At 66.6% G+C, this 115,343-nt stretch carries 104 protein-coding genes and 2 pseudogenes; 38 read left to right on the top strand and 68 right to left on the bottom strand.

Annotated elements, in window-relative coordinates; all coding sequences use genetic code 11:
- Positions 1-7 precede the first annotated feature (7 nt).
- Both P8R42_04235 and P8R42_04230 read left to right on the top strand, forming a co-directional pair.
- Positions 8-1,285 carry a hypothetical protein gene (locus P8R42_04235; GenBank protein ID MDG2303858.1) on the top strand — a complete coding sequence of 426 codons (1,278 nt, stop codon included), beginning with the start codon at positions 8-10 and terminating at the stop codon, positions 1,283-1,285.
- 91 nt (positions 1,286-1,376) lie between these two features.
- Positions 1,377-2,387, top strand: a complete 1,011-nt coding sequence (locus P8R42_04230; protein ID MDG2303857.1) for a zinc-ribbon domain-containing protein — start codon at positions 1,377-1,379, stop codon at positions 2,385-2,387.
- A 21-nt stretch (positions 2,388-2,408) separates the two neighbouring features.
- Here P8R42_04230 and tatA read toward each other — a convergent pair whose 3' ends face one another.
- Positions 2,409-2,603, bottom strand: a complete 195-nt coding sequence (tatA, locus tag P8R42_04225; protein ID MDG2303856.1) for a twin-arginine translocase TatA/TatE family subunit — start codon at positions 2,601-2,603, stop codon at positions 2,409-2,411.
- Positions 2,604-2,648: 45 nt separating this feature from the next.
- Here tatA and P8R42_04220 point away from each other — a divergent pair, with 45 nt between their 5' ends.
- Positions 2,649-3,767, top strand: a complete 1,119-nt coding sequence (locus P8R42_04220; protein MDG2303855.1) for an energy transducer TonB — start codon at positions 2,649-2,651, stop codon at positions 3,765-3,767.
- Positions 3,768-3,776: 9 nt separating this feature from the next.
- On the opposite strand, the gene gcvH is transcribed toward P8R42_04220, so the two are convergent.
- Genes gcvH through folD form a run of 3 tightly spaced genes read right to left on the bottom strand, consistent with a single transcriptional unit; the run spans position 3,777 to position 6,144 of the window.
- Positions 3,777-4,166: a glycine cleavage system protein GcvH gene (gcvH, locus tag P8R42_04215; protein MDG2303854.1), complete on the bottom strand. Its 390-nt coding sequence runs from the start codon at positions 4,164-4,166 to the stop codon at positions 3,777-3,779.
- A gap of 2 nt (positions 4,167-4,168) precedes the next feature.
- The gene (gene gcvT, locus P8R42_04210; GenBank protein ID MDG2303853.1) at positions 4,169-5,281 is read right to left on the bottom strand and encodes a glycine cleavage system aminomethyltransferase GcvT; all 1,113 of its coding nucleotides are present in this window, start codon (positions 5,279-5,281) and stop codon (positions 4,169-4,171) included.
- Entirely contained in the window at positions 5,278-6,144 is an 867-nt protein-coding gene (folD, locus tag P8R42_04205) for a bifunctional methylenetetrahydrofolate dehydrogenase/methenyltetrahydrofolate cyclohydrolase FolD (protein ID MDG2303852.1), read from the bottom strand. Before folD ends, gcvT begins: the two co-directional genes overlap by 4 nt.
- A gap of 77 nt (positions 6,145-6,221) precedes the next feature.
- On the opposite strand from folD, the gene P8R42_04200 reads away from it, so the two are divergent.
- Positions 6,222-6,371, top strand: coding sequence for a hypothetical protein (locus tag P8R42_04200; GenBank protein MDG2303851.1), 150 nt, complete (start codon positions 6,222-6,224; stop codon positions 6,369-6,371).
- 61 nt (positions 6,372-6,432) lie between these two features.
- Here P8R42_04200 and aspS read toward each other — a convergent pair whose 3' ends face one another.
- The 3 genes from aspS to surE form a co-directional block, all read right to left on the bottom strand.
- Positions 6,433-8,241 (bottom strand): aspartate--tRNA ligase, encoded by a 1,809-nt coding sequence (gene aspS / locus P8R42_04195; protein MDG2303850.1) that lies wholly within the window; start codon positions 8,239-8,241, stop codon positions 6,433-6,435.
- A complete protein-coding gene (gene hisS, locus P8R42_04190) occupies positions 8,238-9,524 on the bottom strand; it encodes a histidine--tRNA ligase (protein MDG2303849.1) in 1,287 nt (428 codons plus the stop codon). The genes aspS and hisS overlap by 4 nt, the downstream gene beginning before the upstream one ends.
- A gap of 63 nt (positions 9,525-9,587) precedes the next feature.
- Positions 9,588-10,358 carry a 5'/3'-nucleotidase SurE gene (surE, locus tag P8R42_04185; protein ID MDG2303848.1) on the bottom strand — a complete coding sequence of 257 codons (771 nt, stop codon included), beginning with the start codon at positions 10,356-10,358 and terminating at the stop codon, positions 9,588-9,590.
- 76 nt (positions 10,359-10,434) lie between these two features.
- On the opposite strand from surE, the gene P8R42_04180 reads away from it, so the two are divergent.
- Positions 10,435-10,908, top strand: a complete 474-nt coding sequence (locus P8R42_04180) for a hypothetical protein (GenBank protein MDG2303847.1) — start codon at positions 10,435-10,437, stop codon at positions 10,906-10,908.
- Positions 10,909-10,934: 26 nt separating this feature from the next.
- A complete protein-coding gene (gene cyaB / locus P8R42_04175) occupies positions 10,935-11,480 on the top strand; it encodes a class IV adenylate cyclase (GenBank protein ID MDG2303846.1) in 546 nt (181 codons plus the stop codon).
- Here the strand turns inward: cyaB and P8R42_04170 are convergent.
- A complete protein-coding gene (locus tag P8R42_04170; protein ID MDG2303845.1) occupies positions 11,477-11,986 on the bottom strand; it encodes a GNAT family N-acetyltransferase in 510 nt (169 codons plus the stop codon). The genes cyaB and P8R42_04170 overlap by 4 nt on opposite strands.
- A gap of 95 nt (positions 11,987-12,081) precedes the next feature.
- Here P8R42_04170 and P8R42_04165 point away from each other — a divergent pair, with 95 nt between their 5' ends.
- Positions 12,082-12,450: an RNA-binding S4 domain-containing protein gene (locus P8R42_04165; protein MDG2303844.1), complete on the top strand. Its 369-nt coding sequence runs from the start codon at positions 12,082-12,084 to the stop codon at positions 12,448-12,450.
- A gap of 88 nt (positions 12,451-12,538) precedes the next feature.
- Entirely contained in the window at positions 12,539-12,745 is a 207-nt protein-coding gene (locus P8R42_04160) for a hypothetical protein (protein MDG2303843.1), read from the top strand.
- Positions 12,746-13,414: 669 nt separating this feature from the next.
- Here P8R42_04160 and metK read toward each other — a convergent pair.
- Positions 13,415-14,584 (bottom strand): methionine adenosyltransferase, encoded by a 1,170-nt coding sequence (gene metK, locus P8R42_04155; protein ID MDG2303842.1) that lies wholly within the window; start codon positions 14,582-14,584, stop codon positions 13,415-13,417.
- A 96-nt stretch (positions 14,585-14,680) separates the two neighbouring features.
- Here metK and P8R42_04150 point away from each other — a divergent pair, with 96 nt between their 5' ends.
- Positions 14,681-15,304 (top strand): 5-formyltetrahydrofolate cyclo-ligase, encoded by a 624-nt coding sequence (locus P8R42_04150; GenBank protein MDG2303841.1) that lies wholly within the window; start codon positions 14,681-14,683, stop codon positions 15,302-15,304.
- Complete coding sequence (locus P8R42_04145; protein MDG2303840.1) at positions 15,301-15,960, top strand: molybdenum cofactor guanylyltransferase; 660 nt, start codon at positions 15,301-15,303, stop codon at positions 15,958-15,960. The genes P8R42_04150 and P8R42_04145 overlap by 4 nt, the downstream gene beginning before the upstream one ends.
- Before the next feature lie 3 nt (positions 15,961-15,963).
- On the opposite strand, the gene P8R42_04140 is transcribed toward P8R42_04145, so the two are convergent.
- Entirely contained in the window at positions 15,964-16,797 is an 834-nt protein-coding gene (locus P8R42_04140) for a FliA/WhiG family RNA polymerase sigma factor (protein MDG2303839.1), read from the bottom strand.
- Positions 16,798-17,116: 319 nt separating this feature from the next.
- Between P8R42_04140 and queG the strand changes: the two genes are divergently transcribed.
- Both queG and P8R42_04130 read left to right on the top strand, forming a co-directional pair.
- Positions 17,117-18,244 (top strand): tRNA epoxyqueuosine(34) reductase QueG, encoded by a 1,128-nt coding sequence (gene queG, locus P8R42_04135; GenBank protein MDG2303838.1) that lies wholly within the window; start codon positions 17,117-17,119, stop codon positions 18,242-18,244.
- Between the two features lie 329 nt (positions 18,245-18,573).
- Positions 18,574-18,883, top strand: a pseudogene (locus P8R42_04130) (IS630 family transposase).
- 81 nt (positions 18,884-18,964) lie between these two features.
- Here P8R42_04130 and P8R42_04125 read toward each other — a convergent pair.
- The 3 genes from P8R42_04125 to P8R42_04115 all read right to left on the bottom strand — a co-directional run bounded on the left by P8R42_04125 (position 18,965) and on the right by P8R42_04115 (position 23,563).
- A complete protein-coding gene (locus P8R42_04125) occupies positions 18,965-21,427 on the bottom strand; it encodes a proprotein convertase P-domain-containing protein (GenBank protein ID MDG2303837.1) in 2,463 nt (820 codons plus the stop codon).
- Between the two features lie 93 nt (positions 21,428-21,520).
- Positions 21,521-22,240, bottom strand: coding sequence for a helix-turn-helix domain containing protein (locus tag P8R42_04120; GenBank protein MDG2303836.1), 720 nt, complete (start codon positions 22,238-22,240; stop codon positions 21,521-21,523).
- Positions 22,241-22,582: 342 nt separating this feature from the next.
- Positions 22,583-23,563 (bottom strand): DHH family phosphoesterase, encoded by a 981-nt coding sequence (locus P8R42_04115; protein ID MDG2303835.1) that lies wholly within the window; start codon positions 23,561-23,563, stop codon positions 22,583-22,585.
- Between the two features lie 164 nt (positions 23,564-23,727).
- On the opposite strand from P8R42_04115, the gene P8R42_04110 reads away from it, so the two are divergent.
- The 11 genes from P8R42_04110 (at position 23,728) to P8R42_04060 (ending at position 36,793) form a co-directional block, all read left to right on the top strand.
- Positions 23,728-24,561, top strand: a complete 834-nt coding sequence (locus P8R42_04110) for a tetratricopeptide repeat protein (GenBank protein ID MDG2303834.1) — start codon at positions 23,728-23,730, stop codon at positions 24,559-24,561.
- Between the two features lie 41 nt (positions 24,562-24,602).
- On the top strand, positions 24,603-26,069 hold the full coding sequence (gene tldD / locus P8R42_04105; GenBank protein MDG2303833.1) for a metalloprotease TldD: 1,467 nt from the start codon (positions 24,603-24,605) through the stop codon (positions 26,067-26,069).
- Positions 26,066-27,424, top strand: a complete 1,359-nt coding sequence (locus P8R42_04100) for a TldD/PmbA family protein (GenBank protein MDG2303832.1) — start codon at positions 26,066-26,068, stop codon at positions 27,422-27,424. The genes tldD and P8R42_04100 overlap by 4 nt, the downstream gene beginning before the upstream one ends.
- A gap of 97 nt (positions 27,425-27,521) precedes the next feature.
- A complete protein-coding gene (gene nadA, locus P8R42_04095; protein ID MDG2303831.1) occupies positions 27,522-28,526 on the top strand; it encodes a quinolinate synthase NadA in 1,005 nt (334 codons plus the stop codon).
- Positions 28,523-29,242 carry a hypothetical protein gene (locus P8R42_04090; GenBank protein ID MDG2303830.1) on the top strand — a complete coding sequence of 240 codons (720 nt, stop codon included), beginning with the start codon at positions 28,523-28,525 and terminating at the stop codon, positions 29,240-29,242. The genes nadA and P8R42_04090 overlap by 4 nt, the downstream gene beginning before the upstream one ends.
- A 74-nt stretch (positions 29,243-29,316) precedes the next feature.
- Positions 29,317-30,813 (top strand): DUF1800 domain-containing protein, encoded by a 1,497-nt coding sequence (locus P8R42_04085; GenBank protein MDG2303829.1) that lies wholly within the window; start codon positions 29,317-29,319, stop codon positions 30,811-30,813.
- A gap of 14 nt (positions 30,814-30,827) precedes the next feature.
- A complete protein-coding gene (locus P8R42_04080) occupies positions 30,828-32,072 on the top strand; it encodes a DUF1501 domain-containing protein (protein ID MDG2303828.1) in 1,245 nt (414 codons plus the stop codon).
- A 43-nt stretch (positions 32,073-32,115) separates the two neighbouring features.
- The gene (locus P8R42_04075; GenBank protein ID MDG2303827.1) at positions 32,116-33,099 is read left to right on the top strand and encodes an alanine racemase; all 984 of its coding nucleotides are present in this window, start codon (positions 32,116-32,118) and stop codon (positions 33,097-33,099) included.
- A gap of 40 nt (positions 33,100-33,139) precedes the next feature.
- Entirely contained in the window at positions 33,140-34,153 is a 1,014-nt protein-coding gene (locus P8R42_04070) for a hypothetical protein (GenBank protein ID MDG2303826.1), read from the top strand.
- Positions 34,143-35,219 carry a flippase-like domain-containing protein gene (locus P8R42_04065; GenBank protein MDG2303825.1) on the top strand — a complete coding sequence of 359 codons (1,077 nt, stop codon included), beginning with the start codon at positions 34,143-34,145 and terminating at the stop codon, positions 35,217-35,219. The genes P8R42_04070 and P8R42_04065 overlap by 11 nt, the downstream gene beginning before the upstream one ends.
- A gap of 56 nt (positions 35,220-35,275) precedes the next feature.
- Positions 35,276-36,793, top strand: coding sequence for an FGGY family carbohydrate kinase (locus P8R42_04060; GenBank protein ID MDG2303824.1), 1,518 nt, complete (start codon positions 35,276-35,278; stop codon positions 36,791-36,793).
- Here the strand turns inward: P8R42_04060 and P8R42_04055 are convergent.
- From P8R42_04055 to P8R42_03955, 21 genes are all read right to left on the bottom strand, one after another.
- Entirely contained in the window at positions 36,720-37,520 is an 801-nt protein-coding gene (locus P8R42_04055) for a pseudouridine synthase (GenBank protein ID MDG2303823.1), read from the bottom strand. The two genes, P8R42_04060 and P8R42_04055, sit on opposite strands and share 74 nt — an antisense overlap.
- Positions 37,429-38,496, bottom strand: a complete 1,068-nt coding sequence (scpB, locus tag P8R42_04050; protein MDG2303822.1) for an SMC-Scp complex subunit ScpB — start codon at positions 38,494-38,496, stop codon at positions 37,429-37,431. Before scpB ends, P8R42_04055 begins: the two co-directional genes overlap by 92 nt.
- Complete coding sequence (locus tag P8R42_04045) at positions 38,493-39,272, bottom strand: segregation/condensation protein A (GenBank protein MDG2303821.1); 780 nt, start codon at positions 39,270-39,272, stop codon at positions 38,493-38,495. The genes scpB and P8R42_04045 overlap by 4 nt, the downstream gene beginning before the upstream one ends.
- Positions 39,273-39,372: 100 nt before the next feature.
- Positions 39,373-40,368: a tryptophan--tRNA ligase gene (gene trpS / locus P8R42_04040; GenBank protein ID MDG2303820.1), complete on the bottom strand. Its 996-nt coding sequence runs from the start codon at positions 40,366-40,368 to the stop codon at positions 39,373-39,375.
- Positions 40,365-41,294 (bottom strand): tyrosine recombinase, encoded by a 930-nt coding sequence (locus P8R42_04035; protein MDG2303819.1) that lies wholly within the window; start codon positions 41,292-41,294, stop codon positions 40,365-40,367. The genes trpS and P8R42_04035 overlap by 4 nt, the downstream gene beginning before the upstream one ends.
- Positions 41,295-41,301: 7 nt before the next feature.
- Positions 41,302-44,052, bottom strand: a complete 2,751-nt coding sequence (gene glnD, locus P8R42_04030; protein MDG2303818.1) for a [protein-PII] uridylyltransferase — start codon at positions 44,050-44,052, stop codon at positions 41,302-41,304.
- Between the two features lie 10 nt (positions 44,053-44,062).
- Positions 44,063-45,391 (bottom strand): N-acetylmuramoyl-L-alanine amidase, encoded by a 1,329-nt coding sequence (locus P8R42_04025; protein MDG2303817.1) that lies wholly within the window; start codon positions 45,389-45,391, stop codon positions 44,063-44,065.
- A 26-nt stretch (positions 45,392-45,417) separates the two neighbouring features.
- Complete coding sequence (gene mutS / locus P8R42_04020) at positions 45,418-47,988, bottom strand: DNA mismatch repair protein MutS (GenBank protein ID MDG2303816.1); 2,571 nt, start codon at positions 47,986-47,988, stop codon at positions 45,418-45,420.
- Positions 47,989-48,470: 482 nt separating this feature from the next.
- Positions 48,471-50,075 carry a VWA domain-containing protein gene (locus P8R42_04015; protein ID MDG2303815.1) on the bottom strand — a complete coding sequence of 535 codons (1,605 nt, stop codon included), beginning with the start codon at positions 50,073-50,075 and terminating at the stop codon, positions 48,471-48,473.
- A gap of 12 nt (positions 50,076-50,087) precedes the next feature.
- A complete protein-coding gene (locus tag P8R42_04010) occupies positions 50,088-51,485 on the bottom strand; it encodes a magnesium chelatase (protein MDG2303814.1) in 1,398 nt (465 codons plus the stop codon).
- Positions 51,486-51,573: 88 nt separating this feature from the next.
- Positions 51,574-52,029: an HIT domain-containing protein gene (locus P8R42_04005; protein ID MDG2303813.1), complete on the bottom strand. Its 456-nt coding sequence runs from the start codon at positions 52,027-52,029 to the stop codon at positions 51,574-51,576.
- 34 nt (positions 52,030-52,063) lie between these two features.
- Positions 52,064-52,429 carry an integration host factor subunit beta gene (locus tag P8R42_04000; GenBank protein MDG2303812.1) on the bottom strand — a complete coding sequence of 122 codons (366 nt, stop codon included), beginning with the start codon at positions 52,427-52,429 and terminating at the stop codon, positions 52,064-52,066.
- Positions 52,430-52,457: 28 nt separating this feature from the next.
- A complete protein-coding gene (gene sppA / locus P8R42_03995) occupies positions 52,458-53,426 on the bottom strand; it encodes a signal peptide peptidase SppA (protein ID MDG2303811.1) in 969 nt (322 codons plus the stop codon).
- Positions 53,427-53,435: 9 nt separating this feature from the next.
- Positions 53,436-55,160: a 30S ribosomal protein S1 gene (locus tag P8R42_03990; GenBank protein MDG2303810.1), complete on the bottom strand. Its 1,725-nt coding sequence runs from the start codon at positions 55,158-55,160 to the stop codon at positions 53,436-53,438.
- Positions 55,161-55,248: 88 nt separating this feature from the next.
- Positions 55,249-55,953: a (d)CMP kinase gene (cmk, locus tag P8R42_03985; protein MDG2303809.1), complete on the bottom strand. Its 705-nt coding sequence runs from the start codon at positions 55,951-55,953 to the stop codon at positions 55,249-55,251.
- Entirely contained in the window at positions 55,950-58,130 is a 2,181-nt protein-coding gene (gene aroA, locus P8R42_03980) for a 3-phosphoshikimate 1-carboxyvinyltransferase (GenBank protein MDG2303808.1), read from the bottom strand. The genes cmk and aroA overlap by 4 nt, the downstream gene beginning before the upstream one ends.
- Positions 58,127-59,236 (bottom strand): histidinol-phosphate transaminase, encoded by a 1,110-nt coding sequence (gene hisC, locus P8R42_03975; protein ID MDG2303807.1) that lies wholly within the window; start codon positions 59,234-59,236, stop codon positions 58,127-58,129. The genes aroA and hisC overlap by 4 nt, the downstream gene beginning before the upstream one ends.
- A gap of 59 nt (positions 59,237-59,295) precedes the next feature.
- Positions 59,296-60,429, bottom strand: coding sequence for a prephenate dehydratase (pheA, locus tag P8R42_03970; protein ID MDG2303806.1), 1,134 nt, complete (start codon positions 60,427-60,429; stop codon positions 59,296-59,298).
- A gap of 66 nt (positions 60,430-60,495) precedes the next feature.
- Entirely contained in the window at positions 60,496-61,443 is a 948-nt protein-coding gene (gene miaA / locus P8R42_03965; protein MDG2303805.1) for a tRNA (adenosine(37)-N6)-dimethylallyltransferase MiaA, read from the bottom strand.
- Entirely contained in the window at positions 61,440-63,326 is a 1,887-nt protein-coding gene (gene mutL, locus P8R42_03960; protein MDG2303804.1) for a DNA mismatch repair endonuclease MutL, read from the bottom strand. Before mutL ends, miaA begins: the two co-directional genes overlap by 4 nt.
- Positions 63,323-64,753 carry a hypothetical protein gene (locus tag P8R42_03955; GenBank protein MDG2303803.1) on the bottom strand — a complete coding sequence of 477 codons (1,431 nt, stop codon included), beginning with the start codon at positions 64,751-64,753 and terminating at the stop codon, positions 63,323-63,325. The genes mutL and P8R42_03955 overlap by 4 nt, the downstream gene beginning before the upstream one ends.
- 149 nt (positions 64,754-64,902) lie before the next feature.
- Between P8R42_03955 and rfaE2 the strand changes: the two are divergent.
- A pseudogene (gene rfaE2 / locus P8R42_03950) lies at positions 64,903-65,355 on the top strand (D-glycero-beta-D-manno-heptose 1-phosphate adenylyltransferase).
- On the opposite strand, the gene rpmB reads toward rfaE2, so the two are convergent.
- The 27 genes from rpmB to lysS form a co-directional block, all read right to left on the bottom strand.
- Positions 65,352-65,588: a 50S ribosomal protein L28 gene (gene rpmB / locus P8R42_03945; protein ID MDG2303802.1), complete on the bottom strand. Its 237-nt coding sequence runs from the start codon at positions 65,586-65,588 to the stop codon at positions 65,352-65,354. The pseudogene rfaE2 and the gene rpmB sit on opposite strands and share 4 nt — an antisense overlap.
- A 114-nt stretch (positions 65,589-65,702) precedes the next feature.
- A complete protein-coding gene (locus tag P8R42_03940; protein MDG2303801.1) occupies positions 65,703-66,098 on the bottom strand; it encodes a Rid family detoxifying hydrolase in 396 nt (131 codons plus the stop codon).
- A gap of 52 nt (positions 66,099-66,150) precedes the next feature.
- The gene (locus P8R42_03935) at positions 66,151-68,298 is read right to left on the bottom strand and encodes a bifunctional (p)ppGpp synthetase/guanosine-3',5'-bis(diphosphate) 3'-pyrophosphohydrolase (GenBank protein ID MDG2303800.1); all 2,148 of its coding nucleotides are present in this window, start codon (positions 68,296-68,298) and stop codon (positions 66,151-66,153) included.
- 44 nt (positions 68,299-68,342) lie between these two features.
- Positions 68,343-68,924, bottom strand: coding sequence for a guanylate kinase (gene gmk, locus P8R42_03930; protein ID MDG2303799.1), 582 nt, complete (start codon positions 68,922-68,924; stop codon positions 68,343-68,345).
- A 41-nt stretch (positions 68,925-68,965) separates the two neighbouring features.
- Positions 68,966-69,844: a YicC family protein gene (locus P8R42_03925; protein ID MDG2303798.1), complete on the bottom strand. Its 879-nt coding sequence runs from the start codon at positions 69,842-69,844 to the stop codon at positions 68,966-68,968.
- The gene (gene rfaE1, locus P8R42_03920) at positions 69,841-70,860 is read right to left on the bottom strand and encodes a D-glycero-beta-D-manno-heptose-7-phosphate kinase (GenBank protein MDG2303797.1); all 1,020 of its coding nucleotides are present in this window, start codon (positions 70,858-70,860) and stop codon (positions 69,841-69,843) included. Before rfaE1 ends, P8R42_03925 begins: the two co-directional genes overlap by 4 nt.
- Positions 70,857-71,957 carry a glycosyltransferase family 4 protein gene (locus P8R42_03915; protein MDG2303796.1) on the bottom strand — a complete coding sequence of 367 codons (1,101 nt, stop codon included), beginning with the start codon at positions 71,955-71,957 and terminating at the stop codon, positions 70,857-70,859. Before P8R42_03915 ends, rfaE1 begins: the two co-directional genes overlap by 4 nt.
- Entirely contained in the window at positions 71,954-73,504 is a 1,551-nt protein-coding gene (locus P8R42_03910; GenBank protein MDG2303795.1) for a glycosyltransferase, read from the bottom strand. Before P8R42_03910 ends, P8R42_03915 begins: the two co-directional genes overlap by 4 nt.
- The gene (locus tag P8R42_03905) at positions 73,501-74,232 is read right to left on the bottom strand and encodes a lipopolysaccharide kinase InaA family protein (protein ID MDG2303794.1); all 732 of its coding nucleotides are present in this window, start codon (positions 74,230-74,232) and stop codon (positions 73,501-73,503) included. The genes P8R42_03910 and P8R42_03905 overlap by 4 nt, the downstream gene beginning before the upstream one ends.
- Positions 74,229-74,894: a hypothetical protein gene (locus tag P8R42_03900; GenBank protein ID MDG2303793.1), complete on the bottom strand. Its 666-nt coding sequence runs from the start codon at positions 74,892-74,894 to the stop codon at positions 74,229-74,231. Before P8R42_03900 ends, P8R42_03905 begins: the two co-directional genes overlap by 4 nt.
- Positions 74,891-75,949 (bottom strand): lipopolysaccharide heptosyltransferase II, encoded by a 1,059-nt coding sequence (gene waaF / locus P8R42_03895; protein ID MDG2303792.1) that lies wholly within the window; start codon positions 75,947-75,949, stop codon positions 74,891-74,893. The genes P8R42_03900 and waaF overlap by 4 nt, the downstream gene beginning before the upstream one ends.
- A gap of 32 nt (positions 75,950-75,981) precedes the next feature.
- Entirely contained in the window at positions 75,982-76,149 is a 168-nt protein-coding gene (locus P8R42_03890) for a Trm112 family protein (protein ID MDG2303791.1), read from the bottom strand.
- A 14-nt stretch (positions 76,150-76,163) separates the two neighbouring features.
- The gene (locus P8R42_03885; GenBank protein MDG2303790.1) at positions 76,164-77,111 is read right to left on the bottom strand and encodes an NAD-dependent epimerase/dehydratase family protein; all 948 of its coding nucleotides are present in this window, start codon (positions 77,109-77,111) and stop codon (positions 76,164-76,166) included.
- A complete protein-coding gene (gene lpxK, locus P8R42_03880; GenBank protein MDG2303789.1) occupies positions 77,108-78,241 on the bottom strand; it encodes a tetraacyldisaccharide 4'-kinase in 1,134 nt (377 codons plus the stop codon). The genes P8R42_03885 and lpxK overlap by 4 nt, the downstream gene beginning before the upstream one ends.
- Positions 78,238-79,563 carry a 3-deoxy-D-manno-octulosonic acid transferase gene (locus P8R42_03875; protein ID MDG2303788.1) on the bottom strand — a complete coding sequence of 442 codons (1,326 nt, stop codon included), beginning with the start codon at positions 79,561-79,563 and terminating at the stop codon, positions 78,238-78,240. The genes lpxK and P8R42_03875 overlap by 4 nt, the downstream gene beginning before the upstream one ends.
- Positions 79,551-80,000 (bottom strand): hypothetical protein, encoded by a 450-nt coding sequence (locus P8R42_03870; protein ID MDG2303787.1) that lies wholly within the window; start codon positions 79,998-80,000, stop codon positions 79,551-79,553. Before P8R42_03870 ends, P8R42_03875 begins: the two co-directional genes overlap by 13 nt.
- The gene (locus P8R42_03865; GenBank protein MDG2303786.1) at positions 79,997-80,743 is read right to left on the bottom strand and encodes a lysophospholipid acyltransferase family protein; all 747 of its coding nucleotides are present in this window, start codon (positions 80,741-80,743) and stop codon (positions 79,997-79,999) included. The genes P8R42_03870 and P8R42_03865 overlap by 4 nt, the downstream gene beginning before the upstream one ends.
- A complete protein-coding gene (locus P8R42_03860; GenBank protein MDG2303785.1) occupies positions 80,740-82,563 on the bottom strand; it encodes an ABC transporter transmembrane domain-containing protein in 1,824 nt (607 codons plus the stop codon). The genes P8R42_03865 and P8R42_03860 overlap by 4 nt, the downstream gene beginning before the upstream one ends.
- A gap of 13 nt (positions 82,564-82,576) precedes the next feature.
- Complete coding sequence (gene lpxB / locus P8R42_03855) at positions 82,577-83,722, bottom strand: lipid-A-disaccharide synthase (protein MDG2303784.1); 1,146 nt, start codon at positions 83,720-83,722, stop codon at positions 82,577-82,579.
- Positions 83,719-84,660: a Gfo/Idh/MocA family oxidoreductase gene (locus tag P8R42_03850; GenBank protein ID MDG2303783.1), complete on the bottom strand. Its 942-nt coding sequence runs from the start codon at positions 84,658-84,660 to the stop codon at positions 83,719-83,721. The genes lpxB and P8R42_03850 overlap by 4 nt, the downstream gene beginning before the upstream one ends.
- Entirely contained in the window at positions 84,657-85,496 is an 840-nt protein-coding gene (gene lpxI, locus P8R42_03845) for a UDP-2,3-diacylglucosamine diphosphatase LpxI (GenBank protein ID MDG2303782.1), read from the bottom strand. The genes P8R42_03850 and lpxI overlap by 4 nt, the downstream gene beginning before the upstream one ends.
- A 23-nt stretch (positions 85,497-85,519) precedes the next feature.
- Positions 85,520-86,791: an acyl-ACP--UDP-N-acetylglucosamine O-acyltransferase gene (lpxA, locus tag P8R42_03840; GenBank protein ID MDG2303781.1), complete on the bottom strand. Its 1,272-nt coding sequence runs from the start codon at positions 86,789-86,791 to the stop codon at positions 85,520-85,522.
- A gap of 22 nt (positions 86,792-86,813) precedes the next feature.
- On the bottom strand, positions 86,814-87,344 hold the full coding sequence (locus tag P8R42_03835) for an OmpH family outer membrane protein (GenBank protein ID MDG2303780.1): 531 nt from the start codon (positions 87,342-87,344) through the stop codon (positions 86,814-86,816).
- A 41-nt stretch (positions 87,345-87,385) separates the two neighbouring features.
- On the bottom strand, positions 87,386-89,770 hold the full coding sequence (bamA, locus tag P8R42_03830; GenBank protein ID MDG2303779.1) for an outer membrane protein assembly factor BamA: 2,385 nt from the start codon (positions 89,768-89,770) through the stop codon (positions 87,386-87,388).
- Positions 89,767-90,417, bottom strand: coding sequence for an ABC transporter ATP-binding protein (locus P8R42_03825; GenBank protein MDG2303778.1), 651 nt, complete (start codon positions 90,415-90,417; stop codon positions 89,767-89,769). The genes bamA and P8R42_03825 overlap by 4 nt, the downstream gene beginning before the upstream one ends.
- A gap of 47 nt (positions 90,418-90,464) precedes the next feature.
- Complete coding sequence (locus P8R42_03820; GenBank protein MDG2303777.1) at positions 90,465-91,742, bottom strand: lipoprotein-releasing ABC transporter permease subunit; 1,278 nt, start codon at positions 91,740-91,742, stop codon at positions 90,465-90,467.
- On the bottom strand, positions 91,739-93,211 hold the full coding sequence (gene lysS, locus P8R42_03815) for a lysine--tRNA ligase (GenBank protein MDG2303776.1): 1,473 nt from the start codon (positions 93,209-93,211) through the stop codon (positions 91,739-91,741). The genes P8R42_03820 and lysS overlap by 4 nt, the downstream gene beginning before the upstream one ends.
- A 171-nt stretch (positions 93,212-93,382) precedes the next feature.
- On the opposite strand from lysS, the gene gspC reads away from it, so the two are divergent.
- The 12 genes from gspC to gspN all read left to right on the top strand — a co-directional run bounded on the left by gspC (position 93,383) and on the right by gspN (position 105,178).
- Positions 93,383-94,267 (top strand): type II secretion system protein GspC, encoded by an 885-nt coding sequence (gene gspC / locus P8R42_03810; protein MDG2303775.1) that lies wholly within the window; start codon positions 93,383-93,385, stop codon positions 94,265-94,267.
- Positions 94,268-94,386: 119 nt separating this feature from the next.
- The gene (gene gspD, locus P8R42_03805) at positions 94,387-96,537 is read left to right on the top strand and encodes a type II secretion system secretin GspD (GenBank protein MDG2303774.1); all 2,151 of its coding nucleotides are present in this window, start codon (positions 94,387-94,389) and stop codon (positions 96,535-96,537) included.
- Positions 96,537-98,138: a type II secretion system ATPase GspE gene (gspE, locus tag P8R42_03800; GenBank protein MDG2303773.1), complete on the top strand. Its 1,602-nt coding sequence runs from the start codon at positions 96,537-96,539 to the stop codon at positions 98,136-98,138. The genes gspD and gspE overlap by 1 nt, the downstream gene beginning before the upstream one ends.
- 9 nt (positions 98,139-98,147) lie before the next feature.
- The gene (gene gspF / locus P8R42_03795; protein MDG2303772.1) at positions 98,148-99,362 is read left to right on the top strand and encodes a type II secretion system inner membrane protein GspF; all 1,215 of its coding nucleotides are present in this window, start codon (positions 98,148-98,150) and stop codon (positions 99,360-99,362) included.
- Between the two features lie 21 nt (positions 99,363-99,383).
- Positions 99,384-99,824, top strand: coding sequence for a type II secretion system major pseudopilin GspG (gene gspG / locus P8R42_03790; protein ID MDG2303771.1), 441 nt, complete (start codon positions 99,384-99,386; stop codon positions 99,822-99,824).
- A complete protein-coding gene (locus P8R42_03785; protein MDG2303770.1) occupies positions 99,821-100,378 on the top strand; it encodes a GspH/FimT family pseudopilin in 558 nt (185 codons plus the stop codon). The genes gspG and P8R42_03785 overlap by 4 nt, the downstream gene beginning before the upstream one ends.
- The gene (locus P8R42_03780; GenBank protein ID MDG2303769.1) at positions 100,375-100,764 is read left to right on the top strand and encodes a prepilin-type N-terminal cleavage/methylation domain-containing protein; all 390 of its coding nucleotides are present in this window, start codon (positions 100,375-100,377) and stop codon (positions 100,762-100,764) included. The genes P8R42_03785 and P8R42_03780 overlap by 4 nt, the downstream gene beginning before the upstream one ends.
- A complete protein-coding gene (locus P8R42_03775) occupies positions 100,761-101,387 on the top strand; it encodes a type II secretion system protein GspJ (GenBank protein ID MDG2303768.1) in 627 nt (208 codons plus the stop codon). The genes P8R42_03780 and P8R42_03775 overlap by 4 nt, the downstream gene beginning before the upstream one ends.
- Positions 101,387-102,334: a type II secretion system protein GspK gene (locus tag P8R42_03770; GenBank protein MDG2303767.1), complete on the top strand. Its 948-nt coding sequence runs from the start codon at positions 101,387-101,389 to the stop codon at positions 102,332-102,334. The genes P8R42_03775 and P8R42_03770 overlap by 1 nt, the downstream gene beginning before the upstream one ends.
- Before the next feature lie 5 nt (positions 102,335-102,339).
- Positions 102,340-103,710, top strand: a complete 1,371-nt coding sequence (locus tag P8R42_03765; GenBank protein ID MDG2303766.1) for a hypothetical protein — start codon at positions 102,340-102,342, stop codon at positions 103,708-103,710.
- The gene (gspM, locus tag P8R42_03760) at positions 103,707-104,279 is read left to right on the top strand and encodes a type II secretion system protein GspM (GenBank protein ID MDG2303765.1); all 573 of its coding nucleotides are present in this window, start codon (positions 103,707-103,709) and stop codon (positions 104,277-104,279) included. The genes P8R42_03765 and gspM overlap by 4 nt, the downstream gene beginning before the upstream one ends.
- Entirely contained in the window at positions 104,276-105,178 is a 903-nt protein-coding gene (gene gspN / locus P8R42_03755; GenBank protein MDG2303764.1) for a type II secretion system protein GspN, read from the top strand. The genes gspM and gspN overlap by 4 nt, the downstream gene beginning before the upstream one ends.
- A 112-nt stretch (positions 105,179-105,290) precedes the next feature.
- Here the strand turns inward: gspN and P8R42_03750 are convergent, their stop codons facing one another.
- The 7 genes from P8R42_03750 to P8R42_03720 all read right to left on the bottom strand — a co-directional run bounded on the left by P8R42_03750 (position 105,291) and on the right by P8R42_03720 (position 112,630).
- Positions 105,291-105,593, bottom strand: coding sequence for a hypothetical protein (locus tag P8R42_03750; protein ID MDG2303763.1), 303 nt, complete (start codon positions 105,591-105,593; stop codon positions 105,291-105,293).
- 317 nt (positions 105,594-105,910) lie between these two features.
- The gene (gene lpxC / locus P8R42_03745; protein ID MDG2303762.1) at positions 105,911-107,164 is read right to left on the bottom strand and encodes a UDP-3-O-acyl-N-acetylglucosamine deacetylase; all 1,254 of its coding nucleotides are present in this window, start codon (positions 107,162-107,164) and stop codon (positions 105,911-105,913) included.
- A 96-nt stretch (positions 107,165-107,260) separates the two neighbouring features.
- Positions 107,261-109,549: a HAMP domain-containing protein gene (locus tag P8R42_03740; protein MDG2303761.1), complete on the bottom strand. Its 2,289-nt coding sequence runs from the start codon at positions 109,547-109,549 to the stop codon at positions 107,261-107,263.
- A 72-nt stretch (positions 109,550-109,621) separates the two neighbouring features.
- Positions 109,622-110,686: a Holliday junction branch migration DNA helicase RuvB gene (gene ruvB / locus P8R42_03735; GenBank protein MDG2303760.1), complete on the bottom strand. Its 1,065-nt coding sequence runs from the start codon at positions 110,684-110,686 to the stop codon at positions 109,622-109,624.
- Positions 110,686-111,264, bottom strand: a complete 579-nt coding sequence (ruvA, locus tag P8R42_03730) for a Holliday junction branch migration protein RuvA (GenBank protein ID MDG2303759.1) — start codon at positions 111,262-111,264, stop codon at positions 110,686-110,688. Before ruvA ends, ruvB begins: the two co-directional genes overlap by 1 nt.
- Positions 111,261-111,875 (bottom strand): crossover junction endodeoxyribonuclease RuvC, encoded by a 615-nt coding sequence (gene ruvC / locus P8R42_03725; protein ID MDG2303758.1) that lies wholly within the window; start codon positions 111,873-111,875, stop codon positions 111,261-111,263. The genes ruvA and ruvC overlap by 4 nt, the downstream gene beginning before the upstream one ends.
- A gap of 2 nt (positions 111,876-111,877) precedes the next feature.
- On the bottom strand, positions 111,878-112,630 hold the full coding sequence (locus P8R42_03720; protein MDG2303757.1) for a YebC/PmpR family DNA-binding transcriptional regulator: 753 nt from the start codon (positions 112,628-112,630) through the stop codon (positions 111,878-111,880).
- A gap of 241 nt (positions 112,631-112,871) precedes the next feature.
- On the opposite strand from P8R42_03720, the gene P8R42_03715 reads away from it, so the two are divergent.
- Both P8R42_03715 and P8R42_03710 read left to right on the top strand, forming a co-directional pair.
- Positions 112,872-113,558, top strand: a complete 687-nt coding sequence (locus P8R42_03715) for a septal ring lytic transglycosylase RlpA family protein (GenBank protein ID MDG2303756.1) — start codon at positions 112,872-112,874, stop codon at positions 113,556-113,558.
- Positions 113,559-113,947: 389 nt separating this feature from the next.
- A partial coding sequence (locus tag P8R42_03710) for a transposase (protein ID MDG2303755.1) occupies positions 113,948-115,343 on the top strand: 1,396 nt, incomplete at its 3' end.

Genomic DNA, 115,343 nt, shown 5'->3' with positions numbered 1-115,343 from the left:
CGAGCCCGTGACGGTCGGACCGGCTGCGCGGGTGATCGGCCGCATCGACGGCCCCGCCGCGAGCCTGGACACCTGCGAGAACCGGACGGTGGCCGCCTTCGCGATCTCGACGGACGGACAGACCGGCGTCGCCGCCATCGACCTGGCGACTCCCGGCGCCGCCCCGACGACGCTCACGGGCCCCTCGACGCATCGACGACATCCCCCGGTCGTCCTCGCAGGCTCAGGCGACACGGCGACCATCGCCTGGTGGGAAACCGCCCGGGCCGGTGCCGGCCGCATCGCATGGACCGAGGGCGACGCCTCCGGTGCGCCCTACCCGGCCCCCCGGGAGTTGCCGGCCGAGTTCGGGTCGAACCCCAGGGGTGCGGGCCGGCCTCCCGCTGTGATCGCCGTCGAAGGCCGACCGGCAGGACGACACTCGACCGGCCAGGAACGACTAGGCGTCTGGCAGCGCGCCCCTGGCACACGCGCCGGCTGGAAGCGGGTCGGCCGGACCACGACCAGCGCTCCGATCGGCTTCGTGGCGCTCGGAACCGGGGAAGGTACGGCCGTGGTCGGCTCGTGGAACCCCCCTCGCGTGTTCGCGCTGTCGCCGCACGGGCGGGGCACGGACGGGCCCGTGACGTCCCTCCCCGGGCGCCCCGCTGGCCCGACACCCCTGTGGCTCGGCCGCGCCTCAGGGGCGATCCTCGCGGGCTGGTCGGAGTGGGTTCCTGGGCCCACGGGTGCCATCGCCGTGCGGCTCAGCCGGTCGACGGACGGTGGAGCGAGTTGGGCCCCTCCCCGAACACTTCTCGAGAGGCAAGACGGCCTGCACCCGCTCGCTCACTTCGCCGTCGATGGGACCAGTGTCGCCGCGACCTGGCGCACGGCCAAGAGCGGCGCCGAGCGGATTGTCCTGGCCACGTCGACCGACGCCGGAAACAGCTTCTCGCCGCCCCAGGAACTCGACTCCGGCCGTCCAGGCACCGAGCGGACCCGTCCGAGGGTGGCCATCGCCGGAAACCGGGTCCTCGCGGCGTGGCAGGAGCGCGAGGGCGCGGCTCTCGCGATCCACGCGTCGTTGTCCCGCGATCTCGGGTCGACCCTGGCCGTGCGCGCGGCGCGGGTGGCCGAGGCCGCCGTGGGGCGGGCGATCCGGAATCCGGCCCCTTGGCTTCTGGGAGGCGGGCGCGGAGGCATCCTCTGGGAATCCACGGAGGATCTCCCTCCCGGGGGCAGGCCCGACCCCACCACCGGCCCCGAACTCGTAACCTTGCACCATCGGACTCTCCGCAGATGAAAACCAGCCCAGAGTGTGGCAGGTTAGGACGACGAGGGTCGCCTCGGCTGCGCAACACCACGAAGCCGATCCGCGAAACGACGAAGCGACGATGACCGTTCAGTGCCCGCACTGCCACACGCAGTACCGAGTCCCCGAGTCGCGCCTCGCCGGTGCGCAGCCCGTGTTCAAGTGCACCCGCTGCGATCTCGTCTTCAAGAGCGAGCCTGAGAGGGCGGATCGATCCGCCACCCGGGGCAACCCCGACAAGAACCTCAGCTTCGACTTTCCTCGAAAAAAGCGCTCCCGCGAGGAGCCCGACGAGGAGGGTGACCCGGACGAAGCGGACACGTCCGAGCCTGCGTTCGTCACGACGCTCGGAACCGGCAAGCGCAGGCGAGCCGGGACGGCGCGCGACGCGGCCGAGCCGGAAGCGGACGAAGAGGAGGAGGAGCTCGAGTTCGACGATGAGCTCGTAGACGAAGAAGTCGAGGAGGAGGAGGAAGAGGAAGAGGAAGAGCCGCCTCCGCCGGTCATCGTGGCGCCGAAGAAGAGGAAGGCGAGCATCCGCCCGCGGGCGCCCGCTCCGCCCAGACGTCGATCGCCACTGAAGCCGATCGGCACCTGCGTCGGAATGATCCTCTGCTTCTATCTTCTGGTTGCAGTGGCGCTCGACCGGAACCCGACAGATGCACTCGCGCAGCTTTCCGAAGTCCCGATCCTTGGTGGGCTCCTCGGGCAGGACCATCTCCTTGTCTGGCGTCTCGAAGTCACCGACCTCGAGGGAGGCCTCGACTACATCCGCGACCACAAGCTCGCCTACGTGGTCTCGGGACGTGCGGTGAACACCACGAGCCAAGACCTGCGAATCGTCGAGGTCGAGGGAGGACTCGTAGTAGGCGGGCAACCAACGCGGAGCCAGAGAGTCTACGCAGCGAACCAGGCACGCTCGACCATCCGCGATCTCTCCGCGAGCGAGGTCGAGATGCTGCTGCGCCTAGAACCAAACCGTCGCTTCCGGATCCGTCCCGGCGAGTCGGCCAGCTTCCTCCTCGTGTTCCCCGACCCTCCTCAGGGCTTCGAGGAAGTCGTCGTCCGCATCATCGATGCTCGGGTGACTTGAGCCACCGAAGATGCGCTGGGATCAGGCTTCCTTGGAACTGGCGGGGTCGGCGTCGTCTTCCGGTGTCACGTCGATTGCGTCGGGTTTGTTGACCGACTTGCGAAAGTTGCGAATCGCGTCGCCTACGCCGCTTCCCAACCCGGGAAGTCGCCCCGGGCCGAAGATGATCAGCACCACCGCAAGAATCAGCAGCAGCTCCCAGATCCCGAAACCCATGGGAGAAAGTCTAGGGCAGCCCCGTAGGTGCTGCAAGGTAGATTCATGTCGGCGTTCATGAACCCCGACCGCCATCGAACTGGCGACCTTCTGCCGTTCCTGCTGATCTCGCTGCTCGCCCACGGGCTGATTCTGGCGTGGTTGAGTCTCGAGCCCATCACGCTCGTCGACGAGGCCGGGCCTCCGCCGATCGTCGTGAAGCTCGACAGCCCTCCACCGCTGCAAGCCGAAGGGGAAGTCGCGACCCAGCCGGACAAGTTGGCACGGGTCCCGACCAAGCAGATCGTCGCGCCCTCGGATTCCGACAACGAGATCGCGCCCGACGGCGCCGCCTACCTGAGCGACCGTGACAACTCGGTCGATCAGCAGACGATCCGGCGCGGGAACCCCGAGGCGGGCGCGCCGAACGCCGAACCCGTGGAGAAGGGGTCGCCAGAATCGGTCCCGGCCCCTCCCCCGCCACCGGAGGAGGCAGCCCAACCCGAACCCGAACCCCAACCCGCCGCCGAGCCCGCACCGAGAGCCGAGCCTGCACCGCAGCCACAACGCGCCAAGCCGCTCCCCGGGCTCGACCGCCTTCTCGCTCCGCCCGCCAAAGTCCTGGCGCGGGCGCGGCCGCAGCCCCGCGCTGCCCAGCCCGGCGCCAAGCCCGCACCGGAGGCCGACCCGCGGCGCGACTTGATGGCGGCTCCACCGCCCGTCCCCGGCGTCTTCAGCGGCCTGCGTGGCAGCTTCGATCACCTGCCCGACGTCGCCGCCGGGCAGCTCACGATGCTGAACACCAAAGCCGATCGCTTTGCCCCCTTCGTGCGGCGCGTCGGCACACGGGTCTTTCAGAACCTACTGATCTACCAACGGCGTGACCTCGACGGCCCCGACATTCTCGCCGCCACACAACTCCTCACGGTGCGCGCCATCCTCGATCAGAACGGAAAGCTCCGCACGCTCGAGGTCGTGGATCGGTCGGGGAGCCCGGCCATGGACCGAACGCTCGTCGAGGCTCTACGCCAGGCCGCCTTCGACCCCAACCCGCCGAAAGGCGCCGCCAATCTCGACGGCGAGTTCGAGTTCATCTTCCAGGCACAGATCCTGGCCAGCGTTCAGCCAGGCGTCTCCCAACGGATCCGCGCCGTCGAGAGCCGATTGCGCATCGGCCTGATGTAGCCAGAGGCGCTACTCCGCTTCGGACTCGACGTACTCGCGATACTCTTCGGCGGTCATCAGCTCTTCGAGGTCGGCCTCGTCCCCTATCGTGATCTTGACCATCCAACCATCGCCGTACGGATCCTCATTCACGAGTTCCGGGCTATCGGGAAGATCGTCATTGACCTCGGCGACTTCGCCCGAGACCGGAGAGTAGATGTCCGACACGGCCTTCGTGGACTCTACGACCCCGAAGGGCTCCGCTTTTTCGACCTTGTCCCCTGCCGCGGGCAGTTCCACGAAGACGACTTCGCCGAGCTGCTCTTGCGCGTGGTCCGTGATCCCGACGGTCGCCACCTTCTCTTCGATAGCGAGCCACTCGTGCTCACGGGTATATTTCAAGTCCTCCGGCAGTTCCATTGTTACTTCCCGTTCCTCCCCGGCGTGGGACGACGATAGAACGGAAGCTTCACCCGTTCCGCCGCGGCCGCACGTCCGCGAATCTCGATCGATAGACTTGCGTCTAGCCATTCTCTGTCGACCAAGGCAAGCGCAACCGCCCGACGAAGTGTCGGGGAACGCGTTCCGCTGGTCACGACACCGACCCTATTCTCACCCGATCGGACGGGATACTCGGCCCGCCCGATCCCTTTGTCGGTGAGCTCGAGGCCCACCAGCTGTCTCGGCGGACCGGCTTCGCGCTGTGCACGAAGTGCGTCCCGTCCGATGAACTCACCCTTATCGAGCTTAACCGCCCATCCGAGCCCCGCCTCGAGCGGCGAGATGTTGCGCCCGAGTTCATGGCCGTAGAGCGCCAGGCCCGCTTCGAGCCGCAACGTGTCACGGGCGCCCAGCCCGATCGGCTCCAGCCCGAGGGCCTCTCCGGGCCCCATCAGGGCATCCCAGAGCGCCGCCGCCGAACCCGCAGCACAGAACAGCTCGAACCCATCCTCGCCCGTGTAGCCGGTCCGTGCGGCGAACAGCGGGATGCCGAAAAGTTCCCCGTCCGCGCACCCGAACCGGGGCAGCGCCGACAGCCATGCGCCCGCGCCCTGCTCCACGAGTTCGGCCGCGCGCGGCCCCTGAAGCGCGAGCAGAGCCGTGTCCTCGCTGCGGTCGGTCACGGTGACCGACCCGTCGCCTTTCGCCTGCTCGCGGATCCAGCCGACACACGCCGCCACGTTCGAGGCGTTGACGCAGAACAGGTAGCGATCGTCGCCGCGCCTGTAGAGGATCGTGTCGTCGATCGTGCCACCGTCCTCGGTGCACCAGATCGTGTACTGCGCCCGTCCGACGTCCAGAACCGACGCATCGTTCGTCGTGATTCGCTGGCACAAGGCCAACGCCCCGGAGCCCTCGACTTCGATCTCCCCCATGTGCGAGACGTCGAACAGGCCGGCCGCAGTGCGGACCGCCTGATGTTCGTCGAGCAGACCCCGATACTGCACGGGCATCTGCCAGCCACCGAAGTCGACGAAGCGTGCGCCCGCTGCTTTGTGCCGGTCGAAGAGCGGCGTACGACGAAGCTCGCTCACTCGGACACGCTCGCGATCGCCGCGTCGACGGTATTGGAGAGCAGCATCGCGATCGTCATCGGTCCGACCCCGCCCGGCACCGGCGTGATGTGCGCCGCGCGCTTCGCCGCCGGCTCATAGTCGACGTCACCGACCAGTCCGTCATCCGTCCGATTGACTCCCACGTCGATCACCGTGGCGCCCGGCTTGATCCACTCGCCGGGGATGGCGCGCGGCTTCCCGATCGCCGCGACGAGAATGTCGGCCTCCCCGACCTCGCGCGCCAGGTCGGCGGTTCGCGAGTGGCACATCGTGACGGTCGCGTGGCGTTCCAACAAAAGGAGCGCGATCGGTTTCCCGACGAGCAGGCTGCGCCCCACAACAACCGCGCGCTTCCCCTTCGGATCCACACCGACCTCGTCGATCAAGCGGATCACTCCGGCCGGCGTGCACGGGCGGGGCCCCGGCGTGCCCGCTAGGAGCTTTCCCTGGCTGATCGGATGCAGGCCGTCCACGTCCTTCTCCGGCTTCAGTCGCTCGATCACCTCGTGTTCATCCAACCCGTCAGGAAGCGGGAGTTGGACGAGGATTCCGTGGATGTCGTCGCGCGCGTTCAGCTCGTCGACCTGAGCCAGAAGCTCGGCCTGGGTCGTCGTCCCCGGCATCTCGATTCCGACCGAGAGGAGGCCCGCCGCTTCGCACGCCTTGTGCTTCATCCGCACGTAGACCGCCGACGCCGCGTCGTCGCCTACGAGTACCGTCGCCAGGCCCGGGCGGACCTGATCCGCGATCGCCGCGACGCGTACCCGCACCTCTTCCCGGACGCGCTGCCCTACTGCCTTGCCGTCGATCCGCACGTCCGTCGCCTGGGTCGCTGCTGCCATGGCAGGCGTCTATAAGGCCCTCCCCGCGGGCTGTAAAGGCAGGTTCTTCAATTCGGCGGATGGGATAGAATCGGCGGATGGAGATCGGGGTCCCGCGCGAGATCAAGCCGAATGAGAACCGCGGCGCTCTGACGCCCGCAGGAGTCGCCGCCCTCGCAGAGAGCGGCCACCACGTGCGCCTGCAGAGCAGCCCAGACGCGGCCTCCAGCCTGCCCGACGACCTCTAAACCGACGCCGGCGCCGAGAGCGGCAGCCTGGGGGGAGCTCGGCGCGACCTAAAACCTCGGATCAGCTCTGCGTGAACTTCAGCCCGAGATCACGCAATTGCTTGGCCGACGGGGCGGACGGCGCCTCGCTCATCGGATCGTGGGCCTTCTGCGTCTTCGGGAAGGCGATGACGTCTCGGATCGACGCCTCGCCGAGCCACAGCATGCAAAGCCGATCGAGCCCGAGTGCGATGCCACCATGCGGCGGCGCACCGTACGAAAGCGCGTCCAGCAGGAACCCGAACTGTTCACGCATCTCACCTTCTTCGATCCCGAGAGCGGAGAACACGCGCGCCTGCACGTCCGGGCGATGGATACGAATCGATCCGCCCCCGAGCTCGGTGCCGTTCAGGATGACGTCGTACGCGTTCGCGAGAACCTTCTCTGGTTCGGACTCGAGCAAGTCGAGGTCTTCCTCGCGCGGGGCCGTGAACGGGTGGTGCACACTCACGAGGCGCTTGGCCTCGGTGCTGTACTCGAGAAGCGGGAAGTCCGTGACCCAGAGATAGTTCCACTGGTTCTCGGGGATCAGGTCCAACATCGAGGCGAGGCGGAGCCGGAGCTGGCCGAGAATCCCCTGCGCGTACTTCCGCGGCCCGGCCACGAGGAACAGCACCCCGCCCTTGCGCAGCCCGGTGCGTTCTTCGATCTTCTCTCGTTCGCCCTCGTCGAAGAACTTCGCGAGCGGAGACTGCCAACCGTCGTCCGTCGAGCGGATCCACGCGAGGCCCTTCGCTCCGATCGACTGCGCCCAGGCGACGGTCTCATCGAGTTCGCGGCGGCTGAACTTGTGACCGTCCTCGGCCACGACACCGCCTACGATTCCTCCCTCGGCCACGGCCTGTGCTAGAACACGCGCCTGTGCGGTCTCCATCAGATCAGAGAGCTCGATGAGCTCGAGCCCGAAGCGGGTGTCCGGTCGATCCGTGCCGAAACGCCGGGTCGCCTCCTCGTAGGTCATGCGGGGGAACGGAGCCTCGGGCACCGGCGCGCCGATGGCGGCGGCACCCGCTTTGAGGAGGCCCTCTGTGAGCGCGAGAATCTCCTCGGCTCCGACGAACGACATCTCGATGTCGACCTGGGTGAACTCCGGTTGGCGATCGGCCCGCAAGTCCTCGTCACGGAAGCAGCGAACGACCTGATAGTAGCGTTCGTACCCGGAGACCATCAGGATCTGTTTGAAGATCTGAGGCGACTGCGGGAGCGCGTAGACGTTGCCTGGATTCACCCGGCTCGGAACCAGGTAGTCACGCGCGCCCTCGGGGGTCGAACGGGTCAGAATCGGGGTCTCGATGTCGATGAAGTTCTCGTCGTCGAGGTAGTTGCGGATGGCGCGCGCCGTCTGATGGCGTGCCATGAGGTTCTTGCGCAGCCGCTGCCGTCGAAGATCGAGATACCGATGCTTCAGGCGCACCACTTCTCCGGCCTCGTCCTCGTCGTCGAGCGGGAACGGAAGAACGCGCGACCCCGAGAGGATCTTCATCTCGGAAGCGCGGATCTCGACCTCGCCGGTCGGGAGGTCCGTGTTCAGGGTCTCGGGAGGCCGCTTGGCGAGCTTCCCGCGAACGCCAATGACGTACTCACTCCGAAGTCCGTGAGCACGACCGTGGGAGACGGCATCGTCGTCGGGGTCGAAGACGACCTGCAAGATGCCGGTCCGGTCCCGGACGTCGATGAAGACGATGCCGCCGTGGTCCCGACGCGTGTCGACCCAGCCGAGAACGGTGAGTTCCTTGCCGATATCCTCGGCGCGAAGCGTGCCGCAGCCACTGCCAGCGCGCCAGTCGCCGAGCGCGTCGAGGGTGATCTCCGGGTGGTCCGAACTACTCATCGCTCTACTCCCATGGCAATGAGCAACGCCTCGCCGTCGAGGTCGAAGTCCACGGCCAGCTTCTCATCTCGCTTTTCAACCATGTTCCTGAGGGTACCGCGTCGCGCAGCGACCTCTTCTTCTCCGAGGATCAAGACCCGCGGCGCACCGAGCCGATCGGCCCGTCGCATCAGACTCTTCAGACTCCGACCCCCGTCGAGTTCAACGCGGATGCCCTCGCGCCGCAGCCTGCGAGCGATCGACAATGCGTCCTCCTCGGAGTCGACACCGAGCGACGCGATGAAGACGTCGGGACGAAGAGTCTCTCCCGCCTTCTCCTCGGCACCGGGCTGCGCTGCCTCGAGTGCGAGCGCGAGGCGCTCCACACCGAAGGCGAATCCGATCCCCGACATCTTCGGCCCGCCGAGCTGAGCGACGAGGCCGTCGTACCGACCACCGGCGCCGACCGCCGTCTGCGAACCCAACCCTTCCGCGGTGATCTCGAAGGTCGTGCGTACGTAGTAATCGAGTCCCCGGACGAGCCGCGGTTCGAGCATGTACGACACGCCGAGCGAGTCGAGCAGTGCACACACGCGGCTGAAGTGTGTCTCGCACGGCTCGCAGAGATGATCCTTGAGCAGAGGAGCATCGGCGGTCGTCTCGCGACACGCCGGATCCTTGCAGTCGAGCAGGCGCAGCGGGTTCTTGTCGACGCGTCGCGCGCAGTTCTTGCAGAGACGGTCGCGTCGCTCGATGCTCCACGCTTGGAGCACGTCGCGATACGCCGGACGACACGCGTTGTCGCCGAGCGAGTTCACGAGGAGCCGCGCATCGGGGATGCCGACGGCCGTGAGAATGTCGCTCGCGCAGGCCAGCACCTCCGCATCGGCGAGAGGGTCTTCGCGGCCGAACAGCTCCGCACCGACTTGATAGAACTGGCGATGCCGCCCCTTCTGCGGGCGCTCGTGGCGGAACATCGGCCCAGAGTAGTACAGCCTCGTGATCGGATCCTTCTGGTCGAGGTGGTGCTCCACGAAGGCGCGGACGACCGACGCCGTACCCTCGGGGCGCAGCGTGATCAGCGTGCCGTCGCGATCCTCGAAGGTGTACATCTCCTTCTCGACGATGTCGGTCGTCTCGCCGATGGCGCGCGCGAAGAGATCAGTGCGCTCGAGAATCGGAAGACGGATCTCGGAGAATCCGTAGGCGTCGAGGACACCCGTAGCCGCTCCCTCGATCTCGTGGCTCAGACACGCGGCCGGGCCGAGACCGTCCCGGAACCCCTTCACCGACGAGATCGACATGATTTCGCGGAGATACCATGCAGCGGGCGAACCACAACCGCGGCACGGCTCTACTGCCGTCGCTCAGGACCGGTCGTCGACCGGCCAGGCCCCCTCCAGGCGGCGCAATTGCTCGTACTCGGTCAGGTCGTGTTGCAGTGGTGTGATGGTCACGTACCCCGCGCGCAACGCCGAGAGATCGGTCTCCGGCGGGTCTCCGGTCCCCCTCTCCCCCTCGTCTCCGAGCCAGAAGTACGGGCGCCCGCGGGGATCGGCTCGGCGGTCGTAGGTATCGGTCCACGGCGCCGTGCTCTGCCGGACGACCCTCACACCCCGCGGCGCTCGTTCGTCCAGCCGCGGGATATTCACGTTCAGGACGGTACCCGGATCGATGCCGATCTCGAGTGCCCGGGCCACCACCTTCCGTGCGATCGAGCCAGCCTGTTCGAAGTCGAATCCCCCGGACGCCTCGAGCGAGACCGCGACGGACGGAATTCCAATGAACGCGGCCTCGACCGCGCCCGCGACCGTGCCCGAATAGATGACGTCGACGCCCCGGTTGGCCCCGGCATTGATGCCCGACACGACGAGGTCCGGCCGCTTTCGGCAGAGCTCGTGGACGCCCAGCTTCACGCAGTCCGCCGGCCGGCCATCGACACTCCAACCGAAGAAGCTCCCGTCCACCGAGACCCGCTCACAGATCAGCGGGGCATCGAAGGTGATCGCGTGCCCGGCGCCGCTCTGAACGGACTCGGGCGCGACCACGTCGACGTCGCCCAGCGGACGCAGCGCTTCGGCCAAGGCGGCGATCCCCGGGGCCAGGATGCCATCATCGTTGGTGACCAGGATGTGCATGCGAGCCAAGGATAGCGAGCCGGCCTCGTGGCCGCGACATCGTGGAATTTTCCTGGCGAGATACTAAAGACTCCGCATGAGCGACGACACCCCCTACTGTCCGATCCTGACCGGACGGGTGTGGGCCTTCGGACTCGAAGTCCCGGCGGACTGCATCGCGCCGCCGAAAGCCGCCACCGCGGCCGAGCCGGGGGCGCTTCTCATGACCCCAATCGACCCAGACTTCCCGACGCGGGTCCAGGTCGGCGACATGCTGGTCGCGGGGAGCTTCGGCAGCGATACCGTCGACGAGGGGCCGATCCGCGCGATTCGCGCAGCCGGGATTTCCGCCGTGCTGGCCACCACTCTCGACCCGTCGTTCGCGCGGCTCGCCCTGGCCGCGGGGCTACCGGTGATCGAGATCTACGAGGCGATGGGCATCCACACCGGCGAAACGCTGCGGGTCGACCTCGAAGGTGCCCGCGTCGTGAACATGAGTTCGGGCAACCGATATCCGATTAGGAACCTCGACGACGACATCCTGCAGACCTACCGCCGCGAGCTCGTCTGAGCGACGCGAGAGGAGACGAAACGCCGATGCTCGAAGCGGAGATCAAGCTCCAGATCGATGAACCGACGGCCGAGGCACTGCACACCCGGCTCGCCACGCTCGGCGCCTCCGCCCAGCCCTCCCTCGATCAGCGAGATCTGTACTTCGCGCATCCGGGCCGCGACTTCGCGCAGACGGACGAGGCGCTCCGCCTGCGCTTCGATGCCGGCGGACTCAAGGTCACGTACAAGGGGCCGAAGCTCGACCCACCCCGAAAAACCCGAGAGGAGATCGAATTTCCCCTCGGGACCGAGCTGGACACGGCCCGGACCTTCCTCGAGCGCCTCGGGTTCACGACCGTTGCGGGCGTAGTGAAAGATCGAACCGAGTACGTGCTCGACGGGCCCCCGCGCGCCGTGATCAGCCTCGACCGCATCGACGGGCTGGGAGTCTTCTGCGAGATCGAGGTCGCGACAGCGTCGGTCGAACAAGGACGGACGTCACTGGAGGAACTCGCGCGCAGGCTCGAAGTCGGCGAGCACCCTCCGATCGCAGAGAGCTACCTCGAGCTGCTGCTGGCGAAGGAAGGCTAGGGACCGGGCTCGACCGGGGGACCGTCCAGAAGGCGGCGGAACTCGATCGCCGGTTGGCCGTTCGGGTAGTACGTCACCCGCCCCTCGCGAACGCCGTACCCCGCCGCCGCAAAGAACGACTGCGCAGCCGTGTTCTCGGCTGCGGTGTGCAGACGCATCTCCTGTGCCGCCCACGTACGCGCCTTGTCCTCCGCTTCTCGAAGGAGAAGCGAGCCGAGGCCGCGGCCACGGACACCAGGCTCGAGCGTGATAGCGACCAGTTCGCCCCACGAGGACCGGAAGAACCCGAGACCACGGTGCTGCGCGACCAGAGCGAATCCCCGCGGGACACCCGCCTCGAAAACGAGCACACTCTGCACACGCGGAGCGTCGAGCCACTGCGCGATGATGGCGCGGTAGTCTCCGAGATCGACGAACGTGCTCTCAGCGAGCCCGACCATGTACTCGCGATCGTCCTCCCCACCGGCGCGACAAGTCGCAGACGGGGCATTCGCCGGGGCCACCATCCACGGAGGGATACCCCTACGCGCGGGCGACTTCACGCCCGGCCCGCAGCCGCAGGGCATTGCCGGATCGCGCCCTTCATGTGAGGAATTCTAGGATGGGGGACCATGCCAACAACGTCCGGGTCGACCGGTGGCTCCTGGCGGTGCGGGTCTTCAAGACCCGCACGCTCTCTCAGCAAGCCTGCGCCGGGGGCAAGGTCTCGGTGAATGACAGCCGGGTGAGCGCACACCGCCCGGTCCGGATCGGTGACCGGGTCCGGATCCAGGGCCCCAGGGGCCTGCGCGACCTGATCGTACTGGGGCTTGGAGAGCGCCGTCTTCCCGCCCCGGACGCCCAGCTCCTGTACGAGGACAAGAGCCCTCCACCCGAACCGCGGGCGGAAGCTCCACTCGTCCAAAGAGAACGCGGCAGCGGTCGACCCAGCAAGCGGGACCGCCGGAGCATGGAGCGGCTGAGGCGCTGACGGAGCGGCCCTCCGGCTCCTGTGGCGTTGCCCGGCGGCACCGGCTAGGAAGGAACCTGGCGGGCCGAGGCCCCCCGGGGAGACCACGATGACGCAGCGAGAAGACGAGGACATCCTCTACGAATGCGATTGCTTCCGCATCGTCCGGTTCGTCGACGATGAGGGCTCGGCAAATGTGAGCATCTCGTTCTTCGACCACGGGCTCGACCTGTACCTGAGCGACGAGGAATTCGGGCACTTTGCCGAGGCGGTCGGCAACCTGCAGCCCGCTCCCGCCAAGGCCCTGCACCACTAGTTTAGTTCCCCTCCTCCCGGGCCCGCAGAACGAGATCTTCGCAGCCGCGCCCAACGCAGCCCAGGTCCTGGCGGTGTCGCAAGGCCGGTTGATTCGCATCCCAACCAGTGGATTCGACAAGACGACCGGGATCGCCTTCGACCAGCGAGGCGACATGTTCGTGACCGGCGGGAATGAGATCTGGACCGTATCGCCGAGCAGCGCGACTCGTGAAGCCTACGTGACCCGAGGCGATCTCGACTTCCCCTCGGGCCTCGCCGTCGGATTCGGCGAGAACCGCGACGTGAAAAAGCTCTTCTTCACCAACTTCGGCTTCCCCCTGGGGAGCGGCTCTGCGGTTTCCGAGGCCTTCGTCGGGCTTCAGGAACGGTTCCCAGGCGCACCTCGCCCGCGGACCGGGGAACCTTACGAAGGCTCTCGGCATCGACCGCACCCGAAACGGGACCGATCTCCGCCGGGGAGTGATCCAACTGCTCGTTGCGCAGGCCGGCCGCTTCTCTCCCATGGGGAGAGAGGACATCGTGCGGTTTGCGCGAATCGGGATCGACTACGCCGGCGCCTGGGCGGCCAAACCGTGGCGCTTCTCGCTACGCGACCACCCGGGCGTTTCGCGACCGCCCAGCGGAACGGGGGCCTCTGTGAGACCTCCGCTCCGCCGGTAGGCGCGGCTTACTTGCCGCAGCGCTTGGCGAGCGCGTCCGCCTGGTCGGTCTTCTCCCAAGTAAAGAAGCCGCCCTCGGGCGCCTGGCCGAAGTGACCGTAGGCCGCCGTCTTTTTGTAGATCGGGCGGAGCAGGTCGAGCGCCTTGATGATGCCGTAGGGACGCAGGTCGAACGTTTCGAGGAGCGCGTCGGAGACCTGCTCGTCCGAAACGACGCCCGTATCGAACGTGTCCACGAGGACCGACATCGGTTTCGCGACGCCGATCGCGTAGGCGATCTGCACTTCGCACTTGGTCGCGAGTTTTGCCGCGACGACCGTCTTGGCCATATGGCGGGCCATGTACGCGGCGCTGCGATCGACCTTGGACGGGTCCTTGCCGGAGAACGCGCCGCCACCGTGACGTCCATAGCCGCCGTACGTGTCGACGATGATCTTTCGTCCGGTGAGACCACAGTCACCCATCGGGCCACCGACGACGAAACGACCTGTCGGATTGATGTGGTAGTCGGTGTCGTCGCTCAAGAACTCGGCCGGAACGACCTTCTTGATGACGCCCTCGATCATAGCCTCGCGGAGCTCTTCGTTCGACACGTCCTCGCTGTGCTGCGTGGAAATGACGACGCTCGTGACGGCCTGAGGGCGTCCGTCGACGTACTTGACGGTGACCTGCGACTTCGAGTCCGGGCGAAGAAACGAGTACACGCCTTCCTTGCGGACCTGAGCCAGGTGCTTGACCAGCCGGTGCGAGAGCGAAATCGGTAGCGGCATGAGCTCCGGCGTCTCGTCGCACGCGAAGCCGAACATGAGGCCCTGGTCACCCGCGCCCTGGTCTTCGTCGCTCTCCCGCGAGACACCCTGACTGATGTCGGGGGACTGGCGGTCGATCGCGGTGAGGACGGCGCACGTGTCGGCGTCGAAGCCCATGTCGGAGGAGGTGTACCCAATCTCCTTCACGGCATCGCGGGCGACCTGCGCGTAGTCGATCTTCGCGTCGGTGGTGATTTCGCCCGCCAGGACGACCATTCCCGTCTTGACGAGGGTCTCGCAGGCGATGCGGGCACGAGGATCCTCAGCCAGGATCGCATCGACCACAGCGTCGGAGATCTGGTCACACATCTTGTCGGGGTGCCCCTCCGAGACGGACTCGGAGGTGAAGTAGAAATTCTTAGGGGCCATCGGGGGACTTCTCCAAGCGCTAGCGGCGAACGAAATAGGCGCCGCGAGTAAAACAGGGACTGTAACAGCCCCGCCCAAGGCGGTACAAGGTGTCCTGTGGAAGCCGGAGACGACGCACGGACCACGAAACGGCGCCTTCGAAGCAACCTGCGCAAGGCCCGGCGGGCGTTCTCGCCCGAGCTACAAACTCGCGCGGCAGACGCCCTGGCGCGCCATGCCGGAGCGGACCCGCTCGCCCAGACGCGCAGCGTGGTCGGGTACCTCGCGAATGACGGAGAACTCGACATCGCACCCCTCATGGACCGATTGCGCCGGTCCGGAGCCCAGATCCTGCTCCCCCGGTGCCGTGAGGACGGAATGCTCGAACTCATCGCCGTCGAACCGGGCTCGCGCCTGCTCGAGTCCGGGCCCGGCGGCCTCCTCGAGCCCGCCGGCGATGCCGTGGCTCTCGACAAGATCGACCTGCCCGCCACGCTGATCACCCCAGCCGTCGCTCTCGACCGCAAGGGGAACCGCCTCGGGCGCGGCGGCGGCTCCTACGATCGCCTGATCCACCACCTCCGCAACCACGGATGGCAGGTCCTCGGGATCTGTCACGCCGACCACGTCGTCGCCGCACTGCCCACCGAGCCCCACGATGCCGAGGTCGACGCGATGTTGACCGAGCGTGGACTCGTCCGCCCCGAGGCGCACGCCGCGTCCTCGGGACGCCGCTCGTGACACCGGCCCACACCGGGATCCTGCTCGCCGGCGGCCGTTCGAGCCGCATGGGAACGACGAAGGCCCTGCTCGAGCTCGATGGCGAGGCGCTGCTGACGCACGTCGCGCGCGCCCTCCGCCCGCACTGCGACGATCTGATCCTCTCCGTCGCGACCGCGGAGTACGCCCCGCCTGACTTCGTCGCCTCGCTTTCAATGGCGCTTTCGGCCGCTGGCGCGACTCCGGTCACCGTGGTGCGCGATCGCGAGGCGCACCAAGGCCCGGTCGGCGGCCTCGCGACCGCCCTCGCGGCCGCCCGGGGGGAATGGGCGTTCGTCACCGGCTGTGACAGCCCGTTCCTGGCTCCAGACCTCGTCGAGGGGCTTCTCGCCCACGCGCAAGCAGGCAGGGCCCTCGATGTGGTGCTGCCGGTTCGCGACGGGCGCCCGGAGCCGCTGCTCGCCGCGTACCGCACCGCGACCATGTCACGGCACTTTCAGGCCCAGCTCGCAGCGGGCGGCGGAAGTCCGACACGCGATCTCGACGCGGTTCGCGTCGCACGAATCGACGAGGAGACGCTCCGAACCCTCGACCCGGCGGGGCGGAGCTTCGTGAACGTCAACGACCGCGAGGACTACCAGCGCGCGCAGGCGCGCCTCGCCGAGCGAACGCCGTAGCGCTCAAATGCCGGCGGGAGCCTCGTCGCGTGCGAAGTCCGCGAGGATCGACCGCAGTCGCGTGATCGCCTGGGTGTGGAGCTGCGAGACCCGCGACTCCGTAATTCCGAGACGCCCGCCCACTTCCTTCATCGTGAGTTCGCTATTGTAATAGAGCGGCATCACCATGCGCTCCTTCTCGGGAAGCTGCTGGATCGCCTTCGCGACAGCCCCGGCGCGTTCCTGCGAGAGGAGCGCAGCCATGGGATCGCCCGTGGAGGACGCAATGTAGTCTTCGAAAGAGACGCCTTCGTTGTTTCGACCGAACGCAACATCCTCCAGGGACACCATCGAGAGGTCCCCCACTTCATTCATCAGCTGGTGCAGGCGAGCGATGGGGATCCCCATCGATTCAGCCAACTCGTCGTGCGAGGCTTGACGGCCAAGAGAGTGCTCGAGCTCCTGTACGTTGCGCAGCAGCTGGTTCGCCTTCTGTCGCGTCGTGCGCGACACCCAGTCGAGCGATCGAAGCTGATCCAAGATCGCGCCGCGGATCCGGATGCGGGCGTATGTCTGGAAGTGCGTGCCCTTGCTCGCATCGTACTTTCTCGACGCGTCGAGCAGTCCGTCGACGCCCCAACTCATGACCTCGTCGTACTCGATCGAAGCGGGCAGCCCGGCCTGCACTTGCTGCACGACCTGACGGACCAGCGGAAGGTACGTCGTGACGTCCCCCTCGCTCAGCGGCCGCAGCTCCGTTGGGCGCGCGGCACCGGCGCCGCGGTGCCGTGAAGGGGCTCGCCTACCGTTTTCCGTTCGTCGGCGGTTCGTCGTGGTCGATCTCGCAGCGCTTTGCATCATGCTCGCCCCTTCATTCGATGAGCCCCCGCGTCCGTGCGGGGGACAGGATGAACACGATCTAGAGCAACGGTCATGCCGGAGCGCACACCGGGGGGCCGACACCCATTGCAGCGGTGTCGAATGCTCTCAAACCTCCGGGCAAACGCAGTGACGACCGCGCAGTTCCGAGCCCAACCGTGCGGCGGTGAGTCAGATCCCGCGCAGGTCGCCTCGTTCCTCCCGCCATCGCATTGCGCCCCCCGGCGACGACGCCGTGACGGTCGGCAACGGATTGCCGCGACTTGTCACTCTGCCTCGGGCGCGCCAAGCTCCCCTGGTGCAGCACACCGCAGAAAAGCGCTCGATCGTCGAAACCGGAGAACGCCTGGGCTTCCTCGATATGCGCGCCACCCGGATCGAACCGCTGGATCGCGAGGCGTTCTACGAGCAGTGGCTCCACGACGGCCGCGCAGGCGACATGCGGTTCCTCCTGCATCACAAGAAGGCGCGCCTCGACCCGCGCACCCGGTATCCATGGGCACGCACGATGGTGAGCGCGTTCTTCCCGTACGAGGCCCCGCCCCCGCCGGACGTGAATTGGCGCGAAGAGCTTCGAGGCCGGATCGCGGCCTACGTCCTCGGCCCCGACTATCACGACGTCATCGGGGAACGGCTGGAGCGGTGGGCGGAAGCCGTGCGCGATGCGTTCCCGGGCACGCAGGTAAAGGCGTTCGTCGACACCGGCGCCGTCTTCGAGCACGAGTGGGCCGCGCGAGCCGGCGTCGGATGGACCGGGAAACACACGCTCACGTTGAGTGAGTCACGCGGGTCCTACGCGTTCCTAGGCGAGCTCCTAATCGAGGCCGCGCTGGAGCCCGACCCCCCCGTCGCCGACCGATGCGGCACCTGCACGCGATGCATCGACGCCTGTCCGACGGACGCGATCGAGCCCGGGTTCCGACTGGAGCCGAGGCGATGCATCTCGTACCTCACGATCGAGCATCGGGGGGTCCTCCCGCGGGAGCTGCGGTCCGGGCTCGGCCCCTGGGTGTTCGGGTGCGACATCTGCCAGATGGTCTGCCCGTGGAACGACGACGCGGTTTCGGTACCCCGAGACGTGCTCGCCCCCCGACTGGCAGACCTGCTCGGGCTCGACAACGGCGGATTCGAGGCCCTCTATGGCGGGAGCGCGGTTCGCCGCGCGGGTCGTATCGGGCTCGCGCGCAACGCGGCGGTCGTTCTCGGAAACACCCGGAACCCCGGTGCCGTTCCACCGCTCGCTGCCGCCCTCGCCACCCACGACGCACCTCTGGTCCGGGTCCATGCCGCGGGCGCCCTCGCCGCTCTCCGCGACGTCGCGGGAACATCCGTGGGCAGAGCCCTCGAGGCGGCGCGGAGGGACCCAGACGACGATGTCCGCCGGGAGGTGGAAGCGGGACTCACAGGGCGGACCGAGGGGACCTAAGCGTGTGCAGCTCTGCGGCGGCTCGGGCCCCTTGAGGAGCTTGGCGACGATCGTCTCGTTCGCGGGAGCTTTCTCGCTCACTGGAAGGAGGCCCTTTTCCCAAGTGTCCGCACCCGTCGGCGCGGGCTCAGGCGCATTATCGCACCCCTCAATGGGATCGCAGGAATCCTAAGTGCACGGATTCGCGTCGTCGCAGCTCAGGTCCGGGTCCGGGTCGCACGTGCCGCAGCCATCGCACGTCTCGGTACCGTTGCAGAGGTCCGCACCGGGGCACTCGGTGCCAAGACCATCGCAGGACTCGGCTACGTCACAAACGCCGACGCCCCCTTCCGGAGCGAGCGCTGGTCCTATGCGTGGACGAGAAGTCTCAGATTCAGGCCCTTGATCGCACCCAGCCCCTGCGGCCGATGCGCTCAGGACTTCCAGCTCGCATGACACACGACCACAAGCGCCCCGGGCCGACGACGCTGTTCGTCGCTTCGGAAGTTGCCAGCGGGAAGGTGCACGGACGTTGCTACCCGCGCCGCGAGCTACACCTCATCGTCGACAACTACGGGACGCACAAGCATCCGAAGGTAAGAGAGTGGTTGTGAGGCGCACCCGCGGGTCCATTTTCATTTCGCGCCGACGAACGCGGCGATCCGAACCCGTACGGCGATGACGACGGCACTGGTGACGAGCAAGCCAATCGCGCGCGGGCTCGCCGTGAAGGCACCGGCCTCATCGCGGCACCAGCGAGACCAGAGGATCGTGGACGCCGTTCTGGACGTTGATGTGGTTCGTGATGGTGATGTGGAACAGGAGCAAGCCCCAAGCGGTACTGGTCACGTTCACGTTGACATCCGCCCCGGGCACGAAGCCCCCCCAAGGCGGAACGATCCCGAACTGCTGATAGTAGTTGACGTGGTGTCCCGTCCCCGACGGCAGACAGGTCTCCGGATCGAGGTCGATGTCGGAGTCGTTCTCGATGCCGTCGATGTAGGCGGTGAAGAGAAGATCGAACGTCCCGATGCTCGCCTTGTTCGTCTCGAGCCGATCCGCCAGATCGCAAATCGACCCACCGCCGTGACTGAAGCCGTAGAGGGCAACCGAAGTGACGCCCCGGTTCTGAACCGCATCGACGATCTCGTCGTACACTGCCCCCGAGCCGTCGCTTTCGACCTCGTTCTCGACGTACATGTGCGAATCGTAGGCTTCCTCGTGAAAAGCGACCGCAAGCACTGAAACGCCCTCGTTCGGCCCCCAGGGCGGGTCCGTCGGGAACTGGAACTCCCCGTGGAGGCCGATCACGATGCTCGTGAAGGTAAAGAACTTGACGCGGTCCGTCGAGAGCACCGAACCACCCGGCGCGGTTCGCGCTTCGAGGTCGAGGAACGCAGAGCCGCCGTTGGGGTTCTCGACCCACACCGCCTCCGTGAGGCTCGCAAAGGAAAGGACGGCCTCGTCGTTCGCATTCAGGATCGGCGTGTTCTTGGTCGAATCGGCCCAGACCTTGATACTGCCGTTGGTGCGCCGAAGCACGTACTCGACTCCGGGCGCCGCTGGCACCTGGTTGACGGTCAGCTCGACCTCGATGAGGTCGTTCTCGCCGGCAACCGAAAGATCATCACGATCGGGGCTCAGGTTGCCGTCGTCGTCGTCCCCATTGATTCGGAGGCCGGCGCCTGGACTCTCTTCCTCGTCGTCGGCAACGGGCCGTCTGAGAAGTGGCGCACCGTACGTCTCGGCCTGAGGACGGTATGCCGTCATCTCGACTGCGGGCGCGGTCGGCGGATCATTCACGATGAGACACCACTCGTCCAGCGTACCGCTGGATCCGAAGGCCACGTCGGCCGCGGCCAGAGTCCACGTGCCGGCGATATTCTCCCCGTCGAACGCGGAGAGAGCGGAGTTGGGCTGAAGGGCCCCAGCGATCGTGGGCGTAGCGCCCGCGCACTCGCTTTCGATCGGCAGAGCCGCTTCGTCGTCCACCGTTGCGTCGATGTCGTCTCCGGAGCAGCCAAAGCCCGAAGCCGGAACCCCGGGCTGATCGATGAGCGTGACGCTCGTGCCGGTATCCGCGTGCGTGAGGGTGAATGTCAGGTCTCCGACCCAAGCGTGCGAGATCTCGAGCGCCGTGTTCAGGTCGACGATGGCCCCGCTGCTGGCGACGACGAGCTCGTCTGACACTCCGGCCGGATCATCGTCGGGGATGGCTATCGGAGTTCCCGGCACGCTGCAGAACGTGGCCGCGAACGGCGTCGGGCTCGGAGTGGGTGTCGGCGGCGGCGGCGGGCTCGGAGTGGGTGTCGGCGTCGGGCTCGGGCTCGGAGTGGGTGTCGGCGTCGGCGTCGGGCTCGGAGTGGGCGTCGGTGTCGGGCTCGGAGTGGGTGTTGGGGTCGGAGTGGGTGTTGGGGTCGGCCCTGCGGGCACCGGATCATAGACCGCCCGATACAACGCGTCTGCGTGGAGATCTCCCCCTGCCTGCAGGCAGGCCTGCTCGGCCGGCACGTCGGAGCCGCAGCTATCGAGATTGCCCAGTGCAACCGCGTCGCACTCCGCGATCCTGTCATTCACTCGCTGGAGTTCTCGAGCGAGCGCTCCAACCAAGTCGGCGGTCTCGCAGTCCACGATCTCCGATATCTTTCCCTTGTCCTGCTTGAACTGGCAGCGCTGCTGCTCCTTCACCTTGCGGGCGACGTACTTCGAGAGCGCTTTGCCGATCTCGGTTTGACAGGTGACATCGTCGGTCGTCTGCCCGGGCGTAGGCGGGCTGCCGTACGCAAGGCCCACAGCTTCAGAGGCTCCTGTTTCCGTCAGACACACTAGGCAGGCGGCAACGTCGTGGTAGTCGTCTACCGGAAGCGCGTCACAAGGGCTCAGGCACGAAACAAACCCCAGAGCCGCCGGCGCAGCTGCTCCACCCAGCGTGCATTTCTTGTCTGCGAGACTCCCCAGTTTGTACTCGGCCTTCTGGAGTTTGAGGGAGCCGGGGGCGGGCAATTGGCCGAGGTCGCCGCAGTCCACCACGCTGGGAACCTGCCCCAACATTCTCGCTTTGTGACAGCGAAGCTGCTCGGCGACCGCCACCTTCGCCAGGAGCGAGACGCCTTTGCCCAGCCCCTTCCGGCACTTCGCATCGGCCGTCGGGATCTGGGCGCCGGAGTGAGACGGCAGGAGGAGCGGACCGAGAGAGGTCGCCAAAATTGTTGTCAATATGACTACTGCTCGTTTTGTCATCTGGGCCCTCCCAAGGGCGAATAAAGGTGCTGGCGACCTCGGCACTAATCGAGTGGACTACGAGAGGAGAGGCACGCGACCCTCGTCACGCTCGACTTCGAACTCGGGAACGAGGCGAACGACTCCGCGGACAGCCAAGCGGATGTTGTGGCGCAGCTCTGAGGCCGAGAAGCGGGTTCCATCGGCCTTGAACGCCTGCAGAAGTACGCCGTTCGCGAGGATGACCAGATGACCCACGAGGTCGGTCGCCTCGCGAGCGCCTAGGAAGGTGTAGCTTTCCACCGTACGAATCAGCGGCTCGTGCATCGCACGGATCGCGGTAGCGATTCGGGCCGACAGCTCTGGCGAAAAGTCGCTCGTCTTGCCCGTTTGGTGAATCTCGTGAAACGCGATCAGAGCGTGGCGATGAGGGGCCGCGTGGAACGCGTCGCCCAAGATGTCGGCACACTGCAACAGGCGGTGCTCGAGTCCCAGGCCCCGGTCCGCCGAGCACGCGAGGCGCGCCACGAGGTCCTCGAAGAAATCCAGCACCAGGCAGCCGCACAACTCCGTGCGATTGCGGAAGTAGTTGTAGACGTTCGCCTCGCTCATTCCGGCAGCCCGGCCGACGTCCCGCATTCGGAGGTCTCCGAAAGTTCGGTCCGCGAGCAGCTTACGAGCTGCACTGAGCAGGGCACCGCGCCGCATCTGCCGCCCCACCTGCTGGATCTCCAAAAGGGTTTCGGGGGCTGCGGGCAGAGGATCCACTGCGGACAGCCATAGCAGTGAAAAATCCACGCACACAAGAGCCATTCTCGAAAAGAAGAGTTCTCCTCGAATATCTGAGTTCGCCTCAGAATCATGTTGGCACAAGTAGGGTTCTATGGAGCACTCCTCCGTCCGTGCAGCCGCCTCCTGCACGGCACGCGCGATCGAGGAGGCGACCGGCGGGGACTCGTCGCGGCCTAGCGCAGGCTCGCGGCGTTCTCGGCCCGGGTGGCAGCGACCGAAAAGCAGGCGACCAAAGGCGCCACTGAGCCGGCGTCGCAGGTGCCACTTTCTCATGCGCATCCCGCTCCAATGAAGCCCACTCCGCCTCCGCCAATGGCGGGGCCGCCGAAGCTGCCTTTCCCTCTGAGCCTAGACCAGGTCCTGCCGCGTGGCGCCGGTGAGTTCGAGCCGCGACAAAAAGCGCTCCTTCACCTTCACTGCCATCTTCTCGCGCTCGAGTCCGTTGCCATCGAGCCTTACGCGCCCGCCGGCAATCATGTCGTGCCCGCCGGCCGATTTGCTTCCGAGGACCTTCTGGAGGATCTCGCCGGCGTTCGTCTCGCGCTCGGTCGTCCGCAGCGAGACGTACAGGCCTTTCTTGTACGAGCCCATCGCGAGCGCCCATTCGACATCGTCCAGCCGCAGCAGGAAGTCGGCAACCTCGGCCACCATGTCCGGGTACAACACGTCGCCCAGGTCGGAGATGATGGCCTTGTCGTAGACGGTCGCTGCATCGATCGCGTCTCGGAAGGCGCGGAAGTACTCTCGTGGCACGCGCGCGTTCTCGATCTTCCCGAGGCGCCGCTTGTTCGCGTACGGGTACAGGAAGTGGCTCGCAGCGAAGTCGGCCTCTGTGGATTCGCGCCCGAGATCCTGCGTCTCGGCGGCGATTCCGTAGAACAGGGCCGTCGCGATCTTACTCTCCACCGTCACGTGGGAATCGCGTATGTACTCGGTCAGAATCGTCGAGGTGGCCCCGTAATCGTCCCGCATGTCGACGAAGGGAATGTCGTCGCTCGGGCCGTACGCCGGATGGTGGTCGATGACCCCGGTGGGCACGATGTCGGCCGGAAGTGAGTTGTTGGCGCGCCCCGGCTGCGTGTCGACCAGGACAATCCGGCGATCCGGCGAGAACTCGATTTCCTTCACCGGGACCAGCCTGATGTTGAGGTATTTGACCATCGCCCGGTTCTCGGCCCGCCCGATGATGCCGCCGAGCCCGATGATCGATTCGCGGCCGCAGAGCTCCCGGAGCAAGTACTGCACTGCGGCAGCACTCGCGAGCGCGTCTGGGTCCGGATTGTCGTGCGGTAGGATGACCAGGGGTTCTGGCCCTTCTACGGCAGACATCAACGAGACCACGGGTCCCTTGGCCTGAGCCATACTGAGCGGGTGTTCGCCGGGGACGACTCCCCAGAGTGCCGGGAGTATAGAGACAGGGCCAGAGCCTTGTCCAGTCCACCCCGAAACACGTGTTCGAACGGGCTCGGACCCGATGCTAGCGTCCTTACGGCATGCCGTCCCGCTCTGTCGAAGAGATCCGCGAGCGTCTGTACGAGACCGCCGGCGACCCGGGGAGCGACCCCGCGACCGGCGCGTTGTGGATTGCGGCGGAGGAGTATCCCGAACTCGATGTCGACGCGTACCGCGGCTACCTGACCGACCTGGCGGAGCGCGTGACCCGAGCGGTGGCGAGCGACGCATCGGCAGACGCCGTACAGAAGGCCATGGCCCAGGAAATCTTCGAGACCGAGGGTTTTACCGGCAATGCGAACGACTACTACGATCCCCGCAACAGCTACCTCAACGACGTCATCGACCGTCGCGTCGGCATCCCGATCACGCTCGCCGTCGTATACTTGAGCGTCGCCCGCACGCTCGGGCGAACCGCCTCAGGCCTGAACACTCCTGGTCACTTCCTCGTCGTCGACGAGGGGGCCGTGTTGGATCCATTTCACGGTGGCCGCGTCGTCGAGCGCGATGCTCTGCTCGCGCAGATGGAGCAAGCCGGTTCGCGCCAACCTTCCGCGCAACTCGAGCAGATCCTGCAGAACCCGACCGACACCCGCGGAGTCCTCACGCGGATGCTCGTGAACCTCCGAATGAACCACCTACGCCGGAAGGACCAGGACCGCGCGCTCACAGCGGTCGACCGGCTCGTCCACGTCGACCCCGAGAACCCCACCTGGTTGCGCGATCGCGGCGCCCTCTTCCAACGGCTCGACTGCCCGGGGGCCGCCGTCTCCGATCTCAAAGCCTATCTCGAACGAGCTCCCGAAGACCCGGAAGCCGACGTGATCCAGCAGTTCATCGATCGCCTGACCCGCGACCTGCCGCCGCTGCAGTGACCTGAATTGACTCTGTCCCTGTCAGCCCGGATGATCCGGGGGTGACGAACCCTACGGACTCTACAGACCTCCTTCCCGCGCGGCTCATCGCCGATCGGTTCGGCCTCGATGTCGACGCTCTCGAGGCGACACTGGGCACCGCCCTCGCCCGACGCGCCGACTTCGCCGACCTCTTTTTCGAGCACCGTTCGCTGCACTCGGTCTCGCTCGATGAAGGCATCGTCAAGAAGGCCAATCAGCAGATCGTTCAGGGCGTCGGGGTTCGCGTCCTTGCCGGGGAGAAGACGGGCTACGCGTTCTCCGACGAGCTCTCGCTGGACAACCTGAAACTCGCAGCCGAAAACGCCCGCGCCATCGCCGCGACCGCTTCGGAATCGCGCTCGGTCGACCTCCGGGGCACACCGACCGCCCCCGGACACGATCTCTATCCCGTCGACTCGGCGGCGCTGCTCCCGAGCCTCACCGACCGAGCCGCGCTCCTGACGCGACTCGACAAGGAGGCACGCAGCTTCGATCCGCGCATCAAAAATGTGATGGCCTCGGTCGCCGTCGAGGACAAGGTCGTGCTCATCGCGAACTCCGCGGGCGAGCTCGTCGCCGACCACCAACCGCTCCTCCGCGTGTCCGTGAGCTGCATTGCGGAGGATGGCGACAAGCGCCAACAGGGCTCCTCCGGCGGCGGTGGCCGCGTTGCCTTCGAGTTCCTGATCGACGGAGAAGAACGAGCCCTCGCCTTCGCGCGAGACGCGGCCCGGCAGGCCATCGTGAACCTCGACGCGACCGATGCACCGGCCGGCGAGATGAACGTGGTCCTCGGCCCCGGGTGGCCCGGCGTACTGCTTCACGAAGCCGTCGGCCACGGGCTCGAAGGAGACTTCAATCGCAAGGGCACGTCCGCCTTCGCGAAGCTTCTCGGCGAACAGGTCGCGTCCGAACTCTGCACCGTCGTCGACGACGGAACGATCGCCTCACGGCGCGGGTCGCTCAACATCGACGACGAGGGCACCCCGACCCAGCGCAACGTGCTGATCGAGAAGGGACGCCTGCGCGGCTACCTGCAGGACCGTATGAACGCCCGTCTCATGGGCGTGCCCGCAACGGGCAACGGGAGGCGCGAAAGCTTCATGCACTATCCGATGCCCCGCATGACGAACACCTTCATGCTTGCCGGGGAGGACGATCCCGAAGACATCATCCGGTCCGTCGACCGCGGCCTGTACGCGGTGAGTTTCGGCGGCGGCCAGGTCGACATCACCAGCGGCAAGTTCGTCTTCTCGGCGAGCGAGGCCTATCGGATCGAAGGCGGCAAACTGGCCGGCCCAGTGAAGGGAGCGACTCTCATCGGGAACGGCCCCGAAGCGATGAAGCGCATCACACGCGTCGGCTGCGACCTGAAACTCGACGACGGCATCGGGACCTGCGGAAAAGACGGGCAGTCCATCCCTGTGGGTGTTGGCCTCCCCACGATCCGAATCGACGGCATCACCGTGGGCGGGACCCAGGCATGAGTGCGCAGGGCGAACCGTCGAACGCCGTCATCGACCGCGCGCTCGAGACGGCCCGCGAGGCGGGCGCATCGGATGCCGACGCCGTCTTCGTTGAATGGGGCTCTTCGGCGGCGCAGGTGCGTCTCGGCGAAGTCGAAACCGTCAAGATGTCGCGGGAGCGCAGGCTCGGAATCCGCTGCTTCTCCGGTCAGGCGAGCGCCATGGCGTCCACCGCCGACCTCGCCGGCGACGCCATCGAGAACTTCGTCCGCGACGTGGTCGAGATGTCCACCATCGTCGCCGCGGACCCCGAAGCGGGACTCCCGCCGACCGAAGCCCTCGCGACCGACACGCCGGAACTCGGACTGGCCGACGACGCCGGCGACGGCATCTCCCCCGACGACCGGATCGGCCTCGCCACTCGCTGCGAGAAAGCCGCGCTGGATGCCGACCCACGGCTGACGAACTCAGAGGGCGCAGAGTTCTCCCACTCCAGCAGCCGGGTCGCGTACGGATCGTCCGGCGGGTTCCGCGGAAGCTATCGCACCACCGGCTACGGAATCTCCGTCGCGCCGGTCGCCACTGACGGCGAGGAGATGCAACGCGACTCCTGGTACGACAGCTCGCGCGCGTACGCGGACCTCGCGGATCCGGAGAGCGTCGGAAACATCGCGGCACAGCGCACACTGCGCCGCCTGAACGCGCGCAAGGTACCGACGCAGAGCCTCCCGGTCGTCTTCGACCCGATCAGCGCCGCTTCACTAATGCGCCATCTCGCATCGGCTGTTTGCGGCGGCGCGCTCTACCATCGCGCGTCGTTCCTCCTCGACAAACTCGGCGAAGAGATCGCGTCTTCCAACATCAACGTCGTCGACGACGGCCGGCTCCCCGGCGGTCTCGCGTCTCGCCCGTTCGACGGCGAAGGGCTCGCGACGCGTCGCAACGTCGTCGTCGAGAACGGACGCCTGACAAGCTACCTGCTCGACTCCTACTCCGCCCGCAAGCTCGGCATGACGTCGACGGGCAACGCCTCGCGTTCCGCCGGGGATGCACCCGGCGCATCCCCAACCAACTTCTATCTCGCCGCGGGCGAAAGCACCCCGGAAGAGATCGTCGGTTCGGTGAAGAGCGGACTGTACGTCACCAGCCTCTCCGGCTTCGGCGTAAACGGCGTCACCGGCGACTACTCCCGTGGCGCGGGCGGCCTCTGGATCGAAAACGGCGAGCTGACCCACGCCGTCGAGGAGGTCACCATCGCCGGGAATCTCCTCGAGATGTTCCACAACATCCAGATGCTCGGAAACGACCTCGAGTTCCGAGCCGGAGTCTGCGCGCCCACCCTGCTGATCGAGAAAATGACCCTCGCGGGCTCCTAGGAGGCTGACCCAAGATGGCTCACGACGACCTCCCGCCCCTTGCGGCCATCCCACAGGTTGTGTAACTCGTACACAACTAGAGGGGAGTCCACATTCGATGTCCGAGAACCAACCGCGGTCGGGCGAAGATCTCTTCCGAGACTTCGCACCGCTCGGCGACCCTGCCGTCTACACGCGTGACCGTTGCGACCAGATCTCCGACACGGTCGAGCGGATCCGGGAGCTGAAGCGCGAGCACAACGCGATCATACTGGCGCACAACTACCAGCGCCCGGAGATCTTCGAGGTCGCCGACTTCGTGGGAGACTCGCTCGAGCTCGCTCGGAAAGGCACGACGCTCGACGCCGACGTGATCGTCTTCTGCGGCGTCCACTTCATGGCGGAGACCGCGAAGATCCTCTCGCCCGAGCGCACCGTCCTCTTGCCGGACATGCGCGCGGGGTGCTCGCTCGCCGACAGCGTCGACGCCGACACCCTGGAAGACCGACGCGACGAGCTGAAGGCCGTCTACCCGGACCTGCAGGTCGCTTGTTACGTGAATACCACAGCCGCCGTGAAGGCCGTCTCCGACGTATGCGTCACCTCCTCCAATGCGACCGAGGTCATCGAGCGACTACCGACGGGCAACGTCCTGTTCGTTCCCGACGAAAACCTCGCGAGACACGTGCAGGAGAACACGAAGAAGAACATCATCGCATGGGACGGCAACTGCTACGTCCACCACCAGATCACGCCGGAGCAGATCGAACGCGTGCGCAAGCACCTGCCCCGCGTGAAGGTGCTCGCGCACCCCGAGTGTCGGCAGGACGTTCTCGACCTGGCCGATGCCGTGCTCTCCACGAGCGGAATGATTCGCTACGCTCGCGAGAGCGACGCGCAGGAGTTCCTCGTCGTCACCGAGTGCGGTCTTTCGGATCGGCTACTGCTCGAGCTCCCGGAGAAGACCTTCTACAAGAGCTGCAAGCTCTGCGCGTACATGAAGATGATCACGCTCGAAGACACTCTCCGTTCGCTCGAAGAGATGCGTTACCCGATCGAACTCGATGAGGATGTTCGCGCCGGAGCGGAACGCTCGCTCAAGCGCATGCTCGAGCTCTCGTGAGCGAAGGCCGCCGGTCCACGTCGAGCGGGCAGCGGCGCCGCTCGACGACGCCACTCGGCGAAACTGGCAGGAGCGCGTCCGTCGCCGTCGCCGTCGACGTCGTTCCGTTCGGGTTGCGCGACGGACGGCTGCACGCCGCCCTCGTCCAGGTGGGCTCGACGGACGACGCCAGCCTCTTTGCCTTTCCCGGCGGGCGGGTCCAGTCCGAGGAGTCGCTCGACGTCGCGGCCCGCCGCTGCCTTGAGCGCCACCTGTCTCCGGAAGGCGCCTTCCTGGAGCAACTCTATGCGTTCGGCGAGCCCGGCCGGGACCCGAGCTCTCGAGTCGTGTCCGTCGCCTACCTCGCGTTGATCCCGCACGTCGAAGAGGCTCCGGGTGTGCACTGGCGGCCGTCCGACGACCTGCCGGCCCTCGCCTACGATCACGGCGCCGTGGGCGAAAAGGCGCTCGAGCGGCTCCGCGGTAAGCTCGCCTACACCAACATCGCGTTCGGCCTCCTGGACGACGGGTTCACCCTTGCCGAGCTCCAGAAAGCCTATGAGACGATCCTCGGGCGGGACCTCGACCGGAGGAACTTCCGAAAGAAAGTTCTCGCACTCGATTTGGTCGTCCCGAGCGGACGCGTCCGGCGGGGTCCCCACCGCCCCGCGGAGCTTTTTCGGTTTGCCGAGCGCGCCCTGACTCCGATCGACGCACTTTTCACTAAAAAGGGATAATTGCCCATTTTACCGACTTAGCCTCCGTGCCATCCTATTGTGTGAGACGGCCATGGTGGCCGATGGAGGTTGTGATGAAGGTCATATCACTTGCGGGGATGGCGGTTGCCGCCCTTTTGACGATTGCAGGACCCGCCGGCGCGAACGAGGGCCCTCTCGGAACGGTGTCGAGCACCGCCGAGGATGCGCGGGTGCTCCACCTGCTGAACCGCGCCGCGTTCGGCCCGAGCACCGAACTCATCGAGGAGGTGCACCGCATTGGTCGCGGCGCCTGGGTCGGCCAGCAACTGCTCCCGTCTGGGATCTCCGATCCCGACCTCGACGCGAAGCTGTCGATCTACCCCGCCCTCCCGATGACCAATTCCGAACTGCTCGCCAACTACCCGAATCAGAACGGCAACGATGAGCCGATGGGAATCGGGCCGCCGGGACGCGTGCCGGTCGAGGTCGCGTCCGCCAACCTGACGCGCGCCGTTCACGGCAAAGCCCAACTGCAAGAAGTGATGACCGACTTCTGGTTCAACCACTTCAACGTCGCCGCACAAGACGGCCCCATCCGCCTCGCCGTCGTCTCGTACGTGCGCGACGCCATCCGGCCCAACGCACTCGGCTACTTCGAAGACATGTTGCGCGCCACCGCCGAGAGCGCAGCAATGCTCTACTATCTCGACAACTACCTCAGCGCGGCGCCCGGCACGCGCGGTCGCAACAGCGGCATCAACGAGAACTACGCGCGCGAATTGATGGAGTTGCACACGCTCGGCGTGGATGGCGGCTACACGCAGGAAGACATCATTGAGATCGCACGCGCCTTCACCGGGTGGACCTTCACAGCAGCGCGAACCGGAACCGTAGGGTTCACTTTCCTTCCGCGGATCCATGACCCCGGCCCGAAGAGGGTGCTCGGAACGACGATCCCTTCCGGCAACCAGAGTGAGGGCCTGCAGGTCCTTCACATGCTGGCGACCCACCCGTCGACGGCGGAGTTCCTGTCACGAAAGATTCTGCAGCGCCTCGTCGCTGAAAACCCGCCCCAGGAGCTAGTCGATCGAACGGCCGCAGTCTTCCTCGCGACCGGGGGACACATCGGGTGGACGGTCGCGAGCGTCATCCTGTCTGATGAGTTCTATGACCCGGCCTATCGGGCCAACAAGGCGAAGACGCCGCTCGAACTCGTCGCGAGCGCGCTTCGCGCCACCGGCGCCGACGTAACGCTCGGCGTGGCTGCGACGCGGATGGTGGGCGATCTCGGACAGCCCATGCTCCGCGCCTCTCCGCCAACGGGCTGGCCCGAAGTCGGGGCCGAAATTCTCAGCCCAGGCGGCATGGTGACCCGTTTCGAGTTCGGGTTCCTCGCAGCGGCGAATCGCCTCGAGGGCGCCCGCGTCGACGCCGCCCTGTGGGAGCCGATTCTCCAAATCTGGGGAACCGACGGCCTCGCGCAATACCTCCTCGGTCAGCTTCCGAGTGACGGAACGCGCAAAGCGCTCGAAGACGCCGCAGCGGCAGGAGCCGACCCCAGTCTCCTCGTCGCGATGGTCCTCGGAAGCCCCGAGTTCCAACTGCAGTAGGAAGGAGGCTGATCATGTTGCGCAAAAGAACGATGAATCGCCGTCAGTTCGTAACCGGCGGCCTCGCGGCGGCCGCAACGCTCGGAGCCGGGCCCCGGTTCCTACTTCGGTCCGCTTGCGCGCAGACGACTCCCGGACGAGCAATGGTCTGCATCTTCCAACGCGGCGCGGTCGACGGCCTGAACATGGTCGTGCCCCACGGAGAGTCCCGCTACTACTCCCTGCGGAACTCGATCGCGCTTCCCCGCCCCGGTTCGAATGGCGGTGTGCTCGACCTCGATGGCTTCTTCGGACTGCACCCCTCGATGTCCGCACTCGAGCCGATGTTCGATGACGGCGAGCTCGCCGTAGTCCATGCGTGCGGCTCGCCCGACGAGACGCGATCCCACTTCGACGCGCAGGACTACATGGAGACCGGGACGCCGGGCGACAAGACGACCGAAGACGGGTGGATCAATCGCCACCTCCAAACGATTCCCCCTTCGCAACCGACGACGCTTCGCGCCGTCGCCGTCACAGGGAACGTGCCGCGTGCCCTCGCCGGGCCGGAGAGCGTGTACGCCGCGGCCAGCCTCCTGAACCTCGACCTGGGGACCGGCAGACAAGGAGATCTCGCCCGTGCCGCGATCGATGACATGTACCGGGGCCGCACGGACCTCATCGGCCAGACCGTGGAAGAGACTCTCGACAATTACGCGATCTTCACGAGCCTCGGCGGGTACACGCCTGCCAACGGCGCGGCCTACCCCAACGGCGCTCTGGGCCGGCAACTCCGAGAAGTCGCTCAAGTCCTGAAGAGCAACCTCGGCGTGGAGGTCGCCTTCCTCGAAGTCGGCGGCTGGGACACGCACGTAAACGAGGGAAGCAACAACGGCCAACTCGCAAACCTGTTGCGTACACTCGGCGATGCGATGGCGGCGTTTCGCACCGACATGGGCAACCGAATGGACGACGTCTGCCTCATGACGATGAGCGAGTTCGGTCGCACCGCGGCGGAGAATGGCTCCGGCGGGACCGACCACGGCCACGGCACGGCGATGCTCGCCCTCGGCGGCACCGTCCGCGGTGGCAAAGTGTACGGCGACTGGCCGGGCTTGGGCAGCGGGGATCTCTACCAGGGCCGCGACCTCGACGTGACCACAGACTTCCGAACCTTTTTCGGCGAGGTCATCGAACGGCACCTCGGGAACGGAGACATCGACGCCGTCTTCCCCGGGTTCGATTACGGGGGATCGACCCGCCTCGGTCTGATCGCCTGAACCCGCGCTTGTCACCCTGGGCCGCATCGCGCATAGCCGAGGGGTGAACCTCCACGACCTCACCACTCCCGCGCTCCTCGTCGAGAGCGCCGCCCTCGACCACAACATCCAGGCGATGTCGCGCACCCTACCCGGCCGCCGACTGCGCCCGCACGTGAAGGCGCACAAGTGCACGGAGCTCGCGAAGCTGCAGGCACGCGCCGGCCACCCTGCGTTTACTTGCGCGACTCTCCGCGAGATGGAGGGCCTCGCGCACGCCGGACTCGGAGACGACCTTCTGCTCGCGAACGAGGTGCTCGACGCGAGCCGGCTCCGCTCCCTGCCCGGCCGCGTCACCGTCGCCGTCGATTCCAGCGAGACGATTCTCGCCGCCACGCGCGGTGGGGTGACCGAAGTCCTGATCGACGTGAACGTCGGCCTCCCACGCTGCGGCTGCTCTCCCGATCGTGCGGGGGCTCTGGCCGACGAAGCCCGGCGCCAGGGGCTGACGGTGCGCGGGGTGATGGGATACGAGGGGCACGCGGTCGGCCTCGAAGACATCGTGCGACGCACCAGCGAGACGAACCAATCGATGGAACGGCTCGCGGCCGCGCACCGCGCCGTGGGCGGCGACACCATCTCCGCCGGAGGGACGGGAACCTACGCGCTGAACGGGCTCGCGACCGAGATCCAAGCGGGCTCGTACGCCCTGATGGACACGGCCTACGGCCGGCTCGAGCTTCCCTTTCGGCCGGCGCTCACGATCCTGTCCACTGTGATCTCGACCTCGGCCGACTATGTGGTGGCGGACTGCGGCCTCAAGGCCCTCGGAATGGACCATGGCAACCCGGCTATCGACGACGCCCAGATCTGGTTCTGCTCGGATGAGCACATCACGTTCGCGCGGACCCCGTCGCCGCGAGTCGGGGATCGGATCCGCGTGCGACCCGCTCACGTCGATCCGACCGTCGCCTACCACGAGCAGCTCCATGTCGTAGACGGCGAGCAGGTCCTCGAGAGCTGGCCGATCGACCTGCGCGGCTGGTGAGCCTTTTCACTGACCTGCTACCCCGTGCTACCGTTGGTGCATGCCACGGCAGGCCGACCGATCCGCTCGTCGAAGGCTGCCGGCCTCGGGAAGCTCTCGTTCGCGACGCAAGCCGTCGGTCGACGCCGAGCTCCTGCGCACCTGGCTCCCGCCCGCCACCGGGGGAGCGGGTTTCCTGCTGCTCTACGTGCTCGGAAATCTCGACGTCATCGAGACGCCGCCGGCACTCGCCGCCGATGCACTCCTGCTGGCGCTGATCGTCCTCTTCTTTCCGATGCGGTACGCCTACCGACTGTCCCCTCGCGGCCGGGGTGCCGCGGTACTGCTCGCCATCTTCTGGATCAGTGCCGTCTATGGGCCCGTCTATCGCCGTATCTACCCCGCCCCGAGGATCGCCATGGTCGACGTCACTCCGCAGAATCTTCCGGCGACTCTACCGACCGCCGGCCGGGGGCCCGAGCTCGATCTCGTGATCGAGGGCCATCTCGAGCCGGGCGTCCCAGGATCCACGCGGGCCGCCCGCTACCGGCTCTTGTTCGCCGACGCGGACGGCCGCGAGCAGACGCATACGGGCGAGTTTATCGAGACCTGGGATCGTCAGGCACGTGGACGACGCGAGGGCATCGATCTCATCCGCGGGAGAACGGCAACTCGAGTCGTGCTCGACAACCCATCGGGCGAGGATCTCGCCGTCACCGAGATGGCGATCCGCGGCCGCGCCGAGCGCCGGCTCACCCTCAGCCTCTACCCTCACACGCAGCTCGCGCTTTGGGTCTCGATCCCACTCGCCGCGGCGCTCATCCTCGCTGGCGTCGCCTTCGATCGCGCGACGGGCTCGGGCGAAACGGCCGCGTCGATGGCGATCCTGACGGCAGCCGCTCTGACCAGTACACTCGCTTTCCAATCCGTCGCATCCCCGCAGCCGACGTTTCGCGAACTCCTTGGTGCCAGCATCGTCGGCGCACTCGTCGGCGGCCCCATCGGCGGACTGGTCGGCTGGCTCTTCAAAGGACGGGGAACTTCGTTCCTCGGATCGGGACGCCGTGCACGCTGAGAGGAGTGACCCCAGTGAGTCGGAGCAGACGGCCCCCAGAAAGTCCGGCGCCGGCGGTGTCATCACCATCGCCGTCCTCTGTGCGGTAGCCGGCTTCGGCCTTCTGTTCTTCTACAGCGACGGAGTGAAACTCGCCGACGCCGCCGCGGGAATCTCCTGGGCCCGGTTCGCCCTTCCGATCGGCGCCACGCTGTTCAGCTACGTCCTGATGGCGTTGTCCTACGACGGAATCGCGGCGGCCGCCGGCTCACCAGTCGGCTTCGTGCCGATGCTCCGCATCACCTTCGTATCGAATACCGTGAACTACCTCGTGGCGACGGGCGGACTCTCCGGATTCGCGGTACGCATGTACCTCTTTCGCCGACACGGCATCCCAATGGGCCGAGCGGTGACGATCTCCTTCGTCCAAGGCCTGCTCACGAACCTCGCACTGCTGGTCTTCCTGGTGATGGGATTCTACTTCCTCGTCCGGCATGAATCCCTCGGAATCGCGGCCCTGGCTGCAGCCGGCGGCCTCCTCGGGGTGTTCATCCTGATCATGGGCCTGTGCGTCGTGCTCCTCCTACAACCAAAGTCGCGAAGGCGGGTCCTGCTGTGGTGCGGAGGCACGATCCACCGCCTCGCAGTGCGCTTCCTGCCCGACCATCGCGTGCCCCATCGCATGCACCTCTGGCGAGTGCTCGCGAACGTAGACGAAGGGTTCCACTTCATGGTCGCGAACTGGCGGAGCATGCTGGTGCCGACGATCTACATTTTTCTGGACTGGGTCGCGACGCTCGCCGTCCTCTGGGGATGCTTCTGGACCGTCGACCTGCTGGTCGCGCCCGCACTCATCACCGTAGGCTTCTCGGTCGCGATCCTCTCGTCGATGGTCTCTCTGGCCCCCGGTGGCCTCGGCATCATGGAGAGCCTCACCACAGCCCTCTTCGCGACCCTCGGCACGCCCCTCGCGCCGACCGTGATCGCGCTCATCCTCTTCCGACTCTCCTACTACGCGCTCCCCTTCATCGTGAGCCTGGTGTTCTTCCGAAGCATGCTCCACGACGCTCGCCAGCACTCTCACTGAGCGCCCGGCCAGGCCGCTCTTGCGAGACGGCCCCCCTTCTAGGAAAGTCGGAGACCATGCCAAGCCAAGGGCCCTTCTTCGCTGCGCTCGACTACGGTACGGGCGGCGGCAAGTGCGCAATCTTCGACGCCGCAGGCCAACGACTCGCGGTCGTCCGGGAGCCCTGGAGCTACCAGCACGTCTCGTACGAACACGACGACCTCGTCCAGGGGTCCAGCTTCGATCCGCACGCGTTCTGGGCGGCGTTCGGCCGCTGCACCCGGAAGGCCATCGCCGAAGCCGGCATTCCCGCCGATGGTATCGCCGGAATCGCGGCAACCGCGCTTCGGCTCGGTACGGTCTTCCTCGACGCGCGCGGACACGAGATATACGCGGCACCCAACATGGACGGACGGGGACTGAGCGGCGGTTTCGAAGTGATGGAAAAGCTCGACGCATCGAGCGCCGTCCGCATCACCGGTCACTGGCCACCGTTCGTGTTCTCTCTCGCGCGCCTGTTGCGCTTTCGGAAGCTCGAGGACGCGCCCCGCGTCGCCTACGTCCTCAGCCTGAACGATTGGATCACCTACCGACTGAGCGGGGTCCTCGCGTGCGAGCCGTCGAACGCCGGCGAATCCATGCTGCTCGACATCTCGACGCGGGGATGGAGCCAGGAGATCATCGAGGCGTTCGGCATCGACGAGCGACTCCTGCCTCCCGTCGTCGACCCCGGCACCCAGCTCGGCCGCGTAACGCACGAAGCCGCGGAGCAAACGGGCTTCCGTCCCGGAACTCCGGTATTCGCGGGCGGGGCGGATACGCAGTGCGCCCTTCTCGGCGCGGGCGTCGTCCAACCCGGCCAGGCTGGAGCCGTCCTCGGCACCACGACACCCGTGATGCTCGTCGACCGAGAAAGGCGCTTTGACGAGAGCGCGAAGCTCTGGACCGGATGCCACGTCGTTTCCGACCTCTGGACCCTCGAGAGCAACGCCGGCGACACCGGCATCGCGTTCGAATGGCTCCTGGGCATCGTCGGACTCGAAGGAGACGACGCGTACGAGAGAGCCGAGAAACTGATCGCGGACACACCGGACAACGCGGTCCGCGTGATGAGCTTCGCCGGCCCGCAGATCTTCGACCTCGTCAACTTCGACCCGAACCGAACCGCGGGATTCCTGTTCGAAAACCCGCCCTTCGCGACCCGCCCGACGACGGGCAGCTTCCTGCGCGGGTTCCTCGCCAACGTCGCTTGCGCCGCGCGGGCGAACCTCGAGCAGATCGAGGACCTCACGGGCCAGCCGGTCGATTCTCTCACGCTTTCGGGCGGCATGACCCGTCTTCCGAGTCTTCTCCGCGAGTTCGCGCGAACAACCCCGAGACCCTTACTGGTTTCCGAAGAGCCGCACGCGACCGCGCTGGGTGCGGCGCTGTTGGCCGCCGTCGGTGCCCGAACGCATACAAGCGTCGCCGAGGCCGCCGCGGCCATGGTCCGCGTCCGGCCGCTGGAGCAACACGCCGACTTCAGCGACGCGGGCGACGCTGAGTACGCGACGTGGCGGAAGCGGTACCCCGAGGTACTGAAGTTCTCTTCTTGACCGGGCGCTCGGGAACGACGCGCTCGGGCGCGCTCGGCGCGCCGCCTTCGACACGGACGGCTGCGCGCAGTGCGATCACCTCGCGATCGGTGAGCTCTCGAGTGGCCCCCGGAGTCAGCGTACCGAGCTTCACGGGACCGATGGAAACGCGCGATAGCTTGTCGACGGAGTGACCGACCGCGTCCATCATGCGCCGGATCTGCCGCTGCCGCCCCTCGCGTAACGTGACACGAAGTCGCGCCTTGTTCTCGAGCTTCCCTTCGACGGCCACGCCCGCCGGCGCCGTGAGTCCGTCAGCAAGGCGAAGCCCATTCCGCAGCCGCAGCAGCGCCTTCTCGTCGGGATGCCCTCGGACCTTCACGCGGTAGATCTTCGGGAGCTGATACTTCGGATGCGTCACGCGTTGCGCAACCTCGCCATCGTTGGTCAGCAGGACCAGGCCACTCGAGTCGTAGTCGAGCCGGCCGACCGGAAAGAGATGCGACTTCAGACGCTTCGCCACGTCCCCGATGCACGGCCGCCCCTGCGGGTCGGCCATCGAACTCACGACGCCTACCGGCTTGTGGTACGCGACGTAGCGAAGGCGCTCGGGTACCGTCGCGCGACCATCGACGGTGATCCGATCCTGAACCGGGTCAGCCTTCGCTCCCAGCTCTTGAATCACCTTCCCGTTGACCCGAACCCTCCCCTCCCGAATCAGCTCCTCCGCTGATCTCCGGGAGGCGATCCCCGCTTGGCTCAGAATCTTCTGCAGTCGCTCCGTCGTGGGCGCCGTCGGCTTCGTTTTCTTCCGCGGCTGCGGCTTCCTGTCCATCGGTGGTCCCGTCCAGGTTCTCGTCGGCCGGTTCGACCGCCGGTTCGGAGGCGTCGAGGTCTCCCTCGCTGCCCGCGGCTTCGACCTCTTCTTCGAGTCGTGCGTCGTCAATCAGGTTCGCCAGTGAGGAAGCGTCCGGCAAGGGTGGAAGCTCCGCCAGTTCCTTCAAGCTGAACAGCTCGAGGAACTCCTGCGTGGTTCCATACTCCACCGGGCGCCCCGGCGATTGGCGGCGTCCGATGACCTGCACGAGGCCCCGAGCCGTCAGCGCGCCCAGGACAGCGTCACAATTCACGCCGCGGACCGCTTCCACCTCGCCGCGCGTGGCCGGCTGTCGGTAGGCGACGACCGCCAGGGTCTCGAGGACGGCACGGGACAGGCGCGGCGGCTTCTCCGTGAAGAACTTCCGGACCCAGGGCGCATACTCCGAGAGCGAGCGAAGCTGGAACCCGCCGGCAGTCTCGACGACCCGCATACCGCTTCCTTCGCGCTCCTGACGCTCCCCGAGTTCCTTCAATCCGGCAACGACCTGGTCACGGTTCCACGCGCCGAGCACGCGCGTGAGACGCGTGAGGGGCACGGGCTCGGCGGAGGCAAATAGCGCTGCCTCGAGCACCGCCACGAGAGGTGGAAGCTCGATTTCGGCCTCGTCTCCAGTCCCGTCTTCCAACGCGGCCTCCGCGCCGTCGTCGCCCACGCTCGATTCGTCGCCGGCCGCTTCTGCCGCCGCGTCGCCACTCAAGGCAGATGTCTGCTCCGACGCCTCACTCGAAGCCTCGACCTGCTCCTCCGCTGAAGCTTCAGTGCCGCCGTCGGTCTCTTCGGACGTCGCCTCAGGGGCTTGCGTCTCGACGGCCTTCTTCTTCAGGCGCGACTTCCGCCTACTCATTGGGCCAGCTCCTCCTCATCATCCAACTCGAATTCCAGCATCCGATTCGCGTCGACATCCCGCACGAGCTCGATGTTGATTTCTCCGTAGTTCTCGCCCTGCACGGCCATGACCGCACCGTGCTTGATCAGCTCCAGAATGCCCAGGAACGTCACGATGATTCGCATGCGCGACGCCTGCTCCGGGAAAAGCTCGTCGAACGTGCACCGCCGCATCGTCTGTAGCCGCTCCAGCGTCAGCTCGATCCCGTCTCGAATACTGAGCCGTTCGCCGATGACCTCATGGACGATCGCCCGCGCCCGCCGCTCGAGAACCCGCTCGAGGGCCGACAGGAGGTCGCCCATGGTGAGGGGCGCCGGGGCCGCGACGAACTCCCCGGGGGCCGCCTCCATGACGGTCCGACGGAAAACGTCTCGACCGAGAACCGGCCCGGCCGCCAGGGCCGCACCGGCCTTCTGGAAGCGCTCGTGCTCCAGGAGCTGCTCGATGAGCTGCTGCTCGGGGTCGAGAGGCTCTTCGTCTTCCAGCTCGTCCTGCTCTTCGGGCGGCAGGAGGGCCCGCGACTTCAGGTAAATCAGCGTCGCGGCCATCACCAGGAATTCACCGGCTACGTCGAGGTTCAGGTCACGCGCGGCGGCGAGCGACGCGAGGTATTGGTCGGTGATCGAGGCGACGCGGATGTTGTACAGATCGATCTCGTGCTTCTTGATCAAATGAAGCAGGAGGTCGAGCGGCCCCTCGAACTCTTCGAGCTTGACGGTAAGATTTTCGGCCATGCGGAACCGGCGTCAACGTAGCATAGGATCTCCCCGGGGTGCGAGCGTCCCGCGCCGCGGGGCGGCCCTCTCGGCCTCGGCGAGGCCGAAGACCCGTGGCTCAGATCCCAACGGCGGCGCGAACCTCGCGCATGGTCTCCTGGGCCACGCGCTTCGCCTTCTCGGTCCCCGCCGCGACGATCTCACGCACGCGCTCCGGCTTCGCCGCGAACTCGGCCCGCCTCTCGCGGAAGGGCTCCAACTCCGCCAGGACGTGCTTGATCATGACCTTCTTGCAGTCGAGACAACCGATGCCTGCGGTCTTGCAGCCCTCGGTGACAGTCTTGATCTCCTCGGGCGTGCAGTAGATCTGGTGGAGCTGGAAGGCGGGACAGTCTTTCGGGTCGCCGGGATCCGTTAGTCGAGCCCGCCTGGGGTCCGTCGTCATTCGACCGAGACGCTTCTCGATCGAGGCCGGATCCTCATCGAGTGAGATCGCGTTCCCGTAGCTCTTGCTCATCTTCCGACCGTCGGTCCCCGGCACCCGCGGCGACGGCGAGAGAAGCGCCTCCGGCTCGGGCAGGATCGCGCCGTAGTAGTTGTTGAATCGCCGCGCGATGTCCCGCGTGAGCTCGACGTGCGGGACCTGGTCCTCACCAACCGGAACCCGGGAGCCCTTGTACAGCAGGATGTCCGCCGCCTGCAGCACGGGGTAACCGAGAAAACCGAATGTCGAGAGATCCCGACCTTCCATCTGGGATCGCTGCTCTTTGTAGGTCGGATTTCGCTCGAGCCAACTCACGGGCGTGAACATCCCGAAGAGGAGCGCGAGTTCGGCGTGTTCGTGGATCGCCGACTGCCGGAAGATCACGCAGCGCTCGGGATCGATGCCTGCTGCGAGCCAATCGGTCACCATCTCGATGGAGAAGTCCGAAATGTGCTCCGGCTTCTCGTAGTCGGTCGTGAGTACGTGCCAATCGGCCACGAAGAAGTAGCACTCGAAGCGATCCTGGAGCGACTCCCAGTTCCGCAGGGTCCCCAACAGATGACCGAGGTGAAGCTTCCCCGTCGGCCGCATCCCACTCACGACGATCCCGTCCGCTTTGTTCGTGCTCACGTCCTCTTCCTCCCCGCCGGCCCACTCCAACCACGCTCACGGGGATGATGTTTCCCGTGCACATCTCGCAGATGCGCCCGACTCACGTGCGTGTAGACCTCGGTCGTCGAGATGCTCGCATGCCCGAGCAGAGACTGCACGGCCCGGAGGTCCGCACCGCGCTCCACCAGATGCGTGGCGAAGGCGTGCCTCAGACCATGGGGCGATGGTGCGCTCTCCAGACCCGCCGCCTCCGCGAGCCTTCGCACCAGAGCGAAGATCGCCTGCCGCGAGAGCTTGTTCCCGCGTGGCGAGAGGAACACCTCCTGCCGTGGCCCGGCCCGCTGCAACCGAGGGCGCTCGGATTCCACGTACCGCTCGAGAGCGCGCTTCGAAGGTCGCCCGAGCGGCACCACCCGCTCCCGGTCGCCCTTTCCGACCACCCGCAACGCGGAATCGCTCATGTGAACGCGGTCCATCGTGAGCCCGAGAGCCTCCGTCACCCTCAACCCGCTCCCGTACAGGATCTCCAGAAGGGCGCGATCCCGCAGCGGGGTCTTGGTCCGGTCGGTCGCGTCGAGAAGGCGCTCGACGTCCTTCTCGCTCAACGTCGACGGCAGGCGCCGTCGCTGCCGCGGCTGCTTCAAATCCGCCAGAGGGCTCTCGTCGACCACACCCTCGCTGGTGGCAAACCGAAAAAGGCCGCGCAGGGCCGACAACCGCCGGGCCTGGGTGCGGGCGCCGATCCCACGATCCGCCTCGGCCGCCTGAAAGCAGAGAACCAGCTCCCGGCCGACCGCCTCTGCGGTACTGATCGAGAATTCGTCCTGTGCGAACTTCGCGAATCTTGCGAGATCATCCGCGTAGGCCTTGTGCGTATGCGGCGACACGCCGACCTCCGCTCGGAGACGCGTAAGGTGGCGGTCGATCAGCTGGTCGAGGTCCACGCGGCGCTCACCTGACGCTCGGGATCGACTCGGACGGCTCGTCCAAACCCGCTCGCACGATCGGCTCGAGCACGGCGCGAATCTCGTTGTCGCGTGCGCATTTTTCGCCGGCGGGCTCGGTCACGTAGAATACGTCGAGAACCTGGTCGACGGCGGTCGAGATCTTAGCGAGGTGAATCTCGATGCCGAGACGGTTCAGTGCGTCGGCGATATCATACAACAAGCCCACGCGGTCGCGACCGAACACCTCAATGATAGTGAAGCCGTCCGAAGCCGCGTTGTCGACGCCTACCCCGTGGGCGGCCGGCCGCTGCTTTCGAGTATCGAGCAGGCCCGGCTTTTTCGCGCGCGCGACCAACTCATCGAGCGACGTCTCACCGGCGAGAACCTCCTTCAGGAGGCGCTCGACGCGCTCCCACCGCTCGTCGTCAACCACGATCTCTCGACGATCGAGGTGCGAGATTCGGAAGGAGTCGACTGCGATTCCGTCCGTCGACGTGGAGATCCGGGCGCCGACGATGTTCATCCCGCTCGCGACCAATACCCCCGTGAGATTCGCGAACAGGCCCGGGCAGTTCGCAACCGCAACCGTGAAGCCGGTGAACTCCCGTTCGTCGTAGTGGGTCACACGTAGCGCCAGCCCGCCGTCGGCACGACACCGCTCCACCAGCTCGGCATCCTTCGAGATCAGATGCTCGGGCGTGCGAAGGAAGTACGTATCGGGCATCGACGCCACGAAGTCATCGAATCGCGTTGCCGCATCGTCTCCGTCGTCGGCGTGCACCCGGCCTCGCACTCGCGCCTGGATTCGCGCCACCCGCTCGCCGCGGCCCTCGGGCTCGAAGCCTCGCTCGAAGACCTCGTTGACCCGCATGTAAGTCTCGCCGAGGAGCATGTCCTTCCAGTTGTTCCAGACCTTCGGCCCGGTCGCCCGCATGTCGGCGTACGTCATGAGGTAGAGCCGCTTGAGCGATTCCGGACTGCCGACCATCCGCGCGACCTCCGTGACCAGCTTCTCGTCGTGAATGTCGCGACGCTGGGCGAGATGCGAGAGCACCAGGTGGTTGCGCACCATGAACTCGAGCTCGTTCGCATCATCCTCGTTCAGTCCGAATCGAGTCGCGATGTCGCGGGCGAGGACCGCTCCCTTCTCGGAATGCTGCCCGCCCATTCCCTTGCCGATGTCGTGCAACATCATGCCGAGGAACAGGAGCTCGACCTTGTCCACGAGCCGCATGACGTCGGTGAGGAGAGGCAAGGCCTCCGCGCGTTCTCCCGACCGGAGCCGCTCGAGCTCGCGGATTCCCATGAGCGAATGCTCATCGACGGTATAGATGTGGTAGTAGTCGTGCAGCACGAGACACAGCAGGTGCGCCCACTCGGGCATGACCTGCGCGAGCACGCCGAGCTTGTGCATCTCGTGCAGAGTCTCGTAGACGCGGTATGGGCTACGAAGGACCCCGAAGAACGCTTTGGCCAGCTCCGGGTCCGCGCGCTGCTCTTCGCCGAGGAGACTCGCCTCCCGCCGCATTAGGTCCGCGAGGTTCGGCGCGATCTTCACTCCGTGGCGCTGCGCGTCCGCCAACACGCGCACGAGCTCGATCGGATCTCGCTCGAACAAGTCGGACTCGATCACGTCCAACTCCCCTGCAACGATCCGCACGCCCGGCCGAATCGTACGAGCCATCATCCGCCCGATGAGCCGATACGGCCCCGGCGGGTTCACCGTGCGGTCGATGATCGCGTTCGCGAATCGCGTTACTGCCGTGGCCTGCAGGTAGTAGTCGCGAAGGAAGTGCTCGACGGGCTTCAGCTCGTCTCCGTCAGAAGCCGTATACCCCAGATTCTCCGCGACGGGTTCCTGCAGGTCGAACGTCAGCTGGTCCTGATGTGTCCCCGTCAGGAAATGCAGGGCGTTCCGGACGCGAAACAGAAACTCCTGTGCGCCTTCAATGTCGGAAAGCTCCTGGCTGTTCATGATGCCCTTCACCGCGAGCTCGCACAGGTCGGCGATCTTGAACTTGATCTTCGCAATCCACATCGCGGTGTGCAGATCTCGGAGGCCGCCCTGGCCTTCCTTCACCTGCGGCTCGAGGAGATAGACGGAATCGCCGTACGTATGCCGACGCGTCTCGCTTTCGCGGAGCTTCTCTCGAAAGAACTTCCCCGTGGCGCGCGGCTTGATCTCGCGCTCGAGAGCACGGAAGAAGTCCCCGCTGAGCGGCTCATCTCCACACAGGTAGCGCGCGTCGATCAACGCGGTCTTGGCAACGATGTCGTTACCGGCGATGCGCACGCAGTCCTTGACGGTCCGGACCGCGTGCCCGACGGCGAGCCGCGTATCCCACAGCGCGTAGAGGATCGTCTCGGTGATCGTCTCCACGTACGGCGTCATCTTGTGGGGGTACAAGAACAGCAAATCGATGTCGGAGCGCGGGTTGAGTTCCCCGCGCCCATAGCCCCCCTGGGCCAGGACGGCGCAGCTCTGGTCGAGTTGCACGTAGCGCGCTCGGTAGTTCATTGCGGCCGAATCGTGCAGCCACGCGATGAGCTGGTCGATCGCGTTCGTGAACTCTCGCACGACCTGCACGCCGCTCGCGCCGGCGTCGTGCCAAGCCTGCACCTGGGTGCGTGTTTCGAAGACGAACTCACGAGCGATCACGCCGAGTTCAGCGCCCTCTTCCACCGGAGGAAGACGCGCGGCTTCGCCCGGGAACGGCGGCGCCGAATCGTGCTCCCGCTTCGAAGATGCCGTCACGCCCCGCTCCTCAGAGATTGGCGCTGGCATCCGCCGAACTCAGGAACTGCCGGATGCCACGTGTAATCCCCTCGGCCAGATCTCGCTGGTACTTCTTGGACGCCACCCGCTGGCCCTCGGTCGGGTGCGTCAGAAATCCCACCTCGACGAGAACACACGGCATGTAGGCTCCGACAAGCACGTAAAAGGGGCCCCTTTTCACCCCGAGATCCGCAACGCTTCTCCACCTGCCACCAAGGTAGCTGACCAGCCCGCCCTGCACAGCCTCGGCAAGGGCGATCGACTCATCCTCTTTCCCCGTTTGTAGGAGGTCGCTCAGGATGTAGGCGAGGTCGCTTTCGTCCCGGGCCGCACCGGTCGCCGCCAAGCCGTTCTCGAGAGCGGCCAGACGGATCGTGGCCTGATCGTCCGAGTTGTTCAGGGTGTACGTCTCGATGCCGACGGCCGATGCACTCTCGCTCGCATTCGCATGAATCGAAACGAACAGGTCCGCGCCCTGTGCGTTCGCGATTGCCGTGCGCTGCCCCAGGCTCACCGTGTCGTCCGTCGACCGGGTCAGGACGACGTTGGTGTGCGGGTCCGATTCGAGGCGTTGTGCGACGAGCTTCGCGATCGCGAGCGTAACTCCCTTCTCCTGGTCTCCGGTGATACCACGTGCTCCGGGGTCCTTCCCGCCGTGCCCCGGGTCGATGACGATCGTGTACTTCGGCGCCGACACCGTCGGTGAGGGCGACGGAGACGGCCGCGGCGACGGCGTGGGACGTGCGGCCGGTACCGGCGTCGGCGGCGGCGTCGGGCGGGGAGAGGGGCTCGGCGACGGTTCCGGGGTACGGTTACGGGGCGTCGCTCGCGGCGCGCGCGTGGGCGCCGCGGCGCGCGGTGGCGGCTGAGGTGCCGGCTTCGCACCCGCACCCCCGCGAGGCGGCACGAGCTTCAGAATCAAGCGGGCCGGGCGGTCCGCGGTCGTCACATGGAAGAGCGCAGGCTCGGCCAGGTCGACGACGATCCGAGTCGTATCCTCGTTAAACTGGCCGATTCGAATTCGACGGACGAGTCGGTCGTTCACCGGAATCGGCTCGCGCGTGATCGCACTGCCGAGCTGCGCCGGCTTCAGATCGACGTACGCTCGTGCCGGCAGGCCCGACTCCGGCGCGGCGCCGGCGGTGTGCGTGCTGTAATCGACCTTTCCCTTCACGACCACGATCACACGCGCACCCGTGTCGGAAACCTCCCATTCCACACGCTCGATGATCGCCCGATGCGTCGACTGCGCTCTCCCGCTTGCCGGCGCGAAGATCAACGCGAGCGTCAGGATCGACGCCAACACGGGGCGCGCCACCGCGACCACTTCCCCGGCCCCCGCCCTCATGAGCGGCGGGCCCGATCGCGAAGCTCACCGAGACGCGTGAGGGCTTCGAGCGGCGTCATCGAGTCGACCTCGAGCGAGGCGAGCTCTCGCTTGAGCGCCGCCATCGGATCATTGAAGAGGTCTAGCTGCGCGGTAGGTTTTTCGGCCTCTCCGAACGCACCCTGGGGCTCTGGCCCCTTGCCGTCCTCGAGCTGGGCGAGGAGATCCCGCGCCCGGCCGACGACCTCATCCGGCACTCCGGCAAGCCTCGCGACCGCGATCCCGTAGCTCCGGCTCGCCGGGCCTTCCACCACCTTGCGCAAGAAGAGCACGTCGTCCTTCCACTCGCGTACCGAAACCGAGTGGTTCCGAACACGCGGCATCGATTTAGAGAGCGCCGTCAGCTCGTGGAAGTGCGTTGCGAAGAGCGTCTTCACGCGCGCTCCCGGCGCGGGCTCCACCTCATGGAGGTACTCGGCCACGGCCCAGGCGATCGCGATCCCGTCGTACGTGCTGGTGCCGCGCCCGATCTCGTCGAGCACGACGAGCGTGCGCGGCGTGAGGTTCGCGAGGATCGCCGACGTCTCCTTCATCTCCACCATGAACGTCGAGTCGCCCGCGACGAGATCATCCGCGGCGCCGACGCGGGTCCAGATCCGGTCGGTCAGAGGGACTTCGGCCTTCGCGGCGGGCACGAAGCTTCCCGCATGGGCAAGCAGTACGATCAACGCCACCTGGCGCAGATACGTGCTCTTGCCCGCCATGTTCGGTCCGGTGAGCAGCACCAGCTGCTCCTCACTACCGTCGAGGTTCACGTCGTTGGCGACGAACGAGCCCTTCGCTGAGGTCTGTTCGACGACCGGGTGACGCCCGTCGCGCACCCGGATCGCATCGCCCTTGTGCAGCTTCGGGCGAACATAGCCTTGATCGTGCGCGGTCGCGGCGAGGCCGCAGAGTCCATCGAGGTCGGCGAGCGCGTCAGCCAGTTCCGTGAGGCCCGCCTGGCGTCCTTGTACCTGGGCCAGGACTTCCTCGAAGAGCGCGACCTCGCGCTCGATGGACCGGCTCTCCGCGGTGGCGAGCTGGTCTTCGAGTTCCTTGAGTTCCGGGCTGCTGTACCGCTCGCCCGACGCCATCGATTGCCGGCGAATGAAGTGCTCCGGCACGAGCTTCAAGTTCGGTTTCGTGACGTCGAAGAAGTATCCGAGCACCCGGTGGTACTTGATCTTGAGCGATGAGATTCCCGTCGCTTCCCGCTCCCGCGCCTCCAACTCGGCGATGAGCGTCTGCGCGTCGGACAGGAGGCTCCGGAGCCGATCGACCTCTTCGTCCGCTCCGGCGCGAATCACACCGCCCTCGGACGCGTGCATCGGCGGGGCCTCCTCGATGTGCGTGGTGATCGCAGCGGCCAAACCGACCGGCGGGGTCGCTCGTTCCCGAATCCGGCCGAGGAGCGGCGGGTTCCCCTCATCTCCGAGGATTCCTCCGACGTCGTCGACCAGCGCGAGCGCGCGACCAAGGCGCGCCACTTCGCGCGGCCCCGCTCGGCGTACCCCGAACCGGGCCACGAGGCGCTCGAGATCGCCGATCGCTCGCAGGCCGGTCGCGATATCCTCCCGAAGCCCCGGGGAGTCCACCAGATGCTCGACCCCATCGAGCCGGTCGCCGATCCTGTCGAGGTCGAGCAGCGGATACAGCAACCACTCGCGCAGCCGGCGCGCGCCCATTGCGGTGCGGGTTCGGTCGACGGCCCACCAAAGAGAACCGTGGCGGGTCCCGTCGGCCCCCTCCAGCACGGCGAGGTTCCGTCGCGACCGTTCGTCGAGCATCAGGTGCTCGCCCACCTCATAGAAGACCGGTTCCCGAAGGTGATCGAGGCCGCCACGAACCGTGTCGTTCACGTAGCCGAGTGCGAGACGGAGAGCTCCGGTGGCAGCTGGGGACGACGCTCCGGCATCCGAGCCGGTCGAGAGACGTTCGATGGCGGCGTCGACCGCCGCACCGTCATCGCGCGCGGCCCACTGGGTCGGAGTTCCGCCGGCACCGGCGGCCACGGCATGCAGTTTTTCGTCGTCCGGGGGGAGAACCGTCTCCCTCGGACCGATCCGCGCCAGCTCTTCGATGGCCGCGCGTTCCGAGGGCGCGACGCAGCACCGCAGCTGCCCCGTGGTGACCTCGATGCAGGCGATCGCAATCGCATCCTCCGCGCGGACGAGCGCCGCGAGAAAGCCGGGTTCACTCGGTCGGAGCCCCTCGTCTTCGTCGAGGAGCGTGCCCGGAGTGATCACGCGGACCAGGCCCCGCTCGACCAGCCCGGGCGAGGTCGCCGGGTCGCTCAACTGGTCGCAGATGGCGACCTTCAGCCCGTGGCCGAGGAGCCTACCGACGTAGCCCTGAGCCGCATGATACGGCAGCCCACACATCGGGATCGGGTTCGGAGCATCCTTGTTTCGCGAGGTCAGGGTCAGGTCGAGCAACGGTGCGGCCCGCTCGGCGTCCTCGAAGAACATCTCGTAGAAGTCGCCCATACGAAAGAACAGCACGGCATCGCCTGCCTGCTCCTTCACGCGCAGATACTGCGCGAGCATCGGGGTCAGCTTGGGGCCTCCCCGCTTTCCTTCCGAAGTGACCTCCGCCGCCACGACACCACACCCAACCACACTCTCCCGCGGCCCTCATGGACGCGGAATCGGCCCCGCGGGAAAACCGGACGGACACGACGGCGGCGGAGGGCCCGGGGGACAGACGATGCGTCTCGCATGCCCCGCGAATAACCGTTCCGCCGGACCGCGAAATACCACGCCCGGCTGTACCGATGGGAAGACATTGCACGTCGGCAGGATAATCCGCAAACAATCATAGGTGCCGGGGCGGTATCTCAGATGCTGTCGACAGTAGTCGAATTGCCCGTGTTCCAGGGAATCGAAGATCGCCACCTCCCCCTCACAGAGAAACGGGGGGTAGAACTGCTCCAAATCCAGGTCCTGGGCAGCCGCCCGAGTCCCGAGGCTCGCGAGCGCGATGGCCGCCAGAAGCAGCATACCGGCGATCCGACCGGAGGCGCCGAGCATCAAACTTTCTTCTTCTTGCGAGCCAGGTAGTCGACCAGGAGGTATTCGCCCAGGCGGTCCGGCCGGCTGTAGAGAGCCCGACCCTTGTTGATCCGCGTCATCTGCTCGACGAAGGCGCGCAAGCCAAGCGAATCGTCCAGCATGAAGGTGTTGATCGTAATTCCGCGCTTGGTAACCCGCTCGACTTCGCGCAGCGTCTCCTGGGCCGCGCGCCGGGACACCCCGCCGAACGAGAGCGGCCACTCACAGTGGAGCCGACCGTCGGCGAAATACGCCGTGGGCTGCCCGTCGGTCACGACGATCAGTTGCTGGTTGCGACTCGGGTGACGACGGAGGAGATCGCTCCCCATCCGGAGTGCGTCCTGCAGATTTGTGAAGGGATCACCCATGTTCCAAGAGGCTTCGGGAAGGTCCTGCGGCCGCAGTTCGACCGCCCGGGTGTAGAAACCGACGATCCCGAAGAAGTCGCGCGGGTAGCGCGTGCGGATGAGGCTCTCGAGCGCGAGGGCTACCTTCTTCGCGGCGGCGAAACGTCCCTCCCAGCTCATCGACCAGCTCATGTCGAGCAACAGCACGGTCGACGCAGTGCTGTGCTGGCGTGACTCGTGGACCTCGAAGTCCCGGGGTTCCACTCCCAGCGTGGCGCCCGGCTGCCGCCGCACGGCGTTCATCAGGGTCGGAACGAGCGCGAGGTCGAGCGGCTCGCCCGGCTCGTGCGGCCGCACGCCCTCGGGCATCTCCTCGGCCGCGCCGACCCTCCGGATCTCGTGCGCTCCCGGCCGGTCGCGCAGCAGTGCCTGGTAGATGTCCTGCAGTGCCAACTGCCCGATGCGACGGATGCCTTTGGCCGAGAGTTCGAGTCGTCCCTCGCGTTGAATGAGGAACCCCGCCTCGACCAGCATCGACATCGCCTGCTTTAGCGCACCCAAGTCTTCGGCCGCCTGCGGGCCGAGCAGGTCACCAAGCTGGCTTGGATCTATCCCCTCGAGGTCGCCCCGCATGAGCGCGCTCTGCATCGCCATGAGCGCGGCCAACTCCGCTGCGAGATCAAGGGCCTGCTCGAAGTCGAGGGACTCGTCCCCTTTGAGCCGGTCGCCCCATTGCTCCTTCAGATCTTCGACCTTGCGAATGTCGTCGATCTTGTCGAGCAGCTCCTTGAAATCGCGCTCCGCGCCGCCGTCCTCGAAGGCATAGTTCTGCGCAATCCGCGCGATCGCCTCGGAGAGCTTCGCGGGCAAATCACCGAGAAACGCCTTCTTCTCGCGCATCTCGGCGACCGCGTCGCCGGGCCCCTCGCGCTCTGTCAGCGTGTCACGCTCGCGTCGGAGGATATCCTCCAGTTGCCCCTGCGGCTCGTCGAGCGCGTGGTCGACGTTGACCGACTCCTGGCGCTTCTGGAGCTGATCGCGAAGCTCTTGGAGAAGCTCGTCCAGGCCCATGAGCTGCCCATCGGCGAGCTCCATCCCCTGGCGCATCATCCACTCGAGCGCCTGGCGAACATCGTCGGTTCCCGACAGAGCCTCGGCGAACTGCTCGAAGACCTTCTCGGGATCGAGGCGAATCCGCTGAGAACCGTCCCACGAAGTGTAGCGAAGGCGCAGCATGACAAGCGGCCTCTAGGCCCGGTACGTCACCCTGCCCCCGGAGACCTCTCGATTGAGCTTCTGATGCAGGTGCAGGCCCTCCAGGATGAACTCGGTCGCCGAGGCCATGAGCGCCGGCGACTCGAACGAGCCGAGCTCGCCGATCGCGTCCCGGAGGCCCGGGATCGCGCCGATACCTTCGAGATACTCCAAAGCAGGCATCTGATCCGAGACCTCGACGCCGCCGCCGCCCTCGAAGTACCCGATCACCGCCTGAAGCTTCGCGGGAGCAAACGTCTCGTCGAAGACGACCAGCACTGCGCGGTTCACCAGACGCTCGAACGCCTCCAGCTCGGACCGCTCCTCGCCGGTGTACTCGAACTCGAGCTTCCCGAGCATCGAGGTCGAGACCGCGTGAAGATCCGAGACTCGCGGGACGATCTCCTGCTCCCCCAGCACGACCGCACGCCGCTCCGCGTTCGCGATCAGGGTCTCGTAGTTGTTCAGGGTCGCGCGTACGCTGACGCCGCTGCTCTGGTTGATGTCTCCTGCGGCGCGGGCCTCGAACGTAAGCCCCGCGACGATGCTCTTCATGAAGTCCGGAATGCGTACCGGACAACCGTCTCGATCGGCCGAGGGCACTTCCTGTTCGACGATCGCGATCTCGGTCGCGATGTCCTTTGGATAGTGCGTGCGGACCTGCGCGTCGAAGCGATCCTTCAGCGGTGTGATGATGCGCCCGCGGCTCGTGTAGTCCTCCGGATTCGCACTCGCGACGATCACGATATCCACGGGAAGTCGCACCTTGAAGCCCCGGATCTGGATGTCGCGTTCTTCCATGAGATTGAACAAGCCGACCTGGATCTTCTCCATTAGATCGGGCAGCTCGTTGATCGCGAAGATCCCGCGATGCGACCTCGGGACGAGCCCGAAGTGGATCGTGTCTTCATCTGCGAGATAGCGACCTTCTGCGACCTTGATCGGATCGATCTCGCCGATGAGGTCGGCCATCGAGACGTCCGGGGTCGCGAGCTTTTCGCCGTAGCGCTCCTCGCGGCCGATCCAGACGACGCCCAGCGCATTCCCTTCGGCATCGCGCCGCGCGGTGCATCGGCGACAGATGGGCGCCAGCGGGTCGCAATGGATCTCGCAGCCTTCGACGGCCGGAACCGACTCGTCGAGCAAACCGACCAGCCCGCGAATCAACCGCGACTTCGCCTGGCCACGTTCACCGAGGAGGATGATGTGATGCCCCGAGAGGATTGCGTTCTGCACCTCGGGAATCACGGTGTCGTCGTACCCGAGAATCGACGGAAGAATCGATCGGCCGTCGATCAATGCGGCCTTCAGGTTCCGCCGCAGTTCCGCGCGGACCGTTGTCGGCTCGTAGCCAGAAGCTCGCAACTCTCCAAGGGTCGTAGGTTTCGCCATCAGCACCTCCCCCCGCGCCATCGGCGCGGAAGCGCATTATGGGAGCAACCGGCTAGGCCGGGCAACCCGGAGCAACCGCCCGGCGGGCTCAAGCGAAGTGCGGCGCGAGTTGGTCGTAGCAAGCGAGGAGATGCTGCGGCATCACCTTGGTCTCCGCCACGACCGGCATGAAGTTCGTATCGCCGTTCCACCGCGGCACGATGTGCCAGTGGAGATGCGAGTCGACCCCCGCCCCGGCCACCTTCCCGAGGTTCAGCCCGATGTTCATCCCGTCACAGGCGAGCGCCGTGCGAACGATTCCGGCAGTCCGGCGCAACATCTCCATCACGTGGGCGTACGTTTCGGGGTCCAGGACGCCGAGCTCCGCCGTGTGTTCCCGGGGAGCGACCATCAGATGGCCGTTGTTGTACGGGTAGCGATTCATCATGACGACGCACCGGTCGTCGGTCGCGAGGATCAGATTTTCGCGGTCGTCACCGGCCCCGGGGAGATCGCAGAAGAAGCAGGCGTCCGGCGCCGGCTTCTCCCCGACGACGTAGCTCATACGCCACGGCGCCCAGAGTACGCTCTCGGACAGCTTAGCTTTCCTCGCCGGGTGCGCCGACCGCAGTCGCCTCGCCGAGGGCGACGTTCGTCTCGGCGATCTCGTCGCCGACGTCGCCGGGCTTCTTGTCGACGCGCAACTTGAGCTCCTTGCCAGCTTTGAAGAACGGCACCCGCTTCGCCGACACAGACACGGCCTCGCCCGTCTTCGGGTTGAGCCCTTCACGCGCATTCCGCCGCTTCACGATGAAACTACCGAAGCCCCGAATCTCGATCCGCTCCCCACGGGTGAGAGCTTCCGAGAGAGTTTTGAACACAGCGTTGACCAGAGTCTCGACGTCCCGCCTCGGCAGGAGCGGCCGCGCGTTGGCCACAGTCTCGATGAGTTCGCGCTTGGTCATGTTCGTCCTCCGATCTGGCGGTAGTGCATCAGCGAAGCCCTTCGGTCACGACGGGCAAGCGCCACAGAAACTGCGGGGTACGTTCGTCCCCGGAAGTCCCGGCAAGAGTCGCGAGGGAATCGGCGAAGTGGCTGAGGGCCGAACCACCGGCGCTCACGCCGGATTCGTCCGAGAACAAAGCCCGCATCCACCAGGGCCCGCGCCGGGGGGAGACCTTCTCGACGACGGGCTCACCCTCGATCCCGGCCCTCGCCGCGGCAATCGCAACGGCCTCATGGAGCCCACCGAGCTCGTCGACGAGGCCCAGCCCCTGCGCCTGCTCTCCCGTAAACGTTCGCCCGGTCGACACGCGACGCATCGCCTCAGGCGTCATCCCGCGACCGACCGCAACGGCGTCGATAAACTGCGTGTGAACCTCGTCGGCCATCGTCTGAAAGATGGCCCGCTCGGGAGCCGACAAGCTCCGGAACGGGGACCCCATGTCCTTCTGCGTCCCGGCGGTCACGATCTCGGCTCGCACCCCGACTTTGTCCATCAAGCCCTCGAGGTTGGTGAGCTGCATGATCACACCAATCGAGCCCGTAAGCGTCCCCGGGTTGGCCACCACCACGTCTGCGGCACACGCGACGTAGTACCCGCCCGATGCCGCCACGGAGCCCAAAGAGGCAATCACCGGCTTCTCTTCGCGCAAACGAAGAACCGCGTCATACATTTCCTGCGACGGCGCAACCGCGCCACCGGGCGACTCGATACGAACGACGACCGCGCCGACCGAGCTGTCCTTCTGAAGGTCGGACAAAGTCTCGACGAAGGCATCCGACCGGCTGATCTCACCGCGCAGAGGAACCAGAGCGACGTGCAAGTCGCCCGTCCGCAAGAGCGAGCCCCCGGGGCTTCCCGGCAACAACGTCACGACGAACGCAACGAACGCGAACACGCCGGCGAAGGCCAGAAAGAAACGAAACGCTCGCCCGGCGGGGTGACGGGGCTTGGCCACCCTCGCCACCTACCCCTCGGTCTTGTTCTTCTCGCCGACCGCGACGCGTTGCAGATCGGTGCCGACGACGTCCTCGAGCGAGAACCGGCCGGCCTTCCCTTCACGACTGAGGTACGCGTCCATCTCGGCCCGCTCCTCGGAGCGCCGAAGTGCCCGCACAGACAAGCCGATCTTCTTCTCGCGCGGATCGAGGTTCGTGATCTCTGCCTCGATCTCTTCGCCCACGTGGAAGTGATCACCCGGGCGATCGACACGCTCGGCCGAGATCTGCGAGACGTGAACCAGTCCCTCGATCCCTTCTTCGAGCTGCACGAACACACCGAAGTCGGTGACACTCGTGATCGGTCCCTTGATGCGGCTACCGACCGGGAAGCGCTCTGCGAGGTTCGCCCACGGATCGTTGGCGAGCTGCTTCACACCAAGAGAGATGCGCTCGTTGTCGACATCGACACCGAGCACGACCGCCTCGATCTCGTCACCCTTCTTGTAGGCCTCGGAGGGATGCTTGATCTTCTTGGTCCAGTGAAGGTCCGAAATGTGGACCAACCCGTCGATGCCATCCTCGACGCCGACGAAGATGCCGAAGTCGGTGATGCTCTTCACGATGCCCTTGATGTGGCTGTCGATCGGATGGTTCGACCGCACCATCTCCCAAGGGTTCGGCTCGACCTGCTTCAGGCCCAGCGAGATGCGACGGTTGGTCGGGTCGACGTCGAGGACCTGAACCTCGACCTCGGCGCCTACGTCGAGAAGCTTCGACGGGTGCGTGACCCGCTTCGTCCAAGACATCTCCGAGACGTGAATGAGGCCCTCGACACCCTTCTCGAGTTCCACGAACGCGCCGTAATCGGTGATGCTGACGACCTTGCCGTTGATGCGCTTGCCCGTCGGGTAGCGCTCTTCCGCGGTGGTCCACGGGTCAGGCAGGATCTGCTTCATGCCGAGCGAGACACGCTCGCGTTCGGCGTCGTACTTCAGCACGACGACCTTCAGCTGATCACCAACGTTGATGACTTCCGACGGATGCGAGATGCGCCCCCACGACATGTCCGTGATGTGCAGCAAGCCGTCGATGCCACCGAGGTCGACGAACGCGCCGTAGTCGGTGATGTTCTTTACGGAGCCTTCGAGGATGATGCCCTCTTCGAGGACACGAAGAGTCTCTTCCTTGAGAGCGGAGCGCTCCTTCTCGAGCACGGCGCGGCGCGAAACGACGACGTTGCCGCGCGACCGGTTGAACTTCAGGATCGCGAAGCGACCCTTCTGCCCGATGAAGCGATCGAGGTTGCGGGTCGGACGAAGGTCGGCGTGCGAGCCCGGCAGGAATGCCGAAACACCGATGTCTACCTTGAGACCGCCCTTCACCTTGCCCACGATGAGTCCCTCTATGGGAACGGCGTCGTTGAAGGCCTGCTCGATGTCGCTCCAGACCTTTACTTGCTCGGCCTTGGTGCGCGATAGCGTGACACTGCCGCTCTCGCCTTCGCTCGACTCGAAGAAGACGTCGATGTCGTCTCCGACCTCGGCGTGTACCGTTCCCTCGCGGTCGCGGAACTCGGCGACGGGGATATGCCCCTCCGACTTGTACCCAATGTCGACGGTGACGAAGCCATTGGCGATCTGAACGATCTGCCCTTGGACTACTTCTCCCGGCTTAACCAGCTTGAGGCTTTGCTCAAAGAGCTGGCTAAAGTCCTCCTCAACGGACGACTCTTCGTCGTTCTCACTCATCATGCAGCGAATTCCTCCTAGGGGGGGGTGGGCGCACGTCGGCCAGGCGGCCGACAGCGTCACCTGGGCTTACTCTTGCGTGCCCGTTTTTTCAAGAGCCTTCCCGCGACCTTACGACTTCGATCATCCGCTCGACAACTTCGTCGGCGGTCAGAGGCCCGGAGTCGACCTCCACGGCGCCCTCCGGACAGCGCAGCGGAGCGACATCCCGGCCGGCATCCCGGGCGTCTCGCTCCTCGATCTCGCGCTGCGTAGCGGCCAAATCGACCTCCGCGCCGCGGGCCGCGAGCTCGTCCGCACGGCGCTTCGCACGACAAGCAAGGTCGGCGGTGAGGTAGAACTTCACCTCGGCATCAGGGAAAACCACCGTCCCCACATCCCGACCCTCGGCCACCACGCCGCCCTCCTCGGCCAAGCGGCGCTGGAGATCCAGCAGGCCCGTCCTGACGGCAGGAACCGCGGAAACCCTAGATGCCGCCTGACTGATTTCCGGAGTCCGGATCTCGGTCGTGATCTCTCGCCCCCCCAGGAAGACCCGGGTTCCCGCGTCTGCGAAGCGGATCTCGAGGGATCGCGTCAGGGCGCCGAGGCGCTCTGCGTCGCCGCAAGCCGGTCCATCGTCAGTGAGTGCCAGGGCGAGCTCGGGCTCGTCGAGGACGCGAAGAGCCACCGTCCGGTACAGGGCCCCCGTGTCGAGGTAGGTGAAGCCCAACCGCTCGGCCAGGGCCCGGCTGACCGTGCTCTTCCCGGCCCCCGCGGGGCCGTCGATCGTCACCACCGGTTTTTTTCGCCTCATGATTCGCTTTCTTGCAATCGCCGCAGGGTCCGAAGAAATCCCGGATCGGAAACGGCCATTATGTCGGCCTGCCGGATCCGGACCGGCCCGCGGGCGACCAGGCCGGCGACGGCGAAGGCCATCGCGATCCGGTGATCCCGGTGGGTCTCGACCTCGCCCCCACCGATGCCGGATCCCCCGTGGACCACCAGGCCGTCGGCGGCCTCCTGGACCTGGACTCCGAGCCGGCTCAGCCCCTGCGTCATTGCTGCGATTCGGTCGCTTTCCTTCACGCGAAGCTCGGCGCCGTCCGCAAAGCGCGTAGATCCCTCGGCGACTGCCGCAGCCACGGCCAACGCCGGGAACTCGTCGATGGCGCGCAGCATGGTCTCCCCGGAAACCTCGGTGGCGCGCAGGGGGGCAGCCTCGACTACGAGGTCCGCGACGGGCTCTTCGCCCACGGGATCTCGCTCGATCACATCGATCCGGGCGCCCATCGACAGGAGGACGTCGAGCGCGCCCGTCCGGGTCGGGTTCATCGAGACTCCCCGCAGCTCCAGTCGAGAACCCCGCACGATCGAGCCGGCAACCAGCCAGAACGCCGCGGCACTCGGATCCGCCGGGATGGCGACCTTCGCGGCCGTGAGCCGTGCGGGGCCCGACACGCAGACCGTCCGCGCGTCCGGACGGCGGACCGACACGCCAAAGACTGGCAGGAGCCGCTCGGTGTGATCGCGCGATGCCCCGGGCTCGGCGACGATAGTCTCGCCGTCCGCCTGCAGACCGGCGAGCAAGAGCGCCGTCTTCACCTGCGCGCTCGCGACGGGCAGCTCAAAACGTCCGGGGCGCAGGCTCCCTCCGCGAACCGTGATCGGCGCCCGGCGATTGGTCCCGGCGAACTCGGCTCCCAGCGCGGCGAGCGGTTCGATCACCCGGTCCATCGGCCGTTTGCGCAACGACTCGTCGCCGTCGAGCGTCGCCTCGAACGGGCGCCCAGCGAGGACGCCGCACATCATCCGGATCGTCGTGCCCGAGTTCCCACAGGACAGCGGCGCGGTCGGCGCCTGCAGGCCCTCGAAGCCGCGCCCGTCGATCCAGACGCGGTCGCCCTCTCGACAGCTCTCGACGCCGAGGGACGCGAGAACCTCGCGCGTGGATGCGTTGTCTTCCCCCGAGGACAAACCAGAGATCTGCGTGATGCCTTCGGCCACCGCTCCGAGAATCAACGCACGATGCCCGATCGACTTGTCGCCGGGGAGATCCACCCGCCCCCGGAGCGGTCCCGCCGCGAGCACCACCTCGGCGTCGTCCGGCGCGGGCGCGGGCGCGGGCGCCGCCTCGGCCTGCAGCGAGGTCCGCAGATCCGCGGCTTCGCGAAGAAACGCCTCGATCTGCTGGTCGTCTCGCTTCTCGATCGCAGCGGCGAGGTCGTCGACGCGGCCACGGAAGAGGTCGATCTGCGCCAACACGGAATCCGCATTGGCGACCAGAATGTCCCGCCACATCTCCGGCGAAGCGCCTGCGATCCGGGTCATGTCCCGCAGCGAAGGTCCCGCGAAGCGCAGCGGGTCGATCTCCCCGCCCCGCATCGCCGCCACGGCCCGCGCGAGAGCCCAAGCGGCGACGTGCGGCAGATGGCTGGTGAGCGCCAGAACGCGGTCGTGATCGTCCGGGGACATCTCGTCGACGTCCATGCCGGCGGCGATCCACAGCGCGCGCACCTCGGCGAGCGCCTCGGGATCCGTGCTCTCGATGGGCGTCAGCACGCAGCGCGCCCCGGAGAAGAGATCGGCCAGCGCAGCGCCGGCGCCCGAGGTCTCCATCCCGGCGATCGGGTGACTTCCGACGAACCGCGCGCGGCCCGCCAGAGCAGCCGTACAGTCTTCGACGACACTCGCCTTCGAACTCCCGACGTCGGTGACGATGGCACCGTCCGCCAGATGCGGCGCAACCGCGGCAGCCGAGGAGGCCAACATCCCGATGGGCGTGGCGAGGACGACGAGGTCGGCGCCGGCGAGGACATCCGGCGTCACGCCCGCCCGATCGACGCAGCCACGCTTCAGCGCGACATCGAGGTTCGCCTGCGTTCGTCCGAGCGCAACCACCTCACCCGCCAAACCCTCGCGCTTTGCCACGAGCCCAAGCGACCCCCCGAGGAGTCCGACCCCGACGATCCCCAGGCGTCGTACCCGCTTCACCGATCCGCCTCCGAACCGGATGGGGACTGTACGAGACTCGCGACGCCCGCGTCGCTCCGCCCGAGTAGCGCCGCGAGCGCTTGGGCGAAGACGGTGTTCTCCTCGGGCATACCGATGCTCACGCGTACGTGACCCGGGAAACCGTATCCCCCGACGGGGCGCACGATCACGCCGGCCCGCAGAAGCGCCTCGAACGCGTTCCCCGCATCCCCGATCTCGACGAGAACGAAGTTGCCGTGGCTCGGCACGAAGCCGATTCCGAGGGCCCGACAGACACGCTCGAGGAAGCGCATGCCGTCCCGGTTCATCTCGCGACACGCCCGAACATGCTCCACGTCGTCGAGCGCGGCGAGAGCGCCCGCCTGGGCCAGATGGTTCACGTTGAACGGGTCCCGGATACGATCGACGAGGTCGACCAACCACTCTGGGCCCACCCCGTAGCCCACGCGCAGGCCCGCGAGGCCGTAGATCTTCGAGAACGTACGCAGCGCCACGAGTCCCGGATGACGATCCGGTTGCGCGATCGCGTCGGGGTACTCGGGGTCGAGGACGTACTCGGCGTAGGCATTGTCGCAGACCACTACGACGTTGTCCGGAACGCGGGCGATGAACTTCTCCCAGGCTGCGCGCCGGAACATCGTACCCGTCGGATTGTTCGGGTTTGCGAGGAACACGACACGGGTATCGGGTCCGATCGCGTCAGCCATGGCCTCGAGGTCGTGGCCGAAGTCGGTGGTCGGCACGGAGACGCGCGTCGCTCCATTGGCCTGCGTCGCGAGCGGGTAGACGATGAATGCGCCGTCCGACATGACGGCTTCGTCGCCGGGCTTCAGCAGAACACGGCCGAGAAGAGTCAAGATCTCGTTCGAACCGTTGCCGAGCAGGATCCGCTTCGGCGTGACGCCGAAACGCCGAGCCAATTCGGCCCGCAGATCCGTCCCGTCCCCATCCGGGTACCGGTTGAGTTCCGAGAGAGCGCGCTGCATCGCCTCGGTCGCGCGGGGCGATGGCCCCAGCGGATTCTCGTTCGATGCGAGCTTGATGACGCGCGCGAGCCCGAACTCCCGCTCGATCTCGGCGGCAGGCTTCCCGGGCACGTACGGCATCAGGTTGCGAAGATAGGCCGCAACACGGGCCGCCGGATCGGCCGTCTCGGCGTCGGAACTCACTTCGCCACCGCGGCCGGGTACGAGCCCAGCACTTTGAACCAGACGCAGTTCTTCTTCATCGCGTTCATCGCCCGGCGAACCTTCGGATTCGCGAGCTCACCACCGAAGTCGACGAAGAAAAGGTAGTCCCAGATCCGGCCCCGCATCGGACGGGACTCGATCTTGAGGAGATCGATCCCCTGCCCCGCGAGCGGCTTCAGGCTGTCGTACAGCATGCCGGGCTCGTTCTTCACCGAGAAGATCACGGAAACCTTGTCACTCATCGTCGGCGGGGTCGCGGACTCGGGTGCGATCACGAGGAAGCGGGTGACGTTGTGGGGCACGTCCTGGATGCCGCCCGCGAGAACCCGCAGCCCGTAGACCCGCGCCGCGTCCTGGCCGGCGATCGCACCCGTCGTCGGGCTCTTCGCCGCGGCCGCGGCCGCCTCCGCGTTGCTCGCCACTTCCTGCGTCGGAATGCCGGGCATGTGTCCCGCAAGCCATTCGCGACACTGACTCAGCGATTGCGGATGCGAGACGATCTTCTTGATCCGGCCGCGGCCCGGCCCCTTGGCCAGCAAGGAGTGTCGGATCAGAAGCTGGCGTTCCGCAACGATCTGAAGCGGACTCTGGACGAACGCGTCGAGCGTCGGACCCACCATTCCGGCAGTCGAGTTCTCGATGGGAACGACCCCGAAGGTGGCCTGTCCCCGCTCGACGACCCGGAAGACCTCAGGGATCGACGCAACCGGGAGAAGATCGGCCGCAGATCCGAACTGCTCGATCGCGGCGCGCTCCGAGAAGGTTCCCGCGGGGCCGAGGTACGCGACCGAGATCGCGGTCTGAAGGGCGCGCGACGCAGACAGGATCTCGCGGAAGATCGCCTCGAGCGCGTCCGCCTTGACGGGGCTCCCTGCGCGCTCGTTCAGCCGGTGGAGGCGTCGGAGCTGCGACCGCTCTCTCTCGGGCTGGAAGACGACGCCCCCGTCGCGCTTCTTCGCCGCCTGGACCTGCTCGACGACCTGGTACCGCTCACCCAGCTGCGCGACGATCTCGTCGTCGATCTCGTCGATCCGCACCCGGAGCTTGTCGAGTGCGGTTCGCGCGCGAGTCTTCGGCGCCGGTGGGCGCGACTTCTTCTTCGTACTCACGCTCCTCGATGCCCCGCGTTCCGTCGCGATGGTTTGCCTAACACAATGGGCGAACCTCGACCAAGCTCACGGTCCACGTTCCAGGAATCGAGCCGCGCGGTCGGTGACCGTACCGGAGCTCTCCGATCCATCCAGCCACTCGGCGCCCTCGAGCCGACGAAACCAGGTTCGCTGCCGTTTCGCGTAGCGGCGGGTGTCGATCCGGATCCGTTCGATCGCGGCGGGAACCTCCATCTCGCCCCGGAGCACGGCCTGTGCCTCCCGGTAGCCAATAGCCTGCAGCGGCTGCAGGCGGCCGTCGAAACCGGCCTCCAGAATCCCCCGCGTCTCTTCGAGCAGCCCGTCCTTCCACATCTTATCCGTCCGGAGCACGATTCGGTCGTCCAGGGCCGCGGACTCCGGCGAGAGGACCAGGACGAGGACCTCGTACGGACGGTCGGCGAAGGCATGATCCCGCTGCCACTCCGACAGGGGGCGGCCTGTCAAACGCGCGACCTCGAGAGCGCGGATGATCCGAACCGCATCGCGGGGAGCGATCCGCTTGGCCGCCGCAGGATCGACGACGGAGAGCTCTCGGTGGAGGGCCTCCAGCCCGCGTTCGGCTCGCTCGCAAGCGAGCTCGGCGCGCATGTCCGGATCGGCGGGCGGCGCCGGGCAAAGTCCCTCGGTAAGCGCGCGAAGGTACAGACCACTTCCGCCGCACAGCACGACGGCCTGCCCACGGCCGAGAGTATCCTCGATCGCGGCCCGACCCAGGTCCTGGAAGCGGGCGACGTCGAACGGCTCGTCGGGCTCCACGACGTCGACGAGATGGTGCGGCACGTCAGCACGCAGCTCAGCCGACGGCTTGGCGGTACCGATGTCGAGGCGCCGGAAGACCTGCCGGGAGTCGACCGAAACCACCTCTCCGTTCGACGCACGCGCGACCTCGGCCGCGAGATCGGTCTTGCCGGCCGCCGTGGGACCGACGACGGCGACCACGCGGGGGCGCGCTTCGCCCGAAGCCTGAATCACGTGCGGCCGACCCGCCGCTCGATCTCGTTTCGATCGAGCTGAATCAGCAACGGCCGACCGTGCGGGCACGTCGAGGCGAACGGGATCGTGTCGAGCTCGGCGACGAGCTTCTTCATCTCTTCCGCCGACAGCGGGTCGCCGACCCGGACGGCGCCGTGACAGGCCACGCGCGCAAGGAGCGCATCTCGCGCCGAAGCCAGCCGATCGCTCACACCAACCTCGGCCAGATCGGCCGCAAGCTGCTCGAGCAACTCGCGCGCATCAGTCGTCACGTCGAGCGCCGCCGGGATCGCGCGCACGATGAGCGCCTTGTCCCCGAACTCTTCGACTTCGAAGCCCGCACGGGCGAGATCCGCCTTCGCGTCGATCAATCGCACCCGTTCGACCGAGCCCAACTCGACGACGGCCGGGACCAGAAGACGCTGGCTCGCCGCCTCTTCCGGTGCGGCGGCGCGCAGCCGCTCGAACCGGACCCGCTCGTGGGCCGCATGCTGATCGATCAGAACGAGGCCCTCGCCATAGGCGCACACGACGTAGCCGTTCAGTGCCTGGCCGAGCACGCGCAGAGCGGCGAAGGGCTCGGGCGGGGCCCCATCCGCACGCGGCGTCGACTCGACCACCGGCAGCAGCGAGCCGCTCTCACGCGGACGGATCGGCGCGGTGCTGCGGACCGGTTCGCGATGGGCAGGCGAGATCCGTGGCGAGAAGCGCTCTCGAGCACTCCCCGCGTTGCCACCGCCGCCCGCGTCGCTACGAATCACGTACCGCTGAAGAGCCTCCGAGACCCGACCAGGTGCCGTCGTCGGTGTCGTCGCCCCGTCGGATTCCACCCCTCCTGTTCCCTCCACCGCCTCGGCGGCCCGTAATCCGGGACCCGCGAGCGCGGCGCGCACCGCGCGAAGCGTCACACCGAAGACCGCATCGGAGTCGGCGAATCGAACCTCGGTCTTGGTCGGATGCACGTTCACGTCGACCATCTCGCCGGGCACCTCGAGGAACAACACCGCCGACGGATAGCGCCCCTGCGGCAGCAAGGCGCGATAGGCGTCGAGGATCGCCCGCAGAAGCAGACGATCACGTACATGCCGGCCGCCAACGAAAGGCAGCACGTGGCGAGCCTGCGCGAACGAAGTCCCGGGCCGGGAGGCGAAACCGCGAACCGATATCCCGTCTTCGTCCCACGAGACCGGCACCATGTCGCGCGCGCGGTCCGCACCGAGCACCTGGCGGAGTCGCTCTTCGGGGCGGCGTACGGCGGGGTGACGCAGAAGCTGCCGGGTTCCGTGCACGCACTGAAAGCCGACATCCGGTCGGGCGAGCGCGATTCGCTGCAGCCACTCCACGATGTGCCCCTGCTCCGTCTGCGCCTTGCGCAGGAACTTGCGACGGGCGGGCACCGTCGCGAAGAGCTCCGTCACTTCGATCGACGTGCCCTCGGGGACCCCGGCCGGCTCGGCTTCCCGAACCGCGCCGCTCTCGACGACCAATCGCGTACCGACGTCCGAGCCCCGCTCCCGGGTGCGGATCTCGACCCGCGCGACAGACGCAATGCTCGCGAGCGCCTCCCCGCGAAACCCCAGCGTCGCGATGCCCGTGAGCTGGTCGATCGTCGACAGCTTGCTGGTCGCGTGCCGCAGGCAGGCGCGCTCGGCGTTCTCGGGAGACATTCCGAAGCCGTCGTCCTGCACGCGGATCCGATCGCGGCCGCCGGCCTCGAGCTCAACGCGGATGTCGGTCGCGCCGGCGTCGAGCGCATTCTCGACGAGCTCCTTCACAACCGACGCGGGCCGCTCGATCACCTCGCCGGCGGCGATCTGGTCGGCGACGAGCGGATCGAGGAGCTCGATCCGTTTCGGGGTCGGGGCCTGCGCTGCGGACGTCATAGAATCCACTTCTCCTGGCGGGCATCCAGCCAGCGCTTCAACTCCTCACCCTCCGCCTCGAACCCCGGCTTGCGCAATGCTCCGTACACGAGGCGACGGGTCGCTTCCACGGCGGGGCGGGCGTGCGGGTCGACATCATGGAGCGACGCGCACAGAAGCGCAGCACGCTCGAAGAGGCGGACGGCCTGCCCCAGCGCGTGCGGCGTCAGCGCGGGCAACTCGATCGTCACCGAGGGCCGTCCGGCGCGCGCGGTCGCCCACTCCACCGCCTGTCGTTCGGCCTCGACGAGATCCTCGAGACTGCGGCCACCGAGGTAGCCGATGTCCTCGACGTCGCCGTAGCTGTCCGGGATCTCGACACGGGGCCCCGCATCCGCAACGCGAACGAATGTGAGGACCTTGTCCGCCGGACCTTCGAGGTACATCTGAAGCTGCGTGTATTGGTCGACCGTGCCTCGAGCCACGACGGGCGTCGTTCCGACCGATACGTTGCTCGACTCCCCCTCGAGCTTTTTGCCCAGCGTCGTCGACCAGAACTGACGCCACCACTCCGAGAGCCCGCTCAACCGGTCCGAGTACCCGAACAAGACGCTCGTCTGGACGCCATGCAGGGTGGCGAGCAGGTAGTATGCCGCGGCCAGAAGTGCGGCCGGATTCTGCTGCGGCTCGGGAGCACGGCAGCGCTCCTCCATGTCCTGAACGCCGGCGAGAAAGCCCTCGACGTCGATCTCGAGCAGCTGCGCGCCAAGCAAGTGCGCGGGACTCGAGGCCGCTTGATGCCCGGCCACGCCGGAAGGGAAGTTCGTCGCGTGGAGGCCCTCGTCATTCACGATCTGCCGCAGCGGGCCGGCATCCGCATCGGTCGTGAGGAGGATATGGCGCGTGTACTCTACAGCCCCGAGATCGCTGAGGAGGCGGTCTCGCAGGACGAGAAACGCGGCCAGCGTCTCGACACTCTCGCCCGCACGCGTGATCACATGGAAGACGGACCGCCGCAGTTCGACCCGCTCGAGGACCGCACGCATCGAGCCCGGGTCGGCGCCGTCCACGAACAGCATCCCTACGCGCCCCGCGCCCCCGCGATCGACGCCGTCGATCAGAGCATCCCCGAGCACGCGGTTTCCGAGGGCCGAGCCCTCCCCCGCGACGATCACGAACCAATCGATCTCGCCGCGAAGCTCTTCGGCGCGCGCGATGGTCTTCGCGAGATCCTCTTTGCGGGCCGCCAGCTCGAGGAACGGGCGCCGTCCCTCGTCGCGCTCGGTCTCGAGGCGCGCGATCGATTCGCGAAGCCGATCGGCTACCGATTCGAACTCTGCGGGCGAGAGCCCCGCCTGTGCCCCGATTGCCGCGTCCGTCGCGCCATTCGCATCCACACGAACGGGCGGCTCCGCGCGCCCCTTCTTCCGCCGACCGCCGCTCGCCATGGTCGCCTAGCCCTATCACCCGCCGGCGCGCCGTCACAATGTGCACGGCCCCGTTGCACTTTTCCGCCGGGACTCTAGTCTGCTGCCCCGTGAGCAAAGCGACGGCCTACCTGCGGAAGATCGCACCCTTGTCGACGGTGCGCAGCCGCGTTCGCCGCGCCCGGCGTGAAGGGCAGACCGTGGTCTTCACGAACGGCTGTTTTGACCTCCTGCACCCGGGCCACGTGCGCTACCTGGCCGGAGCACGCGCCCGAGGCGACCTTCTGGTGGTCGCGGTGAACAGCGACCGCTCGGTCCGCAAGCTCAAGGGCCCCGGACGACCTGTCCAGAACGAGGCCGCGCGCGCCGAAGTGATGGCCGCACTGGCCGCCGTGGACCACGTGCTGGTCTTCGATGCGCCCACGCCGATCGACGTAATCAACGCGCTGCAGCCCGACGTGCTGGCCAAGGGCGCCGATTGGGCCGCAGACGAGATTGTCGGAGCGGACGAGGTCCGGTCCTGGGGGGGCAAAGTCGCGCGAATCACGCTCGTGCCGGGAGAGTCCACGACCCGCCTGGTCAAGCGCTCAGCAGCCCCGCAGGGGCGCCGCCAGGCCCCCTAGGCGGGGGTGACGGGAGCGGTACGAATCGACTCCGGCCGCGAGCCGCTGACCTTCACGACCTTACCAGATCGCAGGCAGCGGGTGCAGACGAGGATTCGTCGAATGGTCCCCGAAAGGTTGGCTCGCACCGTTTGCAGGTTCGGCTTCCAAGTACGTCGGGTCTTGTTGTTCGCGTGACTGACGTTGTTTCCGACCGAACGTCGTTTTCCGCAGATGTCGCAATCGCGTGCCATGGGATCCATTCCTCCACCCGAGACGATTCACGCCTCGGGGATCGAGAGAGGTGGCCTAACGGTCACCGCAACGGTTGTAAAGATCCAGGCCCGGATCGGCGCCCGGTCCAGCCCCTAGGAGGCCACGGCGATCGCGTCGATTTCGACCCGTGCCCCCTTTGGCAGGGAGGCCACACCGACCGCCGCCCGGGCCGGTCGGGCGTCTCCCAGGCGGCGCGCGTAGATCGCATTCACAGCCGCAAAATCGGCAATATCGACCAGATAGATCGTCGCCTTGGTCACCCGCCCGAAATCGGCCCCGGCGGCCGCCAGAACGGCTTCCAGGTTGGTCAGCACCCGCTCGGTCTCAGCCTCGACACCCCCCGCGACCACCTCTCCCGTCTTCGGATCCAACCCGATCTGCCCGGAGCAGAATATCAGTCCACCAGCGACCACGGCCTGGGAGTAAGCGCCGAGCGCGGCGGGGGCGTCTTCGGTGGCGACGGCGGCGGGTGCCTTGGCAGATTCCATGGACGGGATCGTGGGGGAGGCCGCGGCGGGCGTCAAGCCGACACGGCCGCGCTCACCCGCGAACCCGGTCGACGCGCATCACGCCCTTCACCCGACTCAGGTTTCGGATGACCTTGTTCAGATCAGCGATCCCGAGGACCATCACCTCGAACGTGTTCAGTGCCTTTCCGTCTTCGATGCCGCGCGCATCCGCGTTCCGGATGTTCACCCCGGTCTGTGCGATTGCCTTGCTGATGGCCGCGAGCAGGCCCGGCTGATCGATGCAGAGCACCTCGAGGCGAATGGGCCGGAGCGAGTCGGGCTTCCCGTCCCAGACGCACTGGACCCGGCGTTGCGGGTCCGCTTCGAGCGCCGTCGCGCATTCGGCGGAATGGACCGTCACGCCCCGACCGTGCGAGCTGAGGCCGGTGATCGGTTCGCCCGGCAGCGGATCGCAACAGCGCGCGACGCGAACGAGGACGTCGTCCAGTCCGGAAACCTTGATCCCGCTCGCCGCCGGGCGGCGAGCCACCACTCGGAACAGACGAGCGAGCGGGCCTTCGCGGACCTCCGGCTTCTCCAGCTCTTCGGCCGGCACCAGCCGCTCGATGACCTGACGCGGGGTGATCTTCCCATAGCCGACATCCGTGACGAGGCTCGCGAAGTCTTCGACCCCGAGTTCGTGCGCCACACGGTCGAGCGTCCCGTCGGAAGACAGCTTCACGAGATCGAGGTTGAAGTGTGCGAGATCCCGCGCCAGGATCTCCCGCCCAACCTCAACGCTCCGAGTCGACTCCTCTGCCTTGATCCACTCTCGGATGCGCTCCTTCGCGCGCGGCGTACGTACCATCTTCAGCCAGTCCCGACTGGGCTGCTGGTGCTGGGTGGTGATGATCTCGATCGTGTCGCCGTTCTGCAGCTTGTAGCGCAGAGGCACCAGACGTCCCGCGACGCGGGCGCCGGTGCACCGATGTCCCACTTCGGAGTGAATTCGGTACGCGAAATCGATGATCGTCGCGCCAGCCGGGAAGTGCAGAAGATCGCCCTTCGGTGTGAACACGTAGACCTCGTCCGGCACGAGATCTTCTTTGAACGAATGCAGGAACTCGTTCGGATCTCGCACGTGCTGCTGCCACTCCAGCATCTGACGGAGCCACTGAAAGCGCTGGATCTCCTCCTGGTCGATCCCGCCGCCTTCCTTGTGCGTCCAGTGCGCGGCGATCCCCTGTTCGGCGAACCGGTGCATCTCGGAACTGCGTATCTGAACCTCGATCCGCTCGCCGCGGGGCCCGATCACCGTCGTATGGAGCGACTGATAGCCGTTCCCCTTGGGCAGGGCGATGTAGTCCTTGAACCTCCCCGGAACCGGCTTCCACTGCCCATGCACGACGCCGAGCGCCTCGTAACACTCCCGCGCCGTGTCGACGACGACGCGAAACGCGACCAGGTCGTAGACCTGTTCGTACAGGAGGTTCTGGCTCCGCATCTTTTGGTAGATCGAGTAGAAGTGCTTCGGGCGGCCGTGAACGAAGCACTCCATGCCCGCCGCTTCGAACTGCCTCTCGAGGACGGCCTGCACTTCGCGGATGTACTTCTCGCGCTCGGTCTTCTTCTTCGAGACCGCGCGCTTGAGTTGATAGAACACTTCCGGGTGCAGCGCGTGGAGAGCGTTGTCTTCCATCTCGCTCTTCATCCAATAGATGCCGAGGCGGTGCGCGAGTGGAGCGAAGATGTCGAGCGTCTCCTGCGCGACCTTGGCCTGCTTGTCGGGCGGAAGCCCTCCGAGAGTGCGCATGTTGTGCGTGCGGTCCGCGAGTTTGATGAGGATCACGCGCAGATCTTCCGACATCGCGATGATCATCTTGCGGATGTTCTCCGCACGGTGCTCCTCGCGGGTCCGGAAATTGATCTGCGAGATCTTCGTCACACCGTCCACGAGAGTGGCGATCTCGGATCCGAAGAGTGCCTCGACCTGGCCGAGGCTCGTGAGCGTGTCCTCGACGGTGTCGTGCAGGAGGCCCGTCACGACGCTCGGGACGTCGAGCCTCAGATCGCCGATGATGCTCGCGACCGCGAGAGGGTGCGAAACGTAGGGTTCGCCGCTCGCCCGTCGCTGGCTCTTGTGCTTCTCGGCCGAGAATTCGTACGCACGGCGGATGAGATCCAACTCCGCACCGGGCAGGTACCCCTGGATCTTCGAGACGAGTCCCTCGAGTCGCACCCGCTCAGCGTAGGAGCGGCGCCGGGGCACCGCAAGCGATCACGTCAGTCCAGCGTCGGATCCGGGACGCGGGTGAGCCGTAGCCGCTCCGCCATCAAGATGGCTCGGATCTCCGCCGCGGCCACATCGCGATCCTCGTTGATGATCCGATAGTCGTAGACCTCGGTCTCCGACGTAGCACTCATCTCGGTACGAACCCGCTGGAGTCTGCGCGCCACCTGCTCTTCGCTATCGGTCCCTCGCGAGCGCAACCGACTCTCCAGTGCAGCGAAGCTCGGCGGTACGACAAAAATCCCGACGGCGTCGGCGCCGTAGAGCTTCTTCAGGGCGCGCGCTCCCTGGATGTCGACGTCCAGCAGAACGTCCCGGCCTTCCCGGATCGCATCTTCGAGGGGGCCGCGCGGCGTCGCGTAGGCGTGGTCGAACACCTCGGCCCACTCCGCAAACTCCCCGGCTTCACGCCGCTTGTCGAACTCGTCCGCGGCGACGAAGAAGTAGTCGCGGCCGTCGACTTCCCCCACCCGCGGCTGCCGCGTCGTGAGAGAGACCGAAAGCGAGAGCCCTCGATCCGCGTCGAGCGCGACCTTCACGAGTGTCGTCTTCCCGCCGCCCGATGGGGCCGACACGACGAAGAGAACCCCTCGCCGGTTTGCTGCGGACCCCGGGGTCATTCGACGTTCGCCACCTGCTCGCGGAGCTTCTCGATCTCGCCCTTCGCCTCGAGGACCGTCTCGGTCATCGGCAGGTGATTCGCCTTCGAACCGACGGTGTTCACCTCGCGCAGAATCTCCTGCAGCAGGAACTCGATCCGCTTGCCGACCGGATCTTGGGCATCGAGGAGATCGCCGAGGGCAGCCAGGTGGCTCTCGAGCCTCGCCAACTCCTCGGATACGTCTCCACGATCGACCGCGAGCGCGACCTCTTGAACGATCCGTGCGGGCTCGGGCGCCTGTTCTCCCATCAAATCGGCGATACGGCCGTTCAGCCGGTCCATAAGGACCTTGCGAAGCGTACCGGCCAGCTTTGCCGCACGGGCGCGCAGGCGCACCAAGGCCTTCAGACGCTTCTTCATGTCCTTCTCGAGGTGTGCACCCTCGCGAACCCGCTCGCGGTCGTGCGCCTGAAGCGCCCGCTTCAGAGCCGTTCGGATCGCGGTGGCGTCCTTGGCCGGTTCCGGGGTCTCTTCCGCCGTACGCACGATGTCGCCTGCGGCGGACCGCAGGAACGCCAGATCGAGGTCCCCGGGCAGTTTGAGTTCCTTGCCCACGCGTTTCCAGGCCGACGTGATCTCACGCGCAAGCTTCAGGTCGGCCTCGACCTTGGTCTTCCGTCCCGCGCGCCCTTCACGTCTTACGGACACTTCGACTCGGCCACGCTCGACACAAGCCTGAACGATCTTGCGCAGATCCGCTTCGAGTACCTGTTGTTCACGCGGAAGCCCGATTCGCAGTTCGAGGAAACGCGAGTTCACGCTCTTCACTTCGACGGTCACTCGGCCGCCGGGGGCCGCAACCTGGGCGCCCCCGAACCCGGTCATGCTCTTCATGGCTTCCGTCTCCGTGTGGTGGTGCGCGGCCGGGCGTTTCGGACCGCGGCCAGTAGTTCCTTGGGTTCCAACGTCGCGGTTCCAACCTTGCCAACCACGATGGCCGCCGCCAGGTTGGCGAGAAGCGCCGCTTCCTCCAACGTGCCGCCCGCGGCAAGTGAGAGCGATGCGACCGCCATGACCGTATCGCCCGCACCCGTGACGTCGAAGACCTCCCGCGCAACGGCCGGGAAGTTCCGGGGCGAAGCCCCGCGCTGAAACAGCGAAAGACCGTTCTCCCCGCGCGAGATCATGACGGCGTCGCTCTGCCATCGGTCGAGAAGCTTGCGGCCCGCGGCCCCGAGCGACTTCGTATCCTCGATCTCGAGCCCGGCGGCGGCCGTGGCTTCGACCTCGTTCGGCTTCACCAACGTTGCGCCACGGTAGGAATCGAAGTTCGGCTGCTTGGGATCGATGAGGTACGCGAACTTTCCGGACTCGCGTCGGTCCGCCAGGAAGTCGAGCAGGGCCGGCGACACGGCCCCCTTCCCGTAGTCGGACACGAGAACCGCGTCCGCACCGCGGAGCTTCTTCCCGACGACGTCGAGCAGGCGCTTCGTCAGACGTGGGCTCGGTCGCCGGGCCTCGCGGTCGAGCCGAACGACCTGCTGGCTGTGCGCGAGGATGCGCGTCTTCTCGATGGACTGAACTTCGGCCGTCGTGAAGAGCCCGGACGCATCCGCGCCGAGTTTCTTCAACAGATCCGTGATCGTGCGCCCCGCCGCATCACGGCCGATCCAACCGGCGACGACCGGCCGAGCACCGAGCGAGGCGAGGTTGGCGACGACGTTCCCGGCCCCCCCGGGATGCACGCTCTCGTGCGTGACGCGCACGACCGGCACCGGAGCCTCCGGCGAGATTCGGCGGACGTCGCCGAAGATGAACCGATCGAGCATGAGGTCCCCGACCACCAGAATCCGCTTCTTGGCGAACGCCGAGACGAGGCGAAGGAGTCTGCGCTGTTCCGATGCCGTCATGAATCCGATTCGCGGGCCGGCCGGCCCACGAGCAGGCGTTCGTACACCGCCTCGTTGCCTCGCGCCATCGCCTCGGTCGAGAACTGGGCGGCGCGCAGGCGTCCCGCGGCTCCCAGCCGGGCGCTCAGCTCGGGGTCCCGGAGACACGCTCCGAGCCCGTCGGCGAAGGCCCGTACGTCTCCGATCGGCACCAGAAGCCCCTCGATGTCGTGCCGGATCGTCTCCATGAGGCCTCCGACGCGGCTCGCCACGACGGGCCGTCCGCTCGCCATCCCCTCGACGGCCGCGACGCCGAGCCCCTCGGCTACGGAGGGCTGCGCCACGACGTCAGCCGCCGCGAGAACCGGAAGAACGTCTTCGATGTGGCCGAGCAGCCGAACGCGCTCGGACAGTCCGAGCGTGCGCGCTTGTGCGTTGAGAGCCTCGTGCTCGGGCCCCTCGCCCGCCGCCAGACAGAGGACGTCGAGGCCCTCTCCGCGCAGCGCGGCGACGGCCTTGAGAAGCACCGAGTGCCCTTTGCGAGCATGCAGGCTGCCGACGATCGAGACGACCTTCTGCTCGGCATCGATGGAGAGCGCGGCGCGACCCGACGCCCGATCGGCCTGCGCGAAGTGATCGACCGCCACACCACTCGGTACGACCGTCACCCGCTCCGGCGCGACCCCGCGAGAACCCATGGCGGAGCACGCCGCCTGCGACACTGCGATGATCCGATCGACTTGGTTGTACAACCAGCCCACGTAAGCCCGCGCGCCGCGGGGCGCGTAGTCCATTCGGCGCGTCACCACAGCCGGCGTTCCGGATGGACGGTACGCCGCAAGAGACAGAGCCCGCGCGGTGTGGAGGTGAACGATGTCCGGCTGATGCGCCCTGACCAATCGGCGCAGCGTGAAGCCGCCGCGCGGATCGTGCCCGAACTCTGCGCGAAGGTCCTCGACGAGGAAATCGGCCGCCGCGGCACGCGTTCCGAGCTCGCCACTCGTCGGCGTCGCCAGGACGGACGTGTGCCCGTGTTGTCGAAGGTGCGTCACGAGCGCAAGGACCTGTGTCTCGCCGCCGCCGAAGGTGTACTCGGGATCTACGTGAAGGACTTTCATGTTCGGTTCTCGGAAGCTTGTGCCTCTTCGTCCGCCTTCACGTGCTTGACGTGGACGTAGAGGGCCGAAGCCAGAGCGATGAAGAAGCCGGGAAACCCCTCCTGGCAGCCCCGCCCCACCAGCCAGGAGCGAAGGAAGCGGGCCGGCGGCCGAAGATAGAGCCGGTCCCATCGCGCGCGGCGGGGCTTCGCCCGAGCCCCCACGTCGGTGAGGCAATCGATCGAGTGCAAATGGTGGGCAACGTTTTCATAGCTCAGATGCCAGAGTGGCTCTTTGACCTTCCCAATGCGTCCGTGGACGACGGCCTTCTCGTGCGGGTCGACGCCCCCCCACTCCGCCTTCTCGCGCCGGAACAGCCGAAGCCGCCGACTCGGGTACCATCCGCCACGCCACCACCACCGTCCCAGATAGCGAACGAGACGCGGGACCTGAAATCCGTCCCATCCAGCCCCATCGTGCGCGAGCATCCACTCGAGTTCCTCGCGCAGGGGCTCCGGGACGCGCTCGTCGGAATCGATGTTCAGCACCCAGGGCTGTGTGGTCTGATCGAGCGCGAACTGCTTCTGCGCCCGGTGGCCCGGCCATGGGTTGTGGAGGACCCGGTCGGTGTACTCGCGGCAAATCTCGACCGTGGAGTCCTTCGACCCACCATCCACCACGACGATCTCGTCGCACCAGGCGACGCTCTCCAGACAGGGCCGGATGAGCCGCTCCTCGTCCTGACAGACAATCATCACGGAGATGCCGGGGCGCTCCGTCGGGCGCTCCCGCATCCGGCGCCGCATCGCCAGGAGGCGGCGCTGCTTGCGACGACGCTCGCGGTCGACGTCCTGCGCGAGCGCTGCGACGGATTCGCCCGGTGCACCGAGCGCCCGGGTGTACTGCCCGAGCATCAGCAGCCGCTCTCGCGGCGTCGTCTCCCACGACAGCCGCCAACACAGCTGAACCAGGTTCCGGATCCGACGCCGACGCGACACCCCGCCACGCGGCAGGCGGGCGCGATCGAGGTCGACGAGCAGAACCCGCGGCTCCGCGTCGCCCGCTTCGCGCAACATCAGGTTCTCGTGCTTCAGGTCGGGCACGTAGATGCCGGCGTGGTGCAGCTTCGCGACGAAGCGACCTACCGAACGCGCGAGCTTCCGACGCCCCTTCGGGTCGAGCCGCAACAGGACGGCCAGGAGTGGCTCGGCATCCTCGACCGCGGCCGTGATCATATGACACGGCTGCGAGGGCCAGCCCGCATCCTCGACGCCAAAGACTTCAGGCACGGCCACGCCGGCAGCCGCGCACGCCTCGGCGACGACTTGCTGCGCGACCGCAGGCGACGTCGCGAAACGATCCCGCAGTCGGGACCACTCGGTGTTCGGATGCCGGGCTTTGACGACGACCGCTTCACCGGCGGGACCTGCCCCTTCGACCCACACGACGAACCCGTGTTCGTTCTCCTTCAGAACACGACCGCCGACACCACCCGCACGCACGCGCTCCGCCTCGCGAACGACGAACGCCGCGTCCCACTCCTTCCGAGCCCGCGCGACCGCCGTCATCGACCAGCCTCGAGGACCACCGCGAGCTCGCGGCGTGCCTGCGCTCTCGAGAGCCCCGGGAGACCCAGCTTTCCGATCGAGCGGGAGAGGCGACGATGCGCCATGCGACGGCCGACCCATCCCACCGGGCTCGTACCTGCGACGGCGCGATCGAAGTCGATCACAGCAACCTTCTCGTCGAGCGAGTCGCCGACGAGCAGGTTCGTCACGTTCAGGTCCGGATGTCGCACCCCACACGTGTGCAGCTGCCGAACGGCCGCGGCCGCAACGGCCAACCAGCGCAGTCGCTCCTCCCCGGACGACGCCTCCAGGAGCGCCTCGCGAAACGTCCGACGCTGCTCGAGCCCCCGCGTCACGAGAACGCCCCGGTACGGGACACCGAAGACCGCACCGTCAAACGGCTCCACGACGGCGGCGAGGACTTCCGGCGCAACCACTCCCGCTCGGCGCGCCGCCTCGGTGGCCACCAGTTCGCGCCACGGCCGCGGGGGGCGCCCAAAATAGGCCTCCCCGAGAACCGTACCGAGCAAGCCCCCGTGCCGATACCGGCGAACGAAGGCCTCGGCGCCGTCGTCGAGCGGCGCACGCGCGAGGCCGCCGCGCCCACCGATGCCGACCGACTCGCCCGCCGTGCGCGCCCGCTGCACCCAGTCGGGGAGACGGCTCTCGTATCCACAGCGGACCAGACTCCCGGCCGCGGTCAGGCGAAACCCCTCCGGCACTCTCACGACGGCCGCCCCACTTCGGCATTGCGCAACTCCCAGAGCTTCGCGGCAGCCGCCGCCGCGGCAAAGCTTTCGAGAAACGCGACCGTGATCGTTCGCTCACCCGCCCCACGCGCCCCCATCCAACCACGCAGAGTACCGACCATCGGTGCGAGAGCGAGCGCGCCCCACCCCGCGACCTCACCGACGTGCGCCCCGAGTGCGGCCGCGATCGTGCTCTCTTCGTTGATCGAGCGCAGGTGGTCCCCCACGCGCTCGGGCGCCGACACCCGAATCGTGCAATCGAGTCGAACGATCTCGGCCCCCGCCACGGCTTTGGGCCCGCGGAGCGCGAACCGCGCCGCCCCGGCTTCCGCAACGACGACGCGATCTCCGAGCGGAACTGTGCCGCCCGCGCGTTCGGCTACGTGCGGCGCGACGCCCACCCGCGGGCGGCCGACGACTCCGAACCGACCAAGCGCATCACGCAGGTCTGCGTCGATGCGCGTCCGCGGGCTCAGCCAGACAAAACCGTCTCGCGCAGGATCGGGAAGGATCGCGGGATCCAGCGGCGCTTGCAGGACGACCGGGGACGTGGTCCAGCCTTGCAAATCGGCGCTCAACTCGACGCTCGGCGGGCCGGCGACGATGACCGGCAGCGCGAAGACCGGCTCGACGCCGCTCATTTCGCGACGCCCCCGGAAAGCAGCGCAGTCCCGGCCGAGACGACCTCGTCCGAGTCGACCTCCGCCAGGCACTCGTGCGTGCCGATGGGACACCGGTCTCCCCCGTGACGCGAGCAAGGACGACAGTCGAGCTGCCGCTCGACGATTCGAACCCGGTCCCCCAGAGGGGCGAATCCCTGCGAAGGGACCGTCGGTCCGAACATCGTCACGACGGGACGGCCGAGCGCGGCCGCGATGTGCGCGGGCGCACTGTCGTTCGCCAACACCAGCCGTGCGCGCGCGATCCATGCGACGGCATCCGCGATCGACGTTTCGCCCGTAGCATCGATCGTAGCGCCCCCCACGGCGGCCACCTCGGTCGCGATCTCCGCGGCGAGCGGTCGATCGTGCGGCGTACCGATCACCACGACGCGACCCCGGTCGGGGCGCACGAGACCCGCGGCCGCCTCACCGAACCGCTTCGCCGGCCACTGCTTCGTCGCCCAAGCCGATCCCGGCGCCACGACGAGCAGGTCTCGGTCGCTGCAACCGAGCTCGTCCAGACGCTCGGACACCCGCCGCGCCGACGCCGGATCCACGTCGAGATGCGGATCGGGCCGGCTCGACCCGACGTCGATCCCGAGCCCCTCCGCGAGCGCCACGAGTCGGTCTCGCGCGTGCGCGCCCTCCTTGTGGACGCGCTGATGATAGAGCCACGCGCCCGGGCTGCCGGCGTACCCGACGCGCAGCGGGATTCGCGCACGGGCGAGTAGCAGAGCCGTGCGGAGCGATCTCTGGATGCCGACAGCCGCATCGAAGCCCATCGTGCCCAACCGAGCGCCGAGGCGGAGGACGCCGCCGAGGCCACTCTCCGCACCGCGCTTGTCAAAGGAGAGTACCCGACCCGCTCCGTACGTCGGAGTGAGAACCGAGACCGCATCAGGTCGAACCAACCACCAGATTTCGGTGTCGGGTCGGGCATCCGAAATCTCGCGCGCGAGCGCCGTGCTGAGCACGACGTCGCCCAAGAAGCTGGTCTGCGCCAGCAACACCCGACCGGCCACTGGCGGTACCATCTCTCCGAGCGCGCCCAAGAGGGCGTCGCCCGTCAGAGCGGGCTCGCCTCGTCGATCAACATGACCGGAATGTCGTCCTCGATACGGTAGCGCAGCTTGCACGTACCGCAGTCGAGCCCGCTTCCCTCGTTACTCAGCGCGATCTCGCCCTTGCATTTGGGACAGACGAGAATCTCGAGAAGCTCTGGACTGATTGCCATTCGTCGCCCTCCTCTTAATCGGCGCGGATCTCGTCCCGAAGCCATTCCAACTCCGCGGCAAGACCCTCTCGAAGCTCTGTTTTCGGTGTCCAGCGAAGCTCTTGCCGCGCGGCGTCAGCCGCGGCATGGGTGTCACGCACGTCACCGAGCTGTTTGTCCAGGCGCCGAACCCGCGGCTCTCGCCCGGTCAGCTCGCCGATGATTTTCAAGACGTCGTTCACGCTGACGCGCGAACCGCCTCCGATGTTGTACGCCGCTCCCGGCGTCCCGTTCTCGATCGCGAGTACGTTCGCGGCTACGGCATCTGCAACGAACGTGAAGTCCCGCGTCTGCTCGCCGTCGTCGTACAACTGAAGCTCTTCGTCTTGCAGCTGCGCTCGCAGGAATCGGTTGAAGGCCATGTCGGGACGCTGACGGGGCCCGTAGACCGTGAAGTACCGAAGAGAGATCGTCGGAATCCCGCTTGCCTGCGTGTAGAGGCGGCACAGGTGCTCGGCGGCGAGTTTGCTCACGCCGTAAGGCGAAATCGGCCGCGGGAGCGTCGTCTCGAGCGTGGGCAGCTCCGGCGCATCACCGTAGATCGAGGAGGACGACGAGTAGACGAAGCGCGGCGGGTTCGTGCGCGAGCAGGCTTCGAGAAGCCGCTGCGTCGCGTGGATATTCGAATCGACGTAAATCCGAAAATCCTGCCCCCAGCTCGCACGAACACCGGCCTGTGCAGCCAAGTGTATGACGGCGTCACAGCCCTCGGCGAGAGGCTCGAGCGACGCGGTTGCGAGATCGGCTTCGACGAACGAAAACCCATCGTGACTTCGCGGACCTTCGAGATTCCGCTCCTTCACCGCGCGCGGGTAGTAATCGAGAAAGCAATCGACTCCCGTTACCGTGTCGCCGCGTCCGAGCAGCGCCTCCGCCACGTGCGAACCAATGAAGCCCGCCGCCCCCGTCACCAAAACCTTCATAATCCACCCTCGTCAGCCGGTCCGTTAGCACGAGTTGCGCGCAGGCGCAGCCGCTCCTGCACGAGACTGTACAACCGCTCCTCGTCGGCCTCTCCGAGCGAAAAGTCCACACGGAGCGCCGCGAGACGCCCCCGGGCGAAGGGAAACCGGCAGAGCTTCACGAGATCCTTCTCGGTGCAGACGACCAGGTCGGCGCTGTGCGCCGCCTTGTTGATCCGGTGCCAGTCGGACTGGGTAAATCGATGGTGGTCCGGATACTCGAGCACCTCGACGGCCTGCGCCTCGAGCTGGCCCAGCAACTCGTAGAACGATCTGGGTTCGGCAATCGCCGAGACCGTGACCACCCGGCGCCCGACGAGATCCCCAATCGAGCGGGTGCGAAGCTCCCCATCCTCCCATTGGCTGAGACTCACCGGCTTGAGCTCCGCAGAAAACAGCGGAACGTCGCTCGCGTAGCGTCGCAGCGTGTTCGCGAGCGGCCCGACCGGAGACGTCTTCGTCACGATGATCGCCTGAGCACGCGAGAGAGCGCGCAGCGGCTCGCGGACGGGCCCAGCGGGTAGCAGCGCTCCGTTTCCGAACCCCGCACGGCCGTCGACGAGGACGATGTCCATGTCGCGCTCGAGGCGCCAATGCTGGAACCCGTCGTCGAGAACGACGACGTCCGCCCCTTCCTTCTCGACGGCCAGCGCCACCGCAGCCGCGCGGTCGGCGCCGCAGACCACGGGCCCTCCGAAGCGCGCGGCGAGCAGGGACGCCTCGTCCCCGATCATGTCCACGTCGAGCAACGGGCGACCGTCTCTCCCGACGACCTCGGTCCGACCAGCGAGATTCCCGCCGTACCCGCGCGTGACGATGGCAGGCTTGTGACCATCCTCCCGGAGTCGACGTGCAAGCCATAGAGTCGCCGGCGTCTTACCCGTCCCGCCGACCGTTAGGTTCCCGACACTCACCACGGGCACGCCGGCCTGCCGTGTCCGGAACACGCCCGTACGGAACCCCACGCGTCGCCCGGCGACGCCGAGACGATAGCCCCACTCGAGCGGAGCCAGAACAGTTCGCAGCAGCCCTCGATTCGACCAACTGCGTACGAGTCGCTCGCGGCTCGTCGGCGGCGCGTCCGAACTCATCGTACCGCTGCCTCGGAAGCGGCCTGCTCCACGTACTGCCAGGTTCGGGCGAGACTCCCCGCGGACTCCTCCGCGACGGCGCGTGCGGCCTCTCCCGCCGTCGCGTCCGGTCGCGCATCGATCCGGTCGGACACCGCCTGAGCAAGTTCCGCGGCGTCGTTCACCACGGCGGCCGCGCCAACGGACTGCAACCTCTCGGCCAGCTCCCGTACCGAGTCGAGGTGCGGGCCTACGATGATCGGCACACCACACCGGGCCGGCTCCAGAAGGTTGTGCCCACCGATCGGCACGAGCGAGCCGCCGATGAAGCAAGCAGTCGACGCCGGGAAGCAGCCCGCGAGCTCACCGATCGTGTCGAGCAGGAGCACGTCGGCGGCCTCGAGGGTCCCGCCGTCGGCGGTAAGTTCCGTCCGGCGGAGGTACCGGATGTGCTCCTCGTCGAGGAGCGCCGCGATCGCCTCGAAGCGCTCGGGATGCCGCGGTGCGAGGATCCAGAACGGCGCCACGGCCTGCCCACCGAGCAGCCGAAGGGCGGAGAGGACGATCCGTTCTTCACCCTCGTGCGTGGACCCCGCGACGATGACAGGACGGCCCAGCCTGCGAATCTCGTCGAGGAAAGCGGGACTCGGAGCCATCCGACCGTCTCCCTTGAGCGAGCCGGTCACGACCACCCGCGCCGCATCGACGCCGAGTTCAACCAGCCTCTCCCGGTCTCCGTCGCCCTGAACGCAAAACCGGGTGACGCGCGCGAGGATGTCGGCACTCCACACCGGAAAGCGGCCCAGCGTGTCGGCGGCGCTCTCGGAGATCCGTCCGCTCACCTGCACTGTCGGCACGCCCATCTCCGAAAGCGTCGTCAGCAGGTTCGGCCAGATCTCGTTCTCACTGAACAGGAAAAGATCCGGGCGTAACTGCCGGGCCACACGGGGCGCGATTCCGGGCAGATCGAACGGGAAGGCGCGGACCTCGGCGAACGGCAGGATCGTGCGCGCCACGTCGCAGCCGGTCGCCGTGAGTGCGCTTACGACGACACGCCCCTCGGGATGTTTTTCCCGCCATCGGTCGACCAACGGACCGATCCCCTCGACCTCTCCGACGGAGGCAGCATGAGCCCACAGCGTCGGTCGGCCGTCGGATTGCGGCCAACCCCACCCAAGACGATGGGTCAGCCCGCGCCGCCAAGACGGCTTGAACAGACTCACCAGCGCCGCGAACGGTCCGACGAGCAAAACGCCGACGACCGCGAGCAGATTGTATAGGCGTAGGCGCGCCGACGGACTCGAGGACTCGCCGTACACCGCGGCCGCGCTCAGTAGACCCACTTCCCGCCGGCGTAGCGAAAGAGCTCCGTCACCTCGACGCGCTCGATGATTTCGGGTTGGCGGGCACGAGCCGCGTCCTCGGTCTCGCCGACGAGCCGTAGCTTCAACTCGAGATATACGAGCTTGCCGATTGGATGCGTTTCGACGTTGGACAGGGGAAGGATCCGGTAGTTGGCCGTATCGTATCCGATGAAGATGGTCTGGACGCCGCCCCCGGCCGGGCTCCATTTCGCCTTGCCCTGGTTGAAGCGCTGGCGCTCCCGTAGCTTCTCCATCCAACCCGACGCGAACGTCTCGAACTTCTTGCGGATCGTCTCCGGGTCTTCGGCCGCGAGGGCCTCTCCGACGGTGACGACGCGATCCACCAACGGCTCCGTCGCAACGACGCCGAGGGCGATCATGATGGCCACCAAGCTTCCGATCCCGATCCGTCTCATACCCGCTCCTCCTGCCGCCTCCGGCGAGGCGGTCCGCCGCGTATATACTCTGCGGTGAAGCCGGATGCGACGCCCAGCTCCCGGTCCGCCGTCTCTGTCGCCCGATTCAGCCGCCGTTCGAGCTCGAGACGCGCCTCTTCCATGGCTTCCTGCGAGGCATCGCTCGACACCCAGATCGGCTCCTCGACCGCGTAGACGATCTCGGTGAACGGCCACGGGATGCACAGCCAGTCCCAGCTCTTGGCAACGACTTTCTGACGACGAGCCGCAGTGGACGTGGGAAAGATGGGCAGCCCGGTCGCCCGGGCGAGCTGAACCACACCGCCCTTCGCCCGACAGCGTGGCCCCCGCGGCCCGTCCGGGACAACCACCAGGTCGCGCCCGCGCTCTGCCGCCAGCAGGAGCCCCTTCAGGCCCCCTACCCAGCCCTGCGACGAGGAGCCGTGGACGACCTCGACCCCCAGACGCTCGATCGCCCTCGAGATCAAGGCGCCGTCGCGGTGCCGGCTGTTCATGATGCAGGCGCCCGCCCCTTTGTAACCGAACGGCGTCATCACCATGCGACCGTGCCAGAACGCCATGATGAGCTGGTCGCCTGCCGCGAACCGCGCCAGGATGTCCTCCGCTCCGACATAACGGTGGCGACTCGTCGCGGCGACCACTCGCAGCACGAGGTGAATCAGGTAGCCGCCGACCTCGACAACGAAGCGCTCACCCTTCGATCCCCGCGGGACCAGCTTCACGCGGGTCTCGGGTCCGCGTCGGCGGCAACGGCATGTGCGAGCGCCTGCTGGTCGTGCAGGCTCCGGTACGCGGCACGCCGCTCGTAGAGCTCCTCGTGCGTCCCCTCCTCGATGATCCGTCCGCGGTCGAGAACCACGATCCGGTGGCAGCGACGGATGGTCGAGAAGCGGTGCGCGATCACCAAAGTCGTGCGGCCGTCCATCAGGTGGTCGATGGCATCCTGCACGAGCCGCTCCGATTCCGAATCCAGCGCAGACGTCGCCTCGTCCAAGATGAGGATCGGCGCGTTCTTCATCAGGGCCCGCGCGATGGCCAGCCGCTGCCGCTGCCCGCCCGAAAGCATCACCCCGAGCTCACCGACGACCGTGTCGTACCCGTCGGGTAACTCGGAGATGAACTCGTGGGCGTGCGCCGCGCGGGCGGCCGCTTCGACCTCGTCGGACCGCGCCACGCTGCTACCGTAGGCGATGTTCGCACGGATGGTGTCGTTGAACAGGAACGTGAACTGCGTGACGATCCCGATCTGGTCCCGCAGGGAAGCGAGCGTCACCTCCCGAAGGTCGGTGCCGTCCACGGTCACCCGCCCAGACGTCGGATCGCAGAAACGGGGGATGAGATCGGCCAGCGTCGACTTGCCGCCCCCACTCGCCCCGACCACCGCGACCGCCTCACCTCGCTTCAGGGTGAGGTCGATGCCGTCCAACGCGGCTTCCGCGTCGAGCCCCTCGGACTTCGCTCCAGCAGCCGCCGCCGCGCGATCACCCGCTCGCTTGGGGTACTGAAACCGAACGGCTTCCAACCGAATGGCGTCGGACAAAGGCCCGAGCGCGAGCGCACCGGCCCGTTCGTCGATCTCGTCTGGCTCGTCGAGGATCTCGAAGACACGACTCGCCGACGCGAGCCCGCGTTGGATCTCGCTGTTCACCTTGGCGAGGCGCTTGAATGGCTCGTATACGAGCATCAAAGCCGCCATGAAGCCCAGGAACGCCCCCTGCGTCCGCGTGCCCGACAGAACGCTGTAGCCGCCGTACCAGATGACCCCAGCCGCCCCGAAGGCGGCCAGCATCTCCATGATCGGCTGGATGAACGCACGCGCGCGCGTCGCCTTCATCTGATAGTGGAAGACGCGCCGGCTCTCGGCCGCGAACCGCTCCTGCTCGTAGGCCTCCATCCCGAAGGCCTTCACCACCCGGTTGCCCTGCGCGGTCTCCTGCAGGAGAGCCGCGAGCGTCCCCAACGCTTCCTGCCCCGCCCGCGCGTGGCGCCGCAAGCGACTCGAGAGCTGAATCACGGGAAGGACCGCAATCGGGAAGCCCACGAAGGCGATCAGCGCCAGTGACCAATCCAGAACGAAGGCCGCGGCGAGGAGCGCAATCAGCGACGTCGTGTCTTGCAGGAGGGCGATCGTACTCTGGGTGAGGGCCGTGTTCACCTGCGTTACATCGCTCGTCGCACGCGAGACGATCGCGCCCGTCGGCGTCCGGTTGAAGAACGACAGCGGGAGATGCTGAACGCGCTCGTTCAACGCCTTGCGGAAATCGACGACGATCTTCTGTGCCACCCATTCGATGAGATAGCTCGAGCCGTAGTTCGCGAGGCTTCGGACGGCGAAGACGAGCAGCGAGAGGACCGGAAGCCAGGCCAACATCGCCCAATCCCGGGCAGCGAAGATGTCGTCGAAGACGTTCCGGATCAGGAAGGGCAGGTAGAACGTGGTCGCGCTGAAGACCAACATGCACGCCGCGCCGCCCACGAACCGCGGCCAGACGTACGGGCGCAGGTAGGACAGCAGGCGCCGATAGCTCGTGCCGCGCTCCATACTCCTGCCGTTCCTACCGAAGTCCGGCGGACCCGACAAACATCATGTCGGCCGCGATCTTTGCCGCTCGGCCCGCCGCGCCCGGCTTGCCGAGGCGAGCCCGCACCTGCCGTAGATCCTCCTCGATCTCCGCGCCACGCGCAGGATCGTCCAGGATCAGGCGCGCTTCCGCCGCGATCCGTTCGGGCGTGACCTGGGACTGCAGCAGTTCGGGCACTGCGCGCTTGTGGAGAACCAGATTGGGCATTCCGAAGAATGGGACCCGGACCAACGCACGAGCGACCGCATAGCTGAAGCCCGACAGCCGGTAGCAAATCACCATGGGCCGCCCGAGGAGAGCCGTCTCGAGAGACGCACTCCCCGAAGCCACGAGGACAAGATCGGCGGCTGCCACGAGATCGTAGGTCTCATCCACGACTCGGGGCAGGTCCGGCGCCAGCTCCTCGACGGTGGTGCGCAGACTCTCGTCGGCGAGGGCCACCACACCGTGCACCGGGGCCGAGAGGAGCTCGAGGGATCCGCGCATCGGCGGAAGCAGTTCTCGCACCTCCGCCTGGCGGCTCCCCGGCAGGATCGCGACGAGCTGCTTGCCGTCCTCGACGCCCAGAACCTCTCGCGTCTCCTCACGAGACCGGGTGGAGTGCACCGTAGTGAGCGCCGGATGGCCCACGAAGGTGACGTCGGCGAGACCGCGATAAAGTTCTTCTTCAAAGGGGAAGACGACGGCGAGCCGATCCACCCTGCGCGCGAGCGTCTTGATGCGATAGCGCCGCCACGCCCAGACCTGCGGGCTCACGTAGTAGAAGACGGGAACTCCCACGCGCTTCGCCACCGCGGCGAGCCGCAGATTGAAATCCGGAAAATCGATCAGGACCACCAGGTCGGGCTTCCGACCGGACGGCCCTCGCCCGAGAATCTCGTCGCGGAGCCGTCGATAGGAGCGCACGATCGTCGCGGCGCGCGAGGTGACTTCGGTGAAGCCCATGATCGAGAGGTCGGAGGCGGGAACGGTGATGTGCATCCCTGCTGCCCGCAGACGCTCGCCGCCGACACCGGAGACCTCGACCTCGGGCACGAGCGCCCGAAGCTCGCGAACCAACTCTGCGCCGCGCAGGTCTCCGGAGGCTTCCCCGGCGACCAGCAGAACGCGCGCGCTCACTCGGACTCCATCACGGCGAGGATTCTCTCGCACAGCTCGAGGGCCGCGAGCCCGTCTTCCCCGGTTACGGCCGGCCGCGAACGGGTTCGAACCGACGCGACGAACGCGCGAATCTCCGCATCGAGCGCATCCGCCTCGGCGAGGTCGATCTGCTCCCACTTGACGCCGGCAACGCCGGTCGTGCCCGGCGTTCGGCGGGCAATTCGAACCGAACGCTCGCCGAGATCGATCGTGAGGTAGGTGTCCGTCTGAAAGAGGCGCAGCTTCCGCTCGCGCTTGAGAGAAACGCGGCTCGCCGTGATGTTCGCGATTCCGCCGCCGTCGAAGCGGAGGCGGACGTTCGCGATGTCGGGTTTGTTCGTGACGACGGGCACGCCCACGGCTTCCAGCGACGTGATCTCGTGCGGCACGAGCAAGCGCACGAGGTCGAGGTCGTGGATCATCAGGTCACGGACGACGTCGACGTCCGCACCGCGCTCGGTGAACGGCGCGAGCCGATGGCACTCCAGGAAGCGCGGCGCCGTGATCTCACTCGCCAGCCGAGTCAGCGCCGGATTGAAGCGCTCGAGATGGCCGACCTGGAGAATCCGCCCCAGCGCATTCGCCAGCGCGACGAGGTTCGCCGCCTGCTCGGTGTTCGTCGCGAGCGGCTTCTCGACGAGGCAATCAACACCAGCTTTCAGCAGCCGCGTGGCGATGCTCTCGTGGTGCGTCGTCGGGACCACTACACTCGCGCAGTCGATCTCGCCGATGAGTTCGCCGATGTCCTGAACGGCGCGACAACCGAGCCGGTCCGCCAACGCCGTCGCGCGCCCGAGATCGATGTCGGCGACGCCGACGAGTTCGCAGTCTTCCAGCGCCGCATACTTCTCGGCGTGAAACGTCCCGAGGTAGCCCGCACCGACCACTGCCGCACGAAGTCCACCCGACCCGTTCATGTGTCTTCCTCCGGATCAAATGCCACCACGACGATACCAGCGGCGTCGGCTTTGGCGATCAACTTGTCGCGCTCGAGTAAGAGCGTGCGCCCGGCCTCGACGGCCAATACCTTCGCACCGACCTCGTTCATCAGTTCGATCGTATTGGGTCCGACCGCCGGCACGTCGAATCGCAGGTCCTGCCCGGGCTTGCTCGCCTTCACCACGACGGCGCCGCCGCGACCCAACTCGCCGCCGCGGCGGACGGCCGCATCGGTTCCCTCGACGGCTTCGATGGCGAGGACGAGCCCGTTGCGAACCACGACCGTCTGGCCGATCTCGAACCCCCCGGTGACTTTCGCGACCTGCCGACCGAACGCGATGTCTTCGCGCTCCTTCCGACGGGGCTTCTTGCGCGTGAGAACGCCCGGCGGCGGAAGCAGCTCCGGAAGATACTCGGTCGACGGGATCACCGTGATCCCGTCCGCTTCCAACTCTGCGGCGATCCCGCGCAGGAGCTTGTCGTCGTGAACGCTCCGCGTCTTCGCGAGGAACGCCGCGCCCCGAAAATCGGGACGCACGCCGCCCAGGAGCTTCACCTTGGCCAGGCCTCCGGCCATGACGGCACGCGTGCAACCGGCCTTTTTGAAGACCTTGATGATCTTCCCGAGCTCGCCGACGCGCACCCACGTGCATTCCTGCACCACGGCCTCGAGCCCGTCTTCCGTCTCCCCGTGGTGCGCCACCGCGACCACCGGGACCCCGGCGTCGCGGGCACCGGCCGCGACCAGTTGCGGGAAAATTCCGTTGCCTGCGATCAGACCCAACGGTTCGGGAGATCCACCCGTCCGTTCCACTAGAACTCCTCAGGCGGCTCGGCTCAGGGCCGGGTCACGCCACGCTCGCTCGCGGCGACGAACTCCGCCATGGCCTTCGCGGGAGCCGAGTCCGCAAGTTCCTTGTGCACCGCCTTGACGGCCTCCGCGACTCGCATCTTGGAGGAGAACAGCAACTTGTAGGCACGCTTCAACTCGCGGACCTGATCGGCCGTGATTCCGCGTCGCTCGAGACCGACCTGGTTCAGGCCCTTCAACTCGGCCCGGTTGCCGTTCGCCATACAGTAAGGCGGGACGTCCATCACCACCATCGAGCCACCGCCGATGAACGCGGACTCGCCCACCCGCACGAACTGTGCGATTGCCGAGAGCCCGGACACGATCGCGAAATCACCGATGTCGATGTGCCCGGCGAGGGCTGACGAGTTCACGAGAATCGCGTGACTCCCGATGTGACAGTCGTGCCCCACGTGGCTGTAGTTCATGAAGAGATTGTCGTCGCCGATCGTCGTCTCCATACCGCCCCCCTCGGTGCCCAGAGACAAGGTTGCGAACTCTCGGATCCGATTGCGGTCGCCGATGGTCAGACGGCTGTCTTCGCCGGCGTACTTCATGTCCTGGGGAACCGACCCCACAACCGCGTACGGGAAGACCTGGTTGTGGACGCCCAAGGTGGTGCAGCCGTCGATGTGCGCGTGATGCTGCACCTTCGTTCCACGACCGATGCGCACCCGCGGCCCGATGAACGCCTGCGGCCCCACCTCAACGCCCGCCTCGAGCTCGGCACCCACCGAAACGATGGCCGTCGAATGAATCTGAGTGCGCGGTGCAGGCGCAACGGGCTCGCCCGCCGCCGCCTCGGACTCGACTTCGACGGCGGAAAGGTCGGCCTGCGCGACGACTTGCCCATCGACGGACGCCACCCCCCGCATCTTCCACAGCGGGCGATGCTTGCGCTGAAGAGTGACCTCGAGCTGAACCTGATCCCCGGGGAGCACCTGCCGGCGAAACTTCACATTGTCGAGCCCGGTCAGCACGAGGAACAAGCCCTCGCCGTCGTCATCCATGTCGACGGACAGGCCACCTCGGTGCGTGCCCTGAACGAGCAACCCGCCCGCCTGCGCCATCGCCTCGCACAACAGGACCCCCGGCATGATCGGACGGTCCGGGAAGTGCCCGCTGAAGTGCGGCTCGTTGAGCGTCACGTTCTTCACCGCGACGATGCGGCGGTCCGCCTCGAACTCGACTACGCGGTCGACGAGTAGGAACGGGTACCGATGCGGCAAGAGCCGCGAGATGTCTCGTCCCGACAGCATGGAGGCTCTGCTCGTCCCCTCGTTACGAGCGGGCGTCGAACTTCTTGAGGACCTCGGCAGTGATGTCGTCGGACGACTTGAAGTACAGTACCGGGCTCGACCCCAACTCGAGGATCAGCGTGTAACCCTTCGAGTCGCCGATCTCCTTGATGATCGCCTGAAGGCTCGTGACGATCGTACCCGTCAGCTCCTGATCCTTCTTCTGGAGCTCCGCCTGCGAGTCCTCGAAGTCGAGCTTCAGATCGAGACGCTTGCGCTCGAACTCATCTGCGAGCTTCCGGCGCTCTTCCTCGCGCATCACGACGGCCCGGCGCTCGAGATCTTCCTTCATCTTCTCGAGCTCGGTCTTCTTCCCCTGCAGGCGCTTCTCCAGCTTGTCGACCCGCACCTTGAAATCAGCCTTTGCCTTCTTGCCGGCCTTGGACTCCATCAGGGCCTTCTGAAGGTCGACGTAGCCGATTCGAACCGACGTCGCGGCGTCTTCGGCAAGCGCCGGCGCCGCCCACGTGAGGGCCAAAGCGACGACAGGGACGATCCATTTCAATGCTCGCATGCTCATAACTCCTCCACGCGCCACTTTGGGGTGCGGGCAACTCAAAGGGGAGCGCCGAACGAGAATTGGATCGGCTGCTTCTCTTCGTTCTCTTTCGGGTTCAGCGGGACGCCGAACTCGATCCGTAACGGTCCAAAGGGCGAGAGCCAACGAATGCCGAGCCCTGTCGAATAGCGCAAGTTCCCGACGTCGATGCCGTCTTCCTGGAGCCAGGCATTGCCCAGATCGAAGAATGCTACGCCCCGCAGGCCCACTTCCTGGAAAAGCGGGAAGATGACCTCGGTCTGGACGATCAGCTGGTTCGTACCACCGACGGGCTGGTTGTTGATCTCCGCCCCTTGCGGGCTGAAGGTGCTCTCACGCGGTCCCAGGGACCGAATTTCGTAGCCGCGGACGGTATTGATGCCACCTGGGAAGTAGCGATCGATGAGCGGAATCTCCTTGCCGGAGATCCCCTCTTCGCCGAGTCCCCAAGCGACCCGCCCACCGGACGAGAACACGAGCGGGCCGATCCCGGGGATCCTGTAGATCGGCACGAACCAACGACCGCGGCCGGAGAACTTCAAGAACCGGGTCTCGCCCCCGAGGCCGGCGAATTCGAACGAGAAGTCCTGGTAGGACCCGTCGGTCGGGTCGAAGGCGTGGTTCAGCGTGTTGCGCAGGATGCCGGGCGCGATCGAGGAGATGAAGGTGCTCCCCTCGGCCGCGAAGATGCTCGGCGGCGCATCCGGCGCGATGTCGGAGATCTTCGCCCTCTCGAGCCGGTACTCGACGCCGAAGCGCGTGTCCTGGAGGGAGATCGGCGGCGTCCAGGGCAGCAGCTGCACGCGGTCGATGTCGAGCGCTTCAAACGGATAGAGGGCTCGAATCGAGAGGCCCAGGGCCTCACGCGTGAAGTCGGGGAACTGCAGCTGTGCGGTGAACAGCGTGCCCGTCATCAGGAGGTTCGTGTCAAGGAAGTAGGGATCGGTCGCCGACAGGAAGATGTTTCTGCGCACCGAACCGATGTCGGCGTTTGCGACGACGCGCAGACCCCGACCGAGGAAGTTGTTCTCCGACACACGCACGTTAAACAAGAAGCTGTCGGCCGAACTGAAGCCGGCGCCCGCGCTAAACGACCCGGTCGATCCCTCTTTCAGATCGACGAGCACGTTGATCTGGTCAGGAGCGTTGGCCTTTCGCGTGGTGACGTTCACCTCGGAGAAGAACCCCAGCCGCTGCAGCGCATCGCGGCTACGACGAAGATTCGTCGCGGAGAACTTCTCCTGCTCGTTGATCTTCATCTCGCGACGGAGGACCTTGTCGCGGGTCTTGGTGTTTCCCGTGATCTCGATCTTGCCGATCGAGACGGGTGCGCCCTTGCTCACGCGGAAGGTCACGTCGACCTTCTTTTCGTCGGGTCGAATCAGCGTTTCGGGCTCGACGTTGGTGAACGCGTACCCGAGATCTCCGTAGATGTCGGTGAGCCGCTCGACGTCAGTGCGCAGGAGGCTCGAACGGAAGACGTCTCCCTGCTGCGCCTCGATCGACTTCTGGAGGTTCTCGACGGTGAGAATGTCTTCCTGATAGTCGCCCGCGAAGCGGATCTCGCCGAAGTCGTACGGCTCGCCCTCTTCGACCTTCGTCGTAATGATGAGTTCGTTACCGTCACGCGTGACCTCGGGCTTCCCCAGCTTCACGTTGACGTACCCATGATCGAAGTAGAACGCGGTGACGCGCTCCATGTCGGTCTTCAGGTCTTCACGATTGAGCGTGCCCGAATCGAAGATCCACGAGAGGAACCAAGCCTCTTTCGTGGCCATGATCGCCTTCAGCTCGCGGTCCGAGAAATTCTCGTTGCCTTCGAAGAGGATCTCGCCGACGCGAATCGCCTCGCCCTGCTCGATCTGGTAGACGAGATCGACGTCACCGGTGCCGGTCGGCTGCACCTCGGGCGTGATCGTGACGTCGAGGTAGCCTTCCTTCTCGAAGAGCCCGCGCGCCTGCTCGACGCCGCGGCGCACCTTCTCGGGGTCATAGATCGTACGACCCCGGACGCCGAGAGCTTCCTCGAGCTCCTCTTCCTTGACCTCGCTGTCGCCGTTGATCGTGACGTCGCGAATGAGCGGGCGCTCGACGACCCGGAAGATCACGTCGACCTGATTCGCACCCGGTGTCTGCTCGACCTCGATCTGGACGTCGTCGAAGAAGCCCATCCCGTAGACGGAGCGCAGGTCCGCATCGAGCTGCGGGAGATTGATCGGCACACCGGCCTTGGATGCGATGTGAACGCGAATCGCGTGTTCATCAACCCGGGTGTTGTCCGCAATCGTGATGGATTTGACGCGCGGGAACGCCTGCGCCGCCGCCTCGCCGGCGAAGGCCAGGAGTCCGAGACAGAGCACGAGGACCACGCCCAGAACCGTGAGAGACCTTCGCGTCTTCATGCTGTCTCGATGTGACCGTGCGTGAGGCGCAGCCGGCGATCCATGGCGCCGGCGAGCCGGTCACTGTGAGTGACGACCACGCAAGTGGTTCCGACTTCTCCGTTCAATTCGACGAGGAGCCGCTCGATGTCGCTGGCCGTGTCCGGATCGAGATTGCCGGTCGGCTCGTCGGCCAGAACGAGGTCCGGGTGACGGACGACCGCTCGTGCGACGGCAACACGCTGCTGTTCGCCTCCGCTCAGCTCCCCGGGGCGGTGATCGAGGCGGTCGGCCAGACCGACGCGCTCGAGAATGGCCTCGGCGGGCCCTCGCGCCTCCCTGGGATGCTCTCCGGCGATCAGACTCGGCATCATGACGTTCTCGAGGGCGGTGAAGTCCGGCATGAGGTGATGGAATTGGAACACGAAGCCGATCGACTCGTTCCGAAAGCGGGCGAGCTCCTTCTCGCTCTGCTCGGACAGGTCGACTTCGCCGACCCGTACGGCCCCGCTGCTCGGGCGCTCGAGCCCGCCCAGGATGTGCAGGAGAGTGCTCTTCCCCACGCCGGATTCCCCGACGATCGAGACCGTCTCACCCCGCTCGACCGAGAGGCTGATTTCGGAAAGCACGCGCACGGATCGCGGTCCGTCGACGAATTCCTTGGCCACTCCACTGGCCTCGATGTGCGCTCGTTGCCCCACCCCACTTGCCGGCCTCACTCGTAGCGGATCACTTCGACGGGTGCGAGGCGGGCCGCCTGCCTGGCCGGGTAGATGGTGGCGAGGATGCAGATCAGGATCGAGGCGCCCGCCACCAGGAGGAAGTTCTCGGGCTCGAGCCGGACCGGAACCGTATTCACGTAGAAGACGTCCTTGGGCAACTCGATGAACTGGTAGCGCCGCAAGAGGAGCGACCCGCCGAGTCCTCCGAGGATGCCGATGAGCGTCCCCGTCACGCCGATCAGGGCGCCCTTAAAGATGAAGATCCGGCCGACGGCCTGATTCGACGCCCCCATGGACTTCAGGATCGCGATGTCCTTGCGCCGCTCCATGACGACCATGATCAGGGTCGCGGCGATGTTGAACGCCGCCACCAGGACGATCAGAAGCAGGACGACGAACTGGATGAACTTCTCGAGCTTGAAGGCGACGAAGAGGTTTCGGTTCACCTCCATCCAGTCGCGCGCGTAGTACGGATAGCCGAGCCGCTCCTCGATCTGGCCTGAAACCTCGCGCGCGGCGTTCAGGTCGTCGAGGCGCACCTCGATGCCGCTGACAGTGTCTTCCATCTTGAAAAAGCGCTGCGCGTCACCGATCGCCATATAGAGGATCGTCGAATCGTAGTCGTACATCCCGGAGTCGAACACGCCACCGACGGCATAACGCTTCACCCGCGGAACCATCCCGACCGCGGATGGCGTACCGAGCGGCGACATCAGGTTGATCCAGTCGCCGACGTCTACACCGAGAGTCTTCGCGAGTTCGAATCCGAGCAACACCTGCGGCACGCTGAATCGTTCCAACTCGCCATCGACGAATCGCTCGATCGGCATGGGCTTGCCGAGATCGTCGGCCGAGCCGCGCTTGATGTGACGACGCACTTCGACGACGTCGTCGATCCGAGCAGGCTCGACTCCTCGCACGACCGCGCCGGAGACCGCATCAGCGCTGCTCACCATCGCCTGGCCGTAAACGAACGGTGCCGCCTTCGCGACGCCAACCGTTCCCGCAACCGCCTGCTCGGCCTCGGCAGCTTTTCGCAACGTACCGCCGTGGCTCAACACGACGATCTGCGGATTGAAACCGAGGATTCGCTCGCGCAGATCCTCCTCGAAGCCCGTCATGACCGCGAGGACGATGCACAAGGTCATCACGCCGATGGCAACGCCCGCCCCGGCGATCAGCGCGATGAGCGAAACGAAGGCTTCGCGGCGCCGGGCGCGGAGGTAGCGCATCCCGACCGAGAGCTCCCAAGAGCCCCACCAGGACCTCATTGAGGCCTCAGAAGCGGGAAGAGGATCGCGTCGCGAATCGACGGGAGGTTGCAGAGCAACATGACCAGCCGGTCGATACCGACACCGCAACCGGCGGCGGGCGGCATGCCGTACTCTAGAGCCGTGATGTAGTCCTCGTCCATCGGGTGTGCTTCTTCGTCGCCGTGCGCGCGACTGGCGACCTGCGCTGCAAACCGTTCCCGCTGGTCATCCGGGTCGTTGAGCTCGGAGAACCCGTTCGCCATCTCACGACCCGCGGCGTAGAGCTCGAACCGGTCCACCAGGAACGGATCTCCGTCGCGCGGACGCGCGAGCGGCGACACCTCGCGTGGAAAGTCGATCACGAAGGTCGGCTGCACGAGCTCCGGCTCGAAGAGGTGCTCGAAGAGCTCCGTCGTAATCTTGCCGGCACCGGCTCCGGGCGGCGGCTGGACGCCGTGCTTCTTCGCGATCTCGGCTGCCTTGGCGTCGGAGCGAAGATCCTCGGGCGCACAGCCCACGCGCTCGGCGGTGGCTCCGACGAGCGAAAGACGGTTCCACGGCTGGCCGAGATCGATCTCCTGCTCGCCGTACGTGATCTTCGTTCCACCGTGCAGCGATTCCGCCAGCCCGACGATCATCTCTTCGACGAGCGGCAACAGATCGTCGACGCTCGCGTACGACTGGTAGAACTCGAGCATCGTGAACTCGGGATTGTGACGCGTCGACAGCCCTTCGTTCCGAAAGTTTCGCCCGATCTCGAAGACGCGCTCGAAGCCCCCGACGAGGAGTCGCTTCAGGTAGAGTTCCGGAGCGATCCGAAGCTGGAGCGAGAGATCCAACGCGTTGTGCTGTGTGCGAAAGGGCTTGGCCGCGGCGCCGCCCGCGATGGCCTGCAGGATCGGGGTCTCGACTTCGAGGTAGTCGCGCTTTGTCAGGAAGTCGCGCATCCCCGAGAGGATCTTCGCGCGCTTCTGGAACGACTCGCGCACCTCGGCGTTGTTCAGCAGGTCGAGGTAGCGCTGCCGGTAGCGGATCTCGACGTCGGTCAGGCCATGCCACTTCTCGGGCAGCGGATGAAGGCACTTCACCAGAAGGTGCATCTCAGTGGCGGCGATCGTGATCTCGTCGGTCCGGGTCCGAAAGACCGTGCCCCGGACGCCGATGCGGTCACCCAGATCGAGGGACTTCACGAGCGCGAACGTCTCCTCGTCGAGCTTGTCCTTCTTGAGGTACGCCTGGACGCGACCGGTCTCGTCCTCGATGACCGCGAAGGCGGCCTTGCCGAAGCTCCGCTTGGCCATGACCCGGCCCGCAACCACGACCTCACGGCCCAGGCCTTCGAGGGCCTCCCTGTCGTGATCCGCGTGCGTGGCCAGGATTTCGCCGGCACGGTTCTCGGGCCTGAAATCGTTGGGGTACGCGAAGCCGGATGCGCGCAGGGTCGCAAGTTTGGCTCGCCGGGTCGCGGTCAGATCGTCTTCGCTCACGGGGACTCGGCTCGAGCGGGCATCCTCACCATCAGGCCCGCGGGTATCAGCCCACAGTAACCGTCCAATCCGTGCCCCGTCAACGCGAGCCTCCCCCAGAAGTCCCGCCCCGCGGTGATACGAGCCGATTACTTGCAGGTCTGCGAGAATCGGATAGTTCATGGTACGGACGTGATCACGCGGATCGCTCGGCCCTACTGGGTCGCTGGCCGTCTGCTCCTTCTCGGGCTGGCGGCCCTGTTCGTCGCGACTGCGATTTCCAGCGTGGTACGGGGGCGCCTGAGTCGCGCCGGGATAGAGCGCGGCGCTTCCGCCTCGGCGCCTACGCGCGAGGCGAAGACAGATCCACTGTCGGCGTATCTCCCGATCGCCCGCAGAGACCTCTTCGCGGCCGTCCGGGACGAGGAGCCCAACCGTCGGCGCACCACCCAGGCCCAGGCGGGCCCCGCCGACCTGAAGCTGCTCGGAACCGGTGGTGCCGGCGACTTCCGCTTCGGGATCGTCGAAGACCAAAAGGCCAAGGAGCAGAAGCTGGTCCGCCTCGGCGACGGGCTGGACGGCGCCGAAGTCGTCGAGGTCGGCTGGCGGCGGATCGTGCTCCAACGGGGAGCGAAGGAAGAGGTTCTCACCGTCCCGCCGGACCTGGGCGTCAGTGCCTCGGCCAACAAGACCCGCACCCGGGCGGGATCGTCCGCCTCGAAGAAGGCCGCCGAGTCCAAGGTGCGGAAGCTCGGAGACGACCGGTTCATGATCGGGCGGGCCGAGGTCGACCACCAGCTCGACAATCTCTCGACGCTCTTCACCCAGATGCGCGCGGTGCCGAGCATGAAGGACGGCAACACCCAGGGCTTCCGGGTCTTTGCGATCCGTCGCGGCAGCCTGTTTCAGCAACTCGGGCTTCGCAACAACGATGTGGTACAACGCATCAATGGTACGGAGCTAACGGACCCGACGCGGGCCATGGGCTTGTTCGGGGAGTTGAAGGGGGAGAATCGACTTACCGTCGATGTGTTGAGGGGGGGGGAGCCACGGACGCTTTCGTACGAAATTCGGTAGTTGCCGTCCTGGCGGTTCTACTCTCCGGCCTCCTGCCGACCGTCTCTGCGGCGCAGGCCGATGCGGCCTCGCCCGGCGACGGCGCTCCTCATGCGCTCGGGCCCGACGAGCTCGTCCTGATGGACTTCCAGGACGTCGAGCTGCCCACGCTCGTGAAGTTCATCAGTGAGATCACCGGGCGGAACTTCCTCATGGACGAGAAGGTCCAGGGGCGGGTCTCGGTGGTGTCCCCCAAGGAGATCACGGTGAAGGAGGCCTATCAGGTCTTCCAATCCGTCCTGCAGGTGAAGGGCTTCACGCTCGTCGCCTCCGGGCCCATAACCAAGATCATCCCGATCAAGGACGCGAAAGCGACCCACCTGCCTCTGGCCGACGACGGCGAGGGCAACGACATCTTCGTCACGCAGATCGTTCCGCTCCTCCACATCGCGGCCGACGCAGCTGCGGCCCTCCTTCAGCCCCTCGTCTCGCGCGAAGGGCTGATCAGCGCGTACGCGCCCACCAACTCGCTCATCGTCATCGACACCGGGTCGAACATCTCCCGGCTCATGAACATCATCCAGCAGCTCGACGTCCCCGGGCAGGAGCGCACGGTCGAAGTCATTCCGTTGCACTACGCATTCTCCGGTGAGCTAGCGAGCATCCTGCTCGACGCCGTCGAGGAGGACGTGGCCACGACGAAACCGCGCCGCAGCGGAACGTCGGCCGTGACCAACGTCGCCTCCGGAAATCGCAGGTCCTCGACCGCGGGGAAGAAAGCCGCATTGAAGATCGTCCCCGAAGAGCGATCGAACTCGATTGTCGTGATCGGCAGCCCCTTCCAGATCCGGCAGGTGCGCGCGTTGATCGACAAGCTGGACGTACCGCTTCCGCGCGGCTCCGGCCGGATTCAGGTCTACGCGCTTCGCCACGCAGATGCGTCCGAGCTCGTTCAGGTCCTGGCCGACCTGCTCGGCATTTCGGTGAACACTCCGGTGCGTCAGTCCCTTCCCGGCCGTTCGGTCACTCAGGGCGGCGGGCGGTTCGGCAACGACTCGAGCTCACAGCCGTTCGGTCGCAGCACAATCGGCGGCCGCAACGCCGGCAGTCTCGGCGGACTCGGAGGCCGTACGCCTCCGTCCGCAGGCGGGCGCGGCCAGGGCGCGAGCAGCGCGGGCACTGGCGGCGGACCGTTCGAGCTGGAGGGCGATGTACGGGTCACTGCCGACCCGGCGACCAACTCGCTCGTCATCGCGGCGGCACCGCAGGACTACGACACGCTGCGCGGCGTGATCCAGCAGCTCGACGTGGCGCGACCGCAGGTGCTCGTCGAGGCGATCATCTTCGAGATCTCGCTCAACAAAGCCCGTGAACTCGGCATCGAGCTACAGGGCGGCACGTCAGTCGGCGACGGCAACGGAGTCCTGCTCGGTCAGACGAACTTCAAGAACATCGGCGCGCTGAGTTCCGCCCTCACGACCGGCAATACGGCCGCGCTCGGCGCCGTGCCCGGACTCCTCGGCGCACTCGTGAGCCAGCAGGTCATCCAGCTCCCCGACGGGACCGAAGTCCCCGCCGGCATCGCGATGATCTCAGCCCTCGAAGGCAACTCCGACATCAACGTCCTCTCCTCGCCGAACATCCTCACGTCGGACAACGAAGAAGCCGAGATCGTCGTCGGCCAGAACGTTCCGTTCGTGAGCAGCCGCTCGACGAACGAGACGAACCTCGCCAACACCTTCAGTCAGATCGATCGACGCGACGTGGGCATCACCCTGCGCATCACGCCGCAGATCACGCAGGGCGACAGCGTGCGACTCTTCGTCTTCCAGGAAGTCTCCGCACTCGTACCCACGAGCGAGGCGCAGGTCCTACAGCTCGGCCCAACGACGTCTCTGCGCTCGACCACGACCACGGTGGTCGTCGAGGACGGCGAGAGTGTCGCGATCGGCGGGCTCATCAGCGACCGTTGGACCGACACTCAGCAAGGCGTGCCCTACCTCTCGGACATCCCGGTGCTCGGCCAACTCTTCAAGTTCGAGACGAAGACGAAGGAGAAGGTGAACCTCATCATCCTACTCACGCCCCGCGTCATCCAGAATCAGAAAGAGATGCGGGTCGTCGCCGACGAGAGCCGCCTAAGGTTCCGCGATGCCGTACAGGGGCGCGAGGGCCGCTTCGGAGGAACCCTCGGCAGCCTCGTGCCGAACCGCCTCCGTTCCCTGCCCGCGGAGGAAGGGGGCGTCCTGCTGCCCCCCGTCGACCTCGGAGCCGCGTCGCGGGAGTACTGATGGCGGACGACGTCGCGGAGGTACCCGCGGGCCTACCCGATTCCGCGACCGCGAGCGCTCTCGCCAACCGCTTCGGCCTCGAGTTCCGGGACACGATCGAGGCGTCCCAACTCGACCCTGCGCTCGTCGCACGGCTCCCGATTCAGTACGCGCGACGCGCGGCCTGCCTTCCGCTGAGTCAACGGGACGACGGAGCCGTAGAGATCGCCCTTGCCGACCCGCGGGCAGCCCAGATCGTCGACGACCTGCGCGCGCTCTTCCAGCGTCCGATCGTTCCAGTCGTCGTCCCCGGGGCGGCAATCCTCGACAGCATCAACCGGGCCTACGACGACGCACAGGGCTCGGCCGAGGCGGTCATGGGCGACATCCAGGAAGGCGGCCTCGACGAAGTCGCCCACGAACTCGAGGAACCGCGAGATCTACTCGACGCCGACGACGATGCCCCGATCATTCGGCTCGTGAACTCGCTTCTGTTCCAGGCCGTAAAGGACCGCGCCTCGGACATCCACATCGAGCCCTTCGAGCGCGACGTCACGGTGCGCTTTCGCATCGACGGGATCCTCTATGACGTCCTGAAGCCACCGCGTCGCTACCACCCGACGATCGTCGCCCGAATCAAGATCATGTCGGGGCTCGACATCGCAGAGAAGCGCCTCCCGCAGGATGGTCGACTTCGCTTCCGCGTCGCCGGACGCGACATCGACGTTCGTGTCTCGATCGTCCCGACGCAGTTCGGCGAACGCGCCGTCCTTCGTCTTCTCGACCGAACGGGCGCGCTTCTCCGTCTCGAAGACCTCGGACTCCTCGGCACCAACCTGGACGACCTCGAGCGTCTGATCGAGAAAAGCCACGGCATCTTGCTCGTCACGGGCCCCACCGGCAGCGGCAAGACCACGACTTTGTACGCCGCCCTCGCCCGCCTCAACTCGAGCTCGCGGAACATCATCACGATTGAAGACCCGATCGAATATCAGTTGCACGGCGTCGGACAGATCCAGGTGAACCCGAAGATCGACCTCACGTTCGCAAGCGGCCTGCGGTCGATCCTGCGGCAGGATCCCGACGTGATCATGGTCGGCGAAATCCGGGACCCCGAGACCGCCGAGATCGCGATCCAGGCGGCGCTCACCGGCCACCTCGTGTTCTCCACGCTGCACACGAACGACTCGTTCGGCGCGCTTTCGCGCCTGATAGACATGGGGATCGAGCCGTTCCTCGTCTCCTCCTCCTTGAACGGCGTCATGGCCCAACGCCTCGTTCGTCGGGTTTGCCCGACGTGCCGGGTCGCTGAAACGTCCACCGCCGAGACCGAGCGGGAGCTCGGAATCCCGACCGGCACCGAGATCTTCGGCGAGGGCCCCGGCTGCGAGGACTGCAAAGGCACATCCTACCGCGGACGAAGCGGCATCCACGAACTTCTGCCGGTCGACGACGATGTGCGAACCCTCGTGATGCAACGCAGCGACGCCGCCGCCATCCGAAAGCTCGCAACGAGCCGCGGCATGCGGACCCTTCGCGACGACGGTGCCGAGAAGGTGACCGAAGGAACGACGACCGTCGCCGAAGTCCTCCGGGTCACGCAGGAAGACATCGTCACCTAGACCTGATCGATGCCGGTCTTCGCATACAAAGGCCTCGACGAGGGCGGCCGCAACGTCAAAGGCGTCGTCGAGTCCGAGAGCGCACGAAGCGCGCGGTCGCGACTGCGCAAGGGCGGCATCTATCCGACGGAGGTCGTCGAAGAGTCGACGTCACCGCAGGGAGCGGCGCTAGCGTGGCGACCGAGCGCGCGCGTCACGAGCGCCGACCTCGCGCTGATCTCCCGTCAGCTCGCGACCCTTCTTTCCGCCGGCATCCCGGTAGTCGAGGCGATCTCCGCGGTCGGCGAACAGTCCGAACGGCCGGCAGCCACGCGCGTCCTCTCCCATCTGCGCGACGCCGTGAGTCAGGGTACGTCGCTCGCGGACGCGATGTCCGAACATCCGACCGTCTTTCCCGAACTCTACGTCGGCATGGTCCGCGCCGGCGAGACCGCCGGAGCCCTCGACCTCGTTCTCGAACGATTGGCGACGCACACCGAAGCGCAGACCCGCCTGCGGGCCCGGGTACGGAACGCCCTCGCCTACCCCGTGATCATGAGCTGCATCTCGGGCGGCATCGTGCTCCTGATGCTCGGCTTCGTCGTACCGAAAGTCACGCGGATCTTCGCCGATCAGGAGGCCGAGCTTCCGTTGCTGACGCGCATCTTGCTCGGCGCCTCGAACGCGATCACCGAAAGCTGGTGGCTCCTGCTCCTGATCCTCCTTGCGCTGATCGCGGCGGGGACCGCGATCGTCCGACGACCCGATGGGCGAGCGTGGGTCGATCGGAAGCTGCTCTCGACGCCGCTCGTCGGTCCGATTCTGACCAAGGTCGCGGTCGCTCGCTTCTCCAGCACGCTCGCCACCCTCCTCGGAAACGGGATCCCGCTCCTTGGGGCGCTGGAACTCGCCGGGCGCGTCATCGGCAACGAAGCGCTGCGCGGAGCAATCGAAGAGGCCCGCACGGCCATCCGCGAGGGCCAGAGCGTCGCCGAACCTCTTCGGCGCTCAGGGCTCTTTCCCCCGCTACTCACCCGGATGATCGCGGTGGGCGAGCGCTCGGGCGAGCTCGAGCCCATGTTGGAGCGCGTGGCGGACGCCTACGAGCAAGACGTGGAGAGCAGCCTCGCCGGCCTCACCGCCGTCCTGGAGCCCCTCATGATCGTCGTGATGGGCGGAGTCATGATCTTCGTGGTGCTCGCGATCCTCCTCCCAATCTTCGAGATCAACTCGCTGGTCAGGTAGATTCGTGGGATGATCGACCGCATGCAGAGTTTGGTACCACGAAGCCGCCACCAGGCTGGCTTCACCCTCATCGAGATCATGGTCGTGGTCTTCATCCTCGGCCTACTGATCACCCTCGTCGCCCCCCGCATCCTCGGCCGCACCGACGAAGCACGGCAGACGAAGGCCGCCGCCGACATCAAGGCGATCGAGCAGGCTCTCCATCTCTACAAGCTCGACAACGGTTTCTATCCGACGACCGATCAGGGACTCGAAGCGCTCGTTCTTCCCCCCACCAGTGGCATGCTGCCGCGTCGGTGGAACCCCGACGGCTACCTGTCCAAGATCCCCGCCGACCCGTGGGACCTGCCATACGTCTTCCAAAGTGACGGCGGGAATTTCGTCATCATCTCGTTCGGCGCGGACGGAGCCGAGGGCGGCGAGGGTCCGGCCGCCGACGTCGACTCGAGAGATCTGGGATGATCCTGCCGGCCCGCCCGCGGGCCGAGACCCTACGACATGCCGGGTTCACGCTGATCGAGCTCGCCGTCGTGATGGGCCTGATCGGCTTGCTCGTCGCGTTCGTCGTACCGCGCGTCGGCGTACTCAGTAGCGCGGCTCTCGACTCGAGCGCGCGCCGTCTCGCGACACGCGTGCAGTTCCTTCGGGAGGAGGCCGCGATCCGAAACCGGTGGATTCGCCTTGCCGTGAACCCGCAACGCGGGACGTATCGGGCAGAAGGGCTCGTCCCATCCGCAGGCGGCGTCCGCTTCGCGCCTATCGACACACCGCTCTACCGCGAGATCACCGTCCCCGATCCCATCCAAATCAGCGTCGAAGGCCCCGGCGTCACCGCGAGCACCGAAGGTTACGACACCACCCTCTTCTCTCCCGACGGCTACGCCGACCCCGCACTCCTGTGGCTCGACGACGGCGCCGGGAGACGGGTCGCCGTCGTGATCGATCCGGTGAGCACGCGCGCCCGCATCCTCGACGACGACGACATCCCAACCGGACTCATGGGCTCGCTGCGATGAACCGCCGAACCCGACGCGGGGAGCGCGGCTTCACGCTCCTCGAGGTCATGGTCGCCCTCGCAATTCTCGCGACGGCGTTCACCGCTCTCCTCGGCCTTCACGCGCAGAACCTGAAGACGATCGCGCGAGAGCGGAGCTACACCGAATCTCTGTTCCTCGCCCGCGAAAGGCTCGCCCAGATCGAGCTGCAGGGTGCGCCGGATGTCGGCGAGACGCGCGGCGATTTCGAAGGGGAGTACCCCGGCGAGTTCCCGGGTTATCTGTGGGAACTGTACGTCAGCACCCCCGGCTTCTTCCAGAACGTGCGCGAGGTCACCGTGCGTGTGATCCCGCCCGACGGAATCGGCGGCGCCGCGGAACTCACGCTCTGGGTTCGGACGTCATGACTCCCCACAACCCAGCCGAGGCGGGCTTCACGCTGCTCGAGCTTCTCGTCGGAATCTCGATCCTCGCGATCATTGTCGTCGCGCAGGTCACACCGTTCCAGCAGACGATCGAGAGCCGCGACCGGGCGGAAGCATCCGTCCAGATGTCCTCGGCCGCACGGATCACGCTCATGCGGCTGTCGGAGGAACTCACGGGTGCCCTCGCCTTCGACGACGAGCGGCTTCGGTTTTCCCTACTCGACCGCACGTTCGACGAACCGGCGAGCGAGCTTCGGTTCGCAACCACAGGAGCCCGCCGCGTCCAGGGCGGAGCCCGCGACCCCATCGACGTCGTTCGATATTACCTCGAACGCGATCCAGACCGCCCGGGATCCATGCTGCTCATGAAGCAGCAGCTCCCGTCGGTCGCCGCGCAAGGCGTCGAGCCCGTGACGATGCTGGTGCTCGAAGACGTGCAGTCCTTCCAGGCAGAACTCCTGCCGCCCGGCGGTAGCTGGCTCACGCAACAGGAGCCCTCGGCCGAGGTGCCCCGCGCCGTCCGCCTCACGCTCTCCGTCGACGACGGCACGGCCGTCCCCACGAGTTACCGCACGACGGTGACCCTGCCGATGGGGGCGCAGTAGTGCACCCCCGCCGACATCGCGTGAACGGCGGCGTGCTCGCAAAGACGCTCCGGGACCAACAAGGCCTTGCGCTCTTGTCCGCGCTGCTCTCCGTCGCACTCTTGACGCTAATCGTCGTCGAGATGACTGACGCCACGTTCGTGCACAGCCACCTCACGCGGAACGCCGGCAACGCCATGGCGGCCCAACTTCTCGCGCGCTCCGGACAGGTCGGGGCGCATGAAGCACTCGGGGTGAGCGATGATCAGGTGCGCGGCTTCGTGAACACCTTTATCGACGCGTCCCCGCTGAGCCTGCCCACCGCCCAGGGGCACATGATGCAGATCGCGATCCGCGACGAGGTCGGCCGTCTGAACCTGAACGACGCGCTCGACAACCCCGAGCCCTTCGAGAACCTCTTTGCCGATTTGGACCTCGACCCAAGCTTGCTTCAGTCGGTTCAAGCCCGCCTCGAGGTGAGCGAGGACGGGAACCTACGCAGCTTGAGCGGCGACTGCTCCCTGCCGATCCCGTGCGAGCCGCGACGAGGCGAACTCCAATCCATCGACGACCTCCGCACGATCCGCGGATTCACCGATGCCGTCCTCGGCCAGCTCCGCCCGTTCATCACGGCCTTCCCCGCGAAGAAGGGAGACCAAGGGATCAACGTCCGCACCGCCCCACCCGAGGTCCTCCGGGCGATCGGGTGCGAGAATACGGATGCTCTGTCGGCGCCCCCGCGGACGTCGGACGACGTCCGGGCGTGGCTCGAAGAGGAGAACTGCCCGAGCGGCACCAAGCCCAAGCCGAAGAACCTCGACCGCAGCAAGGTCTACTCGATCATCTCGACGGCAATCGTCGGTGACGCGACCCAATCCGTCGAGGCCATCGTCGAGGTGAAGAGCAAAGCGCCCCTCTCCTGGAAGCAACGCCCCGTTTGGGGAGTCGGCCCCGGCGGGGTACCCTGAGCCGGATGCGTGCGCTGGGTGTGGATCGGGTGGAGGGCGGGTTCGTGCTCGCAGTCCTCGATACCGCGGGGCGAAGCCCCGAGGTCGGAGGCCCGTGGGTCGTCCCGTGCGGGTCCGAAGACGAGCGCGCCGGCGTGCTTCAGGCGGCCATCCAGCAGCACTGCTCGACCGCGCCCGACGCGATCGCGACGGCACTCGAGGAGGGCGTTGTCACGCACCGGCTCCTGCACCTTCCGTTCACCGAGCCGGCCCGGCTGAACGCGACCGTCCCGTTCGAACTCGAGAGCCTCGTCCCGTTCGAGCTCGACGAGGCCGTCACGACGTACACGGTCCTCTCCAAGACCAGCGGCTCCGATCTCCTCGCTTCGCTCACGCCGCGCAATGCGCTCGCGCGCCATCTGCAGGAACTGGCGGAGGCGAATGTCGACCCCGCTGTCGTCGACGTCGGCGCCCTCGCCCTTGCCGGTCTCGTGGCGCTCGGGCGACCCGATGCCCTGGTCGTCGAGCCGCGGCCGGGGGGTGTGGTCGCCCTGATCCGCGATGGACAGCTTCGCGGCCTCCACACCCTCGGCGGCCTCGACCGAGATGCCCTCGCGCGAGAGGTCCGCTGGCTCGCTCTCACCCTGGTCGGCGAGGACGAACTCCCGGCGGTCGTCGAGGTCGCGGTACCCGAGGACTCCGTGGGCGCCGCCCAAGCGCTCGGCGTTGATGCCGTCCCGTTGAACCAGGCGCTACCGCCCTGGGCCGCAGACGTTCACCCGGGCAGCCTCCGCGCTGTTGCCCTCGCCGCGAGGGCGGCCGCTGTCGCGCCGACCGGCGTCAACTTCCGCACCGGCGAGTTCGTGTATCACGCCCCGAGCGAAGAGGCGCGACGCCAACTTCGGCAGACGGCTGCCGTTGCGGCCGTAACGATCCTTCTCGGACTCGTCAGCTATGGCATCGTCGTGGCCGAACGAAATTCTGAACTCTCCGCGCTCCGCGAAGAGATCCGGACAACCGTCGCACCGATCGCCTCGAACGCCCCGGTAGGCCAGGAGCGCATCCGCCTCGAGGGCGCGGTACAGGGCCTCGAACGCCGCCGCGCCATGCTCGGCGGCTCGAGTGCAGCGCGCCCCCCTGTGCTCGATGTACTGCGCCTGATCAACCAGGCCGTACCCGCGACGACCCCGTTCGAGATCGAGGAGCTCTCTATCGACGCAGAGAGTGTCCGCTTTCGCGGACGGACTGACACCTACGAGTCGGTCGACGTCATCAAACGCGCGCTCCACGATCTCCCCGGCGCGGTCGAGCCCGACGTCCGCGACGTGAAGAAGGGAATCGACGATCGCATCGAGTTCCGCACCGCGATCGAGTTCGAGGAAGGAACCGCCGGATGATCGAGCGGCTTCTCGCAGGCCCGCGTGCCCAGGTGACCGAGTTTCTCGCCGGTCTCCAACCACGCGAACGGAGCATGCTTTACGGCGCGATGGGCGTGGCCGCTGTACTCATCCTCTGGCTCGGGGTGTACGAGCCGATGACCAACACCCTCACCGATCTCGACCGAAAGATCGCCATCGCACAGCGCGACGCGGCCTCGATCAACGCGCTGGCCGAACGGTATCGGACTCTCCGCCACGCCGTGGCGGACCTCGAGGGCGGCGGCGACGGCTCCAACGGCGGCGCCTCGCTCTTCTCGCAGCTCGAGTCCACGACCGTGCCGATCGTCGGCCGAGAGCGAATCGTCTCGATGAATCCGTCGAGCCGCCAGATCGGCGAGAACTTCGAAGAGGACCTGGTCGACATGCGGCTCGAGGCCGTGCCTCTTCGCGAGGTCATCGAGCTCCTCTACACGATCGAGTACAAGGACCCGCCGATGCGCCTCTCGCGCGCAGCGTTCAAGCGCGAGTACAAAGATCCATCTCTGATCGACGCGACCCTCGTCGTCGCCCGCCTGAGCCCGCGATGACCCCCACTTTGACCCGTGTTTCTCTCGGCCGTCTCGGCCAGGTCATCGGCCCGTGGAAGGGTGTCCTGGGCTATGGGGCGTTCACGATCGCCATGCTCGTCATCGCACTGCTGTTCGGACTGCCGCACGAGCTGATCGCTCGACGCGCGATCGACGAGGCCACACGCGAGATCCCCGTGCGCGTCGTCTTCGAGGACGTCGCCTTCTCCTTCCCGAGCGGATACCGACTCGAGAACGTACGCCTCTCGCACCGAGAGACGCCGCAGTACATGGCAGAGATCTCCGAGATCACTGTCAGCACCCCGCTTCTCGGCGTCCTCTTCGGCCCCATCGATTCGGCCGACTTCTCCGGGAGTCTGTACGACGGGACCTTCGACGGCACGGTTCAGACCACCAACGGCAAGGTCGACACGAGCGTCAGACTCGACGAGGTCTCCCTGGCCAAGCTGTCCCGACGCCTCCTGCCCTCGCCCGGCGCCCTCGGAGGAACGGCCTCCCTCGACCTCGAGCTGTCCGGCGACGGGCGCAGCACGCAGAGTTCGAAGGGGAAGATCAAGCTACGCGCGAAGAACGTGTCTCTCGAAGGCATCATCGCGCAGGGCTTTACCGTGCCCGATCTCACCTTCCAGACCGTGCGGCTCGATGCCGAACTCCAGGGCGCACGACTGCAGATCGACGAGTTCGAGGCGGCGGGCGACGAAGTGACCGTCGCGGCCACCGGCGACGTCCTCGTTCGAGACCCGGCGGCGCGAAGCGTACTCAACATCGATTTCCAGCTCGACGTCGCGGCCGACGCGCGGCCCGGGCTTCGCGTCGCCACCTCGCTACTCCCCCCGCGCAAGAGCGGCCAGAAGGGCTGGGCGGTCCGCGGCTCGCTCGCCTCGCCTTCCCTCCGTTAGCCGAAACTCAGCCTCCTGCGCAGACCCCGCAGATCTGCCCCGCTGGGTAGTTCTGGCTCATAACCGAACAGGAACCGCCGACGAGGATCGGCAGGCGGGTGGATCGGATGTCCTAGTCGCTGTTGTCGAGCGACGACGCGACGAACTTTACCAACTTGCAACTGGGGACCCCGACGTCGTTTCCCAGGATCGTCGTGTCTCTTACGATTACCTTCTCCGCGTCGATATCGGTGCCATTCCCGTGCAACATCAAGTCGGACAGACGAACATTCCCACTCGGCGCATTAATCGCAATGGTATGGCCGTGGGCATCGAGCGCGGCGGCGACGATCTTCTCATTCGCGGACACGCCCAGAGAGCAGTTGTGGATCTCGACATCCGTCAAGCAAACCTTCTGCGCGTCGATACAGTTCATAGCCTCGCCGATTGAGCCCGGACCATCGATCCTGCACTTGCCCCCGCTGCAGTAAATCCCGGCCTGGTCGCCGGAGATCGAGAAGCTCTGAGTTCGATACGCGCCCCACTCAGCAGTTCAACCGAGTGCCCGGCGAAAGCCGGAGAGCCTACCGCCAGGGCCGCCCAAGCCAGCGACAACAGAACTCTCAAACAGCTTCGCCTGTTTGAACGCCAGAACATTGCAGCCCCCTCCCAAGACGAACATCGACTACGAATCAGGCCGGAGACTCTCCCGCGCTCTCCATCAAGCACGAGCTTAGCCGCACAGGTCGATCTCTACGCCGCGGCTGCGAGGAGTGTCCTCACCATGCCGACGTTGTGCCGATGACCGGTCGCGCGAGCGACGATCCGGCCCCGGATGGGCCGTCCGAGCAGGGCGAAGTCGCCCATGACATCGAGGATCTTGTGGCGCACGAACTCGTCCTCGAAGCGAAGTTCCCCGTTCACCACACCGTCGTCACCGATCAGGATGCAGTTGTCGAGACGACCGCCCGCCGCCAGCCCGACGGACGCAAGCTGCGTGAACTCCTGGACGAAGCCAAACGTGCGCGCGGGCGCGATCTGATCACGGAACGACTCCGGTCCCGAATACTCGAACACGTAGCGCTGCTCACCCACGGGAGCCGGATAGTCCAGCGTGTAGTCGATCACGAAACCGTCGTAGGGCTCGACGACCAACGTCGCATTCTCTTCACGAGCCTCGAAGCGCTGGTCCACTTCGTAGAGCTTGATGCCGGCGCCGGCCTGTTCTTGTATGCCGGCCTCATCGAGCATCCGGCAGAACCCGAGCGCGGAGCCGTCGAGCGCCGGAACTTCGCCTTCCATCTTCACGATCAGGTTGGTGATGCCGTAGGCGTTCAGTGTCGCGAGGAGATGTTCGACGGTCTTCGCACCGAATCCGCCTCGGAACAGCGTGGTCGCGTATCCGGTCGAGTCGGCGAAATCGACGTGCGCCGGCACCGACTTTTCCGTCGCGAGACTTTGGAACACGATTCCGGTGCCGGGGCCTGCCGGATGAAGGATAACGCCGGTTCGGACTCCCGTGTGGAGCCCGTGCCCGCTCGCCACGACGCTCTTGCCGATCGTCCGCTGGGGGCGCACGCTCTGCGCGTCGCCATCGCTTGCGAGCGGAACGACCGACTCGGCCGGCGAGCTACCGTCGCCCTCGCCCTTCCCGAGCGCGCGCGCGATCGAGGCGAGGAGTGCGTCGAGAGAGAACGGCTTTTCGATGAAGTCCGACGCGCCGAGGCGAGTGGCCCGAACGGCGGCCTCGATATTCGCGTGACCGCAGATGATGATGACCGGAAGGTCCGCGTAGATGCGCTTGATCTCTTCGAGGAGCGAGATGCCGTCGATCTCGGGCAGCCAGACATCCAGGATGACGAGGTCGGGCCGCGTGGCGCGCAGCGAATCGAGGGCGGTCCGCCCGTCGCCCGCGTCGGACACCGTGTAGCCTTCGTCGGAGAGCACTCCGCGCAGAGTCTCGCGGATCTTCTCTTCGTCGTCCACGACCAGGATGTTGGTCGACATCTCTCGTTCTCTCTCCCGTAGGCGGAGACCCGTATCTCCGCGAGTGGCTGCGCTCGACCTTCTCTAGCTGAAAACCCGCCCGGAAGCCCTACCGATTCAGGTCTGCCCGGCGTCCCCCGGGGCGCCCGCCCGGCGGTAAGGGAACTCGATGACGAAGCGGCTTCCCTGCGGCCGATTGTCCCGGACCCGGATGAACGCCCGGTGATCCGCGATGACCTGGGAGGCGATCGCGAGGCCCAGACCGGTCCCCTGCGCCTTGGTGGAAAAATAGGGCTCGAACAGCCGCGCCTTCACCTCGGCGGACATTCCGGAGCCGTCGTCGGCGATCTCGAGCCGGACGAGACCACGGCTGGCCTCGAGCCGCGTCGACAGGGTGATGTGCCCGACGACCTCCCCTTCACCGTCGGCGACAGCGGCCACGGCCGGGTCCTGCCCGCGCGCCTGGAGGATCGACGCGACTCCGTTGTCCAACATGTTCGTGAGAACGCGGCGGATGCCGTCCCGGTCGAGATCGAGCCGCGGAACCCGCTCGTCCCTCTCAAATTTGAAGCCGATCTGGCGGTGCGCCTCACGGAACAGCCCGAGGGCCTCGTCCACGAGTTCGTTCAGGTCCGTCGGCAAGTGCGGCCCCGACGGGAGCCGCGCAAAGTTCGCAAACTCGCTCACGAGGTTCTTCAGAACTTCGACCTCGGCGATGATGGTCCGCGTACTCTGATCCAAAACGGATCCGCCAAGCTGCTCTGCGTATACCTTGCGCAGACGTTGCGCGGAGAGCTGGATCGGCGTGAGCGGGTTCTTGATCTCGTGCGCGATGCGGCGCGCGACCTCGCGCCACGCTTCCATGCGTTGGACCTTTCGGATCTCGGTGATGTCCTCGAAGAACAGCAGAGCCCCGACCGCATCGCCCTCCTCGATTCGCAGGACGACGCCGGACGCGAGGATGTCCGCGCCACCGTCTTCGTGCTCGATCGAGATCCGCTGCGGCGGCAGCTTCTCCCAGATACCCTGCTGCGCCCGCTTGTCGAGTTCGGATAGCAATTCGCGGATCGCGGCGAAGCGCGGACTCGAGAACCACTGCCGAAAGGGCATCCCAACCGCGTCTTCTTCGATGCCGAGCATGCTGCGCGCCGCCTCGTTCACGGTTTCGATTCTCGCCTGGCGATCGATCGACACCACACCACCGGCGATGTTGCCCAGAATCGTCTCGAGGGCCTGCCGGCGTTCCGCGAGCGCGGTGTGCGTGGTCCGCAAGTTCGCGGTCATCCGGTTGAAGGCGGTCACCAACGTGGCGATCTCATCGCTGCCCGACCCCTGCGGGATCTGCTCGTCGAGATGGCCCTCGGCAACTCGCCGTGTCCCCTCGGCCAGCCGTTGGAGCGGGCCGGTTAGGCTCCGAGCGATCGTAAAGCCAAGCCATGTTCCGCCGAAGACGACGACGAGAGACGTCAACAAGAGCGTGAGGACGTAGTTGTTGATCAGCGGGCGCCGCTGCAGACGGAGCTGCTTGTACTGCCGATAGCTCTGCTCGATCTCGTCGGCGCGTCGCTCCACGCTCCTCGGAACGCTCTGCTCGACGACGACGATCCCGCGCGTCTTCCCGGACTTCCTCACAATGCGGACCGCAGCGCGCAAGATCTCGCCGTCAGGAGTCGCGACGACCTCGGCGCTCTCGCCGTGCTCGATGACCTGGGCCAGGAAACCCTCGGACGGCGGCCAACTGAGACTCGGACTCAGGCCGGCGGCCTCGACGCGCTCCAGCGGCTTCCCCTCCATGTCGAAGATCTGCACGGTCGCGGCCTGGTACTCCTGCTGCTTCACTTCGATCAACCGCTTCTGCCCCGAGAGCTTCCGCTTCGCGGGGCCGAGCCGTCTGGCCAACTCCTGCGCCTGATGCAGCGCCGTCGCCATCGACTCGCGGTAGTACGTCTCCGACATGTCGAGTGAGCCTTCGAGTGCACTCTCGACCTGCACCGAGAACCAGTTCTCAATCGAGCTTTGAATGAACCCGAGCGCGACGATGAACAGCAGCACGGCCGGCGTGATCGCAACGGCGACAAATCCGAGGACGAGCCGTGTTCGCAGGTGCGAGCCGAGGACCCGTTGCCGACGCTCGATGACCAGCTTCACGATGTTCCGGCCGATCAGGAACACCACCAGCAGGATCAGAACGATGTTCAGATTGATGAGGAGGAAGAACGCGACGTTCTGGCTCACCGTCTGACTGCTGGAGAACGGAGGCATCCGCGTCTCGAAGACGAGGAAGAAGAGTGCAGCCGCGATGGCCGCGACGAGCAGAGTCGCCTCGCGGCGACGCCACAACCGACCGGCGCCCTCCCCCCCTTCCGGAGGTTCCGGCGACGGCTCGTTCTGGGTGTCGTCGCTCATCGCCTGAGTCCCCGAATCGCGACGGGCCCGAGGGCGAGGAGGACCCACGTTCGTCCGAGCAGCGGCATCAGGCTAGAGAAGACGGCCCTGGCGCGGCCCAGTCGGCACCTGCCGGCCAAAGTGATCGTAGGCGCGACGAGTCGCGATGCGACCGCGAGGCGTTCGTTCCAGGTAGCCCTCTTGTACGAGGAACGGCTCGTAGACGGCTTCGAGCGTCTCGCGTTCTTCCCCGAGCATCGCGGCGAGGCTCTCGACGCCCACCGGACCGCCGTCGAAACGATCGAGAACGGCGAGGAGGATCTGATGGTCCATCGGCTCGAGGCCGCCGGGATCCACGCGGTGCAACTCGAGACCGGCCGCTGCGATGTTCTCGTCGATCGGGCGAGACGGGTGCTCGACCTGCCCGTAGTCGCGCACTCTCTTCAGATGGCGGTTCGCGATACGCGGTGTGCCGCGCGAGCGCCGAGCGATCTCATCGGCTCCCTCCGCGCGCAGGTCCACGCCGAGGATCTCGGCCGACCGATGCAGGATGCGGGCGAGCTCGGCCACCGCGTAGAACTCGAGACGAAACGTCGAACCGAACCGATCGCGCAGCGGCGCATCCAACATGCCGGCGCGCGTCGTCGCGCCGACCAGAGTGAAGGGCTTGAGCGAGAGCCGCATGCTGCGGGCCGTCGGCCCCTGCCCGACGATCAGGTCTAGCTCAAAGTCCTCCATCGCCGGATAGAGCACCTCTTCGACCTTGCGCGGCAGGCCGTGGATCTCGTCGATGAAAAGGACGTCCCCTGCGTCGAGATCGGAGAGAATTGCCGCGAGGTCGCCCCCGCGGTCGACGGCCGGCCCCTGAGTCTTGCGACAGCGCACACCCATCTCGCGGGCGATGATCTGAGCGAGCGACGTCTTGCCCAGGCCGGGTGGGCCGCAGAGCAACACGTGGTCGAGAACGTCCCCGCGCTCCTGCGCGGCCTGAATAGCGATGCCAAGCGTGTGGCGGATCGCGTCCTGGCCGACGTAGTCGCCGAGGGCCTCCGGGCGCAGGGAGGCGTCGAACCGGACCTCCTCCTCCGCGGGGCCCAGTTCCGGGGCGGGCGCGGCGTCCTCCTCATCCAGGTCGGGCGCGTCGGGATCGAGCGCCATCAGCGCGCAAACCTCCGAAGAGCTTCCCGGATGGTCTCCTCGAGAGACAGGTCAGGCGACAGGGATTCCACGACTCGTTCGGCCTCTGCCCGTTTGTACCCCAGGTTGACGAGCGCCGACAGTGCCTCTTCGCCGGCCGCGCGGGCCGGGGGACCTGCACCGGGAACCTCCGCGGGCTCCCCGGAGCGCTCCTTCAACTCCAGGACGAGCCTCTCGGCCATTTTCTTGCCCACGCCGGGGATTTTGCAGAGCCGCGGAACGTCGCCCGCGCCGAGAGCGCCCCGCAGGTCCTGCGCGGGAATCCCGGAGAGGATGTTCAGGGCGAGCTTCGGACCGACCCCGTTCACGCCCCGCAGCCAGGCAAACAGCAGTTTCTCTGCGGGATCCACGAAGGCGTAAAGGACGAAGGCGTCTTCCCGAACGTGGGTCACGACGTCCACCTTGACCGCGGCGCCCTCCTTCGGGAGCTGCGAGAAGGCCTGCAGGGACACCATCACTTCGTACAGGACTCCGCCGACGTCGATTAGGAGACGACCGGGCTCTTTGTGCGCGACCTTGCCGCGCAGCCCGCCGATCATCGGCCGCCTCGCACCACGCGGACGCGCGCACGAACGGCGGGAGCCACGACGGTCGACGACCGCAGGCGACTCCGGAACCGGTCGTGACGGACATGACAGACCGCGACCGCCAGAGCATCGGTCGCGTCACCCGCGATCGCGTCGACGTTAAGCAGAGCACTCACGCCGCGCGCGACCATCTCCTTGGTTGCCGCGCCCGCCCCCGCGACAGCCACCTTCACCGTCGCCGGAGGATAGTCGACGACCGGCAGTCGACGGCGACCGGCGCTCGCCAGAATCACCCCCCGGACTTCGCCGAGGCGCAGCGCGCTCGCCACGTTCTTGCCCACGAATGCCTTCTCAATCGCCACGGCGTTGGGCTTCCACTCGTCGAGGATCGCCTCAATCTGTTCGCCGATCCTCGCGAGGCGTTCGCTGATCTCGCCGTTACCCGAAGCAGCAACGCCGGAACCCAGGCTTCGCAGATCTCCGCCGGCCTCTTCGATCAAACCCCAGCCCGTCTTCCGCGATCCCGGATCGACCCCGAGTACACGCACGTTCCGGCCCCACCCCTCTCCGCGTTCAATCGCGGCTCCACCTTCCCTGCGCGCGCCGCGGCCTCCGCGGACCACCGTCACGCTCCCAGCTGCGCCAGCGCCTCCTCGTCAAAGTCTGCGTTGGCGGCCACACTCTGCACGTCGTCGTTGTCTTCGAGGGCGTCGATCAGCTTCAGCAGCTTCTCGGCGTCGGTCCCTCCAATTTTCACGGTGTTCTCGGGCAGCATCGCGATCTCGGCGCTGTTGACCTCGATCGAGCCCTTCTCGAGCGAGTCCCGGACCGGCTCGAAGGCCTCGGGATCCGTCGTAATCTCCCAGACCTCGCCGGAATCGGCGACGTCCTCGGCGCCGGCTTCGAGCGCGAGCTCCATCAGGCTCTCTTCCTCGACCGCAGCCCGATCGACCAAGAGAACTCCCTTGCGATGGAACATCCAGTTCACACAGCCGGCTTCGCCCATGTTTCCGCCGTGCTTCGTGAAGACCCCGCGGACATCGGCAACGGTGCGGTTGCGATTGTCGGTGAGCGTCCGAACGAGGAGCGCGACACCACCAGGACCGTACCCCTCGTAGACGACGTCTTCGTAGACCGCGCCACCGGCGTCCCCCGTACCCTTCTTGATCGCCCGTTCGATGTTGTCATTGGGCATACTCGCGGCCTTGGCCCCGATGATCGCGGTGCGTAGGCGCGGGTTGAAGTTCGGGTCTCCGCTGTTGCCGAGGCGCGTTGCGACGGTGATTTCACGAATCAGCTTCGTGAAGATCTTGCCGCGCTTGGCGTCCTTCGCCGCCTTCTTGTGCTTGATTGTGCTCCACTTGGAATGGCCGGACATACTCGCAATGCTCCCGGGCCGAAGATTGCTCCAAAAAATGGAGGCGACCCGCTGGGCGAACCTAGCACAAAGCTTCCTCGGACTCACTTCCTCCGCCCCACCCCGATTGCTTCGGCCATGCGCCCCCCGCAGGCCCGTGCCGGCGCGGACCTTCTCTTTCCAAGCCCCGGAACCGTGATATCATTCCCATTGAGGATCCGGTCCCGTGGGGAGGTCGTGGAGGTGGTGGATGAGAGGATTCGTGCGAGAGCGCCCGGGGGGAGCCCCCGTTGTCTTCGCAGGCCTGGCGGCCCTGATGCTTCTCGCGCCGGCGTGCGCGACGCGGGCGCCGCAGAGTCCCAGCACGACGGTCGGGGTGGCCTCCTGGTACGGGCCCGGGTTTCACGGCCGCGCGACAGCGAGCGGTGAGCGGTACGATCAGAACGAGATGACGGCCGCGCACCGGACATGGCCTCTTGGAACGCCGGTTCGGGTGACGCATCTCGAGAACGGGCGCTCGATCGTGGTGCGGATCAACGATCGCGGACCGTACGTGGATGATCGGGAGATCGACCTCTCCTACGGCGCGGCGCAGCGGCTCGGGATGGTGCAGGCCGGGACAGCCGAGGTGCGACTGGATCCGATCCGGACGTACGAAGGGCCACCACGCGCTGTTCGCTTCGCGGTACAGGTCGGTTCATTCGTGACCGAACCGCATGCGGTCGCGATGCGCACGCAGGTCGCGAGGCTGCGCGGGATCGGGATGGCGCCACTGCGGCGTGGGCCGCGGGACGTCTATGTCGCCAAGGCGCACCGCGCCGAGCAGACGCTGTACCGGGTGCGCGTGGGACTCTGCGCGAACCGCGACGAGGCGGAAGACCTCGCAATCGAGTTGGGGCGCGCCGGATTGGATTCGCTGGTCGTAGAAGAGATCGTGGCGATTCACTGATTCGTAATCAGTAGGTCGCCGGCTCGATTCCGGCGGGTGGCTCTTTGGAAGTCTAGTATTATCAATGACTTTCGGGACCGGGCCAAGGCGACGATCAGCGTCCTGACCGCTCTTGTGTGCCAGGGGTGTGCCAACTTTCTGAAACGTTGTCCACACCCCGTGAATCGCAAGACAACTCAGCCACACTCAAACTGCCCCAGGATCACTCCGGACCAAGTGAGTCAACGCGCCGTCCTGAGGAACACTCAGCCACGGGCGATGAATCGCATTGCTTCACGAGCGCGTAGCAAGTCGTAAGGGACAGCCGGCCGATTCGGTGAGGCACCCGGAATTGCGGCCGGCTCTGCTCACCGGCCACGCCCGGCACGGATCGCGCTCCGCCGCCAGCCATGTCGAGCGACGCGGCGGCGCAGTGTGTACACGAGGGGACCGGGCCGCGCGTCGTCTACCGCCCGCGCTCGCCCAAGGACGCTGTACTGCACCGCATCGTCCGCGAACACCTCGAGACTTTCCTGCAAGAGGTCTCGAGCCGCGCAGGCGGCCACCCGCTACCCGCCTTCGTCGAGCGCGAGTTCCGCGACTTCATCTCGTGCGGCTCTCTCGCTCGCGGCTTCGCCCGCTTTCGATGCGAGAGCTGCGCCTTCGAGCACCTGGTACCCTTCTCGTGCAAGGGTCGCGCGGTCTGCTCGAGCTGCACCGGCCGGCGCATGAACGAGCGTGCCGCCGATCTCGTCGACCACGTCCTTGGTGGCTTGCCCATCCGCCAGTACGTCCTCACCGTCCCCCACCGCCTTCGCTACCTCATGGCCTTCGACCACCGCCTGTGCCGGGCCGTCCTCGCCGTCTTCAATCGCGCCCTCCTCGGCATGCTGCGTCGTCGCGCCAAGGAGAGCGGCGTTCCCGATCCCCGCAGCGGCACCGTCACTGCGATCCAGAGATGCGGCTCGGCCCTCGACGTCAACCTGCACTTCCATACTCTGGCTCCCGATGGAGTGTTCGACGCCAACGGTGAAGCCGACGCCTTCCACCCCTTGCCCCCGCCCACCGACAACGAGATTACGCGTCTCCTCACGACGGTTCGCCTCCGCGTGCTACGGCTCTTGCGAAGGCGGGGGCTGCTCCCTGGAGAAGACGCGGCCGCCCCGGCCGATCCAGCGGCGGACATCGCGCCCACCCTCGTCGGTCTTACCGCTGCGGTCGCGCGAGGCCGTGTAGCCACCGGCAGGCGCGCGGGCCAGCGCCTGCGCCGCATCGGCGCCGACCCCGACGCTCCCTGGATCCCACACGACGGCCCCCGACACGCGCACGAAGATGGCTTCGACCTGCACGCCAACATCTCCGTCCACGAGCGCGACCGCGCTGGCCTCGAGCGTCTGGCTCGCTACATCTTGCGTCCACCGGTGGCCCAGAATCGACTGCGGCTACGCGATGACGGCCTCGTCGTCCTCGAACTTCCCCGCACCTGGTCCGACGGCACCACGCACATCCTCTTCGAGCCGGGCGAGTTTCTCGAACGCTTGGCCACGGTCATCCCCCGGCCGCGCATCAACCTCATCATCTATAGTGGCGTCTTCGCCGGCCATGCCAGTGGCCGCGAGGCCGCCGTCGCACGCGCCGCCGAACCGGCCGGACGAAGCCACCAGCCCCCAGCTCCGCCCGACGATGAGGAGGAAGCCAAAGAACCCAGGCGTCGCCATCACCGGTGGGCCGACCTGATGAGAAGAGCCTTCGACTGCGACGTTCTACGCTGCCCACAGTGCCCCGGCAGGCTTCGGTTCATCGCCA

It is taken from the genome of Candidatus Binatia bacterium (genome assembly GCA_029243485.1).
Lineage (GTDB): Bacteria > Desulfobacterota > Binatia > UBA12015 > UBA12015 > VGTG01.
Note: the sequence above shows the minus strand (reverse complement) of the source record. Positions and strands in the feature narration are given on the sequence as shown.

What these genes read in the sequence shown, in the direction of transcription:
- P8R42_04230 (MDG2303857.1), top strand. Translation starts at nt 1,377, where the DNA reads ATGACCGTTCAGTGCCCGCACTGCCACACGCAGTACCGAGTCCCCGAG.
- tatA (MDG2303856.1), bottom strand. Translation starts at nt 2,603, where the DNA reads ATGGGTTTCGGGATCTGGGAGCTGCTGCTGATTCTTGCGGTGGTGCTG.
- P8R42_04220 (MDG2303855.1), top strand. Translation starts at nt 2,649, where the DNA reads ATGTCGGCGTTCATGAACCCCGACCGCCATCGAACTGGCGACCTTCTG.
- gcvH (MDG2303854.1), bottom strand. Translation starts at nt 4,166, where the DNA reads ATGGAACTGCCGGAGGACTTGAAATATACCCGTGAGCACGAGTGGCTC.
- folD (MDG2303852.1), bottom strand. Translation starts at nt 6,144, where the DNA reads ATGGCAGCAGCGACCCAGGCGACGGACGTGCGGATCGACGGCAAGGCA.
- P8R42_04200 (MDG2303851.1), top strand. Translation starts at nt 6,222, where the DNA reads ATGGAGATCGGGGTCCCGCGCGAGATCAAGCCGAATGAGAACCGCGGC.
- aspS (MDG2303850.1), bottom strand. Translation starts at nt 8,241, where the DNA reads ATGAGTAGTTCGGACCACCCGGAGATCACCCTCGACGCGCTCGGCGAC.
- hisS (MDG2303849.1), bottom strand. Translation starts at nt 9,524, where the DNA reads ATGTCGATCTCGTCGGTGAAGGGGTTCCGGGACGGTCTCGGCCCGGCC.
- surE (MDG2303848.1), bottom strand. Translation starts at nt 10,358, where the DNA reads ATGCACATCCTGGTCACCAACGATGATGGCATCCTGGCCCCGGGGATC.
- P8R42_04180 (MDG2303847.1), top strand. Translation starts at nt 10,435, where the DNA reads ATGAGCGACGACACCCCCTACTGTCCGATCCTGACCGGACGGGTGTGG.
- cyaB (MDG2303846.1), top strand. Translation starts at nt 10,935, where the DNA reads ATGCTCGAAGCGGAGATCAAGCTCCAGATCGATGAACCGACGGCCGAG.
- P8R42_04170 (MDG2303845.1), bottom strand. Translation starts at nt 11,986, where the DNA reads ATGGTGGCCCCGGCGAATGCCCCGTCTGCGACTTGTCGCGCCGGTGGG.
- P8R42_04165 (MDG2303844.1), top strand. Translation starts at nt 12,082, where the DNA reads ATGGGGGACCATGCCAACAACGTCCGGGTCGACCGGTGGCTCCTGGCG.
- P8R42_04160 (MDG2303843.1), top strand. Translation starts at nt 12,539, where the DNA reads ATGACGCAGCGAGAAGACGAGGACATCCTCTACGAATGCGATTGCTTC.
- metK (MDG2303842.1), bottom strand. Translation starts at nt 14,584, where the DNA reads ATGGCCCCTAAGAATTTCTACTTCACCTCCGAGTCCGTCTCGGAGGGG.
- P8R42_04140 (MDG2303839.1), bottom strand. Translation starts at nt 16,797, where the DNA reads ATGCAAAGCGCTGCGAGATCGACCACGACGAACCGCCGACGAACGGAA.
- P8R42_04115 (MDG2303835.1), bottom strand. Translation starts at nt 23,563, where the DNA reads ATGTCTGCCGTAGAAGGGCCAGAACCCCTGGTCATCCTACCGCACGAC.
- P8R42_04110 (MDG2303834.1), top strand. Translation starts at nt 23,728, where the DNA reads ATGCCGTCCCGCTCTGTCGAAGAGATCCGCGAGCGTCTGTACGAGACC.
- P8R42_04100 (MDG2303832.1), top strand. Translation starts at nt 26,066, where the DNA reads ATGAGTGCGCAGGGCGAACCGTCGAACGCCGTCATCGACCGCGCGCTC.
- nadA (MDG2303831.1), top strand. Translation starts at nt 27,522, where the DNA reads ATGTCCGAGAACCAACCGCGGTCGGGCGAAGATCTCTTCCGAGACTTC.
- P8R42_04085 (MDG2303829.1), top strand. Translation starts at nt 29,317, where the DNA reads ATGAAGGTCATATCACTTGCGGGGATGGCGGTTGCCGCCCTTTTGACG.
- P8R42_04080 (MDG2303828.1), top strand. Translation starts at nt 30,828, where the DNA reads ATGTTGCGCAAAAGAACGATGAATCGCCGTCAGTTCGTAACCGGCGGC.
- P8R42_04070 (MDG2303826.1), top strand. Translation starts at nt 33,140, where the DNA reads ATGCCACGGCAGGCCGACCGATCCGCTCGTCGAAGGCTGCCGGCCTCG.
- P8R42_04060 (MDG2303824.1), top strand. Translation starts at nt 35,276, where the DNA reads ATGCCAAGCCAAGGGCCCTTCTTCGCTGCGCTCGACTACGGTACGGGC.
- scpB (MDG2303822.1), bottom strand. Translation starts at nt 38,496, where the DNA reads ATGAGTAGGCGGAAGTCGCGCCTGAAGAAGAAGGCCGTCGAGACGCAA.
- P8R42_04045 (MDG2303821.1), bottom strand. Translation starts at nt 39,272, where the DNA reads ATGGCCGAAAATCTTACCGTCAAGCTCGAAGAGTTCGAGGGGCCGCTC.
- mutS (MDG2303816.1), bottom strand. Translation starts at nt 47,988, where the DNA reads ATGCTCGCGCAGTATCTGCGCGTGAAGGAGCAGGCAGGCGATGCCGTG.
- P8R42_04015 (MDG2303815.1), bottom strand. Translation starts at nt 50,075, where the DNA reads ATGCTGCGCCTTCGCTACACTTCGTGGGACGGTTCTCAGCGGATTCGC.
- P8R42_04010 (MDG2303814.1), bottom strand. Translation starts at nt 51,485, where the DNA reads ATGGCGAAACCTACGACCCTTGGAGAGTTGCGAGCTTCTGGCTACGAG.
- P8R42_04005 (MDG2303813.1), bottom strand. Translation starts at nt 52,029, where the DNA reads ATGAGCTACGTCGTCGGGGAGAAGCCGGCGCCGGACGCCTGCTTCTTC.
- P8R42_04000 (MDG2303812.1), bottom strand. Translation starts at nt 52,429, where the DNA reads ATGACCAAGCGCGAACTCATCGAGACTGTGGCCAACGCGCGGCCGCTC.
- P8R42_03990 (MDG2303810.1), bottom strand. Translation starts at nt 55,160, where the DNA reads ATGATGAGTGAGAACGACGAAGAGTCGTCCGTTGAGGAGGACTTTAGC.
- cmk (MDG2303809.1), bottom strand. Translation starts at nt 55,953, where the DNA reads ATGAGGCGAAAAAAACCGGTGGTGACGATCGACGGCCCCGCGGGGGCC.
- hisC (MDG2303807.1), bottom strand. Translation starts at nt 59,236, where the DNA reads ATGCCGTACGTGCCCGGGAAGCCTGCCGCCGAGATCGAGCGGGAGTTC.
- mutL (MDG2303804.1), bottom strand. Translation starts at nt 63,326, where the DNA reads ATGACGTCCGCAGCGCAGGCCCCGACCCCGAAACGGATCGAGCTCCTC.
- P8R42_03955 (MDG2303803.1), bottom strand. Translation starts at nt 64,753, where the DNA reads ATGGCGAGCGGCGGTCGGCGGAAGAAGGGGCGCGCGGAGCCGCCCGTT.
- rpmB (MDG2303802.1), bottom strand. Translation starts at nt 65,588, where the DNA reads ATGGCACGCGATTGCGACATCTGCGGAAAACGACGTTCGGTCGGAAAC.
- P8R42_03940 (MDG2303801.1), bottom strand. Translation starts at nt 66,098, where the DNA reads ATGGAATCTGCCAAGGCACCCGCCGCCGTCGCCACCGAAGACGCCCCC.
- P8R42_03925 (MDG2303798.1), bottom strand. Translation starts at nt 69,844, where the DNA reads ATGAAGAGCATGACCGGGTTCGGGGGCGCCCAGGTTGCGGCCCCCGGC.
- rfaE1 (MDG2303797.1), bottom strand. Translation starts at nt 70,860, where the DNA reads ATGACGGCATCGGAACAGCGCAGACTCCTTCGCCTCGTCTCGGCGTTC.
- P8R42_03915 (MDG2303796.1), bottom strand. Translation starts at nt 71,957, where the DNA reads ATGAAAGTCCTTCACGTAGATCCCGAGTACACCTTCGGCGGCGGCGAG.
- P8R42_03910 (MDG2303795.1), bottom strand. Translation starts at nt 73,504, where the DNA reads ATGACGGCGGTCGCGCGGGCTCGGAAGGAGTGGGACGCGGCGTTCGTC.
- P8R42_03900 (MDG2303793.1), bottom strand. Translation starts at nt 74,894, where the DNA reads ATGAGCGGCGTCGAGCCGGTCTTCGCGCTGCCGGTCATCGTCGCCGGC.
- waaF (MDG2303792.1), bottom strand. Translation starts at nt 75,949, where the DNA reads ATGGTACCGCCAGTGGCCGGTCGGGTGTTGCTGGCGCAGACCAGCTTC.
- P8R42_03890 (MDG2303791.1), bottom strand. Translation starts at nt 76,149, where the DNA reads ATGGCAATCAGTCCAGAGCTTCTCGAGATTCTCGTCTGTCCCAAATGC.
- P8R42_03885 (MDG2303790.1), bottom strand. Translation starts at nt 77,111, where the DNA reads ATGAAGGTTTTGGTGACGGGGGCGGCGGGCTTCATTGGTTCGCACGTG.
- lpxK (MDG2303789.1), bottom strand. Translation starts at nt 78,241, where the DNA reads ATGAGTTCGGACGCGCCGCCGACGAGCCGCGAGCGACTCGTACGCAGT.
- P8R42_03870 (MDG2303787.1), bottom strand. Translation starts at nt 80,000, where the DNA reads ATGAGACGGATCGGGATCGGAAGCTTGGTGGCCATCATGATCGCCCTC.
- P8R42_03860 (MDG2303785.1), bottom strand. Translation starts at nt 82,563, where the DNA reads ATGGAGCGCGGCACGAGCTATCGGCGCCTGCTGTCCTACCTGCGCCCG.
- P8R42_03850 (MDG2303783.1), bottom strand. Translation starts at nt 84,660, where the DNA reads ATGAACGGGTCGGGTGGACTTCGTGCGGCAGTGGTCGGTGCGGGCTAC.
- lpxA (MDG2303781.1), bottom strand. Translation starts at nt 86,791, where the DNA reads ATGCTGTCGGGACGAGACATCTCGCGGCTCTTGCCGCATCGGTACCCG.
- P8R42_03835 (MDG2303780.1), bottom strand. Translation starts at nt 87,344, where the DNA reads ATGCGAGCATTGAAATGGATCGTCCCTGTCGTCGCTTTGGCCCTCACG.
- bamA (MDG2303779.1), bottom strand. Translation starts at nt 89,770, where the DNA reads ATGAAGACGCGAAGGTCTCTCACGGTTCTGGGCGTGGTCCTCGTGCTC.
- P8R42_03820 (MDG2303777.1), bottom strand. Translation starts at nt 91,742, where the DNA reads ATGAGGTCCTGGTGGGGCTCTTGGGAGCTCTCGGTCGGGATGCGCTAC.
- gspD (MDG2303774.1), top strand. Translation starts at nt 94,387, where the DNA reads ATGGACTTCCAGGACGTCGAGCTGCCCACGCTCGTGAAGTTCATCAGT.
- gspE (MDG2303773.1), top strand. Translation starts at nt 96,537, where the DNA reads ATGGCGGACGACGTCGCGGAGGTACCCGCGGGCCTACCCGATTCCGCG.
- gspF (MDG2303772.1), top strand. Translation starts at nt 98,148, where the DNA reads ATGCCGGTCTTCGCATACAAAGGCCTCGACGAGGGCGGCCGCAACGTC.
- gspG (MDG2303771.1), top strand. Translation starts at nt 99,384, where the DNA reads ATGCAGAGTTTGGTACCACGAAGCCGCCACCAGGCTGGCTTCACCCTC.
- P8R42_03785 (MDG2303770.1), top strand. Translation starts at nt 99,821, where the DNA reads ATGATCCTGCCGGCCCGCCCGCGGGCCGAGACCCTACGACATGCCGGG.
- P8R42_03780 (MDG2303769.1), top strand. Translation starts at nt 100,375, where the DNA reads ATGAACCGCCGAACCCGACGCGGGGAGCGCGGCTTCACGCTCCTCGAG.
- P8R42_03775 (MDG2303768.1), top strand. Translation starts at nt 100,761, where the DNA reads ATGACTCCCCACAACCCAGCCGAGGCGGGCTTCACGCTGCTCGAGCTT.
- P8R42_03765 (MDG2303766.1), top strand. Translation starts at nt 102,340, where the DNA reads ATGCGTGCGCTGGGTGTGGATCGGGTGGAGGGCGGGTTCGTGCTCGCA.
- gspM (MDG2303765.1), top strand. Translation starts at nt 103,707, where the DNA reads ATGATCGAGCGGCTTCTCGCAGGCCCGCGTGCCCAGGTGACCGAGTTT.
- gspN (MDG2303764.1), top strand. Translation starts at nt 104,276, where the DNA reads ATGACCCCCACTTTGACCCGTGTTTCTCTCGGCCGTCTCGGCCAGGTC.
- P8R42_03750 (MDG2303763.1), bottom strand. Translation starts at nt 105,593, where the DNA reads ATGAACTGTATCGACGCGCAGAAGGTTTGCTTGACGGATGTCGAGATC.
- lpxC (MDG2303762.1), bottom strand. Translation starts at nt 107,164, where the DNA reads ATGTCGACCAACATCCTGGTCGTGGACGACGAAGAGAAGATCCGCGAG.
- P8R42_03740 (MDG2303761.1), bottom strand. Translation starts at nt 109,549, where the DNA reads ATGAGCGACGACACCCAGAACGAGCCGTCGCCGGAACCTCCGGAAGGG.
- ruvB (MDG2303760.1), bottom strand. Translation starts at nt 110,686, where the DNA reads ATGGCGCTCGATCCCGACGCGCCCGACCTGGATGAGGAGGACGCCGCG.
- ruvA (MDG2303759.1), bottom strand. Translation starts at nt 111,264, where the DNA reads ATGATCGGCGGGCTGCGCGGCAAGGTCGCGCACAAAGAGCCCGGTCGT.
- P8R42_03720 (MDG2303757.1), bottom strand. Translation starts at nt 112,630, where the DNA reads ATGTCCGGCCATTCCAAGTGGAGCACAATCAAGCACAAGAAGGCGGCG.